This window comes from Nitrincola sp. (assembly GCF_048264025.1).
Taxonomy (GTDB): domain Bacteria; phylum Pseudomonadota; class Gammaproteobacteria; order Pseudomonadales; family Balneatricaceae; genus Nitrincola.
On the sequence record NZ_JBLXDN010000009.1, the window covers coordinates 57,672 to 148,909 of the forward strand.

At 51.2% G+C, this 91,238-nt stretch carries 89 protein-coding genes and 1 other RNA gene (1 of these 90 only partly in view); 30 read left to right on the top strand and 60 right to left on the bottom strand.

What is annotated here, in order from left to right; all coding sequences use genetic code 11:
- Positions 1 to 895, bottom strand: the 5' portion of a protein-coding gene (locus tag ACN0R1_RS08820) for a potassium/proton antiporter (protein ID WP_417581966.1). The gene continues 812 nt to the left of window position 1, outside the view; 895 of the gene's 1,707 nt are visible here — the first part of the coding sequence; it begins with the start codon at positions 893 to 895; its stop codon lies beyond the left edge, outside the window.
- 205 nt (positions 896 to 1,100) lie between these two features.
- On the opposite strand from ACN0R1_RS08820, the gene ACN0R1_RS08825 reads away from it, so the two are divergent.
- Positions 1,101 to 3,095 carry a cation:proton antiporter gene (locus tag ACN0R1_RS08825; RefSeq protein ID WP_417581968.1) on the top strand — a complete coding sequence of 665 codons (1,995 nt, stop codon included), beginning with the start codon at positions 1,101 to 1,103 and terminating at the stop codon, positions 3,093 to 3,095.
- Here ACN0R1_RS08825 and ACN0R1_RS08830 read toward each other — a convergent pair whose 3' ends face one another.
- Entirely contained in the window at positions 3,096 to 3,440 is a 345-nt protein-coding gene (locus ACN0R1_RS08830) for a P-II family nitrogen regulator (RefSeq protein WP_417581969.1), read from the bottom strand. It lies immediately after the preceding gene.
- 209 nt (positions 3,441 to 3,649) lie between these two features.
- Here ACN0R1_RS08830 and ACN0R1_RS08835 point away from each other — a divergent pair, with 209 nt between their 5' ends.
- Genes ACN0R1_RS08835 through ACN0R1_RS08845 form a run of 3 tightly spaced genes read left to right on the top strand, consistent with a single transcriptional unit; the run spans position 3,650 to position 5,889 of the window.
- Positions 3,650 to 5,137, top strand: a complete 1,488-nt coding sequence (locus ACN0R1_RS08835; RefSeq protein WP_417581971.1) for a DUF1538 domain-containing protein — start codon at positions 3,650 to 3,652, stop codon at positions 5,135 to 5,137.
- Positions 5,134 to 5,487 (top strand): P-II family nitrogen regulator, encoded by a 354-nt coding sequence (locus ACN0R1_RS08840; protein WP_417581973.1) that lies wholly within the window; start codon positions 5,134 to 5,136, stop codon positions 5,485 to 5,487. The genes ACN0R1_RS08835 and ACN0R1_RS08840 overlap by 4 nt, the downstream gene beginning before the upstream one ends.
- A 15-nt stretch (positions 5,488 to 5,502) precedes the next feature.
- Complete coding sequence (locus ACN0R1_RS08845; RefSeq protein WP_417581975.1) at positions 5,503 to 5,889, top strand: CBS domain-containing protein; 387 nt, start codon at positions 5,503 to 5,505, stop codon at positions 5,887 to 5,889.
- A gap of 55 nt (positions 5,890 to 5,944) precedes the next feature.
- On the opposite strand, the gene lipA is transcribed toward ACN0R1_RS08845, so the two are convergent.
- From lipA to ACN0R1_RS08900, 11 genes are all read right to left on the bottom strand, one after another.
- Positions 5,945 to 6,919 carry a lipoyl synthase gene (gene lipA, locus ACN0R1_RS08850; protein ID WP_036523393.1) on the bottom strand — a complete coding sequence of 325 codons (975 nt, stop codon included), beginning with the start codon at positions 6,917 to 6,919 and terminating at the stop codon, positions 5,945 to 5,947.
- A gap of 8 nt (positions 6,920 to 6,927) precedes the next feature.
- Positions 6,928 to 7,512, bottom strand: coding sequence for a lipoyl(octanoyl) transferase LipB (gene lipB, locus ACN0R1_RS08855; RefSeq protein ID WP_417582117.1), 585 nt, complete (start codon positions 7,510 to 7,512; stop codon positions 6,928 to 6,930).
- Positions 7,513 to 7,575: 63 nt separating this feature from the next.
- Complete coding sequence (locus ACN0R1_RS08860; protein WP_151057621.1) at positions 7,576 to 7,851, bottom strand: YbeD family protein; 276 nt, start codon at positions 7,849 to 7,851, stop codon at positions 7,576 to 7,578.
- Positions 7,852 to 7,870: 19 nt separating this feature from the next.
- Entirely contained in the window at positions 7,871 to 9,028 is a 1,158-nt protein-coding gene (locus tag ACN0R1_RS08865) for a D-alanyl-D-alanine carboxypeptidase family protein (RefSeq protein ID WP_417581977.1), read from the bottom strand.
- 85 nt (positions 9,029 to 9,113) lie between these two features.
- Entirely contained in the window at positions 9,114 to 9,992 is an 879-nt protein-coding gene (locus ACN0R1_RS08870; protein ID WP_151057625.1) for a septal ring lytic transglycosylase RlpA family protein, read from the bottom strand.
- A 67-nt stretch (positions 9,993 to 10,059) separates the two neighbouring features.
- Positions 10,060 to 11,202 carry a rod shape-determining protein RodA gene (gene rodA / locus ACN0R1_RS08875; protein ID WP_417581979.1) on the bottom strand — a complete coding sequence of 381 codons (1,143 nt, stop codon included), beginning with the start codon at positions 11,200 to 11,202 and terminating at the stop codon, positions 10,060 to 10,062.
- On the bottom strand, positions 11,195 to 13,084 hold the full coding sequence (gene mrdA / locus ACN0R1_RS08880; protein ID WP_417581981.1) for a penicillin-binding protein 2: 1,890 nt from the start codon (positions 13,082 to 13,084) through the stop codon (positions 11,195 to 11,197). The genes rodA and mrdA overlap by 8 nt, the downstream gene beginning before the upstream one ends.
- 9 nt (positions 13,085 to 13,093) lie before the next feature.
- Positions 13,094 to 13,561 (bottom strand): 23S rRNA (pseudouridine(1915)-N(3))-methyltransferase RlmH, encoded by a 468-nt coding sequence (gene rlmH, locus ACN0R1_RS08885; protein WP_417581983.1) that lies wholly within the window; start codon positions 13,559 to 13,561, stop codon positions 13,094 to 13,096.
- A 2-nt stretch (positions 13,562 to 13,563) separates the two neighbouring features.
- Positions 13,564 to 13,911 carry a ribosome silencing factor gene (gene rsfS / locus ACN0R1_RS08890; RefSeq protein WP_151057633.1) on the bottom strand — a complete coding sequence of 116 codons (348 nt, stop codon included), beginning with the start codon at positions 13,909 to 13,911 and terminating at the stop codon, positions 13,564 to 13,566.
- A gap of 7 nt (positions 13,912 to 13,918) precedes the next feature.
- Positions 13,919 to 14,578, bottom strand: coding sequence for a nicotinate-nucleotide adenylyltransferase (nadD, locus tag ACN0R1_RS08895; RefSeq protein WP_417581985.1), 660 nt, complete (start codon positions 14,576 to 14,578; stop codon positions 13,919 to 13,921).
- Positions 14,579 to 14,581: 3 nt separating this feature from the next.
- Entirely contained in the window at positions 14,582 to 15,838 is a 1,257-nt protein-coding gene (locus ACN0R1_RS08900; RefSeq protein ID WP_417581987.1) for a glutamate-5-semialdehyde dehydrogenase, read from the bottom strand.
- 166 nt (positions 15,839 to 16,004) lie between these two features.
- Here ACN0R1_RS08900 and ACN0R1_RS08905 point away from each other — a divergent pair, with 166 nt between their 5' ends.
- The gene (locus tag ACN0R1_RS08905; RefSeq protein ID WP_417581988.1) at positions 16,005 to 17,663 is read left to right on the top strand and encodes a hypothetical protein; all 1,659 of its coding nucleotides are present in this window, start codon (positions 16,005 to 16,007) and stop codon (positions 17,661 to 17,663) included.
- An 18-nt stretch (positions 17,664 to 17,681) separates the two neighbouring features.
- Here ACN0R1_RS08905 and parC read toward each other — a convergent pair whose 3' ends face one another.
- Positions 17,682 to 19,958, bottom strand: coding sequence for a DNA topoisomerase IV subunit A (gene parC, locus ACN0R1_RS08910; RefSeq protein WP_417581990.1), 2,277 nt, complete (start codon positions 19,956 to 19,958; stop codon positions 17,682 to 17,684).
- 108 nt (positions 19,959 to 20,066) lie between these two features.
- Between parC and ACN0R1_RS08915 the strand changes: the two genes are divergently transcribed.
- From ACN0R1_RS08915 to ACN0R1_RS08960, 10 genes are read left to right on the top strand one after another with little or no spacing between them, the layout of a single operon-like run.
- The gene (locus tag ACN0R1_RS08915; RefSeq protein ID WP_417581992.1) at positions 20,067 to 20,393 is read left to right on the top strand and encodes a hypothetical protein; all 327 of its coding nucleotides are present in this window, start codon (positions 20,067 to 20,069) and stop codon (positions 20,391 to 20,393) included.
- Positions 20,393 to 21,295 carry a ChaN family lipoprotein gene (locus ACN0R1_RS08920; protein ID WP_417581994.1) on the top strand — a complete coding sequence of 301 codons (903 nt, stop codon included), beginning with the start codon at positions 20,393 to 20,395 and terminating at the stop codon, positions 21,293 to 21,295. Before ACN0R1_RS08915 ends, ACN0R1_RS08920 begins: the two co-directional genes overlap by 1 nt.
- 20 nt (positions 21,296 to 21,315) lie before the next feature.
- Complete coding sequence (locus ACN0R1_RS08925) at positions 21,316 to 21,819, top strand: Na+/H+ antiporter subunit E (protein ID WP_417581996.1); 504 nt, start codon at positions 21,316 to 21,318, stop codon at positions 21,817 to 21,819.
- On the top strand, positions 21,816 to 22,094 hold the full coding sequence (locus ACN0R1_RS08930; RefSeq protein WP_417581997.1) for a monovalent cation/H+ antiporter complex subunit F: 279 nt from the start codon (positions 21,816 to 21,818) through the stop codon (positions 22,092 to 22,094). Before ACN0R1_RS08925 ends, ACN0R1_RS08930 begins: the two co-directional genes overlap by 4 nt.
- Positions 22,091 to 22,432, top strand: a complete 342-nt coding sequence (gene mnhG / locus ACN0R1_RS08935) for a monovalent cation/H(+) antiporter subunit G (RefSeq protein ID WP_417581999.1) — start codon at positions 22,091 to 22,093, stop codon at positions 22,430 to 22,432. The genes ACN0R1_RS08930 and mnhG overlap by 4 nt, the downstream gene beginning before the upstream one ends.
- Entirely contained in the window at positions 22,425 to 23,381 is a 957-nt protein-coding gene (gene mbhE, locus ACN0R1_RS08940) for a hydrogen gas-evolving membrane-bound hydrogenase subunit E (protein WP_417582001.1), read from the top strand. Before mnhG ends, mbhE begins: the two co-directional genes overlap by 8 nt.
- Positions 23,371 to 23,676: an NADH-quinone oxidoreductase subunit K gene (locus ACN0R1_RS08945; protein ID WP_417582002.1), complete on the top strand. Its 306-nt coding sequence runs from the start codon at positions 23,371 to 23,373 to the stop codon at positions 23,674 to 23,676. The genes mbhE and ACN0R1_RS08945 overlap by 11 nt, the downstream gene beginning before the upstream one ends.
- Positions 23,673 to 25,136: a complex I subunit 5 family protein gene (locus ACN0R1_RS08950; RefSeq protein WP_417582004.1), complete on the top strand. Its 1,464-nt coding sequence runs from the start codon at positions 23,673 to 23,675 to the stop codon at positions 25,134 to 25,136. The genes ACN0R1_RS08945 and ACN0R1_RS08950 overlap by 4 nt, the downstream gene beginning before the upstream one ends.
- Positions 25,133 to 26,629 carry a complex I subunit 5 family protein gene (locus tag ACN0R1_RS08955; RefSeq protein WP_417582006.1) on the top strand — a complete coding sequence of 499 codons (1,497 nt, stop codon included), beginning with the start codon at positions 25,133 to 25,135 and terminating at the stop codon, positions 26,627 to 26,629. The genes ACN0R1_RS08950 and ACN0R1_RS08955 overlap by 4 nt, the downstream gene beginning before the upstream one ends.
- Positions 26,626 to 28,323, top strand: a complete 1,698-nt coding sequence (locus ACN0R1_RS08960) for a complex I subunit 5 family protein (RefSeq protein WP_417582008.1) — start codon at positions 26,626 to 26,628, stop codon at positions 28,321 to 28,323. The genes ACN0R1_RS08955 and ACN0R1_RS08960 overlap by 4 nt, the downstream gene beginning before the upstream one ends.
- Before the next feature lie 44 nt (positions 28,324 to 28,367).
- On the opposite strand, the gene ACN0R1_RS08965 is transcribed toward ACN0R1_RS08960, so the two are convergent.
- On the bottom strand, positions 28,368 to 29,447 hold the full coding sequence (locus ACN0R1_RS08965; protein ID WP_417582010.1) for an NAD(P)-dependent alcohol dehydrogenase: 1,080 nt from the start codon (positions 29,445 to 29,447) through the stop codon (positions 28,368 to 28,370).
- Between the two features lie 175 nt (positions 29,448 to 29,622).
- On the opposite strand from ACN0R1_RS08965, the gene ACN0R1_RS08970 reads away from it, so the two are divergent.
- The 5 genes from ACN0R1_RS08970 (at position 29,623) to ACN0R1_RS08990 (ending at position 36,870) form a co-directional block, all read left to right on the top strand.
- Positions 29,623 to 30,468, top strand: coding sequence for an AAA family ATPase (locus tag ACN0R1_RS08970; RefSeq protein ID WP_417582118.1), 846 nt, complete (start codon positions 29,623 to 29,625; stop codon positions 30,466 to 30,468).
- Between the two features lie 18 nt (positions 30,469 to 30,486).
- The gene (locus ACN0R1_RS08975) at positions 30,487 to 31,665 is read left to right on the top strand and encodes a vWA domain-containing protein (RefSeq protein ID WP_417582012.1); all 1,179 of its coding nucleotides are present in this window, start codon (positions 30,487 to 30,489) and stop codon (positions 31,663 to 31,665) included.
- A 93-nt stretch (positions 31,666 to 31,758) separates the two neighbouring features.
- Positions 31,759 to 34,503, top strand: coding sequence for a DUF2339 domain-containing protein (locus tag ACN0R1_RS08980; RefSeq protein WP_417582014.1), 2,745 nt, complete (start codon positions 31,759 to 31,761; stop codon positions 34,501 to 34,503).
- A 175-nt stretch (positions 34,504 to 34,678) separates the two neighbouring features.
- Positions 34,679 to 35,845 carry an MFS transporter gene (locus ACN0R1_RS08985; RefSeq protein ID WP_417582016.1) on the top strand — a complete coding sequence of 389 codons (1,167 nt, stop codon included), beginning with the start codon at positions 34,679 to 34,681 and terminating at the stop codon, positions 35,843 to 35,845.
- Positions 35,846 to 35,949: 104 nt separating this feature from the next.
- Positions 35,950 to 36,870 (top strand): helix-turn-helix transcriptional regulator, encoded by a 921-nt coding sequence (locus ACN0R1_RS08990; protein WP_417582018.1) that lies wholly within the window; start codon positions 35,950 to 35,952, stop codon positions 36,868 to 36,870.
- Here ACN0R1_RS08990 and ACN0R1_RS08995 read toward each other — a convergent pair.
- Entirely contained in the window at positions 36,867 to 37,409 is a 543-nt protein-coding gene (locus ACN0R1_RS08995; protein ID WP_225307438.1) for a rhodanese-like domain-containing protein, read from the bottom strand. The two genes, ACN0R1_RS08990 and ACN0R1_RS08995, sit on opposite strands and share 4 nt — an antisense overlap.
- Positions 37,410 to 37,511: 102 nt before the next feature.
- Complete coding sequence (locus tag ACN0R1_RS09000) at positions 37,512 to 38,348, bottom strand: hypothetical protein (RefSeq protein ID WP_417582020.1); 837 nt, start codon at positions 38,346 to 38,348, stop codon at positions 37,512 to 37,514.
- Positions 38,349 to 38,465: 117 nt separating this feature from the next.
- Between ACN0R1_RS09000 and ACN0R1_RS09005 the strand changes: the two genes are divergently transcribed.
- A complete protein-coding gene (locus ACN0R1_RS09005; RefSeq protein ID WP_417582022.1) occupies positions 38,466 to 38,609 on the top strand; it encodes an entericidin A/B family lipoprotein in 144 nt (47 codons plus the stop codon).
- 3 nt (positions 38,610 to 38,612) lie between these two features.
- Here the strand turns inward: ACN0R1_RS09005 and ACN0R1_RS09010 are convergent, their stop codons facing one another.
- The 7 genes from ACN0R1_RS09010 to ACN0R1_RS09040 all read right to left on the bottom strand — a co-directional run bounded on the left by ACN0R1_RS09010 (position 38,613) and on the right by ACN0R1_RS09040 (position 46,018).
- The gene (locus tag ACN0R1_RS09010; protein WP_417582024.1) at positions 38,613 to 39,080 is read right to left on the bottom strand and encodes an LEA type 2 family protein; all 468 of its coding nucleotides are present in this window, start codon (positions 39,078 to 39,080) and stop codon (positions 38,613 to 38,615) included.
- 101 nt (positions 39,081 to 39,181) lie between these two features.
- Positions 39,182 to 39,421: a hypothetical protein gene (locus tag ACN0R1_RS09015; RefSeq protein WP_417582026.1), complete on the bottom strand. Its 240-nt coding sequence runs from the start codon at positions 39,419 to 39,421 to the stop codon at positions 39,182 to 39,184.
- A 64-nt stretch (positions 39,422 to 39,485) separates the two neighbouring features.
- The gene (parE, locus tag ACN0R1_RS09020) at positions 39,486 to 41,384 is read right to left on the bottom strand and encodes a DNA topoisomerase IV subunit B (protein ID WP_417582028.1); all 1,899 of its coding nucleotides are present in this window, start codon (positions 41,382 to 41,384) and stop codon (positions 39,486 to 39,488) included.
- 12 nt (positions 41,385 to 41,396) lie between these two features.
- Complete coding sequence (locus ACN0R1_RS09025; RefSeq protein ID WP_417582030.1) at positions 41,397 to 42,053, bottom strand: YqiA/YcfP family alpha/beta fold hydrolase; 657 nt, start codon at positions 42,051 to 42,053, stop codon at positions 41,397 to 41,399.
- On the bottom strand, positions 42,050 to 42,490 hold the full coding sequence (locus tag ACN0R1_RS09030; RefSeq protein WP_417582032.1) for a DUF1249 domain-containing protein: 441 nt from the start codon (positions 42,488 to 42,490) through the stop codon (positions 42,050 to 42,052). The genes ACN0R1_RS09025 and ACN0R1_RS09030 overlap by 4 nt, the downstream gene beginning before the upstream one ends.
- On the bottom strand, positions 42,480 to 43,124 hold the full coding sequence (locus tag ACN0R1_RS09035; RefSeq protein ID WP_417582034.1) for an NUDIX domain-containing protein: 645 nt from the start codon (positions 43,122 to 43,124) through the stop codon (positions 42,480 to 42,482). The genes ACN0R1_RS09030 and ACN0R1_RS09035 overlap by 11 nt, the downstream gene beginning before the upstream one ends.
- Positions 43,121 to 46,018, bottom strand: a complete 2,898-nt coding sequence (locus ACN0R1_RS09040) for an EAL domain-containing protein (RefSeq protein ID WP_417582036.1) — start codon at positions 46,016 to 46,018, stop codon at positions 43,121 to 43,123. The genes ACN0R1_RS09035 and ACN0R1_RS09040 overlap by 4 nt, the downstream gene beginning before the upstream one ends.
- A gap of 502 nt (positions 46,019 to 46,520) precedes the next feature.
- Between ACN0R1_RS09040 and ACN0R1_RS09045 the strand changes: the two genes are divergently transcribed.
- Positions 46,521 to 46,964, top strand: coding sequence for a hypothetical protein (locus ACN0R1_RS09045; protein WP_417582038.1), 444 nt, complete (start codon positions 46,521 to 46,523; stop codon positions 46,962 to 46,964).
- A 115-nt stretch (positions 46,965 to 47,079) separates the two neighbouring features.
- Here ACN0R1_RS09045 and nfo read toward each other — a convergent pair whose 3' ends face one another.
- The 15 genes from nfo to ffh form a co-directional block, all read right to left on the bottom strand.
- Entirely contained in the window at positions 47,080 to 47,931 is an 852-nt protein-coding gene (gene nfo, locus ACN0R1_RS09050; protein ID WP_417582039.1) for a deoxyribonuclease IV, read from the bottom strand.
- A 52-nt stretch (positions 47,932 to 47,983) separates the two neighbouring features.
- Entirely contained in the window at positions 47,984 to 48,349 is a 366-nt protein-coding gene (locus tag ACN0R1_RS09055) for a glutaredoxin family protein (protein WP_417582041.1), read from the bottom strand.
- Between the two features lie 601 nt (positions 48,350 to 48,950).
- The gene (ahpF, locus tag ACN0R1_RS09060) at positions 48,951 to 50,519 is read right to left on the bottom strand and encodes an alkyl hydroperoxide reductase subunit F (RefSeq protein ID WP_417582043.1); all 1,569 of its coding nucleotides are present in this window, start codon (positions 50,517 to 50,519) and stop codon (positions 48,951 to 48,953) included.
- An 89-nt stretch (positions 50,520 to 50,608) separates the two neighbouring features.
- A complete protein-coding gene (ahpC, locus tag ACN0R1_RS09065) occupies positions 50,609 to 51,172 on the bottom strand; it encodes an alkyl hydroperoxide reductase subunit C (protein ID WP_417582045.1) in 564 nt (187 codons plus the stop codon).
- Between the two features lie 104 nt (positions 51,173 to 51,276).
- The gene (gene recJ, locus ACN0R1_RS09070; protein WP_417582047.1) at positions 51,277 to 53,013 is read right to left on the bottom strand and encodes a single-stranded-DNA-specific exonuclease RecJ; all 1,737 of its coding nucleotides are present in this window, start codon (positions 53,011 to 53,013) and stop codon (positions 51,277 to 51,279) included.
- A gap of 66 nt (positions 53,014 to 53,079) precedes the next feature.
- Complete coding sequence (thrC, locus tag ACN0R1_RS09075) at positions 53,080 to 54,474, bottom strand: threonine synthase (protein WP_417582049.1); 1,395 nt, start codon at positions 54,472 to 54,474, stop codon at positions 53,080 to 53,082.
- An 11-nt stretch (positions 54,475 to 54,485) separates the two neighbouring features.
- A complete protein-coding gene (locus ACN0R1_RS09080; protein WP_417582051.1) occupies positions 54,486 to 55,787 on the bottom strand; it encodes a homoserine dehydrogenase in 1,302 nt (433 codons plus the stop codon).
- A 148-nt stretch (positions 55,788 to 55,935) separates the two neighbouring features.
- Positions 55,936 to 56,673: a DsbC family protein gene (locus tag ACN0R1_RS09085; RefSeq protein ID WP_417582053.1), complete on the bottom strand. Its 738-nt coding sequence runs from the start codon at positions 56,671 to 56,673 to the stop codon at positions 55,936 to 55,938.
- Positions 56,674 to 56,730: 57 nt separating this feature from the next.
- A complete protein-coding gene (gene xerD, locus ACN0R1_RS09090; RefSeq protein WP_417582055.1) occupies positions 56,731 to 57,660 on the bottom strand; it encodes a site-specific tyrosine recombinase XerD in 930 nt (309 codons plus the stop codon).
- Complete coding sequence (locus tag ACN0R1_RS09095) at positions 57,657 to 58,991, bottom strand: hypothetical protein (RefSeq protein ID WP_417582057.1); 1,335 nt, start codon at positions 58,989 to 58,991, stop codon at positions 57,657 to 57,659. The genes xerD and ACN0R1_RS09095 overlap by 4 nt, the downstream gene beginning before the upstream one ends.
- 116 nt (positions 58,992 to 59,107) lie before the next feature.
- Complete coding sequence (gene rplS / locus ACN0R1_RS09100; protein WP_417582059.1) at positions 59,108 to 59,464, bottom strand: 50S ribosomal protein L19; 357 nt, start codon at positions 59,462 to 59,464, stop codon at positions 59,108 to 59,110.
- Positions 59,465 to 59,493: 29 nt separating this feature from the next.
- A complete protein-coding gene (gene trmD / locus ACN0R1_RS09105) occupies positions 59,494 to 60,231 on the bottom strand; it encodes a tRNA (guanosine(37)-N1)-methyltransferase TrmD (protein WP_417582061.1) in 738 nt (245 codons plus the stop codon).
- A gap of 3 nt (positions 60,232 to 60,234) precedes the next feature.
- Complete coding sequence (rimM, locus tag ACN0R1_RS09110; protein WP_417582063.1) at positions 60,235 to 60,759, bottom strand: ribosome maturation factor RimM; 525 nt, start codon at positions 60,757 to 60,759, stop codon at positions 60,235 to 60,237.
- A 29-nt stretch (positions 60,760 to 60,788) separates the two neighbouring features.
- A complete protein-coding gene (gene rpsP, locus ACN0R1_RS09115) occupies positions 60,789 to 61,040 on the bottom strand; it encodes a 30S ribosomal protein S16 (RefSeq protein ID WP_151057715.1) in 252 nt (83 codons plus the stop codon).
- 158 nt (positions 61,041 to 61,198) lie between these two features.
- Positions 61,199 to 62,581, bottom strand: a complete 1,383-nt coding sequence (gene ffh / locus ACN0R1_RS09120) for a signal recognition particle protein (RefSeq protein ID WP_417582065.1) — start codon at positions 62,579 to 62,581, stop codon at positions 61,199 to 61,201.
- 177 nt (positions 62,582 to 62,758) lie between these two features.
- On the opposite strand from ffh, the gene ACN0R1_RS09125 reads away from it, so the two are divergent.
- On the top strand, positions 62,759 to 63,547 hold the full coding sequence (locus ACN0R1_RS09125) for a cytochrome C assembly family protein (protein ID WP_417582067.1): 789 nt from the start codon (positions 62,759 to 62,761) through the stop codon (positions 63,545 to 63,547).
- 74 nt (positions 63,548 to 63,621) lie between these two features.
- Entirely contained in the window at positions 63,622 to 64,893 is a 1,272-nt protein-coding gene (locus ACN0R1_RS09130) for an HlyC/CorC family transporter (RefSeq protein WP_417582069.1), read from the top strand.
- Here the strand turns inward: ACN0R1_RS09130 and ACN0R1_RS09135 are convergent, their stop codons facing one another.
- Complete coding sequence (locus ACN0R1_RS09135; protein ID WP_417582071.1) at positions 64,894 to 65,487, bottom strand: CoA pyrophosphatase; 594 nt, start codon at positions 65,485 to 65,487, stop codon at positions 64,894 to 64,896.
- A 100-nt stretch (positions 65,488 to 65,587) separates the two neighbouring features.
- Here ACN0R1_RS09135 and ACN0R1_RS09140 point away from each other — a divergent pair, with 100 nt between their 5' ends.
- Complete coding sequence (locus tag ACN0R1_RS09140) at positions 65,588 to 66,160, top strand: NUDIX hydrolase (protein WP_417582073.1); 573 nt, start codon at positions 65,588 to 65,590, stop codon at positions 66,158 to 66,160.
- Here ACN0R1_RS09140 and ACN0R1_RS09145 read toward each other — a convergent pair.
- The 11 genes from ACN0R1_RS09145 to grpE form a co-directional block, all read right to left on the bottom strand.
- A complete protein-coding gene (locus ACN0R1_RS09145) occupies positions 66,154 to 67,968 on the bottom strand; it encodes a V-type ATP synthase subunit A (RefSeq protein WP_417582075.1) in 1,815 nt (604 codons plus the stop codon). The two genes, ACN0R1_RS09140 and ACN0R1_RS09145, sit on opposite strands and share 7 nt — an antisense overlap.
- Positions 67,965 to 68,669, bottom strand: coding sequence for a DUF2764 family protein (locus ACN0R1_RS09150; protein ID WP_417582077.1), 705 nt, complete (start codon positions 68,667 to 68,669; stop codon positions 67,965 to 67,967). The genes ACN0R1_RS09145 and ACN0R1_RS09150 overlap by 4 nt, the downstream gene beginning before the upstream one ends.
- On the bottom strand, positions 68,669 to 69,349 hold the full coding sequence (locus tag ACN0R1_RS09155; RefSeq protein WP_417582079.1) for an ATPase: 681 nt from the start codon (positions 69,347 to 69,349) through the stop codon (positions 68,669 to 68,671). Before ACN0R1_RS09155 ends, ACN0R1_RS09150 begins: the two co-directional genes overlap by 1 nt.
- 9 nt (positions 69,350 to 69,358) lie before the next feature.
- Positions 69,359 to 69,805 (bottom strand): ATP synthase subunit C, encoded by a 447-nt coding sequence (locus ACN0R1_RS09160; RefSeq protein ID WP_036520543.1) that lies wholly within the window; start codon positions 69,803 to 69,805, stop codon positions 69,359 to 69,361.
- Positions 69,793 to 71,571 (bottom strand): V-type ATP synthase subunit I, encoded by a 1,779-nt coding sequence (locus ACN0R1_RS09165; protein WP_417582081.1) that lies wholly within the window; start codon positions 71,569 to 71,571, stop codon positions 69,793 to 69,795. The genes ACN0R1_RS09160 and ACN0R1_RS09165 overlap by 13 nt, the downstream gene beginning before the upstream one ends.
- Complete coding sequence (locus ACN0R1_RS09170) at positions 71,568 to 72,170, bottom strand: V-type ATP synthase subunit D (protein WP_417582083.1); 603 nt, start codon at positions 72,168 to 72,170, stop codon at positions 71,568 to 71,570. The genes ACN0R1_RS09165 and ACN0R1_RS09170 overlap by 4 nt, the downstream gene beginning before the upstream one ends.
- Before the next feature lie 3 nt (positions 72,171 to 72,173).
- Positions 72,174 to 73,538 carry a V-type ATP synthase subunit B gene (locus ACN0R1_RS09175; RefSeq protein ID WP_417582085.1) on the bottom strand — a complete coding sequence of 455 codons (1,365 nt, stop codon included), beginning with the start codon at positions 73,536 to 73,538 and terminating at the stop codon, positions 72,174 to 72,176.
- A gap of 75 nt (positions 73,539 to 73,613) precedes the next feature.
- Complete coding sequence (gene dapB / locus ACN0R1_RS09180) at positions 73,614 to 74,423, bottom strand: 4-hydroxy-tetrahydrodipicolinate reductase (RefSeq protein ID WP_417582087.1); 810 nt, start codon at positions 74,421 to 74,423, stop codon at positions 73,614 to 73,616.
- Positions 74,424 to 74,456: 33 nt separating this feature from the next.
- Positions 74,457 to 75,593: a molecular chaperone DnaJ gene (gene dnaJ, locus ACN0R1_RS09185; protein ID WP_417582089.1), complete on the bottom strand. Its 1,137-nt coding sequence runs from the start codon at positions 75,591 to 75,593 to the stop codon at positions 74,457 to 74,459.
- Between the two features lie 117 nt (positions 75,594 to 75,710).
- The gene (gene dnaK / locus ACN0R1_RS09190; protein ID WP_417582091.1) at positions 75,711 to 77,627 is read right to left on the bottom strand and encodes a molecular chaperone DnaK; all 1,917 of its coding nucleotides are present in this window, start codon (positions 77,625 to 77,627) and stop codon (positions 75,711 to 75,713) included.
- Between the two features lie 94 nt (positions 77,628 to 77,721).
- The gene (gene grpE / locus ACN0R1_RS09195) at positions 77,722 to 78,345 is read right to left on the bottom strand and encodes a nucleotide exchange factor GrpE (protein WP_417582093.1); all 624 of its coding nucleotides are present in this window, start codon (positions 78,343 to 78,345) and stop codon (positions 77,722 to 77,724) included.
- Between the two features lie 160 nt (positions 78,346 to 78,505).
- Between grpE and recN the strand changes: the two genes are divergently transcribed.
- A complete protein-coding gene (recN, locus tag ACN0R1_RS09200; RefSeq protein ID WP_417582095.1) occupies positions 78,506 to 80,170 on the top strand; it encodes a DNA repair protein RecN in 1,665 nt (554 codons plus the stop codon).
- A gap of 41 nt (positions 80,171 to 80,211) precedes the next feature.
- Here the strand turns inward: recN and fur are convergent, their stop codons facing one another.
- Positions 80,212 to 80,628, bottom strand: a complete 417-nt coding sequence (gene fur / locus ACN0R1_RS09205) for a ferric iron uptake transcriptional regulator (RefSeq protein ID WP_417582097.1) — start codon at positions 80,626 to 80,628, stop codon at positions 80,212 to 80,214.
- Positions 80,629 to 80,718: 90 nt separating this feature from the next.
- Between fur and ACN0R1_RS09210 the strand changes: the two genes are divergently transcribed.
- Positions 80,719 to 81,051 carry an outer membrane protein assembly factor BamE gene (locus ACN0R1_RS09210; protein WP_417582099.1) on the top strand — a complete coding sequence of 111 codons (333 nt, stop codon included), beginning with the start codon at positions 80,719 to 80,721 and terminating at the stop codon, positions 81,049 to 81,051.
- A 19-nt stretch (positions 81,052 to 81,070) separates the two neighbouring features.
- Here ACN0R1_RS09210 and ACN0R1_RS09215 read toward each other — a convergent pair whose 3' ends face one another.
- From ACN0R1_RS09215 to ACN0R1_RS09225, 3 genes are read right to left on the bottom strand one after another with little or no spacing between them, the layout of a single operon-like run.
- On the bottom strand, positions 81,071 to 81,391 hold the full coding sequence (locus ACN0R1_RS09215; RefSeq protein WP_417582101.1) for an RnfH family protein: 321 nt from the start codon (positions 81,389 to 81,391) through the stop codon (positions 81,071 to 81,073).
- Positions 81,384 to 81,815 (bottom strand): type II toxin-antitoxin system RatA family toxin, encoded by a 432-nt coding sequence (locus ACN0R1_RS09220; protein WP_417582103.1) that lies wholly within the window; start codon positions 81,813 to 81,815, stop codon positions 81,384 to 81,386. The genes ACN0R1_RS09215 and ACN0R1_RS09220 overlap by 8 nt, the downstream gene beginning before the upstream one ends.
- A 21-nt stretch (positions 81,816 to 81,836) precedes the next feature.
- Positions 81,837 to 83,198, bottom strand: coding sequence for a sodium-dependent transporter (locus ACN0R1_RS09225; protein ID WP_417582105.1), 1,362 nt, complete (start codon positions 83,196 to 83,198; stop codon positions 81,837 to 81,839).
- A 121-nt stretch (positions 83,199 to 83,319) separates the two neighbouring features.
- Here ACN0R1_RS09225 and smpB point away from each other — a divergent pair, with 121 nt between their 5' ends.
- The 3 genes from smpB (at position 83,320) to ssrA (ending at position 85,960) form a co-directional block, all read left to right on the top strand.
- Positions 83,320 to 83,796 (top strand): SsrA-binding protein SmpB, encoded by a 477-nt coding sequence (gene smpB / locus ACN0R1_RS09230; RefSeq protein WP_417582107.1) that lies wholly within the window; start codon positions 83,320 to 83,322, stop codon positions 83,794 to 83,796.
- A 118-nt stretch (positions 83,797 to 83,914) separates the two neighbouring features.
- On the top strand, positions 83,915 to 85,540 hold the full coding sequence (locus ACN0R1_RS09235) for a methyl-accepting chemotaxis protein (protein WP_417582109.1): 1,626 nt from the start codon (positions 83,915 to 83,917) through the stop codon (positions 85,538 to 85,540).
- A 62-nt stretch (positions 85,541 to 85,602) separates the two neighbouring features.
- Positions 85,603 to 85,960: a transfer-messenger RNA gene (ssrA, locus tag ACN0R1_RS09240) on the top strand.
- Between the two features lie 70 nt (positions 85,961 to 86,030).
- On the opposite strand, the gene ACN0R1_RS09245 is transcribed toward ssrA, so the two are convergent.
- The 5 genes from ACN0R1_RS09245 to ACN0R1_RS09265 form a co-directional block, all read right to left on the bottom strand.
- Positions 86,031 to 87,023: a tyrosine-type recombinase/integrase gene (locus ACN0R1_RS09245; RefSeq protein ID WP_417582110.1), complete on the bottom strand. Its 993-nt coding sequence runs from the start codon at positions 87,021 to 87,023 to the stop codon at positions 86,031 to 86,033.
- Positions 87,023 to 88,306, bottom strand: a complete 1,284-nt coding sequence (locus ACN0R1_RS09250; RefSeq protein ID WP_417582111.1) for a hypothetical protein — start codon at positions 88,304 to 88,306, stop codon at positions 87,023 to 87,025. Before ACN0R1_RS09250 ends, ACN0R1_RS09245 begins: the two co-directional genes overlap by 1 nt.
- Before the next feature lie 120 nt (positions 88,307 to 88,426).
- Positions 88,427 to 89,542 carry a zonular occludens toxin domain-containing protein gene (locus tag ACN0R1_RS09255; protein ID WP_417582112.1) on the bottom strand — a complete coding sequence of 372 codons (1,116 nt, stop codon included), beginning with the start codon at positions 89,540 to 89,542 and terminating at the stop codon, positions 88,427 to 88,429.
- Positions 89,543 to 89,621: 79 nt separating this feature from the next.
- The gene (locus ACN0R1_RS09260; RefSeq protein WP_417582113.1) at positions 89,622 to 89,945 is read right to left on the bottom strand and encodes a DUF2523 family protein; all 324 of its coding nucleotides are present in this window, start codon (positions 89,943 to 89,945) and stop codon (positions 89,622 to 89,624) included.
- A 1-nt stretch (position 89,946) separates the two neighbouring features.
- The coding region (locus tag ACN0R1_RS09265; protein WP_417582114.1) for a hypothetical protein at positions 89,947 to 91,238 on the bottom strand (1,292 nt) is incomplete at its 5' end.

Here is a 91,238-nt window from a genome sequence, read left to right on the forward strand (position 1 = left end):
CGGCAAATTCAAGCAGATCAGAGGGGGTCACCAGCAGGCCGAGTACCAAAAACAAACCTATCTGACTCAACCAGGCCAGGCCATCATTAACCGGTAAAATTAACTTCAGGTGTTTGCCCGGCCGGTTACCGATCATTAGCCCGGCGAGGTAAATCGCCAAAAACCCACTGCCTCCAATGATACTGGTGATACCAAATACAAAAAAACCTAATGCAAGCGCGAGCAAAGCATAAAGCCCTGGTGCCAAGTCTACCCAGATCATCAAGCGCGCAATAACCCATCCAGCTGACACCCCCACCAGCAAACCAAAACCGAACTGTTGTATCAAAAATAGCAGAGTCTCTAAAGGCCCCCCTATACCACCGACCAACACCTCAATCAGCATGATTGTCAGGAATATCGCCATCGGATCGTTGGTACCTGATTCGATCTCCAGCGTTGCACTAACGCGCTCATTCAGATTCACGCCTTTGCCACTGAGCATTGAAAACACCGCAGCGGCATCTGTTGATCCCACTATCGCTCCGACCAGCAAGCCTTCTACCAGTGACAAATTAAACAACCACATCGCCAGCAAGCCGGTTATGCCACTGGTAATCACCACACCTAAGGTTGCAAGTGACAAAGCGGGCTTGAAACCGGCTCGGAAGGTCGAAATACGTGTTCTCAACCCACCATCAAGCAGAATCAAGGCCAAGGCCAGGTGACCGATCAAAAATGCCAGAGAGTAATCATCAAAACGAATGCCCAGAATGCCCTGCTCTCCTGCCAGCATTCCCAGGACCAAAAACAGCACCAATAACGGCAGGCCAAACAACGCAGACAACCGGCTTGCCAATACACTAAGGGCCAGTAACAGGCCGGAAATTACAAAAATAGTTTCAATTGAGCTCATGTTGCAGATTTTTACCCATTAACAAACGAGAAATATGACTTCAGGCATTATACATATCTTCAGGGTGCTGTTTTTATTATCAATGAACACAACATCCTGTAGACGTTTCTTATCAAGCAACAATAGTACCAACACCTTACCACTGCTAGAATACAGACAAAACCACTATCACCAAACAGAATCTCACAGGCTTAGAGAAAACTGAATGCTTGAACAGACGCTGATCCAAATACTCCTGCTGCTCGGCGTAACCGTGTTTGTGGTTTTGATTTTCCAACGCCTTAGAATCCCCCCCAGCCTCGCCTATTTATTTGTAGGGGTTATACTGGGCGCAAATACATCCGGGCCCGTGGTAGCAGAACAAGGGGTCCGTGCGATTGCCGAGCTGGGCATTGTATTCCTGCTGTTCACTATAGGCCTGAGCTTTTCGCTACCGCAGATTTACGCCCTTCGGCACACCATTCTGGGCCTTGGTACCGCACAGGTTCTCTTGACCACGCTAATTGTCGGCATCGTCGCCTGGTTAATAGGACTTCCGGTGGCTGCGGCCTTTGTGGTCGGTGCCGTCTTTGCTCAATCTTCTACGACGATTATCAGTAAACAATTGAGTGAGCTGGGTGAAAGCCAGGCTCGCCATGGACGACTAGGCATTACCCTTTCTGTATTCCAAGACATTACTGCCGTTCCCTTCGTGGTCGTGATCCCCGTACTCGGCATCGCTGCCATGCATGAAGTTGCAGGCTCTCTAGGCTTAGCCTTGATAAAAGCGGCCCTGGCCTTTGGCATAGTATTGCTCTCGGGTCGCTACCTACTCAAACCGCTTTTTCGTCTAGTGACCGAAAAACATTCGGCTGAACTTTTTACGCTAACGGTTTTATTCGTGTCCTTAGTATCTGCCTGGACAACCCAGTCACTGGGACTATCCATGGCGTTTGGTGCTTTTCTTGCCGGAATGGTTTTAGGCGACACTGAGTTCAGGCACCAGGTAGAAGGCGCCATTAGGCCTTTTCGAGATGTACTGCTAGGGCTGTTCTTTGTCAGTATCGGCATGTTGATTGACCCAAGCGTTTTCCCCAGCATCTGGCTTGAAGTGATTTCAGGCGCATTATTTCTGTTGACCAGTAAATTACTGATTGTCACCCTCATCATCCGAGTCTCAGGCATTGACCTGCCAACAGCGTTCAGGTCTGCCATGTTACTCGCGGTAGGGGGGGAGTTTGGATTTGCGCTGCTCGCCATCGGTTTGGAAGCACAAGCGATCGATTCCCACTCAGCACAGATCGTCCTGGGTTCGGTACTGCTATCCATGATCATTGCCCCCTTTCTTATCTACTTCAACCACCCCATTTCTGCATGGCTGTTTCAGCGGTTGTTTCCACCCCACAGCACTGTGGTCGAAAATGAGAGCCTGCTGCCCGTCATTGAGCACTCACATGTGATTATCTGCGGCTACGGACGCACAGGACAGGTGATTGGCCGCTTTCTGGAGATGGAGAAAATTCCCTTTACCGCCATCGACATGGATCCATCACTCGTAAAAGAAGCAAGATTGGCAGGACATTCCGTCTACTTTGGCGATACTTCCAACTCAAATCTGCTTGAATCTGTTGGCACTAAATCAGCAACGCTGATGATTATCAGCCACGATGACCGCTCTGCAGCTGTAAAGACTATTCAACATGTCAGATTATTAAATCCAAGCCTACCTATCCTTGCTCGCACGCGAGATGAGGTTAACGCAGAAGCGCTGCGGCAAGCTGGGGCGACGGAGGTAATACCCGAGACACTTGAAACCGCTATGGTGTTAGTCTCACATTCATTTTTGACACTGAAAGTGCCTATGTTCAAAATCATTCAACACCTGAACAAACAGCGCTCTCAGAGCTATCCACTGCTAAAAGAGTTGTTCAAAGGCAGTCTGGATAGTGTGCATACTTCAGACAATGCTGTTGATGAGCGACTTCACGCTATCAAACTCACTGAAGAGCATGACACTGTTGGCTGTACATTAAGTTCATTGAAGCTGAACGAGAGTAACCTGATGGTGACCGCTTTGGTTCGACACAATGAACGCGTACGCTACCCAAGCGGAGAGACGGTTTTACAGGCTGGCGATGTGCTGGTACTACTGGGCCTTCCTGATGACCTGCAACAAGCAGAATCAGTACTGAAACATCCGTGTAATTCCGATGACAACTAATTAAAGTGGGTTGTTCTTTTCAAGCGTCTGAATATGCTCTGATACACCCAGGGCTTTTTCAACATCCAGCATCAATGCAATCCCAGACCCCAGGGTTTCATCCAGGTGTCCAGCTGCAGAGACCGCCTCAAGGATTACATCAGCACGCCTTGATTCTGCAAGAATCATGATCACTGTACGAGGGTCTAGAATTTCAAGCCCTAATATTCCCACAATACGCTCAAGCCCCTGGCCTCTGGCACTATTGATGATGGTGGCACCGGTAGCTCCAGCCGAACGTGCTGCATCCAGCGTATCATTCGCTTTATCTTCATCCACAAACACCATGATCAGCTTGAATTTCATAACCTTTCTACCCTATCTCTATTGTTCGTGTTTGACACGCCGGTTCAGTTGCGGCATATCAAACTTACTGGATGAACTTTAACTGAAAATTCATTAAGATGCTAACCTAGCCCATGAAAGAACGGGTCGGTATTTTTCGTCTGATTTATTGGATTAACTGTTTGTTTGTAAGCCAAACCCACTTTCATTCTGACTAGAGTGAGGCCGAATTGCTGTACCTGAAAAGCTTTACCCATGCGTTCCTGCATGCCCTGAAAAACCTGCTACCTATTGTTGTCGTCGTGCTGTTCTTTCAGTTGGCTATTCTGCAGCAGTTACCCGATAACAGCCTAAGCATGGCCTTTGGTTTACTCGTCGTTGCTGTCGGTGTCGCACTGTTCCTTCAAGGCCTGGAACTGAGCATTTTCCCCGTCGGCAAAAGCCTCTCCAACCAGTTCGCCAAAAAGGGGTCAGTGCCCATTTTGCTCAGCTTCGGCTTCGCCCTCGGTTTTTCAGCTGTGGTCGCCGAACCTGCACTCATTGCCGTTGCCAGCCAGGCACAAGAGATCAGTGAAGGCCGCATCGATGCGCTGGTACTTCGTTTATTGGTTGCCACCTCAGTCGGCTTTATCATTGCATTAGGGGTTTTTCGCATCATTTTCGGCCACCCGATACATTGGTATATGATTATTGGTTACATCATCGTGGTCGGCGTCACCTTCTTTGCACCCGAAGAGATCGTTGGGCTGGCGTATGATTCTGGCGGTGTCACCACTAACATTGTCACCGTCCCCTTGATTGCTGCACTGGGGATCGGCTTGGCCTCTTCAATTCGTGGACGTAGCCCTCTGATTGATGGCTTTGGTTTGGTTGCGCTGGCGGTGATGGTGCCAATGATCAGCGTGCAGCTTTATGGTATTTTTGTTTATGCCATAGATGCCGACAGCGCTTCGGCTCAAGCTGTGCAGAGTGTGGAACTCGCTGTAACTCACCCTGTAGTACAGGGACTGCTAGATCTCCTGACCATGTTCCGGGATGTACTGCCCATCCTGATCACCATTCTGTTTTTCCAATACATCATTCTCAAGCGGCCCTTATCCAATCCACCTAAAATTGCCTTTGGTTTTTTGTTGGTAATTATCGGTCTGTATGCATTTGTTGTCGGGTTGAAGATCGGACTTTTTCCGATTGGTAGTAGCATGGCAGAGCAGCTTATCTCGCTGAACAGCCATGCTTATATCTACCTGTTTGCATTTATGATCGGCTTTGCAACTACCATGGCTGAACCGGCTTTAATTGCCGTGGGTCAACAAGCTGAAGAAGCCGCTGCAGGTAAAATTAAGGGCAATGTCATTCGAATTATGGTTGCCGTTGGGGTAGCGGTTGGGATTACAATTGGAGTTTTCCGGCTGATCAGTGGTGGATCGATTCACTACTTCATTATTGGCGGCTACACACTGGTAATCCTGTTAACCATGCTCTGCCCAAAATACATCGTGGCACTGGCTTTTGACCTGGGTGGTGTCACCACCTCAGAGGTAACCGTTCCTCTGGTAACGGCTCTGGGGATCGGGCTGGCAACCCATATTGAAGGACGAAGTGTATTGATCGATGGCTTTGGTTTGATCGCATTTGCGTCTATTTTTCCAATCGTTACAGTCATGTGCTACGCCATTGCCGTTGACTGGCTGAATAAATTCAACAGGGCTGAATCATGAAATTTTCTGTACTGACTGCAATCGTCTCTGAAGACTACGAACAAAAAGTGATCGATGGCTCGCGTGAACTGGGCGCCGGTGGCATCACCCTGTTATCGGGTCGGGGAATCGGCAGCGATGCGAAAAAAACCTTCTTCGGCATGACCTATGAAGGCAGTCAATCGATCATTATTATGGTACTGGAAAAGGGCTTGTCACTGGAGATTCTTAAATCCATCCAGACCATCATTGTTGATAAGGAAAACAATAACTCCCACGGTGTGGTGTTTACCCTGCCGCTGGAGCATCTTGGCGGAATCGATCTGTCACAACTGGCAAAATTTGAGCAACACCTGAAAGAAAACCTCTAAAAAGGAAGGCATTTCATGCTGGTAAAAGATGTCATGGTGAACGATGTTATAACCGTTTCACCCTTTGCAACACTGCGTGACGCACTGAGCCTGATGAAGCGTCATAAGCTGAAATCACTGGTAGTGGAAAAAACCAATGACAATGATGCCTATGGTTTGATTACCTATACCAACATAGTTAAAACGGTAGTGGCTGAAAGCGGTGATATCGATCTGATCAATGTCTACGATATATGTGCCAAACCCGTTATTTCAGTAGGGCAGAGCCTATCGGTAAAACACGCCGCGTCACTGATGATCACAAGTCGGGTCAAGCGCATTCTGGTGTTGAAGGATAACGAGATGGTCGGACTGTTATGCATGAACGATATCGTGCAGACATTACTGAACGATCTTGAGTGATTACTACCGGTATCTGGTTGATTAACGCAGATACCGGTCGCTTTCGTGGCAGGATTTAGCCGACCTTCTCACCCTTGGCCTGCAGATCAGCATGGTAAGACGAGCGCACCAGAGGGCCACTGGCAACATGGCTAAAGCCGAGTGATTTGGCGATACGGCCAAACTCATCGAACTCATCCGGGGTAACAAAGCGATCAACCGGCAGGTGATTACGGCTTGGCTGCAGGTACTGACCGATGGTGATCATATTGACATCATGGGCACGCAGATCCCGCATTACCTCAATAATTTCTTCATTGGTTTCACCAACACCCACCATCAAACCCGACTTGGTTCTGATTTCAGGACGTAAGGCCTTGTAGCGTTTCAATAGCTCCAGTGACCAGGCGTAATCAGCACCAGGACGGACTTTCTTGTACAAACGCGGCACAGTTTCCAGGTTGTGGTTAAACACATCTGGCGGTGTTTGCTGCAGGATATCCAGAGCGATATCCATACGCCCACGGAAATCCGGCACCAGGGTTTCTATCTGTATATTGGTAGCCAAACGCCGAGTTTCGCGAATGCAGTCGGCAAAATGCTGTGCACCGCCATCACGCAGATCATCTCGGTCTACTGAGGTGATAACCACATAACGCAGGCCCATATCGGCAATGGCTTCCGCCAGTTCCAGCGGCTCATTTTCAGCCAGCGCATTAGGGCGACCGTGTGCGACATCACAGAAGGGACAACGTCGGGTGCAGATATCACCCATAATCATGAAGGTGGCGGTACCGTGACTGAAACACTCGCCCAGATTAGGGCAACTGGCCTCTTCACATACCGATGCCAGCTTGTGCTTGCGCAACTTGGCTTTGATCCGCTTCACTTCAGCATTGGAGCCCATTCTGACGCGAAGCCAATCCGGTTTACGTGGCATCTCATCTTTTTCGGTCGGAATGACCTTAATCGGAATACGGGCCATTTTTTCAGCACCACGGAGCTTGACGCCTTGCTCGACGCGGACAGGTTTTGCAGGAGTATCAGACATAGTAGTATTCAGTTCTCCAGATGATTAGCCAACTCAACCTGCGTATAGCCGAGCCGTTTAACCAAGTAATTTAGTAGGTTTTTGGTCGCACTGTCAATATCAGTATCCGGACAGAGGTCCCGCAACTGGGTCATCTGCAGACCGGCGTAACCACAGGGGTTGATCCTGGCAAAGGGCTGCAGATCCATATCGACATTAAGCGCCAGTCCATGAAAAGAGCAACCGCGTCTTACCCGCAAGCCCAGTGAAGCAATTTTACATCCATCCACATAGACACCGGGTGCATCAGCACGTGCAACCGCGACTTGCCCATAATCGGCCAGCAACGCAATGACGGCCTCTTCCATCAGCGAGACCACATCCCTGACCCCCAGTTTTTTGCGGCGCAGGTCCAGCAACAGGTAGGCCATTAGTTGTCCGGGACCGTGATAAGTCACTTGACCACCGCGATCAGTTTTCACCACCGGAATTTCACCGGGATTGAGCAGGTGCTCCGCCTTACCGGCCTGACCCTGGGTAAACACCGGGTGGTGCTGTAACAGCCAGATTTCATCCGGCGTATCTGCTTGACGCTGGTTAGTGAAGGCTTGCATCCGCTGCCACACCGGCTCATAAGGCTGCAACCCGAGTGTTCGTACGATCAGATCAGGCACGGATCAAAGTACCATATGCACACGACCAGAAGCTTTCAATGCTGCAAACAAGTCTTGCAACTGCTCCTCTCCGGTGGCCTTGATTTTCAAACGCACTGAGCGAAACCGACCGTTGCGACTATCCTGAACACTGACCTTTTCCAGATCCAGGCCAGGATCAAAACCTTTCACCGTCTCGACCACAAAACCATAAAAGTCATTGTCATTATTGCCCACTACTTTGATCGGATAGTCCGCACAGGGAAATTCGATTTTAGGTGCTTCGGGTGAATCAGTCATAGCCTCAGCCACCTCAGCTCTAGTTGATCAGATTCATAAAGAACTGCAAAATACTGTGCCACAGCCGCTTGAAAAAACTGCCAGGCTCAACCGCATGCAGCGCCACCAAAGGGGTCTCTGAAATCACTTCGCCATCCAGTGATACTACCACCGAGCCGATAGCATCGCCCACAGCAACAGGTGCCTGGATATTGCGTGGCAGATCCAGCAGCACTTCCAGACGATCCTGCTGCCCACGCGGCAGAGTCAGCGAAAGGTTTTCGAGTACACCCATGCTCAGGTTATCGACTTCGCCGCCCCAGACTCGCTGATCGCTGATCGACTGACCGGCGGCATAAAGCTCAGTACTTTCGTAGAAACGGTAAGTATAGGCCAGTAGCTGCTGGGTTTCCTGCGCCCGCGTCTCTTCGCTGGCAGAGCCCATCACCACGCTGATCAGGCGCATACCATCACGAACGGCTGAAGACACCAGACAGTAGCCGGCTTCATCGGTGTGTCCGGTTTTGATACCGTCTACCGTATCATCACGCCATAGCAAACGATTACGGTTTGGCTGTCTAATATCATTGAATTCAAAATGTTTTTCCGCATAGATCGGGTAATATTGCTGCGAATCAGTGATCAGTGCACGGGCCAGCAACGCCAGATCATAAGCAGAAGAATATTGGTTATCCGATGGCAGGCCTGTGGCATTTTCATAGTTGGTATTGGTCATACCCAGGCGGCGGGCATGCTGGTTCATCAGATCAGCGAACGCTCTTTCACTACCGGCAATATGTTCAGCCATAGCGACAGACGCATCGTTACCAGAAGAGATGATAATACCCCGCAACAGATCAATTAATTTAACCTGCGTGCCTTCCTGAATAAACATACGAGAGCCGCCAGTACGCCAGGCTTTTTCACTGACATTGACCATTTCATCTTCAGACAGATTGCCATTGATCAGTTCCAACTCCGCAATATAGCTGGTCATGATCTTTACCAGGCTCGCTGGCGGGTAGCGCTCATGTTCATCTTTAGACAGAATAATCTGGCCAGTAGCCGCATCCATCACCACATAAGAACGCGCTGCAACCTGCGGGGGGGCTGGAATCATCGATGCCTGCACCTGGGCAAAAGCCAGCAGACTGAACAACAGGGCAAGCAGCGTACGACTCAAAAATCTTGTATTCATCGGTTTTGGCATCCGTTTCGGTTAACTCATCGAAGGTCAGCAAATAGACTTCCGAAAAAAAGCATGGTTCAACACATTGTCAGTATTAAGGTTCTGCAACCAGATGGGGAGAATGAAAACCCGCACCCGCCAGACTGGCAATCAGATTGTCCAGCGGCTCACCCACATTCAGCGGCCCTATCTTAACACGATAAATCGGCGAACCAGAGGGGTTGGCGGTGTAAATTCCGACCGCAAAACCCGCCGCAAAGGGCATGACCTGCTGCTGTGCCCTACGAGCTGATTCCTCACTGGCAAATGCACCTATCTGCAAATAGCGCCGATCATGTGAGGCTTTCAGCGAAGTTGATACAGCGGGTGCTACAGGGCCTGCTGCCAACGTCGGAGCCTGCATCTGCCCTGAAGGACGCGGCGTGATAGCCTCAACCTTAACCCGCCCTGTGCCTCGCTGCAGGATATCCAGACGATAAGCCGCCGCATAGGATAGATCGATCAGCCGATCCTGATGAAATGGCCCTCGGTCATTCACTCTGACAATAACACTTTTTCCGTTATCCAGATTTGTAACCCGAACGAATGAAGGAATTGGCAGGCTCTTATGGGCGGCTGTCATTTCATACATATCATACACCTCACCATTGGAGGTCAGGTGGCCATGAAACTTCATGCCATACCAGGAGGCGATACCACTTTCCCGATACCCCTCTGCACTTGGCATCACCGTATAGGTTTTACCAAACACTTCATAAGGGCTGCGGTTTCCACCACGACTCAAGGGCTCGTAACGAGGCACAGCATCTGGCACTTTACTAACATCAGGCGGGGTCGCCGGTGCCTTGTCATGGGTCATACTGTAACGACCTGAGGGGTCTGTCGGATGAGTAACGGGTGCCTGTGGACTCGGTCGTGACGAACACCCCGCCAGCATCACAACAAGCAATAAACTTATAAGCCCTGCACGCATCTGCAACCCCTATCAGCACTTGCCAGTCCCGGTTTTACACTTTGCCTGATCATTTTACTCTCCAGCATCAATGCCTTTGCACCCCTGAATGTGCACTGACTGACATCAGAATGCCAAAACCAGCCATCAGTGTCACAATCGATGTTCCCCCATAGCTAATCATCGGCAAGGGTACTCCGACAACCGGCAACAAGCCGCTAACCATACCAATATTGACTGTCACATAGACAAAAAAGGTCAAGGTCACGCCACCAGCCAATAGCCGGGAAAAACTATCATTCGCTCGTGCGGCTATCACCATGCCGCGGGCAATAATCAGTAAATAAAGCAGTATCAGCAGAGCAATACCATACAGCCCCAACTCTTCACCGATCACGGCAATAATAAAATCCGTATGCGATTCAGGTAAAAAATTCAGCTGTGATTGGGTACCCTCTAGCCAGCCCTTACCTGAGAGACCACCGGAACCTATGGCGGTTTTCGATTGAATAATATTCCAACCCGATCCCAACGGATCACTTTCTGGATTCAGGAACGTCAGCACGCGTTGCTGCTGATAGGGTTTCATGAAACCCCAGAACACCGGCAAGACGGCACCCATCAACCCCAATGCCACTAACACATAACGCCAGTAAATGCCGGAAAGCAGAATAACAAAGATACCTGAACTGGCAATCAGCAAGCTGGTACCCAGATCTGGCTGTTTCATGATCAACGCGGCAGGTATGGCCATAATAATCACTGCAACCACCAGTCGTTTGAGCGTCGGCGGTAAATGATCGCGTACCAGAAAAGCGGCCATGGCCATCGGCAGTACCAGCTTCATCAGCTCAGAGGGCTGAAAACGAAACCCCGGCAAGGCGATCCAGCGTTGCGCGCCCTTAGCCGATACACCAAACAACATTACCGCAACCAACAACCCCACGCCAAGCAGATAAAGCCAAGGGGCCATCAACATAAAGGATCGTGGTTGAATCTGTGCCAGAAAAATCAACAGGGCAAAACCAGCCGCCATACGAATCGCCTGGCGCTGCACATACTCCATATCCTGACTGGAGGCACTATAGAGTACGAACAGGCCAAAGCTGCATAAAACCAGTAACAGCAACAGCAGCCAGGCATCCAGATGGGTATAACTCCACCAACCGGGCGCTCGCTGAAAGTGAGTACTTGCTCCCGGCATAGTCCTCTGAAAATCTCGGCTACTCATCCTCTACCTCCAGCTCATAGCGATCCAGCAACCAGGCATCCATCACTCGGCGGGCAATAGGTGCAGCCACACTGGAACCGCCCCCACCATTTTCTACCACGACGGCAATGGCGATCTGAGGGTCTTCCACCGGTGCGAAGGCGATAAACAGCGCATGATCATGATGGCGCTCACTTAATTCCTCAGGCTTATAGCGTCCATCATCGGGTATCGCGACCACTTGCGCGGTACCGGTCTTACCTGCCATTTTGTATTCCATCCCCTGACCAACACGCCTTGCCGTGCCGGTAGGCCCATGCATAACATCAACCATACCCTGAATAACTGAATCCCAATACTCAGGATGTTTAATCGCCACATCCTCAGGTACAGGGCGCTCCTTGACCATATCTGGCAAGGTCAGCACCTCACCCTCATCCGTCTCTTCAATGACCCCCATAAGCAAACGAGGCTGCTGCCACTTACCCCGGTTAGCCAGCACATTGGCCGCCACAGCCAGTTGCAAAGGTGTTGCGACCAAAAAGCCCTGACCAATACTCATATTCACTGAATCCCCCGGATACCAAGGCTCTCCCAGGCTTCCGCGCTTCCAGTCGGCCGTGGGCAAGACACCGCGTATCGCCTCGGGCGCATCCAGTGTCGCGACCTCACCAAAGCCAAACATACGCATATAACGCGCCATCAGCTCATTACCCATGCGATGGCCGACATCATAAAACCAGGTATCTACTGACTGAGCGATGGCCAGGTTCATATTCACCCGTCCGTGTCCGCCCCGACGCCAGTCGCGATAACGCCGCCCTCCCGGAGTGATCTGATAGTAGCCGGGGTCCCAGATGGTATAATCCGGCCGCACGGTTTCTGAATCTATCGCCGCCATCGCCATAATGGGTTTAATCGTTGAGCCCGGTGGATAACCACCGCGGACGGCCCGGTTGAACAACGGCAGATCGACATCATCGCGTAAAGCATCGTAGTCTGTATTGGATATCCCCATCACAAACAGATTAGGATCGTAAGCGGGCGTACTGACCAATGCCAGAATACCACCGGTTTTCGGATCAAGGGCAACAACTGAGGCACGCCTGCCTTCCAATAGTTTTTCGGTAAACTGCTGTAACCTTAAGTCCAGACTCAGTTTAATGTCAGCGCCCGGCGCTGGATCATTCTGCTCCAGAATACGCAGCACACGGCCACGTGCATTGGTTTCAACCTTCCGAGATCCTACATCGCCGTGCAATATAGGTTCATAAAAACGTTCAATGCCGAGCTTACCCAGGTAATTGGTACCGGCATATTTGACTGGATCCAGGGTTTGCAGATCCCGCTCGTTAATCCGCCCCACATAACCCAACACATGCGCCAAAGACTCGCCATAAGGGTAATAGCGGATTAAATCGGCCTCTACCTGCACCCCCGGTAATACATGGTAGTTTACGGATATTCTGGCAATCTCATCTTCGGTCAAACGAAAGCGTAAGGGGACTGATTCATAGGGACGACGGTGCTGCTGCAGGCGCACACGAAAGCGCTCTATATCGCGCTCGCTGATTTCTATCAAGTCAGCCAGGGCAGCCAGAGTCTCATCCATATCACTGATTTCTTCACGCAACAACGTGACGCTGAAGGTCGGCTGATTGTCAGCCAGCAAAATACCCTGACGGTCATAAATTAGCCCACGTCGCGGTGCCACAGGTTGTAGCTGTATGCGATTACGATCAGAAATTGCAGAATAGCGATCATACTCAATCACTTGCAAAAAGTAGGCACGGCCAACCAACGCCAGAAACACCAAGGTGACAATGATAAATGCCAACAAGGCTCGACGTTTGAAAGTTTGCGCCTCTCGACTGTAGTCCTTGAGTGTTTCCGCCTGCTGCATAATAACCTGTTATTTATGGTAGGGATGACCCTGAAGCAGGGTCCAAGCACGATAGAGTTGTTCAGCAAGCAGTACCCGCACCAGCGGATGCGGCAGCGTTAAAGCTGACAATGACCACTTCTGATCGGCCACTTGCAGACAACGCGGGTCGAGACCATCCGGCCCACCCACCAACAGGCTGACATTACGCCCCTGCATTCGCCAGTTTTCGGCATGGCTGGCAAGGTTCTCTGTCGACCAGTGTTTGCCTTGGACATCCAAGGCTATAACATGTTCATTTTTACCTAGAGCCGCCAGCATAGCGTCACCTTCGGCACGCATTGCACGTGCCGGATCAGCGCCCTTCCCTCTGTAGCCAGGAGGCAACTCCACCAGTTCCAGCTGAAAGTCAGCTGGCAGGCGTTTGCTGTATTCCTGATAGCCAGCTTCGACCCAGCCCGGCATTTTCTGACCCACAGCCAGCAAGCGTATCCGCATAATCAGGAAATGGCTTCAGCGTCTTCCGGGGAGTGCCGCCACAGGCGTTCCAGATCATAGAAGCTGCGCGCATCTGGCATCATCAGATGAACCACCAGATCACCCAGATCCACCAGAATCCAGTCGCCACTTTCCTGCCCTTCCGAACCGATGGGCTGCACACCTTCTGCTTTGACCTTCTCCATAACTTCACTGGCCATGGAAACCACATGACGACGGGATGTACCACTGGCAATCAGCATGAAATCTGTCACGCTGGATTTGCCGGTTACATCCAGGACAACCAGGTCCCTGGCTTTCATATCGTCTAAAATTGCCTGCACTTTTTTGATCAGTTGCTCAGTTTGCATCACTAATCTATTTACCTCGTTTATAGCCGTAAAGCTGATGTTGTTTAATGTATTCCCATACCTGATCAGGCATCAAATAGCGCGGCGATTGCCCTTGACTGATCAGTTCACGTATCTGTGTTGCTGAGATTCCCAAGGGCGTCAGTTCGTGAATTAGAACACCACCGCAGGGCTTTTCTGTTAGCAGACGCGATGATTTGATCGCATGCTGCCGGGTAAACTCATCCATCTGCGCGACTGGCTGATACCGATAACCGGGACGCGCGACCGCAATGATATGACAGAGTGATAAAAAAGTATGCCAGTCTTTCCATTGTGGCAGGGTTAAATAGGCATCCATCCCCATAACCATACAGATAGGACGCTCCGGCCCCAGCTCATCTCGCAGCGAAGCCAATGTCAGAGCCGAAAAGGAAGGCTCCGATGAATTGACCTCACGTGCATCGACACACAAACTCGCGGCGTCAGCCACCGCCAGCCTGACCATGGTCAGCCGATGCTCGGCTGAACAGCCTGGATGCTGACGATGAACTGGCGCGCCTGACGGGATCATCGTGACCTGACTAAGCTGCAACCACTGCTGAATTTCCAGCGCTGTTCTTAGATGACCATGGTGAACAGGATCAAAGGTGCCCCCCATAAACACAAAGGGCTCATTTATCTGCATTGATTACTGCCGGACATGCCCATCTCCCAGAACGACATACTTTTCAGATGTCAGCCCTTCTAATCCAACCGGACCACGGGCGTGGATTTTGTCCGTAGAAATACCGATTTCAGCACCCAGACCATATTCAAAACCATCAGCAAAACGGGTGGATGCATTCACTATCACTGAACTGGAATCCACCGCCCGCAGAAACACTCTGGCGTCGGTATAGCTTTCTGTGACGATGGCATCGGTATGGTGTGAACCGTACTGATTGATATGTTGGATGGCTTCTTCAAGACTGCTAACAACTTTAATCGCCAGCACAGGGGCCAGATACTCAGTTGACCAGTCACTCTCATCGGCCGCTTTAATCAGTGGCAGTAACTTTAACGTATCAGGACAACCGCGCAATTCCACACCTGAGGCTTGATAACGTTCAGCCAGATCCGGCAATACAGCCGCCGCCTGTTCGTTATGCACCAGCAACGTCTCCATGGTATTGCAGGTACCGTAACGGTGAGTCTTGGCATTCAAGGCAATATTGATCGCTTTAACCTTGTCAGCCGCTTTATCTATATAGACATGGCAGACTCCATCCAGATGCTTAATCACTGGCACCCGTGCATCCCGCGCAATCCGTTCAATCAGCCCTTTGCCTCCACGCGGTACGATCACATCGACATAGTCAGGCATACTAATCAACTGGCCCACAGCCTCCCGATCAGTGGTAGCGACAACCTGCACAGCGGTTTCCGGTAACCCAGCTTCACGCAAGCCACTGATAATACACGCGGCGATGGCCTGATTGGATTTCAACGCTTCAGAGCCACCGCGCAGAATGGTCGCATTACCTGATTTGATGCACAGACTGGCGGCTTCCGCAGTGACGTTAGGCCGAGACTCATAAATAATCCCGATCACACCCAAGGGCACCCGCATTTTACCCACCTGAATGCCTGACGGCCGGTAGTTCATGCCGGTAATACCACCTATTGGGTCGGCTAGCGCCGCCACCTGATGCAGCCCTTCGATCATATTATCGATCCGAGCCGGGGTCAGTTCCAGACGGTCAAGCATAGCTGCATCCAGGCCTTTGGCACGCCCGGCCTGCATGTCTTCAGCATTAGCCTGCTCTAACACAGGTCGAGCGGCATCCAAAGCCGCTGCCATGGCTAGCAATGCCCGGTTTTTCTGCCCAGTGTCTGCACTGGCCATTTGGCTGGCGGCTTGCCGAGCTTGCTGGCCCAACGCAATCATATACTCTTGTGTATTCATCCAGACTGTCCGTAACGCGTAAAAACAACCATTATAGCCTGCCAGAGAGCGGGGGTCATTCGCATTTAAGCCAATCAACGAAGTATCCATTCCTCAGTGTGACTACTGGCCACGAACTGGTATCATTCAAATCTTGTTCTAAGGTCTTTCCGGAAGCCATCCCGTTATGCAAACAGTGCCGCCCAACCCCGACAAGGCTCCACGCCCAATGCGCCCCATGCTGGCAGTGATCCTGGCATTTGTACTGGGTCTGATCATCACCCTGTTATTAATCCAAATGGACAACCAGCGCATTGCTGAAGAGGAAGCGCTGCTCAGCAGCGGCGCCTTGGCAGAAAGCGCTGCACTGCTCCTCAAACCGCTGGTCATGAGTGAAGACAGAATCAGCCTCAACTACCTGCTCAATGAACTGGCTAACCAGCCGATGATTCGAGGTATGCGCCTGACTGACAACCAAGACAATGTACTTGGCATCAGTGGAGAACATCAGGGTCGTTCATTAAACGTACCACTGATACGTAATGAAGAGCCATTAGGTGAACTGACCGTCTGGGCTGATCCCTCTCCCTTGTTAGCCGTGCTCAAACGCCAGCAGTTAATGATTTTGTTGTCGGCTACGGCAACGCTGCTACTGATGTTGATCGGCATCTGGTTGAGCATGCGTCCTGCCAGGGCTGAAACGGCTGAGATTGAACAGCAGGACAGGGACACGGAGCGCCAGTTTGATGAGGTGATGCAGGAAATCAGTGAAGCCGATGCTGGCTCGGACAGTCTACCGATTCTTGATCCAGATGATATGGACGATCTGGAACTACCTCCAGTACTCGCACCCGAACCCGAACCCGTAAAGGTAACGGCACCTCCCACGCCTGAACGCCCAGCCGCACCGCAGGCAACATCAGACAGTTTCGTTGCTGAACGCGATAAACCTAACCCGTCAGACAATACCTTTCTCAGCTTCAGTGCCCGTGATGAAGAGCTGAATGACCAGGAACTGGTGTCGCTACTGAAGCCTGAGCGCGAACGTGGCCCTATTCCTCGTTTCACGCCAGCTACAGCCGGATACATGCGTGACCAGGATAGTCAGGATGATGAAGCTTATGTTGAATTGGAAGAGCAAAAACCAGCGGCACTTCCGGCTGAAGAAACGTCTCGACTGCGTAATAATCCCTTGCTCAGCGCATTGGATGACGACGAGGAACAGCTAAACCTCTATGCCTTTGAGCAGGATCTGGAGCTGATGCTAGCGGCAGAAGATGCGGGTTACTTGTTACTGATCGATGCCACCAGTGCGCATTCTGAATTGGTAGAGGAAGAAGAGCACCAGTCTCTACTGAAAACCTACCGCATGCTGGCCAACTCAGTGGCTGTTATTTATAACGGCCGGGTGGTTAAAGCGGGCAATGCTGATCTGCAGATGATTTTTGATCAACCCCAGGCTGACGATACCCACGGTGTGAATGCCATGTGTGCCGCCATGCTGTTCACGCATTTATACAAACAATACAACCAGTCGCGCATTCGCCTGTTTCGTCCCGTCATGAATCTGCACATGGCGTTAGTACGCGGCAAGGTAGAAAAGCTGGAGCGGCTGTTGGAAGAAGCGCGTTTTCTAACCCGCACCACCCAGAGTAACGAACTGATCAGCCATACGGCACTGACCGAAGCTCCCGACCTGAAGCGCACCCTGTTGGAAGGCGCCAGCATCCGCCGGGAAGATGAAGACAAGGTACTGGTATTGCAAATCAGCAAATCCTATCAGGATCTATTGGAAAAGCAGTCACGCCACCTGATGCTTAAACTCAGCCAGCGTGAACCCTCTTAGCCACTAATTAGCAACCTATCAGCTGCTGGGGATATCCTCCCCAGCCGCCTTGATCACCTCTAAACCATCCACACGCTGATAACCCCGCGGCAGCTTGTTACCTCGACGTCCGCGCTCACCGCGATAATGCTCCAGATCAGTCGCTTTCAGTTTCAGGTGCTGACGGCCCGAGTTGACCTGTAATAAGTCACCCGGCGACAAGATGGCTACTGCAACCAGCAGCTCTTCATGAGCCGCGGCACGTACTGAAGGAATATTCAGGATTTTATTGCCCTTGCCTTTACTTAGCTCCGGTAGCTCACTGACAGGGAACACCAGCATCCTCCCGTCACTGGTCACCGACGCCAGCAAATCCTGCTGCAGGTCACTGACTTTCACCGGACTGAGAACTCGAGCATTTTTCGGCAGGCTCAACGCCGCCTTGCCGTTTTTAGTTTTACTGCTCAAATCGGCTATAGAGGTAATAAAACCATAACCCGCATCGGATGCCAGCAGCACGCGCTCTCGCTCCGCCGCACAGATCATACCGTCAATACTGGCCCCTTTAGGCAGCGACAGTTTACCGGTCACTGGCTCACCCTGCCCCCTGGCAGAAGGCAGAGTATGCGTATCCAGGGTGTAACTGCGCCCGGTGGAATCCAGCAGAATAGTCGGCTGATTCATGCGCCCGGGACACGCCAGCTTAAAGGCGTCACCCGATTTGTAGCTCAAGCCCACCGCATCTATATCATGCCCTCTGGCCGCTCTGATCCAACCCTGCTTGGACAGTACCACCGTGACCGGATCAGCTGACAACAGGTCTTTTTCGCTGAAGGCCTGAGATTCTTCACGTTGCACCAGCGGTGAACGACGCGCATCACCAAACTCTTCGGCAGTCTCTTCGATCTCTTGGCGAATCAATTTGCGCATTAGCTCGGCTGAGCCTAGCGTTTCTTCCAGATACTTACGCTCCTCATCCAGCTCATTCTGCTCGGTGCGGATTTTAAACTCTTCAAGCTTGGCCAGATGGCGCAGTTTCAGATCCAAAATCGCATCGGCCTGAATGGCGCTAATACCAAAACGTGCAATCATCTCTTGCTTGGGATTATCTTCTTCACGAATAATCCGGATCACCTCGTCAATATTGAGGTAGGCGATCATCAAGCCTTCAAGAATATGCAGTCGTTCCATGACCTTCTGCAAGCGATGCGTCAGTCGGCGACGTACCACTTCGGTGCGCCAACTGAGCCATTCGGTAAGTATCTGGCGCAGATCCTTCACCTGAGGTCGTCCATCGATACCGATCATGTTCATATTCACGCGGTAGCTGCGCTCCAGATCCGTAGAGGCAAACAGGTGCGCCATGAGTTGTTCGGCATCGATACGGTTGGAACGTGGCACAATGACCAGACGGGTGGGGTTTTCGTGATCCGACTCATCACGCAGATCACTGACCATCGGCAGTTTTTTCTGCTGCATCTGTGCGGCTATCTGCTCCAGCACTTTATTACCCGAGACCTGATAAGGCAGTGCGGTAATGACAATATCACCGTCTTCACGGATATACACAGCACGCATTTTCAACGAGCCACGCCCGGTGCAGTAAAGTTTTTCCAGGTCAGCCCTCGGGGTGACAATTTCTGCCTCCGTGGGCATATCTGGACCCGGGATAATATCGCACAGCTGCTCAACACTGGTCTGCGGGTGATCCAGCAGATATATGCAGGCAGCGGCGACTTCACGCAAATTATGCGGTGGAATATCCGTCGCCATACCTACAGCAATACCCGTGCCGCCGTTTAACAGCACGTTTGGCAGTCGAGCGGGGAGAAATTCCGGCTCATCCAGCGTGCCGTCGAAGTTTGGCTGCCAGGTTACCGTACCCTGCCCCAGTTCTTTCAGCAGCACTTCAGCATAGGGAGACAGGCGTGATTCAGTGTAACGCATGGCCGCAAACGACTTGGGATCATCCGGCGATCCCCAGTTGCCCTGTCCATCCACCAGCGGGTAACGGTAGCTGAAGGGCTGCGCCATCAACACCATCGCTTCATAGCAGGCAGAATCGCCATGCGGATGGAACTTACCCAACACGTCACCGACGGTACGCGCCGATTTTTTGTGTTTTGCCGTCGCTTTCAAGCCCAGTTCTGACATCGCATAAATGATGCGGCGCTGCACTGGCTTCATGCCATCACCTATGTGCGGCAGGGCACGGTCCAGGATGACATACATGGAATAATCCAGGTAGGCTTTCTCACTGAAAGTGCGTAGGGGTAAACTTTCAGTTTCACCGTTAAATGTGGTTTCTATTGGCATTAGATTTCCGGTCAGAGTCGGTTTTTTTCCGTAAATATCAACAAACAGGCTTCACAATTGCAACCCTGTTACCATAATAAGGCTATCACTACCCTAGAGGAAAGTCCGATGACTGTCACAAACAACCGCCTGATGCTGGAACTGGAAAAATTTCGCCGTGAAATTAACCGCGAAATCATCAACCCGATGATCCCACAACTCAGCCTGGAAGACTTGAAACCGCTCTTATCCATGGTGGCACACACCCGGGGAACCTACATCGCCGAGCTATTGGAAATTGCCAAACTATCCCCTGATTCGGTCCCTTCTGCAGATCAGATCAAACAACTCAAGCAGTGTAGAGAAACTTTCGATGAGTTAGTGACGGCCGTTAACGCATTGGAAACTGTGATTCAGCGCGACTATCTGGATGTTAAAGCCAAAGGAAAACTCTAATGCGTTCCCCACTACTTATACAGCTACTCGGGCTGGCTCTACTGCTATCCACCGCGGTTCAGGCCGATAGCCGTTGGCTGGCACCCCATCAGGCTGACCACCCACTGGTGGGTAAACTCTGGCATAGCGAACAGCAGTCATATGTTGGCCTAGACGTACTACTTGATTCACTGCCACAAGGCAGTTGGTTAATGCTGGGAGAGCAGCACGACCATCCCGATCATCATCAGCTGCAACTGCAGATTCTCACCCAACTGGCTAAGCATAACCGCCTGGGTAGTGTGGCCTTTGAGATGGCGAATTCAGATCAACAGCCACTTATTGATGAGTGGTCAGGTCGTGGTGATAGCGCAACAGCCGAAGCACTCAACTGGTCCGCGGGTTGGCCCTGGGAACGCTATGCGCCACAGCTGCAATTTGCACTGAATCAAGCGGAACAGGTGGTTGCGGCTGATTTGCCTCGTACGGCACAAATGCAGGCCTATCAACAAGGTGCGGCTGAAGGCTACCTGGATACCGCCCATACCCGCTATATGATGGAACTGATCTACACCAGTCATTGCCAACAATTACCGCGCACCAATTTAATACAGATGTTGCAGGTACAACTGGCCCGGGATCAGCAGATGGCCCGTCGCATGCAAGCCACCACCCAAACAGACAAAATCAATGTACTGATTGCGGGAGCCCAGCATACCCGCAAAGACACAGGTGTTGCGCGTTGGTTGCCGGATACACTCCAATCAACCAGCCTGATCATGGTGCCGTTGAGCGAGCAGGTTGATCCGGCTTATTATCTGGAAGATACCTATCCAGGCTATACGGCTGGGGAAATCAGCACCGATTTGTTACTCTTTACCCCAGCGATGCCTGAACAAGACCACTGTGCCGCATTTCAGTAATCTGTCAGGATGAACCCGCTATGGAAAAGGTGATAAACAGCATTCTGAATAAACCCATGGCACTCCTCTGGCGCCTGATACTGGCGGCAGGCTTCTGGTGGGCTCTGACGAGTGGTGATTCAGGCAGCTGGATTATCGGCCTACCGGCCATCCTTCTGGGTGTCTATGTCAGTTTTTTTCTGAGCACGCCCGGAACGCATCGCTTCTGGCTACCGGCCTTACCTGGATTCCTGCTGTACTTTCTTACCACTTCGTTGATTGCTGGATTAGACATTGCCAGACGCACCCTGTCACCTCGCCTACCCTTAATGTCTATTATGGTACCCTTTGAAACGTCGCTACAGGGCTTACCCCGCTGGCTGTTGATGAGCAGCCTGAGCCTGATGCCTGGCACCCTGAGTGTGCGATCCGGGGCTGAGGGACTATTAATCCACTCTCTGGATTCAGCCGACATAACACGCAAGAGTCTGCGCCAGCTGGAAAGTCATATAGCCCGCCTACTGCCTGCCAGGGAGGTTGAATGACCAGTATCTATCTGATTACGCTAACCTTACTGCTGGTTTCGTTACTGATCGGCGCGCTACGCATTCTTCGGGGACCGCAACTGGCCGACCGGTTGCTGGCCGCACAACTGTTCGGCACCACCGGTGTTGCTGTCTTGCTGGTACTGGCCGAGCTTCAGCAACTGGATGCCGCACGGGATACCGCCCTGATTCTGGCACTGCTGGCCATGCTGGCCGCCGTGGCCTTTGTCAGCCGTGTCTGGAAAGCCTCAGCACCGCGGGAGAAATCAGAATGAGCGCGATGGCACTGCTACAGGCTGTGTTGCTGATCAGCGGCGCACTGATGTTTATTGTCGGCTCCATCGGACTGGTACGCTTTCCCGATACCTATACTCGCATTCACGCACTGACCAAAGCCGACAATCTGGGGCTGGGGTTAATCATACTGGGGCTGATCCCGAGCTCTTTTTCAGTGGCCCTGACCCTCAAGCTGCTGTTGATTTGGCTGCTGGTCATGCTGGCTGGTGCGCTCAGTGGCCATCTGGTGGCCTGGGAAGCGCATGCTCAGGGCATGCCTACCCGCCAGTCTGGAGGCGCTGACGAACAGAGCAGACAGGAGAGCGTCGATGAATGAGCTGATCGACTGGACACTGGTGCTAAGCCTCTGGTCAGTAGCACTGATCAGCATAATGAGTCGAAGCATTTTTCGTGCGGTGGTGTTTTTCATTTTGCTGGGCATTCTTTTGTCTCTGGCCTGGATCCGGCTTGATGCGCCTGATATTGCCATTGCTGAAGCCGCCATAGGTGCAGGCATAACCGGCGTACTCCTGCTGGATACCCTTGGGCACCTGAAAAAAACCGGCAATCTTCATCCTGGCCGCATCCACCTGCATCACCCTCGATTCTGGCTGGCCGTGAGTGCGGCGCTAGCATTGATGGGCGTACTTTTCTGGGCAGTCTGGCAGCAACCTGACATGCAGGTCGCTCTGCATCAACAGGTAGCGCAAGCTATGCCCAACAGTGGCGTGGAACACCCAATCACGGCCATACTGCTCAATTTTCGTAGTTACGATACCCTATTGGAAATCGGTGTTCTGGTTCTGGCGATACTGGTCGGGCTAACCTTAAAATCAACTCACCCAGAACCCGACAGTCTACCGGGCTTACCCAACTCGCTGCTGCATGCCAGCTTAGCCCTGTTCATTCCGGCCATGCTGATCACCTCGGCTTACTTGCTTTGGGCCGGTGCTGATCGACCTGGTGGTGCCTTTCAGGCCGGAGCGGTATTAGCCGCTGCATTTATTCTGTTGCAGCTCGCCGGCATTCGCCTTTCAGCACACCTGAGCCATCAACTGATGAAACTCGGACTGGTGCTGGGATTCAGCGTTTTTCTTGCCGTTGCCACCAGCGCCATGATCGGTGGACGTCCCTTCCTGACTTACCCGGACTCGGCGGCCGGATTGCTGATTCTGGTCATAGAGCTAACCCTGACGCTGTCTATCGGTCTGATACTACTAAGTCTATTTACCCTGGCCAATGCTCCGGTCAATCCACTCGATCGAGACTCTTCCCATGAGCAGTGATCTGATATTTACCCTGGGGGGTATCGGCCTGTGTGGCTTAGGCCTGTTCGGTTTCATCTATCACCGCCATCTGCTGCGACGACTGATCGCCTTCAACCTGTTAGGCAGTGGCACCTTTCTCATATTAGTGGGCTTTGCTCAACAGGGCCGAGGGGAGACTGATCCCATACCGCAGGCGTTGGTGCTAACTGGCATTGTTGTCGCCGTAGCAGCCACAGCCCTGGCACTGTTACTGATCAGGCGCTGGTTTCAACTTAAAAACACCACCCAGCTACCCGAGGATGACAGACTATGAGTCTGATGCAATCCCCGATCCCCTGGTTACTGATCATACCGCTGGCTGGTGCGGTTCTGACGATGCTGTTACCTGAGCGGCTGCGCTCAGTTGCGTCACTGCTGGGTATTTTGTCGCAACTGACGGCATCGGTATCGCTGTTACTGCTGGTGCAACATGCCGGTCCGGTGACTTATGCCATGGGAGACTGGCAAGCTCCTCTGGGAATCGCCTTGCGGGCCGATGGCTTGGCCACCCTGTTTGTACTCATGAGCACACTGGTCGGTATGCTGTGTGCCCTGTATGCCCAGCAATATCTTACACTTGAGAAACTGGCTAGCTTCTGGCCACTTTTCTGGTTTCTTTGGGCGTCACTGAATGGCATCTGGCTGGCGGCGGATAGTTTCAACTTGTATGTTGGCCTGGAATTGCTGACCTTATCCGCCGTCGGGCTAGTCGCCTTTGCCGCCGATGACAAATCCCTGGAAGCGGCTATCCGCTATCTGTATGCAGCACTACTGGGCTCTATGGGCTATCTTCTCGGCGTAGCCCTGCTCTATGGCGCCCACGGCACCCTGGCACTGGATGGTCTTGCGGCGCACTGGCAGGTCGGTGCAACATCACAGGTTGCCATCGCCTTAATTCTGGCAGGCTTAATGCTCAAGACAGCGGTCTTTCCCTTGCATACCTGGTTACCTCCGGCACATGGTGGTGCGCTAACACCGGTCAGTGCACTGCTGTCCGCACTGGTCATCAAGGCATCCTTGTACATTCTGTTGCGCTTCTGGATAGAGCTGGACATCTATCGTCAGATGCCAGCCCTGTCGCAACTGCTGGGCATTTTCGGCAGTGGAGCGGTGTTATGGGGAGGCTGGATGGCACTGCGACAGCAGCAACTGAAAATGGTCATTGCCTACTCCACCCTGGCCCAAATCGGCTATATGCTGCTGATGTTTCCACTGCTGACAGCTGAGTACCCGGAAGCCACCTTGATGGCTTATCAGGGCGGGATTCTGATGCTGCTGGCCCATGCGCTGGCCAAAGCCGGGATGTTCCTGGCGGCTGGCAACCTGATCTTTTGTACCGGCAAACAGGAACTTACGGCTTTGGCTGGGATGAGCCGTTATCGTCCACTGAATATTTTCGCTTTCGGTCTGGCCGGCGTCAGCATCATGGGGCTGCCACCTAGTGGGGGATTCAGTGCCAAATGGCTGCTGTTGCAAAGCAGCCTGATTTCACAGCAATGGTGGTGGACACTGGTGATGTTGCTCGGCAGTTTACTTTCTGCCGCGTATATTTTTCGTGTCTTCGCCTACACCTACCGGGAAACAGGTGAAGGTGATACCTTTGCCAGACCGGCGTTATCACTCGAACTAATCGCACTGTTTTTATCCGCCAGCAGTATATTGCTGGGCTTTATGGCTATGTTGCCACTGGATCTGATTAGTCTTCCTGGACCGCTCAGGGAGGCACTGCCATGAACTGGATCAATGTCCTGCCACTGGCTGTTCTGATGACATCATTTATAGCGGCCATGGCCATCTTCATTCTACCGGAGCAGCAACACCGAACACGCAGCGTTCTAAACCTGGCCGCCGCCATTCTAAAGCTGGGATTAATCTCGCTGCTGATTTATTTTGTCTTACAGCAGCACACCCCAGAGATCAGCCTGGAGGTGTTGCCTGGGCTGTCGATGGTGTTGCGGGCAGATGCCTTGGCGATGCTGTTTGCCGGGTTGTCCTCGGTACTCTGGTTATTTACCACCATCTACGCCATAGGCTATCTGGAAAACTCACCAAATCGCAGTCGTTTCTTTGGCTATTTCAGTCTGTGTGTTGCCAGCACCATGGGTATTTCGCTGGCTGGCAACCTGTTCACCTTCCTGATTTTTTATGAACTTTTAACACTATCCACCTACCCGTTGGTGGTCCACCGCGGCACTACAGCGGCCTTAGCCGCCGGGCGCACCTATCTTATCTATACCCTGAGCGGTGGCGTTGTACTACTCACCGGCGTTGTCGCCCTCTACGCCCTCGGGGGTGATATTCCGTTTGGGGATACTGAAAAAACAGCGGCGCTGGTGGGCACCTGGCCAGGCTGGATGGCACTCATTTTTGCCCTGTTGATCGCAGGACTCGGGGTAAAAGCCGCCTTGTTTCCGTTCCATGGCTGGTTGCCCATCGCCATGGTGGCACCGGCACCTGTCAGCGCACTGTTGCATGCCGTTGCCGTGGTCAAAGCTGGCGCCTTTGGTATTGTCCGGGTGGTCTATGATATTTACGGCATTGAGCTGGCCTGGCAGCAAGGGTTGCTCTTTCCACTGGCGCTATTGGCCTCTTTCACCATTCTTTACGGCTCCTTCCGCGCACTGCAGCAAATCGATATCAAAAAACGCCTGGCTTTTTCCACCATCAGTCAGGTGTCTTACATCGTATTGGGTATCAGCCTGTTCGGTCCGCTCGGCACCATTGGCGGGCTGGTACACCTGCTGCATCAGGGACTGATGAAAATCACCCTGTTTTTCTGTGCCGGAAACTATGCCGAAACCTTGGGAATTCATAAAATTCATGAACTGGATGGTGTGGGGAAACGCATGCCAATGACCAGTGTGGCTTTTACCATTGGTGCGCTGGGTATGATCGGCATTCCTCCCGTAGCAGGCTTTGTCAGCAAATGGTATTTGGGTAGCGGAGCGCTAGATGCTGGCATGAACTGGGTTATTTTCGTTCTGGTAGGTAGCAGTTTACTCAATGCCGCCTATTTTCTGCCGGTACTTAAACGTATCTGGTTTAGCCCTCAACAAGGCGACTGGCCTGATGAAATGATCGTCGGCTGGCGCGACACCACCCCCTGGCTGCTGATTCCAACGCTGGTCACAGCCGGGCTAAGCCTGGCAGCAGGATTGTTTGCCGGCTCATCTATCAGCCCTCTCAGTTGGGCTGAACTGATCACACTGCGGGAGTATCTGCCATGACACTGACCCAGTGGCTACTCCTGCTTACACCCTTGTTTCCGCTACTGCTGGCACTGATAGGCTGCCTACCCAGGTTAGGTTCTATGCTCGGCTACGCCGCCTTAGTAGCCCCCTTACCCGCGTTACTGCTGAGCTTTATGCCCCTAGAGCAACTGAATATGTCGGCCCTGTTACTTGGCAGTGTCTGGCAAAATCTGCCTGTCAGTAACACCTTTTTAACCTTTACCAGTCTGCTGTGGCTGTTCAGTGCACTCTATGGTTTAGGCTATCTGCGCAAGGATCCGGCTGCCAGACGTTTTTGGCTACTCTGGCTATTAACCTTGACGGGCAATCTTGGTCTGCTGATCAGCGCCGACATCATCGGTTTCTATACCTTTTTCGCCCTAATGACCTTCGCCGCCTATGGGCTGGTAATTCACCAGCGGGACAGCACCGCTCTGCGTGCAGGCAGAATCTACCTGATCATGGCATTAATGGGTGAAATGCTGATTCTCGCGGGTTTATTCCTCGGCAGTGCAGCGACAGGACATAGCTCGCTGCTATCTGAGGATATTGCAGCCGCCATCGTTGAATCAGCTGATGCCGGACTGATCGTGTTCTGTCTATTCAGTGGATTTGGGGTTAAAGCGGGCCTTCCGTTGTTGCACTTCTGGCTCCCACTGGCCCACCCAGTTGCGCCGACTCCCGCCAGTGCGGTACTCAGTGGCGCCATGATTAAAGCCGGGTTATTTGCCTGGTTCAGCTTACTGCCGCTGGGTTATATGCAGGAGCCCACCTGGGGATTAATACTCATCCTTATCGGTTTGCTTGCCGCCTTTGGTGCGGGCTTGATAGGTGTGATGCAAGCTTCACCTAAAGCCGTACTGGCCTATTCCAGCATCAGTCAGATGGGCATTATGACGCTGTCACTGGGTTGCCTGTTTATCCTACCCGACCTAACCGTCTTGCTGCTGCCTGTACTGGCGTTTTACGCTCTGCATCATGCCTTGACCAAAGGCGCGTTATTTTTATCGGTCAGCTTCAAGGATGCTTACCAGGGCATTCCGGTATTCTTGTTGGGTCTGGGGATGCTATTGCCAGCTCTGTCACTGATCGGGCTATTTGGCAGTGGTGCTCAGGCCAAGTTACTGCTGAAAGCCCAGCTGTATCAGGATGGCCTACCCGGCTGGTTGATCACCAGCCTGACCCTGAGTGCATTGGCGACAACCGCGTTGATGCTGCGTTTCTTATGGCTTCTCTGGCAACAGCGAAGCCATCAGCCGGAGACTGCCGACTGGCGCATGCAGCTGGGTTTTGCCGCTACGGTGTTAACCAGTGCCCTGGCACCGCAACTGCTGGCCGGATCCCTGCAGATAACACCACTTTACCAACAGCCAGCCGCCTATATGGGGCTGCTATGGGTACCGGCTATCACGCTGGCAATGGCTTGGCTGATCAGTCGCAAAGGTCCCGCCTGGCGATTGCCGCAGGGTGACTTGGTGGTGCTGCTGGAGCGTGGAATAGTGGCGCTATGGCAGAGGCTTAAGCAACTAAACCAAGTGCCGGTGCTACCCACTTGGCTACCAGGTATGGAATCACTGAAAACCCTCTACAACCTGCCGCTGCCCGAGCAATTGGCAAAAAGTCAGATCGCCTGGTTATTCGGTGTAGTGGTCGTCGTGGCAACACTGATTATGGCGGTGACACAGAGCTAGGAGGCAGACCGGAATCCAGCCCGCCACCTTATCCTAAACTGGCTTCAACTGGCCTGAATCGCCACTTTCAACACCCCATCTCGCTGGTGTGAAAACAGATCATAGGCTTCAGTGATATTTTCCAGCTTATAGCGATGGGTCACCATGGGTCCAAGATCCACACGCCCGGATGCAATCACATCCATCAGACGCCGCATGCGCTCCTTACCACCTGGGCAGAGGGACGTGATGATCTTGTGATCACCCAGCCCGGCACAAAAGGCATCCAGTGGAATCGACAGATCACTGGAATAGACCCCCAGGCTGGACAGCGTGCCGCCCGGTTTAAGTACCCGCAAAGCCGCTTCAAAGGTTGACTGCAACCCCAGGGCTTCAATGGAGGCATCCACACCCCGGCCATTGGTCAGCTTAAGGATTTCTGACACCACATCGACTTTACGAAAATCCAGGGTAATATCCGCGCCCATTTGCCGGGCGATAGCCAGACGTTCATCTATGCCATCTACAACAATAATACGACTGGCTCCACGCAGTTTTGCACCAGCGGTGGCACACAAGCCGATAGGTCCCTGGGCGAATATCGCTACAGTGTCACCAATACGTATGTTGGCCGCTTCAGCTCCGGCAAAGCCAGTTGACATGATATCCGGGCACATCAGCACCTGTTCATCGGTCAGTCCATCCGGCACAGGTGACAGATTGGCCTGCGCATCCGGCACCAACAGGTATTCAGCTTGCGCACCGTCAAGGGTGTTACCGAAGCGCCAGCCGCCCATGGGTTTGTATCCATGGGCATGACTGCCGCCATCCTGTGACGAACAACCATCCTGACAGGCATAGGAGGTAAAGCTCGGACAGATAGCGCCCGCTATCACCCGCTGCCCCTCCTGATACCCCTGTACATTTGCACCCAGCTTTTCTATTACCCCCACCGGTTCGTGCCCGATAGTCAGGCCCTTGGCAACCGGATACTCGCCTTTAAGAATATGTATATCCGTACCGCAAATAGTCGTTGTGGTCACCCTCATCAGCGCATCATTCGGGCCTATCTCCGGTACCGGTTTATCATCTATTTCAATGCGACCGGGTTCAACGAACACAGCCGCTTTCATCATCATCGCCATCTCTGTATCTCCTTAAATTTAGCAATCCTTTTTATAAGGTTTTTATTAATCACCTTAACTGTAGATCATGGCCATCAACTCTGCCATGCAGCCGCAGCGAACAGTGTTTGAGCCGCAACCACACACGCAGTACACTGGTTGTTCGAGTTGATGGATCTGAATGGAAGACACACGAATGCAATTCAAAGGCACCGAACGCTACGTCGCAACAAACGAACTGCAGATAGCGGTGAATGCCGCCCTTACACTACAGCGGCCACTGCTGATCAAGGGTGAGCCGGGCACAGGTAAAACCCTGCTGGCTGAAGAAGTGGCAGCGGCGCTGGATATGCCGCTCTACACCTGGCATGTTAAATCCACCACCAAGGCACAGCAGGGGCTGTACGAATACGATGCGGTGTCACGTCTGCGTGATTCACAGCTGGGCCATGACAAGGTGCACGACATCAGCAACTACATAGTCCCCGGTAAACTCTGGGAGGCCTTTACCTGCGATCAGCCTGCCGTGTTACTGATTGATGAAGTGGACAAGGCCGACATTGAATTCCCCAATGACCTGCTGCTGGAACTCGATCGCATGGAGTTCTATGTCTATGAAACCCAGCAGCAGATCAAAGCGACTCACCGTCCGTTGGTGATCATCACCTCGAATAATGAAAAAGAGCTGCCGGATGCATTTCTGCGGCGCTGCTTTTTTCACTATATCCGCTTTCCTGACCAGGACACCATGCGCCAGATTATCGAGGTGCACTTCCCTTCCATTCAGAAACAGCTGGTAGAGAAAGCCCTGGAAGTCTTTTATGACCTGCGGGATATTAGCGGATTAAAGAAAAAACCCAGCACCTCCGAACTGGTTGACTGGCTCAAGCTACTCATGGCCGACAACCTGGCACGTGAGGTCTTGCTGGAACAGGATAGCGCATCAGCGGTTCCGCCGCTTTGCGGAGCCTTGATCAAAAACGAACAGGATGCCGGACTGCTAGAGCGCCTGGCCTTTATGATTCGGCGCCAGCAGCGCTGATCAGCCTAAGGAAACACCATGCTGATCGATTTTTTTCAAGCGGTACGCACTGCAAAAATTCCGGTAACACCCCGGGAGCTGCTGGACCTGATTCGTGCCCTGGAGGCCGATCTGGCCTTTGCCGATCTGGATGGTTTTTATCTGCTGGCACGCACCTGCCTGGTCAAGGATGAAAAGTACTATGATCGCTTTGATCTGGCCTTCTCCAGTTACTTCAAGGGCATCGGCGAGTTAGAGACCACAGTGGAACAACTGATCCCGGATGACTGGCTGCGTCAGACCTTCGAGCGCTACCTGAGCGAAGCCGACAAGGCTGAGCTGCAAAGCCTTGGCAGCCTGGACAAACTGTTGGAGACCCTGAAACAGCGTCTGGAAGAACAGCAGGGACGGCATGCTGGTGGTAATAAATGGGTCGGCACCGGCGGCACCTCCCCTTTCGGTCATGGGGGGTACAACCCTGAAGGCATTCGCATCGGGGGTAAATCGACCCACCGTCGTGGAGTTAAGGTCTGGGAAAAGCGTGAGTTTCGCAATCTGGATGACCAGCAGAATCTGGAAAACCGCAATATTCAGGTGGCACTGAAGCGTCTGCGCAAATTTGCCCGCACCGGGGCTGAAGAAGAGCTGGACCTTGAAAGCACCATTCACGCCACCGCCAGAAATGCCGGGCATCTGGATCTGAAAATGGTGCGGCAAAAGCACAATGCGGTGAAAGTCCTGCTGTTTCTCGATATCGGTGGCTCCATGGATGACCATATCACCATGATTGAAGCGCTGTTCAGTGCCTGTCGTAGCGAGTTTAAACACCTGGAACACTTCTATTTCCATAACTGCCTGTACGAATCCGTATGGAAAGATAACCGGCGACGCTTCAATGAACGCACAGCGACGCAGGATCTGCTGCATAAATACGCTCAGGACTACAAGGTGATTTTCGTTGGTGATGCCTCCATGTCACCTTATGAGATCGCTGTCCCTGGCGGCAGTGTTGAACATATGAACGCCGAAGCGGGAAAAACCTGGATGCAGCGCGTCACTGACACCTGGCCTGGTCTGATCTGGCTCAACCCCGTGCCCCAAGATTACTGGCCCTACACCCAGTCGATTGGCATGATGCAGCAACTGGTGCAACAGCGCATGTTTCCGATGACGCTGGAAGGCCTTGATGCGGCCATGAGACATCTAAGTAAAACATGATCCTGGGCAACCAGGTATGTAATCAGAGTTGCAGTTAAGCGGCAAGCATTCTAGAGTTAGGTCTTTGATAAACCTTAGGGAAGCGGTTGAGCTATGTATGATACATGGTTGGTCATGGCAGTGGTGTTCTTTCTATTAATGCTCTCCAGCATAGTGTTGAGTTGGACTAACTTCTTCACCCTGAAAAAACTCCAGCGAACGTTAGCTGAACTGCAGCACCAGCGTCCACCTGAACATACCAGCCACGTTCAACAACCGGCTAGACCACAGACCAGCCAGACTGACACACAAGCGGATCTAGCCACTCAGCTTAGTGCCAAGATGGCGGCAAGCCAGATCGCCACCCCTGAACCCCCTGCGACAGCTACTGAACCGGATGCTGACTTCGATACAGCCGCCCCTGAAACCAGATCCGTAGAATCCGTAGAGTCTGAAACACCAACAACAGATCCTTGGGGCGCTAGCCCTGCAAATCCCAAGCCACAAACACAGGTTAAACCGGCAGAAGACGCAACCCCGGCAGGTCAGTCTTCGCTCAAAGCCAACTGGATGGTCTGGCTGGGCGGGTTATGCGTCGGCTTATCCGGCATTTTCCTTGCCCGTTATTCAATGGAGCAAGGCTTGCTGGGGCCACAAGCAAGGATTCTGCTCGGCATTCTGCTGGGGCTGGGATTACTGGTTGCCGCCGAATGGTTCAGACGTAAAACCAACACCGCTTATACCGCTGTTGCCGCACTGGCAGGGGGAGCCAGCATAGTGCTCTACAGCGTCATTCTATCGGCACTGCACCTTTATCAACTCTGGCCACCGATGCTGGTATTTGCCCTGCTGGCTTTGGTCTCTCTGGGCAGTATGCTACTGGCTGTGTGGCATGGTCCGGTGCTGGCGCTGATCGGCATCACCGGTGCCTATCTGGTTCCCCTGATGCTGGGCGGCAGTGGCAGTGATCTGTTACCTGTGCTGATCTATGTGTTGATTATTACCGGATCGTCACTGTTTCTACAGCGCTATGTACAGAGAAGCTGGCTATTTGTACTCACACTGGCAGGTACACTGAGCTGGTGGTGGCTACTGCAACTCAGTGGCCGCTCACTGGAATGGACGGGGCTCTATCTGACCTTGAGTGCCTATCTGTTTCTTAGTATTCCTACGCTCAACTTCCGCCTGATGCAGCCCACTGCGGATCAACCCCGACGCCGTTCAATCAAAGCCTTCTTGCGTTTTGATAGCGCCTCACAGCAACACCTGTTCATCGGCTTAGTATTGATCACCCTGGCACAAGCGATCAATATTGCCCTGCGCCCTGATTGGCATTCGGCGCTGTGGTACTGGACACCGCTGCTGCTGTTACTGCTGTTCGCCAGCCGCTTCAACGAAAGCCTGAAGCTCCTGCCTTGGAGCAGTGCCCTACTGCTATTCTCCAGCCTGGTTATCGCCCACTTGCATACCGACTGGCAATTCGGGTTGGTCTTCAGGCCGCTGCTGCCACAACAACAACTGCAATTATTGCAGCTACTGTTACTCTGGACACTGGCCTATGGTGCACAGGCCTTCTGGCAACTGCGCAGCCACTGCCGTTACCCGGCACTGGTGCTATCCTTAGGGGTACTCACGCCGCTGATTGCGCTGGCACTGGCCTGGCAACTAGCCGGTAACCTGCTACAAGACTGGTTCTGGAGCGCCGCATCACTCTTGTGTGGCCTTGCCTATATTGGCCGCGCACAGTTGCGGGCAAAACAGGATCGCAGCCGCAGCTGGCTGATCTTTGCCGGTCATCTGGGTTATTCCCTCGCGGCGGTAATACTGCTGGAACCAGCCACCCTGACGCTGGCACTGGCGGCGCAGGTAGTTTCGCTGGCCTGGCTGCACCAGCAACATCCCGATCCGTTGCTCAGTGGCGTAATGAAAGCCTTAATCATGTTGATACTGGCCCGTCTGACACTGCAACCCTGGGTGCTGCAGCAGTATGATACCTCTCTGCTCAGCTATGGCGGCTGCCTGGCACTGGTGCTGATTGCCAGCCGAATCAACCGTCAGGACATACTGTCACGCTGGCTTGAAGGTGCCAGCCTGCATCTGCTGGTACTTTTCCTGGCAATGCTGCTACGCTACTGGCTGCATGATGGCGCACTCTTTATACACCACTACAGCTTCACCGAAGCGACTTTCAACACCCTGATCTGGGGATCGATCGGACTGGTGTATTATTACCGCAGTGCGCTGGCTGAGAATACTCACGCACTCTGTCTGTTCGCTTCGCGCCTGCTGCTGTTAGCCGCCGTACTCAACTACCTGGTACTCCTCACTTCGCTCAACCCAGCGTTCAACCCACGAATCGATTTGAGCAGCACACCTATATTTAACGGTCTGCTGCTAGCCTATGGCGCTCCAATACTGATCTTTGTACTGGCAGCTCGCTGGTATCTACAGGAATACCGCACCGGCTTTTGGGGGCTCGCTGGTATCGGCAGCTGGATTTTTATCACCCTGGAGGTCCGTCATCTCTGGCAAGGCAGCTTGTCTACTGATCTACCGATGCAAAGTGGCGAGCTTTACAGCTATTCACTGGTCTGGTTACTCATGGCGGCCAGCGCCATTCTGATAGGCTCACTACGCCAATGGATGCACCTGTATCAGGCAGGCATGCTGCTGTTACTGATCACTATCGCCAAAATTTTCCTGATCGACATGTCCGACCTAATTGGCCTGCTGCGCGTTGCCTCGTTCATGGGACTGGGACTGTGCTTACTGGGATTGGCGTTTGTACATCAGTGGATGAGTCTCCGCCGATCGGCTGTCAGCGAGCTTTCGGAAGCATCCACACCGACAAACCGGTAAAAATAAACCACCGCAGATTGCGCAAGTTCTGACAAGAACACAGCAAGATCTGACAGCTATTTTCTGGCTGATTGATGTAGATTATTGGAGTCAATGCCGAGGATGAAAACCCGTTACTGAACAACGAAGATGCATAGACTCAATGGTCTTCGGGTTAGCCAGTAGGAGATAGATCATGACCAGCTTGGAGTCTTCACACGAGGCTAATCATCAATTCGTTATCCAGACCCTGGTACTATTACTGGGCGTAAGCGTGGTTGGCTCTAATGCTTTTCTAATGAGCCCGGTGATGCATGACATCAGCTCCAGCCTAAGCTCAAGCGTTGGTCAAACTGCACGGGCTGTAGCTGCATATGGAGGTGCACTGGCCTTAACCGGACTATTTCTTACTGGGTATGTGCAAAGATTTGGGTATAAGACAGCTCTCATGGTATCTGGAGCGGTGCTAACCCTAGGCATTTTATCTACAGGCCTGGCGGTGAGCTGGCAAATGCTATTAGCGAGTCAGGCCGTAGCTGGTTTAGCTGCGGGAATAATGCTACCGACGCTCTACTCTATGACAGCGGTAGTCGCACCTAAAGGAAAAGAGTCTGCCACCTTAGGAAAGGTCATAACGGGTTGGTCTTTAGCCATGGTCGCGGGGGTGCCATTGAGTGCATTCATCGCCGACTTGCTATCATGGCGCTATGCTTATTTCTTAGTTGGTGGATTGAGTCTGGCCGCCACCCTGGGTTTTTTGTGGTTACCCAACGCTGAGACTGGCAACAGAACAGAACCAACGTCATTACGCTCTGCACTCAAGATACCCGCCTCCCTACCGACCTATCTGATCTGTTTCCTTTACATGGTCAGCTTCTATGGCGTTTTCACCTTTTTGGGAAGCCATGTTCAATTGACGTTACATTACTCCACCTCTTTTTCCGGCCTAACAGTGCTGGCTTATGGCATAGGCTTCGGAGTGGCAGGACTGACTGGGAAGCGACTGGATGAACACACGCCGCAAAAACTCATTAAACCCACCCTTTTCAGCCTGGCACTGGTTTACCTGTCTTTTGTTGTTCTCGCAACGAACTACTGGTTGTTACTTGCCGGGTGCCTAATTTGGGGCTTTGCCAACCAACTCGGACTTAACTGCCTGGTATCAATTCTAACCCAGCTTGATCAAAACCAGAGAGTGCGGTTGATGGGAATCTACAGTGCCGTAGCCTATGGCGGCACTATGGTAGCCGGTATCACCTTCGGGCTGATGTATGATATTGGGTCTTTTAACACCTTATTAATTGCGGCATCCGCTTTGTGTCTCGCATCTTTTTTAATTAGCACGAGCGCATATAAACACTGATTTTTATTATTAATTCATGCTAATTGGGTTAACTGGCCAACTTGTGTTTGTGCTACATCCTATTTATGCTAATTTGCTATTAAGGCAGCAATTAAGGCTAGGCAATGGCTTCAACCAGCACGGAGTTAATACAGGGTTATGGCTATACACGCTATATTCCAGGCGAACTGCTTTTAAGCACCAGTGATTTGTGTCTGGATGGCTGTTTTATTGGTTGGCATACGCAATCTAATCAGCCTATTGAGAGTGATCGTCCCGCTACCACAGATCATCAGTTTGTATTATATGAATCTGCAGAAGAGCAGGGTCAATATCAGTATAACCAAGGCTTATGGAGAAAATACACCAAGCGAACCAATGATTGGTATATCGCACCCGCGAATGAAAACAGTATCAACTGGCGCTCAGTTACTACACACACTACTAAGACTCCATCGATTTTTCGAATCCATATCACTCCGAAAAAGTTGCAATCTAAAGCTCTGGAAGTTTTTTCTATTAACACTTCATCCATAGCATTAGATCATAGAATGAATATTCAGGATTCATTTATGGCTGGTTTAGCCGGTGAACTTAAGAGTGAATTAAAAAATCCCTGTAATTCATCGCACTTGTATATAGAGCAATTAATCGAAACCTTCTCTGCATACATTCTAAAACGTTATTGTAAATTCAATACTGAAGCTATAAATCGATTGCCGATGTTGAGCTTGAAACGCAAGCACGACCTGATTGACTATATACATGATAATATTGGTAACGAACTTGCACTGGCAGAGCTGGCTGGTTTGGCCTGCTTGAGCAAGTATCATTTCGCCAGGGCATTCAAGGAGACCTTCCGAACCACGCCTCATAGCTATGTATTGAAATGCAGGATAGAACAGGCCTCCAGTCTTCTGAAAAACACTGATCTTCCTATCTCCATCATTGCTGAGCAGTGTGGATTTAGCAGTGCATCCCGATTTTCAAAGGTGTTTTCTAACCTGCAAGGGATAAGCCCAAATCAATATCGGCTAAAGGATTAACGCTGACTACGATAAATTTTTTCGGCATTCATACGGCTGCCCCAAGGTAGTCCAGAATTCTGCCAGCCATTAACGACACGCATACCCGATTGAGGACCTTCTTTTGCCGAGCCTCCCTGAAAACCATTGATCACAAAGCCTGCATTGCTAAAGCCTTGCTCTTGCAAATAACGGGCACTGGGCTCGCCACGCTCACTGCCTGAACGGCACATAGTGATCACCTGCGCCGTTTTATCCAACCCGCGTGCTTCCAGCAGGGCTTCAACTTCAGCGGCAAAATTTGGGTTCACTGACATGCGAAAACGGTTGTTCTCCTCATCCCAGTCATAGCGATCAACCTGCATAAACGGAATATTGGCATCCACAACATCGGTTGAGCCAATAAACATCACCTCTACGGGATCGCGGACATCAATAAACAGCATCTGATCGCCTTGCTCCTGCTTCAGGGCATAGGTTTCTTCCGGGGTTAATCCCATCGCCCAGACCGGCGAAGCCAGCAGGCAAGAGAGAACAGCAGCCAAAATCAATTTACGCACAATACATTCCTCATCTTTAAATTAGATTAAGTTAATATTATGGCAGTTATCACTCGACCGCAATCTATCCTTGGTCGTACAGTGGCAACGTCTGGATTTAAATCAGGCTTGCTGACTTAAAAGCGCCGAATAGCCTGCGCGATAATCCGGATAGTGCCAGACAAAACCACTGGCTTTAAGGCGTTGATGACAGATCCGCTTGCTATCGCGGTGAATCGGGACAGTCGACCTTGCCTCCACGCCCAGTTGCTGCTGCAACCAACTGAGCACTTCATGCAAGCTGGCGGGACAGGTATCGGTTAGATTATAGGCTGAGGCAAGCGCCTTGCCTTGCTGGCGACAATTGATCAGATGCATGACCGCACGCGCGGCATCGTCTATATGGATACGATTGGTGTAGATCGGTGGCTCTGACGGGGGCAGTACACCCTGGCGGGCCTGTTGCTGCAGGTAGTAACGTCCAGGGCCATACAAGCCGGAGGGTCGTAACAGCGTGACTGGCTGGGGTTGCGCCAACCAGAAATTTTCGGTTTCCACTAACACACTGGCTGTTTCACGTGTGGGGCAACGCTCAGCCTGCTCATCCACCCACTCCCCCCCAGACTGGCCGTAAACACCGGTTGAGGAAATCAACCAGACATGGGCATTGGGGGCTTGATCTCTAAGCGCCTTAGCCGCCTGCTGCGCTACCTCGAAGTAGGCTTGTTGATAGGCGGCTACACCCGAACCAGAGGGTGACAGACAGAGCACCACATCATCCGGTGGACAGGGCAGATCCGGCCAGGAATGTGCCGCATCATGCTGAATTAGCGTGACACCGGGTGGTGCATCAGCACCGCGACGCATGCCCTGCACCTGCAAGCCCTGCTGAACAGCCAGCTGGGCTATACGCCCACCCAGGTCACCCAAGCCAATCAACAACAGTGTTTTTTTCTGCATTCTGACTCTCTCGTGTTGCGCTAAAACGAAGCCATACCCGATTTATTCACAAGCATGATATTATTAAAGCGGTTAAATTCAGAGCGTTGGCTTCAAACAACCTACAGGAAAACAGTTATGATCCAAAAAACCTACCTGATGCTGCTGACACTGATACTGCTGCTAGGCAGCCTGACCTTGAGTGGCTGCAATACCGTTGAAGGGCTGGGCAAAGACATCCAGCGCGGTGGTGAAAAAATTGAACGTGTCGGGCGCAGTTGATCATCAAGGTGTTAGGCGTAGTTGTCCACTTTCTTCAATGTTGATCATCGGTAGCAGGCGTCCGGCATCCAGCCGGGCGCTGAAACCATAATCCAAAGTACTACGTTGGTTATTACTGAACAGGTCACCCAATAGCCGCGCGCTGCCAAACAGATCGGGACTGGCTTGTATGACGAAATCGGCCTGCCCATAAGCAGGGACTGTCGGAATATCCGGCGTGGCACCACTGAGAATTCGGTATCCCTCTATCTCTACCGCATAGGTCATGCCGCGAAAGGGTAACGCGGAGCGATTGGGATTAATGATCTGTATACCTATATCAAAGCGTGGCGCCATGCCAACCGTATTGGGCGCAAGTGTGAAGGAGGTGATATTGACCTGTGGTTTTTCGTAATGGCTTGATAAAGCGGCACAGCCACTCAAGAAAAGTACACACAACAATCCTAGCGGCAGCCAGATAGCTCTTGTCATCGTCAACTCCTTTCAAAAAACCAAAATTAGGCTCTATTTAAGCAGAGTCTGGATGAGTATCAGCTGAATGCTGGTGCCAATTAAGTCGCTTCAGCTTTGATTTAGAAGGAGCTGTCAGAGTCTTTTGACTCATCAGACCAAGATAAACGTTGTTTTATTTTACGTACCGCTTTAGGCACAGCAACCAGTCGAATCATATAGGCAATGACCAATCCGCCGATGATCGACAAAAACATCCCCATGCCTACACGAAACATTAACGCCGTAAAAAAAGCAGTCAGTATTGCGGTAAAAATCTCTTCAAGATGAGTTGGAATCCAGTGTTTATAGCGTTGTTCCATGGTGCTCCTCTTCAAACTTAGATAAAAGTGATTATCTAGGATAACAGACTGCACCGGCTATTGCTTAAACCCCAACCTCCGCCAGATTGCCCTTACTCTCCAACCAAATTTTGCGATCACCGGAGCGTTTTTTCGCCAGCAACATGTCCATTAACTCCAGGGTGCCATCAGTGATATCCAGCGTCAGTTGCACCAGTCGACGGGTATCCGGTGACATGGTAGTTTCACGTAATTGCAGCGGGTTCATTTCACCCAACCCCTTGAAGCGCTGCACGCCGATTTTGGCATTACGGCGCTCGGCCCGGATACGGTCGATGATCGCGTCACGTTCTTCTTCGTCCAGGGCGTAAAATACTTCTTTGGCCACATCAATACGGTAGAGGGGTGGCATAGCTACGTATACATGCCCCGCCTCAACCAGCGGGCGGAAATGCTGCACAAACAGTGCGCACAACAGTGTAGCGATATGCAGACCGTCGGAGTCGGCATCGGCAAGAATGCAGACTTTGTTATAGCGCAGTCCATCCAGTTTGTCTGAGCCAGGATCGACGCCGATGGCGACAGAGATGTCATGGATTTCCTGTGAAGCGAGTACTTCGGAGGAATCCACTTCCCAGGTATTCAGAATCTTACCGCGTAGCGGCATGATTGCCTGAAACTCACGGTTGCGTGCCTGCTTGGCTGAGCCGCCAGCGGAGTCCCCTTCGACCAGAAACAGTTCGGAGCGATCTGTATCGGCACCGGAACAGTCGGCCAGTTTGCCCGGCAGCGCAGGCCCTTGGGTGATTTTCTTACGCACTACCTTCTTGTTGCTGCGCATGCGTTTCTGGGCGTTATTGATTACCAGTTCAGCAATCTTCTCACCCTCTTCCACATGCTTATTCAGCCACAGCGAGAAGGCATCTTTCACCGCACCGGAGATAAAGGCAGCTATCCCACGGGAGGACAGACGCTCTTTGGTTTGCCCGGAAAACTGGGCATCACGCATTTTTGCTGAAAGGATGTAACAGCACTTGTCCCAGATATCATCAGGGGCCAATTTAACGCCACGCGGTAACAGATTGCGGATCTCACAGAACTCGCGCATCGCTTCCAGCAGGCCGGTACGCAAGCCATTGACATGAGTGCCGCCCTGAGCAGTCGGAATCAGGTTCACATAGCTTTCAGCGGTGATTTCGCCACCATCCACCAGCCATTGCAACGCCCAGTCTACGGCGTCTTCCTGACCGGTTAAACTGCCGGTAAACGGCTCTTCCGGCAGGGTATCCCACACCTGGGTGGTACCTTTAAGATAGGACTCCAAACCGGCTTCATAGAGCCAGACTTCCTGCTCTTTCTTGCCGCTGCTCATATCGGTGAAGCTGACTTTCAAGCCTGGGCAGAGTACAGCTTTGGCACGCAGGTTGTGTTTCAGCCGGGTTAAACTGAACTTTGGGCTATCAAAGTATTTCGGATCCGGGGTGAAGCGTACGGTTGTACCGGTATTGCGCTTGCCACAACTACCGATCACTTCCAGATCAGAGACTTTTTCACCATCGGCAAAGCCGATCCGGTGCACCTGGCCGTCACGACGTATCTCTACATGCAGCAGTTTCGACAGGGCGTTAACCACGGATACACCCACACCATGAAGACCACCGGAAAAACTGTAGTTATCGTTATTGAACTTCCCCCCGGCATGCAACCGGGTCAGAATCAGTTCAACCCCACTGACGCCCTCTTCAGGATGGATATCCACCGGCATGCCACGACCATCATCACTGACCGACAGTGAGCCGTCTTCATGTAAAATGACATCAATTTCTTTGGCATGGCCAGCCAAGGCCTCATCCACTGAGTTATCGATAACTTCCTGAGCCAGATGGTTGGGTCGATCGGTTTCAGTGTACATACCTGGTCGGCGTTTAACCGGATCAAGACCACTGAGAACTTCAATCGCATCGGCATTATATTGTTTGGTCATGCGTTTTCCTGTTTAACCTTCGACTACTTCAGGTAAAGAAATAAGGGGCGGTAACTCGACACGGCCCTGGGCAAAAGCCACTACAGCCGGTATGAGTCGATCAAATGCTTCAAAGCCGTGGCTGCCGCCTGGTTGCACATAGTGCACCGCGTGCTGGTATTTTTCCACTGCTTCACGGTAATCCAGTGTTTCATCCGCCGTTTGCACCAGCAACAGATAGCGTGACGGATCGCTTAGTTGCTCGACACGTAGTGCTTGCAATTGTTTCAGGTGCTCTCGGGTCAAATGGTAGCGTTCATGGGTATAGATATTTTCGTTTTCGCCCAGCCAGTCTGCCAGCAGGCGATCAGGGTTCACCGCCGGATTCACCAACACGCTGCGCAAGCGCGGCTGTTGCTCAGTCAGCCAGGTGCTATAGAATCCCCCCAGAGAACTGCCAATCAGGGTAATGTCACGATCCCAGGCCGCATCCATCAGCAAGCCTAGTTGGCGAACGGCCTCAGCGGGCCAGTGTGACAGGTTAGGTACCAGCAGATCAGCGGGAGCATCAGGCGCTGACAGATACTGTTGCAGTTGTTGTGCTTTCCAGGACTCAGGCGAGCTGTTAAAGCCGTGTACATAAATCAGCAGTGGCTTGTGCTTGGCATTGGCTAAAGATACGGACCTCATGAAAACAGTACCTGCTCCTGTTCTTTTCCATAACGCAGGCACTGATTGAGCCACTCACTCAGATAGAGGTTCAACTGATGCTTTTCATCCGGCTGGTGCATATCCGGATTGGGGTAACCATAGACACCACTGAGTTGACGACGCCGGCGGGCACAGATCACCTCGGCCATACCGGCATCATGGTAAAGACGGATCACCAGTTCGGGGGCTTCAAGCCAGCGCGACCCACCTGGCTGTGACTGACGCATAATCACCGTACTGGTATAACGAAACACTTCATCAACTTGCAGGGTCACACGTACCTGCTGTGCATTGTGACACAGGTCGAATTCTCGGCACATCGCCTCATGCTGCGGTAACAGCTTTAGCAAACGAGCATAGTTTCCCTGACAAATCGCCATCTGACGGGTCAGGTCGGGTACGTATTTACGCTTCATCGTCTCTCTGCATTAACCCGACACCGCGTTCACGGATACTCGGGTAGTTAAGCTTAAGCCACTGGACCGCGATGATGATCGCACCATTGTTCAACTGACCGGCATCAAGCAGTTCAAATACGGCGGGGACAGGTAATCGTAGCACACGAATATCTTCACCTTCATCGGCCAGACCATGCAAACCTTCAGCTGCGCTGGCATCAACAAAACCATACAGCAGATGAATCCATTCATCCATACCACCAGGACTGGGTAGATATCCCATAATCGGGGTGATATGCTGTACCGCCAACCCGGCTTCTTCCAGGGTTTCCCGCTCGGCTACGGCTAGCGCTGTCTCATCAGCTTCAATCATACCGGCAACCAGTTCAAGTAACCAAGGGCCTCCCGGAGCGGCTAAGGCACCGGTACGAAACTGCTCTATCAACACCAGTTCTTCACGCAGGGGATCTAGCAGCAATACCGCTACGGCATTGCCCCGGCGAAAAATTTCCCGTGTCACGGTTTCCTGACCGCCCTCAAAACGTGCATGCATGAGTTGCAACTTATGCATTTTGAAAAAACCATTATAGACACAATGATCTTCGTTAACTGTTACGTCTTGGCGTGTAAACGCTGGCTGCCAATGCTTCATACTCCCTCCTGCTGTTCCAGTGCATTAAGCAGAAAATCTTCGGCAGATACCGGACGGCCAAACCAATAGCCCTGAAACCCAGTACAGTTAGCATCGAGTAAAAAGTCTCGTTGCGCCTGAGTTTCGACCCCTTCTGCCACAACCCAAAGTTTCAACTCGCTGGCCAGGCTGATAATGATACGCGTAATCGCCGCATCATTGGTATCAGAGGGCAAACCATCAATAAAACACCGATCGATCTTCAACTGATCCAAGGGTAACTGTTTGATATAGGCTAGAGAAGAGTAACCCGTACCAAAATCATCCAAGGCGAAACCTATACCCTGCTGCTTCAGAAAGCGCATACGCTCAATGGCAAAGTCTATATCATCAATCAACAGACTTTCTGTCAATTCCAGTTTAAGCCGTTGTGGATTAATTGCATACTGAGATACCAACGCCAATAACTGATCGACAAAATCTGCTTGTTTGAACTGGTGCGTACTGATATTCACTGACAGGGTAAGGTCTCGGGTCTGCTCTCGCTTAGCCCAATCTGACAATTGCTGGCAGGCGGCTTCCAGCACCCAATGCCCCAAGGGCAAAATCAGACCGGAGGCTTCAGCGGCCGGAATAAATTCAACCGGACCGACCAACCCGCGTAGAGGATGCTCCCAGCGAATCAGTGCCTCTGCACCAATCAATTTTCCCACCGCATCGACTTGAGGCTGGTAGTAAAGCACGAGCTGCGCTTGCTCAATAGCCACACGCAACTCAGACTCCATCTGAGCCCTTGCCGAAATAGCTTCCTGCATGGCCGGATCATAGAAATACAGGCGATTACGTCCCGCTTCCTTAGCTTTATACATCGCCAGATCGGCCTGTTTAAGCAAATCATCCGCCGCCACACTACCGTTAATCAGCGTGATACCAATACTCGGTGTGCTGTAATGAGACTGGCCTTCAAAGCGGTATTCCTGGCGCAGCGTATCGAGTATTTTATCGGCCACTTTACGCGCAATAGCGCCCGCTTCAGACTCATCAACACTCAGGCATCCCAGCATCACCACGAACTCATCGCCACCGAAACGGGCCACAGTATCCTCTTCACGGACGCAAAAACTCACCCGGTGAGCAACCTGCTGCAACAACTGATCCCCGGTATCATGGCCAAGCGTATCATTGAGGGTCTTGAAGTTATCCAGATCAATAAACAACAAGGCACCATAATCACGATTGCGCTCATTGCGTCGCTGCTGCAGCTCTAACCGGTCAATTAGCAGACGTCGGTTTGCCAGCCCCGTCAGGGCATCATAAAAAGCCAGATGGCGGATTTTATCTTCCATCGCTTTACGTTCGGTAATATCGGTAGAAATACCACACAGGCCATAGACCTGACCGGTATCACTTCGCAGCGGCAATTTCACCGTCATAAAGACATGGTTGTTACCATTAACGCGCAGAGTACGCACCTCTTCGGTTGCCACCCGCTGTGCATGCTGAATGACTCTGATATCATCTTCAGCCGTCTGCGCTGCAGAATCTGCATCAAAAAAAGCCGTATCTGACTGGCCCAATATCTGTTCAACCGGCAAGCCCAATAACTGTTCCATATTTCGGTTTACATAGGAGTAACGATAGCCGGTATCCTTAATAAAAATATACGCCTCTACACTGTTCAATATAGTTGCCAAATTATTTTCACTGCGACTCAGTTCGGAGGCTTTATCTCTAAGCGCCTTGCGTTGAGCATCCAGCTCAGCATGATAAGCTTTAAACAGCCGAGACGACCAACGGGAAAATAACAGTGATCCCATCAATGCCACGATCAGCGAAAAGGCGATGGCTATCAGATAGGTTTGCCAGGAATGGGTTGCCAAGGACTCAAAAGCCTGCACTTCATCCTGCAGCATACCCTTGACTTCATCTTCAAAAATGGTCGCTATAAGTATCCAGTCCCAGTGCCCGGCCGGTTCAACCAGAGCCGTTTTCCAGGCCGAATTGCCGGTGTCTGGATCAGGCCAGAGATAGCGCATGAACCCACCGCCCTGTTCAGCAATCTCAAGCATCTGGCTGATTGCTTGCTGTTCCAGCTCAACATGCTGTTCGAATGCCTGCTGTTCCAGGTGTGCGCTGTCAATCGACAGCAACACCTTTCCAGTTGAGTTAATGATAGCCGTGTAGCCTGTCTCTCCAATACGACGGCCACGTATCTGCTGAAGTATTTGCTGTTGCTGCAAAAGCTCCCACTCATAGGTGTAATCGCCAGCACCGATTAGCCAATCATAGGGCTCGAAATGGCGCACATAAGCCAACTTATCAGCCATTGCATTGGGGTTATCCGGCCGGTACCAACGATAGGCAGAAAAGCCCTCGCCTACCGGTTGACGTGCCGCATCAATCAGCCCCTGCATAATGAAATGGCCGGTATCATCCTGATTATCCGGCAGCAACTGTCCTTCAAAATGCGGCGCTGTCGGCAAAAGTACAAACCGGCCAGTCATCTCGTCTACAAAGTAATAGCCACGGCCATTAAAGAAACGCATCGGCCGAAGTGCTTCTGTTATCAGCCGCTGCACTTCAGCTTCGGACTGCTCACCCTGTTGCTGCCGATAAAGTGCATCCGCCATCTCCCAGGCCATATTCACTACCTCTACCAAACGTTGACGCAACAAGGTTTCTGTTTGAGACTGGGTATAGGCAATGGATGACTTGACCGCTTGCATCTCTCGCCGCAAGCGCTCCTGCAACTGGCGAAATGACGACGTTTCTATGCGTTGAATGGAAGCATTATGCTCAGCAATTTTCTGCCAGGTAAAGAAGCCAGACAGGATGAGTGTCAGCAGTGTAACAATCAGCAGCGTGCCTACAAGATGCAGACGCGGCAAGGTACGGGATTTTTTTGACAGCTGCATACTTCACCAACCGACGCTAACAACAAAGCGCAGCATCATAAGCTTTTATGGCAATGCTGACCAGACGGGAGGTTTCAACCTCTCACACTTTCCTTAGACGGTCCTTGCGAGTACAGCTACAGCAGTGTTAAAGTTTCCAAAGCATAGGAAGTAAGTATGCTGCAGTGTTAACGAAATAAGATCAGACACACTGTAAACAAGGATCGGCTATAAGGACGCTATATGCCAAGGACTCACTTAATATTGGTCACCCGCAAATGGGGGAACTGGCCAATCTACAATCAACGTATTTTCTATTCATGATACCTCACCCCGACATGGGAAAATCAACTGTGGTTACTCTAATAGTAATTACCTGTTGAAAGAGGACAGCCATAGCGAATTGTTGAATGGGTTTAAAGTCTGAAATGGGTAACCGCATCAGCAAACCTAAGTCTTAGCAGATATCCGCCTTTGCCTCATTTATATAAAAATAAGTGTATAAAAGGAGTAATTCAGCTTAATGTTTCTGATTGGTTCGCATTACACTCGACTGATTTCTTTTAGTCTGTGGGTGATCATGATTCTAATCATAGCGGGTTGTTCGCTATCCACGAATTACTCTGGGCCTCCTATTGACTTAATCCTGGAGAATGTCAATTCAACAGATGAAACCGTCGTTTTGGAAGTCGAAGGAATGACCAAAGTCCAAGAGGATGATTCTTATGCAACGTGGAAAATCAACGCAACTGTTGTTAAATCTTTCAAAGGGAAACTTACCTCAGGAGAAAATATCGAATATTTTCGAACTGTAGAAACTGACCTTGAAACAATGCAACAAGGAAGCCGCCATCTTGTCAGTTTCGTTTGGAAAGGGAACCATCTTATCATTCCCGATGTAGGCTATCACTTTGAGTCTTCTCTACAATTGGAAAAACACCTTACAGCCGCTCTTCAGTCACCCTAACACTCAAGTTTTGAAGCTCACATGGCACCTTTATTTTCATAGCCAGACAACCAAACCATGGAGGATCTATATAAAAGATGACATAAATAGTAAAGCCCTATATGAGTTTATCAGGTCAAACAGCTGAAAAATTTCGTAACTGCTGAATTTCTTCAGGCCAGATGGCTGGCTCAATGGTTTCTAGTATCAAGGGCATGCGTTGAAAACGTGGATCCTGTAGCAGGTACTCGAATACCGGCCAGCCAATTTCGCCCTGCCCCAGTGAGTGGTGGCGATCAATACGACTTCCCAAGCCGCCCTTGGAGTCATTCAGATGCATTGCCTTCAAATAGGAAAACCCCACCAGTCGTTCAAACTCAGCAAAGGTTTGCTCACAGGCTTCAGGGGTGCGCAGATCATAACCAGCCGCAAAGATATGACAAGTATCGATGCAAACGCCGATCCGCGTTTTATCTGTGACCTGCTCTATGATTTCTGCCAGATGCTCGAAACGATTGCCCAAATTACTTCCCTGGCCAGCGGTTGCCTCTAGTACCGCCGTCACACCCTCAGTCTGATCCAAGGCCTGGTTGATTGATTCTGCTATCCGGGTCAGACATTCCGACTCACTGATTTCACGCAGGTGACTGCCGGGATGAAAATTCAACCAGACCAGCCCCAGCTGTTTACAGCGCTGTATTTCATCCACAAAAGCCGCCCGTGATTTAGCCAGCGCCTCGGCATCAGGGTGCCCGAGGTTAATCAGATAGCTATCATGCGGCAGCACCTGCTCTGGACTAAAACCATACTGAGCACAGCGCTGCTTAAAGGCGGAGATACTGGTTTCAGTTAAGGGTTTGGCGTCCCAGCGGCGCTGATTTTTGGTAAACAGAGCAAAGGCATTAGCCCCGATGGCCTGCGCATTCTCAGGTGCATTTTCAACACCCCCTGAGGCGCTGACATGCGCGCCGATCCAGTACTCACTCACAAAAATCTCCTGTCACCTGGATGTTGATTACACTGACCTGGTAAATAGCCTATTAGCCAAAACGTTGTTCAAGGTACGTATTGATAGCCGCTGATTCGTACAACCAGGTAACCCGGTCAGCTTCTTCAATCCGCAGACAAGGCACCTGAATTTTGCCACCCTGCTGTTGCAGTTCCTCACGTGCCTGTGGATCATTCTTGGCGTCACGTAAAGCCACATTCAGATTCAGTCGGTGCATTGAGCGACGGGTTTTTACACAAAACGGGCAGGCATGGAACTGATACAGGGCCAACTTCTGTGTGGCCTGGTCAACCTCAGCTTGCAACTCAGCCGGACGAGGCATCTTGCGAGGACGGGTAATAAAGTCGATAAAGATAATCAAATTTCCCAAGCCATTGCGTAACGCTTTTACTAACATAATCGTCTCACCTGCCGTTAAATCGAAGGCGCAGAGTTTAACAGAATCTGGTGGTTTTAGCAGGCAAACCGAGGCTCATCCAGGGTAATCTCACTATCTTGCACTCATAACAACGTGGCTTAGAGGGCCAATGGGATCGGGTCTGTCTGACTCGCCGTAAACCCATCCCTGGGGGCTCCAGCGCGCCATCCATGGCGCACAGGGTCAGCCACATCCGATCCCATCAGCCCTCACCAACTTGAGTGCCAGCGTAAAGCCGGTTTCAAACTGCCACTTGCCAAAGCTCTTTGCCATATCTCCGAATCATGGGCTTAATTCGGTTTTCCATGCCATACGGTGATGTTTATCCTGAAACTGGCACAGGGCTGTGGGCGGGGTGGTGGTATCGCTTTGGTGAGACCGTCTGCCACCAGGACGGTGGCAGCCGAGCGGTCATGGATGACGAAAAGCGTGTCACACCAAAGCGATACCACTACCCCGCGTGGCACTACAACAGCGTAATGCCAACAGAAAAGCCAGAAAAAGGGTACTGACCCCTTTTAAAAGAAAAAGCCCGGAAGACTGGGCAACCGGGCTATAAAGGGGGGGAACGCTGTTACGATCAGGCAGCGGCTTCGTCTTCCACTGAAGAGCGGATCAGATAATCAAATGCACCCAGCGCCGCTGCGGAGCCATTGCCCATGGCAATGATAATCTGTTTATAAGGCACGTTTGTGACATCACCGGCAGCAAACACACCCGGAAGATGCGTTTCGCCGTGGCTATTAACTTCGATTTCACCAAAACGCGACAGTTCCATCACGTCTTTCAGCCAATCGGTATTCGGTACCAGACCGATCTGTACAAAGATACCCGCCACATCCAGGTCGTACAGCTGGTTATCGGTACGGTCTTTATAAGTCAAGCCGATCACTTTTTTACCATCACCACGCACTTGGGTGGTTTGTGCCATTTTAATGATGGTGATATTGGCCATGGAGGCCGCTTTTTTCTGCAATACCGCATCGGCACGCAGTGTGTCACCGAACTCCAGCACGGTGACATGCTCAACAATACCGGCCAGGTCGATAGCCGCTTCGATACCGGAGTTACCACCGCCAATAACCGCTACACGCTTGCCTTTAAACAACGGGCCGTCACAGTGCGGGCAATAGGCTACGCCTTTGCCACGGTACTCCTGCTCACCGGGCACGTTCATTTCGCGCCAGCGCGCACCGGTTGCCAGAATAACCGACTTACTTTTCAGGGTGGCGCCATTTTCCAGATCGATTTCAATCAGTTTTTCACGACGCAGTTTGCGTGCACGCTGATTATCCATCACATCAACGTCATACTCTTTAACATGCTGTTCCAGGCTGGCAACCAGTTTAGGGCCTTCGGTATAGTTCACCGAGATAAAATTCTCAATGCCGACCGTATCCATCACCTGTCCACCAAAACGATCAGCCACCAGACCGGTGCGAATACCTTTACGTGCGGCGTAGATAGCAGCAGCTGCACCGGCAGGTCCACCACCTACGATGAGCACATCGTAAGGATCTTTTTCATTCAAACTTGCCGCTTCCCGCTTAGCCGCACCTGAGTCCACTTTGCCCAAGATTTCTTTCAGCGTCATACGGCCCTGACCAAAGGGCTTGCCATTCAGCAGCACAGTCGGAACGGCCATGATTTCCCGCTCGGTGACTTCATCCTGAAACAAGGCGCCATCGATCATCACACTGGTGACATTCGGGTTAAGTACTGCCATCAGGTTCAGCGCCTGAACCACATCCGGACAGTTCTGACAGGAGAGTGAAATATAGGTTTCAAAGTGAAACTCACCTTCCAGGCTTTTGGCCTGCTCAATCAAAGCGGCTTCCGCTTTGGAAGGGTAACCACCGGTCTGCAGCAGAGCCAGCACCAGTGAGGTAAATTCGTGCCCCATTGGAATACCGGCAAAACGCACACGTGCGGTCTCACCGACCGGCGCTATCGCCATACTCGGGGTTCTTTCGCTGCCATCGGTCAGCTGCTTGAGGCTGATTTTGTCGCTCAGCTCAGCTATTTCCTGACACAATCCAAGCAGTTCTTTTGATTTTGCACTTTCGTCAGTGGACACAGTAATCTCAATCGGATTAACGATATTCTGCAGATAAGTGTCCAGTTGCTTCTTAAGATTCGCATCCAACATGAGACCGTCCTTTAACGATAAGGAAATTAAATTCGGAGGGTATTGAAGCCGGCCCAGGTACTGGACCGGCTGAGTCAACAGATCAGAGTTTAGATCTTGCCAACGAGGTCCAGAGAAGGTGACAGAGTTTCTTCACCTGGCTGCCAGGAAGCAGGGCAAACTTCGCCGTCATGGCTAGCTACATACTGAGCGGCCTGGATTTTACGAACCAGCTCTTTAGCTGAACGGCCAATACCCAGATCGTGAATCTCAGCGACTTTGATCTCGCCTTCAGGATTGATCACGAACGTACCGCGCAGTGCCAGACCATCTTCCTCGATCATCACGTCGAAATTACGTGAAATCACACCCGTTGGGTCAGCAAGCATTGGGAACTGGATTTTTTTGATGGTGTCGGACGCATCATGCCAAGCTTTGTGGGTAAAGTGAGTATCAGTTGATACAGAGTAAACTTCAACGCCCATTTCCTGCAGTTTCGGATAGAAATCTGCCAGATCACCCAGCTCAGTTGGGCATACAAAGGTGAAATCGGCTGGATAGAAGAATACGACTGACCACTTGCCTTTCAGGTCAGCATCAGATACCTGAACGAACTCACCATTGTGGTAAGCCGTAGCGTGGAAAGGTTTAACTTCAGTGTTAATCAGTGACATTTTGTTCTCCTGTTAAGGTTGTCGTTATTCAACAAGTCCATAATAGGAAACTTTTAAGCCTTTGGGAAATTAATATATGTTAACAGATCGATTGATTTTATTTATCAGGAGGCGGGTATCACTTGGTCAACCATCAATTGCAAGCTAACCTGTCCGCGAAACTCATTGCGAGACAAGCGATAAACCAAATGTACTTGCTGTACAGATTCATCTGGCCAGAGCTCAGTATCCACATTGAAGGCTATCGCGTCCACTGCTAATGAGCCTCCGACCGGCATGACCACCAGCTTCAGGTGACGATAGCCGACAATGCGCTGCTGTAACACCCGGAATTCACCATCAAACACAGGTTCCGGGAATTGATGCCCCCAGGGACCGGCATCCTGCAACAACGCCGCCAGTTCCAGGGTTAAGTCGGTTTCTGTCAAAGCTCCATCGGTCATCAAAATACGCTGGAGATCCTGAGTCGATAAACGCGCCCTGACTTCCTGATCAAACGCCTGACGAAACGCGTCCAGATCCTGGCGTGCCAGGGATAAGCCAGCCGCCATGGCATGGCCACCAAATTTACGTAACAACCCAGGATGACGCGCCGCTATAGCATCTAGTCCATCACGAATATGAAACCCTGGAATGGAACGTGCTGATCCTTTAACCTCATCCCCTTCTCCCGGGGCAAACGCAATCACCGGACGATGCAGGCGCTCTTTGATACGTGAAGCCAGTATACCCACCACGCCCTGATGCCAGCTCGGGTCAAACAGGCACACCCCCCAGGGCATTTCAGTATCATTCAATGGTAAGTCAGCCAGTATATCCAAGGCCTGCTGCTGCATCTCACGTTCAATACTGCGCCGCTCGATATTCAGATCATTAAGCATCTGCGCGATTTCTTGCGCCTGCTGTGGGTCATCACACAGCAGGCATTCAATACCAATCGACATATCTTCCAGACGGCCAGCGGCATTCAGTCGCGGCGCGATAGCAAACCCCAGATCCGCCGCCATCAATTGCTCCCGACGGCGCCCGGCCACCTCCAGCAGCGCCAGAATACCAGGGCGCGCCTGGCCGGCACGGATACGTAACAAGCCTTGATGTACCAGGGTGCGGTTATTGTGCTCCAGCGCCACCACATCAGCCACAGTGCCCAGCGCTACCAGATCCAGCAGACTGGCGAGGTTCGGGGCTTGAATACCCTGCTGGTCAAAATAGCCCTGCTGCAACAACGCTCGGCGCAACGCAATCATGACATAGAAAATCACCCCGACACCGCAGGTAGACTTAGCCATGAATTCACAGCCTGACTGATTCGGGTTAACGATGGCACAGGCGGCAGGAAGCGCATCTCCCGGCAGGTGATGATCGGTAATGATCACATCCAGCCCAAGTTGCCGAGCCCGCTCGACCCCTTCCACACTGGAAATACCGTTATCGACTGTGACGATCAGCTGCGGTTGTTGTTGAGCTGCCACCTCGACTATTTCTGGACTCAAGCCATAACCAAATTCAAAGCGATTAGGCACCAGATAGCTGACTTTCTTCGCCCCCATCATCCGTAGCGCCAGCATTACCAAGGCCGTACTGGTGGCACCATCACAATCAAAGTCACCAACAATCAGGATCGACTCCTGCTGTTTTAAGGCATCGACCAGCCGCGACACAGCCGTATCCATGCCTTTCATTCGACTATCGGGCAGCAATTCACGCAGGTTACGTCCAATCTGGGCTGGGTCGGTAATACCCCGTGCGGCATAAACCCGAGCCAACACAGGATGGAGTGCCTCCAGGGCGGCGGCAGACTCGACAGTGGAAGTACGGCGTTGGATTAATGCAGAAGACATAAGGGATGCATAGCGCCAGTCAGAACAATACTGGGCACCCGGTCACAGCCAGGGTGCCCACAGGAATCAATCGCGGTGCACGTGCGATGCGATATACGCATGCACCTCGGCAAGGGATTTTGGCAACACACTGAAGCGCTCTTCACGCTCCATCAGATCACTGAGACGGGCTGGCAACTGTGGAGCTTCCAGACCGGCTTTTACCACAGGTTCTGGGAACTTCACCGGATGCGCTGTCGCCAGGGTGATCATCGGTACACTACGGTCCTTCCAGCACTCGCGTGCCGCTTTAAGTCCTATCGCTGTGTGTGGGTCGAGCAGGTAACCGGTTTCAGCATGCACCTGTCGGATCACCTCACAGGTGGTCGCATCATCAACAGCATAACTGTCGAACAGCGCACGGACACTTTCCCAGCGCGCCGGTTCCAGCTGCACCGCTTCGGATTTGAAACGTTGCATCAGATCCGCCACGGCGGCCCCATCACGGCCATAGACATCAAACAGCAGGCGTTCAAAGTTTGATGACACCATGATGTCCATGGACGGAGACAGGGTGTGCTCCAGCGTGCCTTTAGACATATCATTGCCGGAAATAACCCGGTGCAGGATATCGTTGCGATTGGTCGCAACTACGAGCTGCTGAATCGGCAAGCCCATTTGCTTGGCCAGGTAACCGGCAAAAATGTCACCAAAGTTGCCCGTAGGCACCGAGAAGGAAACCGGACGATGCGGCCCACCAACCGCCAGTGAGGCGGAGAAATAGTAAACGATCTGGGCCATAATACGTGCCCAGTTGATCGAATTCACCGCGCCCAGCTTCAAGCCCTTAAGGAAGCGCTGATCCGCAAAGCTGTCTTTAACCATCTCCTGGCAATCATCAAAATTGCCTTCCAGGGCGATATTAAATACGTTATCGGCCAGAATGCTGGTCATCTGTCGACGCTGCACCTCAGACACCCGGTTGTAGGGGTGCATGATAAAAATATCCAGGTGTTTGCTGTGACGGCAGCCTTCTATCGCTGCCGACCCGGTATCACCAGAGGTGGCGCCCATGATCACCAGACGCTCGCCACGCTCGGCCAGTACATGGTCCATCAGCCGTCCCAGCAGTTGCAGGGCGAAATCTTTAAACGCCAGGGTCGGACCATGAAACAGTTCCAGTATCCACTCGTTCTGCTCCAACTGCACCAGCGGCGCTACACCGCTGTGATCAAACACAGCATAGGTTTCATCCACCATCCGTTTCAGGTCTGCATCGCTGATACAGCCCTCCACGAACGGCTGAATGACCTTAAAAGCCAGTTCCGCATAAGAAAGCCCCGCCCAGGAAGCGATTTCATCCTGACTGAACACAGGCAGTTGCTCCGGCACATACAGGCCACCATCTTCGGCCAGACCGGCCAGCAACACATCAGAAAAGCTCAGTGAAGGAGCCTTTCCACGGGTAGAAATATATTTCATTACCTGACTCCTCAACCTTCCAGATGATCTATACGGATGCGGATCAAATCACCCAGAATATCCGGTAGTGCTTCAATTTCACGGATGGCTTCATTCATCACCCGCTCTTCGACACGCTGGGTCAGCATAATCACTGGCACCTGGGCTTCACGAGTCTCTTTCTGCACGATGGCTTCAATATTGATGCCTTTTTCACCCAGAATACGGGTGACATGGGCCAGCACCCCAGGACGTTCAACAGCCTGTAGACGCAAATAATAGCCACTGACAGTCTGCTCAACCGGCAACACTGGTGTTTCAGACAACTGGTGAGACTGGAAGGCCAAAGGTGGCACGCGACCATGAGACGGCGTATCCATCAAGCGCGCCACATCGACCAAATCAGCGACCACAGCCGAGGCTGTAGGTTCAGCACCAGCACCCGGACCGTAGTAAAGTGTCTGACCTACCGCATCACCAGAGACCAAAATAGCGTTCATCACACCGTTAACATTAGCCAACAGTGTCGATTTGGGAATCAGTGTCGGATGTACGCGCAGTTCAATACCCTGCTCGGTATGACGGCTGATACCTAAATGCTTGATACGATAGCCCAGCTCTTCAGCATACTGCACATCGTCCGGAGTGATCTTGCTGATCCCCTCGGTATAGCTTTTTTCAAACTGCAGCGGAATGCCATAAGCAATTGACGCCAAAATGGTCAACTTGTGGGCCGCATCAATACCTTCCACATCAAAAGTTGGGTCAGCTTCGGCATAGCCCAGTGCCTGAGCTTCGGCCAACACATCATTAAATGCACGGCCTTTTTCACGCATTTCGGTCATGATGAAGTTGCCGGTGCCATTAATGATACCGGCCAGCCAATTGATTTTATTGGCCGCAAGCCCTTCGCGTATGGCTTTAATGATTGGAATACCACCCGCCACGGCCGCTTCGAAAGCCACCACAACATTTTTTTCATTGGCGGCCGCAAAAATTTCGTTACCATGCACGGCAATCAACGCCTTGTTGGCCGTTACTACATGCTTACCCTGCTCAATGGCGAGCATCACCAGATCACGTGCGGCCTCATAACCACCAATCAGTTCGACAACAATATCTATTTCAGGGTCGCGGGCTATGGCCATAATATCGTTGGTAAGGGTAAAGCCAGAGGTATCACAAGCCGGATTATCACGACGTGTTGCAATTGCGACCACCTCAATGCGGCGACCCGCACGCCGGGCGATTTCGTCCGCATTGCGCATCAGTACATTGAAAGTACCGCCACCGACAGTTCCGAGTCCACAGATCCCGACTTTTACAGGCTTCAAACCACACCTCACAATTTCAGTTCACGACAAAATTCCGCGCCATAGCAGCAGAAAAATAAAATGGCGATTAGTATAACTAAAACGGGGGCATTGCACTACGCAAGCCCCCGTTTTACTGAGTTTAGCCTGGCGATAAACGCCAGTTGAATTAATGCGCTATGCCCAACATTTGAGCAATCCGTTCGGCCGGCATATAACCCGGAATCAACGTACCATCTTCCAAGACCATAGCCGGTGTTCCCGAAACACCTATCTTTTGCCCTAACATCAACTGTTCGACTACGGGGTTTTCGCAGGTCTTATTTTCTATGGTACTACCGGACTTCACTCGATCCATCAGCGCGGTGCGCTCTTCGGCAGTTTCACCACACCAGATAGTAACCATGGTTCGATAGGTTGCTGTATTCGGGCCAGCGCGTGGAAAGGCCAGGTAACTCACCTCAATCCCCATGTCATTCAAAGCTTCCACTTCATCATGTAATTGGCGGCAGTAAGGACAGTCCACATCGGTGAAGATTCGCAAGGTAGCTTGCTTCTCACCTTTGGCTGGATAGGTGATCATCTGATCTGCAGCCACTTCAGACAGTGCATCAACACGCATCTGATTTTGGGTTTGCTCGGTCACATTCACTAAGCCCTGATCACCAATGCGGAACAGGTGGCCCACAAGGAAATACTCACCCTGCTCATGTGCGTAAAGCAGCTCACCACTTTCTAACAGCACCTCGTACATACCCTCCAGTGGTGCCGCCTCAATACTTTTAATTGGAATCCTGGCATCCGCTTTGTGTAACTGCTCACGGATTAAATCCTTGGCATCAGCCATACTCTGCGAGCTGAGCAGAAAACCCATCAATAAAACGACCCAACCGGCATACTTCTTCATAGCTTCCTCATTCAATCATTAATACTTGGTTATCAGAGTAACCACGGAGATAAAAGTTCATCCTCGCGGATGATGTGCTTGATGCAATGACTGCAATCTGTGTGTTGCTACGTGTGTATAAATTTGTGTTGTTGACAGATCCGCATGACCGAGCAACATCTGCACAACGCGCAGATCGGCACCATGATTGAGCAGATGCGTGGCAAACGCATGGCGCAACACGTGCGGTGACAAAGATTTGTCAATACCCGCCTGATTTGCATGCAGACGCACTCGGTGCCAGAAGGTCTGACGGGTCATCTGATTGCCCCGGCGACTCAGGAAAACCACATCCTGTGAGGCATCAACGGCAAGCAAAGGTCGCGAGGTTTTCAAGTAGCGGCGCATCCATTCCAGCGCCTCATCTCCTACCGGCACCAGACGCTCTTTATCACCCTTACCAACCACCCTTATCACCCCCTGACGGAGATTCATCTGCTCCGTTCGCAAGCTAACCAGCTCCGTAACCCGCAAACCAGACGCATAAATCAGTTCAAGCATGGTTCTATCACGCAGTCCCAGCACATCCGACACATCGGGAGCCGCCAGCAGATGTTCAACATCGGCTTCAGTCAGCGTTTTAGGTAAGGGTCGACCCGGTTTAGGGCTGGCAATATTGAGTGTCGGGTCCTGTTCCACCCGCGCCTCACGTAACAAAAATCGATAAAACCCGCGCAGACAGGATAACACCCGCGCGGTGGAAACCGCTTTGAATGCCTGCCCAACCCGCCAGTCCAGATAGGCTTGAAGGTGATGCCGCTGGACCTGGAGCAAATAGAGAGAGCGATCATTAAGCCATAAGGCAAAATGATTAAGATCACGCTGATAAGAAAGTTGCGTATTACGACTCAACCCCTTTTCCAACCAGGCTAGCTGCACATATTCCCGAATAAGGCGCTGATCCTGAGGCTGGGGTTCCAAAGCAGTAAAACGACGATCCAGGGTCAACGAAAAACCTCGGTAGCCTGAAGCGATTCCAACTCAACCGGGTACTGCGCCGTACCATGCTGTACTCGCTCCGCCACGCGGGCATTACCATCTTCAACACTGACCAGTATGCCGTCAACGCGCTTTCCAAACGTGGTATAAAAACGCACCGGATGGCCGATGTAGTTTTCCAGTTCTTGCGGATCAGTTCGGCGATATTGCTGCGGCTCAGTCAATCGCGCCTCAGGTATAGCCGGCGGCGATGACACACCTGGCATATTACGCGGCAAATTTGCCAATTCAGAGGACTCTGGCATCTTCACTAGTGGCTGATGCTGAATTACTGGCTCCTGCAACAACACCAACAGTGACTGCATTTGCTCTGAATCCAGTGCCAGTGGCTGGTCATTCACACTGACTGACAGTGTGCTTGCCAATACTTCACCCAGATACTCCGGTGAGTCAAGCGAACGCAGATCCACACCATCCAGATTCAGACTCATAACCATTCGGGCACCTGGCTCACCCGTCTGTCGGTAAGCCGACATCAAGGAAGCAGTCAGCTCCGGAGCCTGATCATTCAACCAGTCCTGAATCAATCCCAAATGTTGATCACGGTATTCAGCAATACTCAACCCTGACTGCATGGCACAGAACTGGTTTTTACGCTGGTTGTAGCCTTTATCCTGATAACTGACAACCATACGTTTGAGCTGCGGGCCCTGCTGCAACAAAACCTGAGGAGAAGCCATACCAGCCTGAAGGCTCACATCAACAGCCACTTCACCCCAACCGTACATGTGCCCAAGCAACTCCAGATCCAGCCTGTTTTGGGCGGCTTTACGCAGGTTGGCATGAAAGTCAAAGCGGCCCTGACGCATTCCCATCATACGCATTGCGGACATATCAAAGTAACGCACTGTTCCACATCCTAGCGCTTCAGGTTGAACCCCCTCTTCGGCCTGCTGAGCTAATTGCGTCAACATAACGAATAAGGGCATATTAAAATCTACATGCAAGCCTTCTATAGCCAAAGCTAATTCATCCGGCCAGTCACCGGTAGCCACACGCGATTCGAAGCGTAAAAAAAATAGCGGATCTGAAGTCAGGCGAATGTTGTCGACAATAAATCCAGTGGGCTGCCCCATAGGTGTAAAGGTAACGGTACTCAGCTGAATATCGCCCAGAGGATTGACATACAGTGCGCCATAATCAGCCTCAATCAATGGACGCATTTGCTGCAACTGCGCATCGATGGCCGATTTCACCTGATAGTAATACAAGCCGTAAGCAATGAGCAGCAACAACAACAGCAGCAACACTACCTTTGAAAACAGTTTAACAATCCACATCCGTCTTTTCTCAGCTAAATGTTTCCCGATATTGCATTCTATGCACAATTTAGCCTTTACGCGAATGCCCAGACGAAAAAAAACGGCCCGCAGGCCGTTTTTTTGATGTGGGGCAATTAACCCAGCTTTTCTTTAATACGTGCAGACTTACCGCTACGCTCACGCAGGTAGTAAAGTTTAGCCTGACGTACATCACCACGACGCTTGACGCTAATACTGTCAATGATCGTGCTGTAAGTCTGGAAAGTACGTTCAACACCCACACCGTGGGAAATTTTACGTACTGTGAAGGCTGAGTTCAGTCCGCGGTTACGCTTACCGATCACTACACCTTCAAAAGACTGCAGACGGCTACGTTCGCCCTCAACAACCTTAACCTGGACTATAACGGTATCACCGGGTGCAAATGCAGGCACCTCTTTATTCATCTGTTCAGCTTCAATCTGCTGAATAATACTACTTTTGCTGCTCATCGCTCGCTCCTGTATTTTCGACCGCACGCCTATTCGGCTTCGCGGATATATTCGCTTAACAGCGCCTGCTGTTCCGGGCTGAGTTCAATCTTGTTCAACAGATCCGGCCGTCTTTGCCAGGTTCGTCCCAACTGCTGCTTCAAACGCCAGCGTTTGATATCAGCGTGGTTACCGCCCAACAGTACCGGTGGTACCTGCTTATCATCGAGTGTTTCAGGTCGGGTATAGTGCGGGCAATCCAGCAAGCCTGCAGCAAAGGAATCCTCGGCTGCCGAATCTTCATGCCCCAATACACCGGGTAACATTCGCGAAACTGCATCCACCATAACCATGGCAGGCAGCTCACCTCCACTGAGTACAAAATCACCCAACGACCATTCTTCGTCAATATCAGCGTCTATCAAGCGCTCATCTATGCCCTCGTAGCGCCCAGCCACCAAAATCAGGCTGTCTGCGGCTGCAAGCTCTGACACACCTGCCTGATCCAACCGGCGCCCCTGGGGTGACAAGTAAATCACCCTGGGTTGCCCCGGTGCTTTCAGTTTGGCGGCCTGTATGGCATCTCGCAGAGGCTGCACTTTCATCAACATACCGGGACCGCCGCCATAAGGCCGGTCATCCACGGTACGGTGCTTGTCCAGCGTAAAATCCCTGGGATTCCAACACTCGACCTGAAGCAAACCACTGCGAACTGCGCGTCCAGTGATGCCATAGCCAGTAATGGCATCGAACATCTCCGGAAACAAACTGACAATTCCGAACCACATCAATTAGAACTCCGGGTCCCAATCGACCCGCATCGTTCCTTTTTCAAGATCTATCTCTTTAACCACCTGTTCCGGCAAATAAGGGATAAGCCGTTCAACCTTGTCGCGACTATTCGCAGTCGCTTTGACGACGAACACATCATTCGAACCGGTTTCGATCAGGTGGTCGACCCGTCCCAGCAACTCGCCGGATTCGGTATAAACCAAAAGATTTTCAAGCTGACTCCAGTAGTACTCTCCTGTTTCCAGCTCAGGTAACTGATGCTGTGAGACATAAATCTCCGCATTGCTCCAGTCTCTGACCTGTTCAGGGGTATCAATACCCGCCAACTTGGCAATCAAGCCTTTACCGTGACGCTTACTGGATTCCAGTTTGATCTGAAACCACTGTTCGCCACGCTTTACCTGCCAGGGGGAATAACAAAATACATTATCTATCGGATCAGTATAGGAGTGGATTTTGATCCAGCCCTTAACACCGTAGGGTGCAGTCAACTTACCGATAACGGTGAGTTTCTCTGCTTGCATTTGCTCCATACCTGTCAGGTCCGCCAAACTTACTGTGCGGCTTTACGTGCGTCTTTAACCAGATTAGCAACGCGCTCAGAGGTCTGAGCACCTTTGCTGATCCAGTAATCAACACGTTCCAGGTTAATGCGCAGACGCTCTTCCTGACCCCGGGCTACAGGGTTAAAAAAGCCCACCCGCTCAATAAAGCGGCTGTCACGCGCAAAGCGTGAATCGGCAACGGTGATATGATAGAACGGACGCTTTTTGGCGCCGCCACGAGACAAACGAATAGTGACCATGCGCTGGACCCCTTTATTTCGCAAGGATGGGTTTTAGGATCGCCCATCGTTAATAATCCCCATCCCTTCGCTATGTTAGCCGGCAAGACGGGGGCCAATCTAAAAAACAAGGCGCGAATTGTACGTCAAACAACCAATAAATAAAAGCTATTCATGCCTCAGAAGCGCGGAAAGCCGCCACCACCGCCCATTCCCGGTGGCATCATGCCTTTCATGCCACGCGCTAACTTGGTCATACCTGACTTGCTGCCAAATTTCTTCATCATTTTTGCCATCTGCTTATGCTGCTTGAGCAGACGGTTTACATCCTGAATCTGGGTACCGGAACCCACCGCAATACGACGCTTACGTGAGCCGGAGATGATATCCGGATTGCGTCGTTCTTTAGGAGTCATGGAGTTGATAATCACTTCAAACTGCTGCATGCCTTTTTCAGCCTGCGCCGCTTGAGCCGCTTGCGCCATTTGCCCCATACCGGGCAATTTTTCCAGCATGCCCATCATGCCGCCCATGTTGCTCATCTGCTGGATCTGTTCACGGAAGTCTTCCAGATCAAAGCCTTTGCCTTTGGTCATCTTCTTGGCTAGCTTTTCAGCCTTGGCCTTGTCGATCTTCTGCTCGGCCTCTTCGATCAGGCTGAGCACATCCCCCATACCGAGGATACGCGAGGCAATACGATCAGGATGGAAAGGCTCCAGTGCGTCGGTTTTTTCACCCACACCGATGAATTTGATTGGCTTACCGGTAATATGACGTACCGACAAAGCCGCACCACCACGTGCATCACCATCCGTTTTGGTCAGGATCACACCGGTCAATGGCAGCACTTCATTAAAAGCTCGTGCAGTATTGGCAGCATCCTGACCGGTCATGGCATCAACCACAAACAGGGTTTCAACCGGTTTAACCGCGGCATGCAGATCACGAATCTCAGCCATCATCGCCTCATCAATGGCAAGACGACCGGCGGTATCCACCAGCAGCACATCGTGGTGTTGCAGGCGGGCATGACGAATGGCGCTATTGACGATATCTACTGGCTTCTGACTGCTATCCGAGGGAAAAAACTCCACGCCCACTTCAGTTGCCAGGGTTTCCAGCTGACGAATAGCAGCGGGTCGATAAATATCGGCTGACACCACCAGTACTTTTTTCTTTTTGCGCTCTTTCAGAAAACGAGCCAGCTTGGCCACAGAGGTGGTTTTACCCGCGCCCTGCAAACCCGCCATCATAACGACCGCGGGTGGCGTGATGCTCAGATCGAGCTCAGCATTAGCCTCACCCATCACTTTGATCAGTTCTTCGTTGACTATTTTAACGAAGACCTGGCCAGGACTCAGGCTTTTACTGACTTCCTGCCCGACCGCGCGCTCTTTAACGCTGTTAATGAACTCTTTAACAACCGGTAAAGCCACATCCGCTTCAAGCAGCGCCATGCGCACTTCGCGCAGGGTGCTTTTAATATTCTCTTCCGTCAGGCGCGCCTGACCGGTGACGCTGCGTAACGTCTGCGTTAATCGTTGTGTAAGATTATCAAACATGCTTTGCCTCTGATCGGATCATCTGTGGCCAGCTGAGGACGTGTCTTCAGCAACTCGGTGTAACCACTGAACAAACTTTGCTCGACATTATACAGATCCCTGCACTCGCACTGCACCCTATATTTCTTATTTACACAGTTTATGCCAAACTTATGCGCCTGAAAGGAGATTCATTGGATGCTGATTTTCATCTCATTATTTGCAGTTATATGCTACGCCATCGCATCCTGGCTGCAATGGCAGCGCGCCACGGGTAGGCGGCTTGATGTTCGCCCCGCTGTACTTATTTCGGGGGTTCTGGGCTTTGTGGCCCACGGGGTTTCGGTGTACCACACGCTTCACCATGAGGCGGGTATAGATCTTGGCCTGTTCAGCATGGGCTCACTGATCAGTTGGCTGGTCGCCGCACTAGTGATCGGCAGCAGTTTACGCCAACGCATTGACAACCTGTTTATCGGGGTCTTCCCGATGGCGGCGCTTGCCGTACTGTTAGCGGCCATCATGCCGGTCTCGGATACACTGAAGCCCTATGGTAGCGGTTTATTCCTGCACATTCTGTTATCAGTGCTGGCCTACAGTATTTTCACCCTGTCCGCGCTGCAGGCCATCCTGCTCTGGCGCCAGCAACTGGCATTGAAGCAGCATCATACACGTGGTCTGGTCGCCAGTTTACCGCCCCTGCAGATCATGGAAAAACTGCTGTTTGAGATGCTTTGGGTCGGTTTTATTCTGTTGAGCATTTCATTGCTCAGTGGCTGGTTGTTTGTTGAGAATCTGTTTGCACAACATCTGGTTCATAAAACCCTGCTATCCATCGCCGCCTGGTTAATTTATGCCACGCTGCTAGCGGGCCGCAAACTCCTGGGTTGGCGCGGCATCACCGCCATCCGCTGGACTATCGGTGGCTTTTTATTGTTGATGCTGGGCTACTTTGGCTCAAAGCTGGTCATGGAGTTCATCCTCTAGATTTTTATAGCTATTGACACAGCCGGGTTCTGCTCTGAAAATGGCTATCCCTATTTATAACACAGGTTTTTATTTTGGAAGACGCGTCGATAAGCTCTCTGCTGATTCTGCTTGGCTTTCTGATTATTTTATCAGCTTTCTTTTCCAGCTCAGAAACCTCAATGATGTCGTTGAACCGTTACCGGTTACGCCATCTAGTAAAAAAACACCATCGCGGTGCTATCAGAGCCAGTCAACTACTGGAACGCCCTGATCGCCTGATAGGCCTTATCCTGATCGGTAATAATTTTGTTAACATTCTCGCGTCAGCGATTGCCACGATTATTGCGGTCAAGCTCTGGGGAGATGCCGGTATTGCTATTGCTACCGGTGTGTTAACACTAGTGATTCTGATTTTTGCTGAGGTGACGCCAAAAACCCTGGCCGCCTTACACCCCGAGCGTATTGCTTTTCCGGCCAGCTTCATACTTCATCCGCTGTTGAAACTATTTTATCCGCTGGTCTGGCTGGTGGGTGCCATCACCAATAATCTGCTACGTGCCTTTGGCGTTAAACCCAATCAGCATGGTAACGATCATTTGAGTACGGAAGAGCTGCGCACCCTGGTACATGAAGCCGGGGCCCTGCTCCCCAAACGTAACCAGTCAATGCTACTCGGTGTGCTGGAGCTGGATGATGTCACCGTTAACGACATCATGATCCCCCGCAATGAAGTGGAAGGCATAGATATGGACCAGACGCTTGAACAGATTCTGGAGCAGCTTTCCAACACCCTGCATACCCGCTTGCCGATTTATCATGGCGATATCAATAAGGTTATTGGCCTGTTGCATATGCGCAAACTGGCTCAACTGATTCAACGCGGTGAAGTTACCAAAGAGGCTATTTTACAAGTAGCCAGTGATCCCTATTTTGTGCCGGAAAGTACGCCGCTGCAGACTCAGCTACTCAATTTCCAACAGCAGAGTCGACGTATCGGTATCGTTGTCGATGAATATGGTGATGTCGAAGGGATCGTCACGCTGGAAGATATACTCGAAGAGATCGTGGGTGAGCTGTCTGAAGAGAACAATGATCTGGTCGAAGATATTCATCCACAGGATGATGGCAGTTATTTCATCGATGGCGGCGCCTATGTCCGTGACATCAACCGGGCGCTCCACTGGCAACTGCCAACCGATGGCCCAAAAACACTCAACGGCCTGATTACCGAAACCCTGGAATCACTGCCGGATGCTAACATCTGCCTGGTCATCGGCGAATACCGCGTAGAAACCCTGCAGATACAAGACAAGTTTATCCAGACAGTGCGACTTATCCCTATCCGTAAGGATAAGCTGCGCTGATCAGCATAATCCCCGCTCCGGTCGGGTTGGCATAGTTAACGGCATGTCAAACCCGATCGTCAGCAACTCACAGATAATATAAGCCGTCAGCCCCCAAATAAGCTCGCCTTCATAATGCCAGGAAGGTACATCCCAGACCTGATCTCCCACGACGATTTGATCCAGTTGCGGTGGACCCTGCTCAAGGAAAAAACGTACCGGCACTTTAAAAATACGTGCGATTTCTCCTGGATTCGCTTGCAAGGGTAAATGCTCCGGTATCACACCCACCCAAGGGGTGACCTGCAGATGATGTTTGGAAACCACCTGTCCCAATGGGCCGTATAACTCCACATCCTTTGCGCTGAGTCCAATCTCTTCATTGGCTTCACGCAGCGCCGTATAGGATAGAGAGGCATCGGATTCATCGCGCTTACCCCCAGGAAAACAGACTTCGCCCTTGTGTGTATTGAGATGAGATGCCCGGACTGTCAGAATCAGCTCTGGATGGTTTTCAGACCGGGTCACAGGTATCAGCACAGCCGCTTCCCGCCCTTTACGACGCAATCGCCAGGGTTGATGGGCATTGATACGCTGAATGGCCTGAGTAAGCATAGTGTCTCCTTATCCCGTTGATGATAACGCTAAAAAAACGGGTCGACTAGCCTATCTGCATCTGACTACAATGACGGGGAAGCAACAAGGAACCAGCCCAATGAAATACTGTTCGAATTGTGGTGCGGCGGTTGAGCAAAAAATACCCGCGGGTGACAACCGTCACCGCTATGTATGTAACTGCTGCCATACCATCCATTACGAAAACCCCTGTATTATTGCAGGCTGTCTGCCGGTCTACCAGGACCAGGTATTATTGTGCAAACGCGCGATTGAGCCGCGCTATGGCCTCTGGACGCTGCCGGCCGGATTTATGGAAAATGGTGAATCCACCGAACAGGCGGCCTTACGTGAGACACTGGAAGAAGCCAATGCTCAGGTAATCATTCGCAGCCTCTACACCATGACATCCATTTTGCATGTTGATCAGGTGCAGATGATCTATCTGGCAGACATGCCGGAGCCTAGTTTCAGCATTAGTGATGAATCACTTGAGGTGGAGCTGTTCCGTGAAGACGAGATCCCCTGGGATGCGCTGGCCTTTCCGACGATCACCAACGCATTGAAGTTTTATTTCAGTGACCGTAAAACCGGCCACTTCCCGCTGCGCCATCTGGCGATGAGCCGCAGCGACGAAGGCGAGCTATGTTGTGAGCTGGGCACCCATCAGTGAGGTTTACCCAGCGCTTCTATTTCCTGCCAGTAACGCTGATATTCAGGGCTATCCTGGCGGGTGTAGTTAAGGTTACGGAACAAACTGGTCAGATGCACAAAATGTTTGCGCGCCAGCTCTTTTGTAGTCAGCGCTGGCAGATTTTCCAGGCTGCGAGTCAGTAGACGAAACAGATCTCGCTGCCGGGCAATCGGCACCGAAATATCCACAGCATCAAAGGCATCCTGCTGCAAATACACCTGATCAAGACACTGTGACTTCTGCCAGAGAAGATAATCCTCCAGCGTTACGCCCTCCTCACCGGTCACCTGCATCATCTGCTGTACTTCTTCACCCTTTCTCAGCAATAACAGCATTTCACGCACCTGAGGTACCCAGTCTTTGTCCATATGCTCGGCAAACCAGGTTTCCAGCTGTTCCAGATAGCGAGACCAGGAGATCAGCGGATCCACGGCTGGATAGGCGCGTTTATAGGCCCGGTCAGCACTCAATCCCAGGAAGGTTTTCACCGTGCGCAGGGTTGATTGGGTCACCGGTTCTTCAAAGTTACCACCCGCCGGGGATACCGTACCAATCAATGTCAGGCTACCCATCGAACCATCATTGGTACGTATCAGACCGGCTCGCTCATACAGTGCGCGCACGGCTGAGTCCAAATAAGCCGGAAAAGCTTCTTCGCCTGGTATTTCTTCCAGACGCCCGGACGTTTCGCGCATGGCCTGCGCCCAGCGCGAAGTCGAGTCAGCGATGAGCAACACGTTATAACCCATCTGACGGTAGTACTCACTGATAGTGATGCCGGTATAGATGGACGCTTCACGCGCGGCCACCGGCATGGACGAGGTGTTACAGATGATCACCGTGCGATCCATCAAGGTGCCGCCTTTAGGGTCCGGTGTTTTCGGAAATTCAGTGATGGTTTCCACCACTTCACCAGCACGCTCACCACAGGCTACGATAATCACAATATCGACATCTGAATAGCGAGAAATCAAACTTTGCAGTACCGTTTTCCCTGCCCCGAAAGGACCAGGTATGCAGGCAGTACCGCCTTTCGCTACCGGGAAAAAGGTATCAATCAAACGGATAGTCGTCAGCATCGGCTCATGCGGGTACATCCGCTCACTGTAACCGGCTCGCAGCAGATCACGATTCACTGGCACACGTACTGGCCAGAACTGCTGCATGCACACTTCGTGCTCCTGCCCCTGTTGATCCCGCAGGCGCACCACTGGTGTAGTGACGGTAAAACTACCCTCCTGAACCCAGGTGACTTCAGCCTCACCGCGCAAGTTGAAGGGCACCATAATCTTATGGTTAAAGCGTCGCTCCTGCACTTTGCCAAGCACATCGCCCGCTTTGACCCGCGAACCGATTTTGACCAAGGGCTGAAAAGCCCAGTGCTGCTGCTGATCAATACCATCAACATCCAGACCCCGCGGCAAAAAGAAGCCGTGCTGGCCGGCAATCAGCTCCAGCGGATTCTGCAAGCCATCATAGATTTGTCCCAGCAACCCTGGACCCAGCGCTACTGAGAGCAGTCGGCTGCTTTGCACCACCACATCACCGATTGAGACACCGCGGGTATTTTCAAATACCTGCACATCCGCTTCACCATGACGGACACGCAATACCTCCGCCTGCAAACGCTCCTGACGACCATCGGCCGGCAGACGCGCAGGACAGATGTACACCACCTCATTTTTGACCAGCGCAAAAAACTCACCTTCATCGTCTTTCATCAGGCGAATGGTGACTATATCATCGCGCACACCCGCGACACGCGCGGTTACCGGTGTTGCATTCATGTGTTAAATTCCTCAAACATCTGCTCTAGCTGCTGTTGAATACCACTGCTTTGCATTAGCTCACCACTCAGACCTTCAAAGGCAGTCAGAGCCGTATCAGCATCACCACTCAAACGCCGTTCAGCCAGCCCCCAGCGCAGCACAAAACAGATCACAGTTTCCAGGGTGAAGTGGTGACTACGCTCCGTAGCCAAAAGGTTCTGCCACAGATACTGATCCATACGATTCTGCAGATCACCGGTGCGGCCCTGCTCAAACAACAGCCCCAACTCTTCCAGATAATCGACTTGTGTTTCCAGACCAAAAAAAGGTTCCTGCCAGTGACGGCGAATCCAGGGTGTCCAGCGTCCAAACCCCTGAAAATGCTCTGCCGAGGTTTCCGGACGGCGCCGGTAACGCAGTGCCGCCAACAAAGTCTGCATTTCCAGGCGTAAACCCAGGCATGCTCGCAAGGCCTCGGACGGAAAACTGTCCAATTGCTGTTGCCAGCGCATCGCCCGATCGCGATCAGGTAGTGATGTATCACCTTTGGCAACCGGATGATAGAGTTGCTCAGCCAAACGCAGTAGTTGCCAATCGGCATCACTGAGCAAGCTCAGTCGCTTTTCCAGCGCAATGCGAGACAACGGTAACTGGGTGCACTTCTCCATCTGCTCATGCAGCCAGGGCAGAGCAACCACCAGGGTGTAATAGTCCGCCACTAGCGGATAACTCCTTCCAACAAGGCACGAAAACGCGGTTGCAGGTGTTTGAGCAACACTTGTGCTATCGCCACTTCAGTCAGGTCAATCTCAACATCTTTACCGCTCAAACGTATACGCAGTCCGCGACCAGCATGGGTATCAAAACTGATGCCATCGCGCAGCAATTCGGCCGATAAGGACTGCACAAACTGACTTAAACGCCCCTGACGGTATTCATGTGCATTGCGGCGCAACTCATCCAGGCCGATAAACTCATCCGGCAGCATCACTTCCACACTGTGACCGTCCAGATGCGACTGATCCCGCACCTTGCCCACCAATTCAAGTATCAGCCGGCGCATAAATTCGGCATTGTCCATCTGTTGCTCAACCAGGCGCTCTACCTGATCAGCAAAGCTTAGCGCCATGCTCTCTTTCAATTCCAACAGCAGATCACGCGCGGCCATTTTCAGAGCGTCTTCACCGGCCTTACGCGTCTGCTCAGCATCACGCTGCGCTGTCTGACGAATGGTGTCGGCATCATGGCGCGCTTCATCAAGCAACTGAGCGGCTTTCTGACGCGCCTCTTGCAGCAGTTGATCAGCTTCTGTACGCCCTTTCTGTACGCCTTGATCGCGCAACTGTTCGATCAGTGCTTCGACCCCATAGGAGGGATGGTGTTTTTCCTGCTGATTCATATGTCACTCCTAAGCAGGAACACCTGCACTGATAACCAAGGCAAAGATAAAGGCAAATACCGCAAAGCCTTCGACAATCGCTGCCGGTGCCAGTGACATCCCGAATATTTCCGGACGAATTTTGGAGACATTGATTGCCGATGCGCAGCTACGCCCCTGGTAAATCGCACTGAACATCAGTGCCAGGCCACATAGTAAACCGATACCCGCCAGCCCCGCTGCATTTTCCGGGGTGACGTCACGATTCAGCGCAAACATCACCACGATGCCATAAATAGACTGGGAGGACGGCATGGCTGAAATACCGATATAACGACCGTGTCCGGTTTCGGTTTCCAGCAGTGCCCCCACAGCCGCCTGACCTGCCAGTGAACAGCCGATCATACTGCCTATCGCGCCCAACGCCATCGGGCCATAAAGCCCAGCCCAACCCAGGGCCATAATCAGGTTGTCCAAGGTGTAACCTCCTGTTTCGAGAAAGGCCGGAAGGCATAGCCTTCATCTGCCAGACTCCAGTTATAAAATTCAATAAGATTCAGACGCAGTCCGTGAATCACTCCACTGACCACGGTCAGGACAAAGTTCAGCATGTGCCCGGCTAACAAGATCAAAACTTTGAGGAACATGCCGATACCTGGCAAAGCCATCGCCACATCGGTAGACAGCTGATTGAAGGTGATCGCCAGGGATGCGCTGGCCAACCCCAGTGCAAACAGGCGCAGGTAGCTCAACACATCACCAAACATTTTGGTGATATTGGTCAATGCCAGGGTACCCTGCAGCAAACCACGCAACTGCCAGCGTTCCTCCTGACCACTCATGCCTAACACCAGCAACAGGCCAAGGGCAAACACCAGCCAATGCAGCAGATGAAAGCCCTGCAGCCAACCCAGTAAGGCCGACAGTACCGCCAGCGCCCAACCTACCGATGCCCAGGCCTGCAATGACTGACGCCGAACCCAGGCCATCATCAGATTGGCCAATAGCAGGTGCAATGCACCAATACCAATGGATAGCCGCATCATGTAATCAAAGTCATTAATATCAATGACTTTTAACTGCTGTAACCAATCAAAAGGGGCTGGAGCACCGAAATAGCTGCCTACAGCCACACCCCAGACAAAGCTGGCAACACTCAGCGTCAGCCCGAGCGAACGTAGCCGACGCTGAGTTCGAGTAGCCTGCATCGATTTCCAGTAATAGGCCAGAATAGCCCCCAGCAACAGCGCATAACCCGCATCCGACATAATGATGGCAAAAAAGCCGGTGAAGGAGAAAAACACCACTCTGGACGGGTCCCAGCTACGGTATCCCGGGGTCTGAAAAAAGCTGACCACTTCCTGACCACCGCCCAATTGCTCGGTATTCTCCAGCAAGGTCGGGGGAACTTCCTCTCGCTCAGGCTCTTCAATCAACAACACCAATCCCTGACTCTCAGCAAAGGCCTGCAGATCTTCCAGATGCGACTCAGCCACCCAGCCTTGTAACGCAAAAATCTCCCCGCAGTCGAGGGTCTGATCAGCCACCTCAGATAGAAATGCACTGTCCTGCGTATCAGCCACACAGCGCTGCAGTTGATAGATCCAGCGAGTCAGCGCTTCACGCTCAGCTTCGGTTGATTCCAGCTCTATCTCGATGTCCTCGAGATCCTGCTCCAACTGACTCAGGGGAACCTTACCAGTCAAGGTCCGAGCCACCGGCATACGGTTAGCATCCGGCTCCTGCTCTGACACTACCACGATATAGGCATGGCGGTTGTCCCGGTGAACACAATGCCAGATTAATCCAGAGCGCTCGACCTGATGCATTTGAAAGTTTGGCACCAGATAGAACCAAAGTTTTTGATGCGCCAACGCATCGGGCTCAGGAAAGCTAAAATCGCCCCAAGGGGTTAGATCTGCAATACGCTTTTCCAGAAAATCGCGACGTGCCATCAGCTCCAGACGCCGGGTACGGCTAAGGTCAATACGATCCAGCATTTCAACCAGGCTGAACTGGCGTGTTCGCACTACCTGACGGCGCTTTTCACGGCAGCTCAACAAATACTGCAATGCCCGCTTAAGGCGCTCGGGATTCACACTGTCTTCCGCTTGCACCTTCTGCTGAGGGTCCTGCAACGGAATCACGTGCATTAGTCCCAGCGCTTGCAAGGCATCCAGAAGTTGCAGTTTTTCTTCAGTCAGACCAATCAAAGCGGCCTTTTTCAGCTGCAGAATACTCATGAGGGCAGCGCCTGACGTTTATTCTTGGCAATTTTTGCGCGTACAACACCGGCACGCTCAGCATCGGCCAGCGCAATGCGGATCTTACGAATATTAGTCTGAGCCTTAGGAATCAACACCTTATCGAAAAGATTCAGGCGTTGCGTAGTTTTCTGCAGGCCTTTATTCAGTAATTCCAGGCGCTTATTTAGTACCTGACGGCGGGTTTTGATCTCCACCACCTGCTGTAACTGTGATGCCAGCTTATCTAGCCAATGCTCCGTACCTAAACAGGAATAGGGGTTAATCACCAGCTCCAGCGAACGCAGTTCCGGTAAACGTATACCCACCAGATTCACTTCCACCAGCTCTATGTGTTTGATCCGAACCAACTCATCGGCACGCCCTTGATAGTTACTCAGCATACGCAGTTGCTGCTTAACGCGTGCTTCCACATCAATAAGCTCCTGGTCATGCTCCAGCAACTTTTGTTGTGCTGTCACCCGGGCTGCAAGCAGTTGTTTACGCTTCAAATCCAAAGCCGGTACAAATTTCTGGTAGGCTTTGACCTTGCGCCCTTCCTTGTTCAGGGTACTTTTATTCAGCGCCAGCCGACCCATGATTTACCCTCGTACACTAGCCGGTTGGGGGAAATACTTGTCTACCAGATCCTGCTTCATCAGCAGCTCATCTGCTTCAAAGCACTCAGCGAGGGTCTTCCAGCACAGATCAAGCGCCTTTTCCAGCGGCAGTGACACCTTGATGTCCATAAAGCGACGCTGAAACAGATCACCGAAGCGCAATAGCCGCAGATCATAGTCGGTTAACTCAAATGACATCGCCTGCTTCTGCTGGGCATCTTGCGCCGAAGCATAAAACCGCACCATGGTGTTCATGATCTGGCCATGATCTTCACGGGTCACCTTACCTATCACATGCTGTTTCAGACGCGACAGAGAACCAAATGGATCCAGCACGCCATCATGCAGGTAGAACTGCCCTTCGGTGATATAGCCAGTGTTATCCGGCACCGGATGGGTGACATCATCACCGGGCATGGTGGTCACTGACAGAATCGTGACAGAACCCGCACCTTTATAGTCACAGGCCTTCTCATAGCGCCGCGCCAACTGCGAATAGAGGTCACCAATATAGCCACGGTTTGACGGTACGTGCTCCATCGCCACGCCCACTTCTTTGAGCGCATCGGCATAGGCGGTCATGTCGGTGAGCAGCACCAGCACCCGCTTACCTTCTTCGACCGCGAAGCGCTCCGCCACGGCTAAGGCCATATCCGGCACCAGCAGTGCTTCGACTGTGGGATCAGAGCCCAGATGAACATACATGACGGTTTTGGCCAGCACGCCCGCCTTTTCGAAAGCGGTACGGAAGAAATGGTAGTCATCGAAGATCAACCCGATACCGCCGAATACCACAACATCAGCATCCGCATTGGCACCGATCTGCGCCAACAGCTGGTTATAGGGCTCTCCGGCAACGGAGAAAATCGGGATTTTCTGGCTTTCAACCAAGGAGTTAAAGACGTCGATCATCGGTACGTCGGTACGAATCATGCGCGAGGCTAATACTCGGCGAGCAGGGTTAACCGTCGGCCCATCAATTTCGATGTGCGGCTCTTCAGTCAGATCAGGACCGGCATCAATGGGTACGCCAGCACCGGAAAATACCCGACCGAGAATATTAGTGGAAAAGGCCACCTGCATAGAGTGACCAAGAAAGCGGATGGTGGCCTTGGTTGACAGGCCTTTGGTGCCAGAAAACACCTGCAGCGAAACGGTATCACTGCCCAATTCAATTACCTGTGCAAGGCAAGGCAACTGCGAAGGGTCAAGGGGATTTTCAATCAGTGCCAAATCACCAAAGCCGACACTGCCGGTTTTGTCTCGATCAGGTTCAGGCACATAGACCTTAACCAGATCACCTACAATTTCAAGGATTTTTGAGTAGCACAATAGCAATTGAGACACGACACACTTCCTGTATAAAACCCACAGGAAGATTAAGCCATGCCCAGGTTACATTTACAATACACTTAACCTCACTTATCTGAGGTTAAGTACATCCTGCATGTCGTATAGGCCACGGGGCTTATCCGCCAACCACACAGCAGCCCGCACGGCCCCCTTGGCAAAAGTCATGCGACTAGAGGCTTTATGAGTAATCTCAATACGCTCACCCTCAGTGGCGAACAGCACAGTATGATCACCCACAACATCACCGGCACGAATGGTTTCAAAGCCGATCTCTTTGGCAGTACGCGGGCCGGTCTGACCTTCACGACCATAAACCGCGCAGCTTTTAAGATCGCGACCCAAGGTATCAGCCAGCACTTCACCCATACGCAAGGCGGTACCGGAAGGCGCATCCACCTTATGCCGATGATGCGCTTCTATCACTTCGATATCATAACCGCCATCGTCACCCAGGGCCTTGGCGGCTACTTCCAGCAGCTTAAAGCACAGATTAACGCCCACACTCATGTTGGGTGCAAACACCAGGGCAATCTGCTCAGACGCCTGTTGCAAGTGTGCTTTTTGCGCCTCATCCAGTCCGGTTGTACCCACCACCAGTTGCTTGCCATGCGCTTCACAAAACGCCAGATTCTGCATGGTCACGCTGGGGGAGGTAAAGTCGATCAATAGATCAAAATCATCCTTAACCTCAGCCAGTGATCCACTCAGCTTGACGCCCAGCTTACCCAGACCGGCCAACTCACCGGCATCAGCGCCCACCAGAGAGCTACTTGGCTCAACAATCGCCGCTGTAAGCTGTGCGCCCTCGGCCTGCTGAACGGCTTCCATCAAGGTTTTACCCATGCGGCCAGCCGCACCTGTCACTGCTATTCTGATCATTACCTTACCTGCCAAAAACCAGCCGACCCTGAATCAGGTCATATCCTCAAAAAACTTCTTCACTGAATCGAAGAAACCATGGCGTTTAGGGCTGTGCTTATGCTTACCCTCTTCAGTGGCATCTTGAAACTCGCGCAACAGTTCTTTCTGGCGACTATTCAGGCTGACAGGTGTTTCCACGATCACTTTGACCATCAGATCACCGACACCGCCACCGCGAACCGGGGTAATACCCTTGCCACGCAAGCGAAACAGCTTGCCCGTCTGGGTTTCGGTTGGCACCTTGAGCTTCACTCGGCCATCCAGGGTCGGCACATCCAGCTCGCCACCTAGGGCGGCATCGACAAAGCTGATCGGCACTTCGCAATACAAGTGCTTACCGTCACGCTGAAAGATCTCATGCTCACGTACACTGACCTGCACATAGAGATCACCCGCCGGGCCGCCATTAGCTCCCGCTTCGCCTTCACCTGACAAACGAATACGGTCGCCGGTATCCACACCTGCCGGGATTTTAACCTGCAGGGTTTTAACCTTCTCGACACGACCCTGTCCATGACAGCTACTACAAGGGTCAGAGATCACCTTGCCACTGCCGTGACAGGAAGGACAGGTCTGCTGCACCGAGAAAAAGCCCTGCTGCATTCTCACCTGGCCGATACCGCCACAGGTACCACAGGTTTTGGCATTGGTTCCAGGCTTGGCCCCGCTGCCATGACAGGTTTCACAACCCACCAGCGTCGGCACACGCAGGCTTTTTTCACAGCCACGTACCGCTTCTTCCAGGGTTAAATCCAGGTTGTAACGCAGATCGGCACCACGCTGCACACTGCTGCGACGCTGACCACCACCGCCGCCCCCGAAGATATCCCCAAACACATCACCAAAGATGTCGGAGAAATTACCCTCAAAGCCGCCGTGGAAGCCACCGCCGCCAGCCTGCCCATCAACACCGGCATGACCAAACTGGTCGTACGCGGCCTTTTTCTGGGCGTCTGAAAGCACTTCGTAAGCTTCGCTGAACTCTTTAAATTTATTTTCCGCGTCCTTATCATCCGGATTACGGTCCGGGTGATACTTCATCGCCAGGCGACGATAGGCTTTTTTAATATCGCGGTCTGAGGCATCGCGCGGGACACCCAGTAGTTCGTAATAGTCTTTTTTTGACATAGTCCGAATCTGATCCGGTTAACGATGACTCCTGCGGGAGCCGGACACGACAACGCGGGCTGATGCCCGCGTCGCCTTCATTTCAGTATTTCAGTAGTTCATGCTGGACATGAAGGATTACTTTTTGTCATCCTTCACTTCTTCAAACTCAGCATCCACTACGTCTTCTGCGGGCTTTTCTTCACTCTGACCAGCATCACCCTGTTCAGCGGCAGCGGCATCAGCATACATCTTCTGCGCCACACCGGACACAGCTTCGGTCAGTGCTTCTGTTTTGCTTTCGATCGCCGCTTTGTCATCACCTTTGAGCGCTTCTTCCAGCTCTGCGATAGCCGCTTCAATCTTGGTTTTCTCGTCTTCGGTCACTTTATCAGCCGCATCTTTCAGCGTCTTCTTGGCGGTGTGCACCATGGCATCACCCTGGTTACGTGCCTGTGACAGCTCTTCGAACTTACGATCTTCATCCGCATGAGCTTCAGCGTCACGAACCATCTGATCGACTTCTTCATCGCTCAAACCGGAAGAGGCTTTAATCACGATGGACTGCTGCTTACCGGTCGCTTTGTCCTTAGCAGACACATTCAGAATACCGTTGGCATCGATATCAAAGGTAACCTCAACCTGAGGTACGCCACGCGGTGCCGGTGGAATATCCGCCAGATCAAAACGTCCCAGTGACTTGTTCTGATTCGCCTGTTTACGCTCACCCTGTACCACGTGAATGGTTACAGCGGTCTGATTGTCATCGGCGGTTGAGAACACCTGTGATTTCTTGGTTGGAATCGTAGTGTTCTTATCAATCAGCGGCGTAGCTACACCACCCATGGTCTCAATACCCAGTGTCAGCGGGGTCACGTCTAATAGCAGCACGTCTTTCACGTCACCGGAAAGTACCGCACCCTGAATTGCCGCACCAATCGCTACAGCTTCGTCCGGGTTAACATCTTTACGTGGCTCTTTACCGAAAAACTCAGTGACACGTTTCTGCACTAATGGCATACGCGTCTGACCACCGACCAGAATCACTTCATCTACTTCAGAGGTAGATAGACCCGCATCTTTCAGAGCGATCTTACAAGGCTCCAGTGAGCGCTCAACCAGCTCTTCAACCAGTGATTCCAGCTTGGCGCGAGTCAGCTTGACGTTCAAGTGCTTAGGACCGGAAGCATCAGCGGTGATGTACGGCAGGTTAACATCCGTCTGCTGTGAAGAAGACAGTTCAACCTTGGCTTTTTCAGCCGCTTCTTTCAGGCGCTGCAGTGCCAGTGGATCATGGTGCAGATCAATACCTGAGTCTTTCTTGAACTGATCCGCCAGGTAATTGATGATCGACAGGTCGAAATCCTCACCACCCAGGAAAGTATCACCGTTAGTCGCCAGTACTTCAAACTGGTGTTCGCCATCAACATCCGCAATTTCAATGATAGATACGTCGAAGGTACCACCACCCAGGTCATAAACCGCGATGGTTTTATCACCCTTGGACTGATCCATACCGTAAGCCAGCGCAGCCGCTGTTGGCTCGTTGATAATACGTTTAACTTCAAGACCAGCAATCTTACCGGCATCTTTAGTAGCCTGACGCTGTGAGTCGTTGAAGTAAGCAGGCACAGTAATAACTGCCGCTGTGACTGGCTCGCCCAGGTAATCTTCAGCGGTTTTCTTCATTTTTTTCAGCACTTCAGCTGAAACCTGTGGTGGCGCCATTTTATTGTCACGCACTTGAACCCAGGCATCACCATTGTCCGCTTTGACAATTTTGTAAGGCACCATTTTGATATCTTTCTGAACTACATCGTCTTCAAAACGACGACCGATCAGACGCTTGATAGCAAACAGGGTGTTATCCGGATTAGTCACCGCCTGACGCTTGGCAGACTGGCCCACCAGAATTTCACCATCATTGGTAAATGCAATGATGGACGGGGTAGTACGATCGCCTTCGGCGTTCTCAATGACTCGGGTCTTGTCACCATCCAGGATGGCTACACAAGAGTTGGTTGTACCCAGGTCAATACCAATAATTCTTCCCATTTTACTCTCCGTAATCTATACCGCTCTGCGGTGTGAATTCTGTATTTTACCGATGAAACCTATATGGGGCTGCCTAAGGTTATTTCAAGCTATATTATGCTTTTGCAACCATAACCATGGCCGGACGCACCAGTCGACCATTGAGGGTGTACCCCTTCTGCATCACCGCCACCACTGTGTTGGGCTCCGCATCCGGTGCATCAACCATAGACATAGCCTGATGCAACGCTGGATCGAAGACCTGACCGGTCGGATCGACAGATATCAAATTGAACTTGGCCAGACTATTAACAAAAAGATCCAGCGTCATGTCAGCGCCTTCACGTAAAGCCTTGGTTGCTTCGTCATCCACAGGACAGGCGTCCACGGTGCGTTCAAGGCTATCAACTACCGGCAACAACTCCTGGGCAAACTTATCCAGCGCAAACTTGTGCGCCTTCTCCACATCCTGCTCGGCACGCCGGCGCACATTCTGTATTTCGGCCTGTGCACGCAACTGGGTATCCAGCACTTCCTGCTTCAGACGCTCAATTTCATCACGTGCCAGCGCTAAATCGCCCTGCTGCGCATCGCTAGTCTGTTGAGACTGGCCACCGTCAACCACCACGTCCTCAACCACTTCGGCAGACTCACTGTCAGGAGCCACATCACCTTCGGTCTGAATCTCCACAGTGACGTCAAGCGCTTCATCCGACGGTTTCTGCTGATCATTAGCCATCCACTCTCTCCTGTCATATTTCCAATATCTTGAGACTGTCAGATTAATGGGGTCAAAAAAAATGGATTCAACCGGCATGAACTATCTTTTCAACACCACTTGCAGACTGAGCAAAAATGCCTTATACATACTACTGTATAAATAACCATGTATGACAACTATGCTCACACACCTACTGATCAAAAATTTTGCCCTTGTTGACCTGCTGGAGCTGGAGCTGAAAGACGGCATGACCGTTATCAGCGGTGAAACCGGCGCAGGTAAATCGATCATGCTGGATGCGCTTGGCCTGACACTCGGCGATCGCGCCGACAGCGATACGGTTAGAGACGGTGAGGAACGGGCTGAAATTACAGCCAGCTTTGATCTCCAAGCCATTCCTGAAGCCCAGGCCTGGCTCAAAGCACAGGATCTGGAACAGGATCAGGAGTGCCAGATACGCCGCATTATTACCCGAGAGGGGCGCAGCCGCAGCTACATTAACGGCCAACCCGCCCCACTGAATCAGTTGCGTGAACTGGGTCAGCTATTAGTCGACATCCATGGTCAGCATGAGCATCAGCGGCTACTCCACCGCGAGTACCATCGCGTACTGCTGGATGACTACGCCCAGCAAGCCACTCTGGCAGAGCAGGTTCGTCAGCAACACAGCCGTTGGCAGAAACTTAATCAATCACTGCGACAACTCACTGACGACAGTGCCGAGAAAACCGCCCGTACACAATTACTCAGCTACCAGCTGGAAGAACTGGCGCAACTGGATCTACAGCCTGACGAACTGGCCGAGTTGGAGAATGAACAGAAAACCCTGGAAAATGCCGGCCATCTGCTACAAACAGGGCACCAGTTAATTGAGATCACCTCTGAGGGTGAAGAACAGAATTGCGTCAACCTGCTGAACCAGTGCCAACACCTGCTGCAGCAACTGGCGGTAAACGCGCCCACCCTCACACAAGTCAGCGAGATGCTCAACAATGCCCAGATTCTGATTGAAGAAGCCAGCCATGAGCTGCGTCACTATCTGGACCATATCGAAATCAGCCCGGAGCGCCTACAAACAGTTGAAGAGCGCCTAACGGCAATTTATGACATTGCCCGCAAACACCGCACTCAGCCGCAACAATTACCGGCCTTGCAAGCTGAATTACAAACGGAAATGGACAGCCTGCACCGATCAGACGAAGCCCTGGACCAGCTTCACCAGGATGCTGAGACAGCCAGAGCAACCTATATTGAACTGGCGACGCGTTTAAGCAAATCGCGTACGCAACAGTCCGGCAAGCTCAGCAAAGCGGTTGATGTTCAGTTGCACAGCCTGGGTATGACTGCCGCCCACTTCAACGTCAGCCTAAACCAACTACCGGAAAGTAAATGGAATGCGAATGGCATGGAAGAGGTGGAGTTTTTGATAGCCGCCAATCCAGGGCAGACAGCCCGCCCCTTGGCCAAGGTAGCTTCAGGGGGTGAGCTTTCACGGATCAGTCTGGCGATTCAGGTTATTACCGCACAAACATCCAGCACACCCACGCTGGTATTCGATGAAGTGGATGTAGGCATTGGTGGCGCCATTGCTGAAGTGGTTGGTCGTTTACTACGAGAGCTGGGCGAGCGCACACAAATACTCTGTGTTACGCATCAGCCGCAAGTGGCCTCTCAAGGCCATCAACATCTTTTTGTCAGCAAAGCCAACCAGAAGCAGAAAACACGTACGCAAATCACCCAACTTGAACCAGAACCCCGCTTACAGGAAATTGCCCGCATGCTGGGTGGTATTCAGGTGACCGACGCTACGCTGACACATGCCAGAGAAATGCTGGAAGGATAACAGCAGCCCCGGACTCACCGGTTGACTGCAAGCCAACAAACTTAGAGGTTATCTTTGAACTGACCGTACAGATACAGGGTGCGGTCAGCGATAACAAAGCCATTTTTTGCAGCAATTTCGTCCAGCAACTCACTCAGGCGCGGGTCAGTAAACTCGCATACGCGTCCAGTTTTCACACAAACCATATGATCATGGTCATCTTCGCGTGCTAACTCGAACACTGAGTGACCGCCCTCAAAATGGTGACGTGAAACCAGACCAGCCGATTCAAATTGCGTTAATACTCGATACACTGTTGCCAGCCCGACATCTTCTCCGGACTCCATCAACAACTTATAAATATCTTCTGCACTGAAATGCTCTCCCTCGCCAGCTCTTTCCAGCAACTGGTATATTTTCACCCTCGGCAAGGTCACTTTAAGTCCTGCTTTCCGAAGTTCTTGATTCTCTAAAGCCATAATCTATCTCTTATTTGCTATGCGGTTTGGGATCTGCAGTGGTAGACTTCATTATCAATGTTTACGCGACAAAGTGGAAGTTATTTACAGATGCGAAAGATTTTGATCGTTCTAATGACCAGTTTCCTTATTTCCGGCTGTTTCCCTGGTGTCCATAAAATAGACATCCCCCAGGGCAATGTCGTCACTCAAGACATGATAGACCAATTACGCCCGGGCATGACACACAGCCAAGTTCGTTTTATCATGGGAACCCCTCTAATTACCGACACTTTTACAGATGAACGCTGGGACTACCTGTACAGTTTTCAGAAAGGCGGAAGTGAGCGCACACAAGAGCGCATCTCGCTGTACTTTAACCAGGGTCAGCTAAGCCGCTTCAGCGGTGATTTCAGACCCTCATCCACCGCACCGTCAGAATAAGCCAAACCGGCCAAGGCTATCAGGCTTCAGCCTTGGCCTTAGCCGCTTTTTCCGCTGCCTTTCGCGCCCGTATCTCTTTCGGGTCAGCCAGTAGCGGACGATAGATTTCAACACGATCACCGGCGCGCAGCTCAGTGGTGAGTGGATCTTTTACCGCTTTGCCAAAAATACCTACCGGATCACTCTCGGGATCTATCTCGGAAAAATACTCATTCATACGGGACAGAACCACCGCTTCATGAACTGTTGTTCCTTCATGCACATTTAACGCAATAATTTTTTGCTCGTCGGGCAACGCATACGCCACCTCTACCGGAATCATCTCATCACCCTCAGTCATAGAGCTTATCCGCCCGTTCTACAAACACATCCACCATGGTTGTTGCTACAGATGTAAATACCTTATTCATCGCCAGACTAGCGAGCTTGCCAGCAAAATCATAACGCATCACGAACTCAACTTTACAGGCATCCTCACTTAAAGGCGTGATATTCCACACCGCATTGAAGGTTGAAAAAGGCCCCTCAACTAAGTTCATATCCATAAACACCGGGCGACGCTTACGGTTACGCGTAGTAAAACTATAGTGTAATCCAGCCTTGGCAACATGCAAGGTTGCTTGTATTTCATCCTCAGATTCAGCAAGCACCTGCGTCCTGGAACACCAGGGAACAAAATCAGGATAACGACTGACATCGTTGATCAGATCAAACATCTGCTCGGCCGAATGCAGCACCAGAGCACTTTTATGAATTTCGGTCATGCAACTTCTGCCCAGTTGAGATCAAAAGGACACATTATACAGGTTTGTCACAAAAATAAGTCCGATAGCCAGCGGAGCCAAATAACGCAGGCAAAAACGCCACAGATAATAAAACACCAGCGACTGGCTCAGCTCATCCTGCGTAATGCGACGACACAGCACCCAACCTGTAAATAGCGTAATGGCTAAGCCCACCAACGGCAGTAGCAGATAGGTAGTTACAAAATTCAGCAGCTCAAACAGATTCATTTTATACAGCGTAATGCCAGCCAAATGACTGAAGGAAAACAGCACAGCAAGACTCAGCAACCAGGCCACCCCGACACTACCCAACGCAGCAAGGGTCCGCTTTAGTCCGAAGCGCTGCTCCAGCAGAGCTGTTGCGGGTTCCATCAAGGATATGGCTGAGGTGACCGCCGCAACCCCCACTAGCAGAAAGAAAATCACACAAAGCACCTGACCGGCATCCATCTGCCCAAACGCCACCGGCAGGGTAATAAACAACAAACCTGGTCCGGATGCCGGGTCCATTTGAGCCGCAAACAAGATCGGAAATACAACCATACCCACCAACAGTGCCAGCACAGTATCCAGCACACCCACACAGGCGACAGTTTGCCCGATAGATTCCTTGCGGCTCAGGTAGGCGCCATAGGTCATCACAACCCCCATTCCCAAGGACAGAGTAAAAAAAGCATGCCCCAGTGCGGCAATAAACATATCTGCATCAACCCGGTCAGGATGAAAGGCAAACAAATAAAGATAAGCCTGAGCGAAGTAACCCGAGTTATAGGCGTATACCAGCAGGATCAACAGCAACAATAACAGCAAGGGCATCAGATAGCGGATAGCACGATCCAATCCTCGGCGCACACCAGCCCCCACAATCAACAAGACCAGCAGCATGAATAGACTATGACTGATAAGCAAAGAACCTGGGTTCTCAAGCATAGCGCTAAAATAATCACCCGCTTGCTCAACGCCGATATCAGCCAAAAGCCCGGCCGACAAGGAGAACACATAGTAAAATATCCATGCAGCAACCACTGCGTAGAAGGAAAAAATCAGCACGCCGGTCAGCACAGCCAACCAACCAACCCAGACCCAGCGTGGCGATGCCCCCGCCTCCTGACTCAAATACTGCATAGCTTGCACGGGATTACTGCGGGTTCGACGCCCAAGCAGTCCCTCGGCCATCATAATCGGCACACCCACCAGCAGCACACAAAACAGATACACTAATAAAAAGGTACCTCCGCCTTGTTCTCCAGTTAGATAGGGAAATTTCCAGATATTCCCCAGCCCAGCCGACGAGCCCAGCAGCGCCAGAATAAAGACGCTGCGATGAGACCAAAGCTCCTTAGCTTTTTGACCTGTTTGCATAAATACGCTTCCTGATCCACGTTCACGTATCGATAGATGATGTTACCCTGAACGTATCAGCTATATGAAAGCTCAAGTAAAACAGCTTTCAAAGCCTCTGTCTCGTCTATATAATTCGCGCATGTCAAAAAAGAAAGCAAAACCCACCAGCTCCACCATCTGCCAGAATAAAAAGGCACGCCATGAATACAGCATTGAACAGAAGTTCGAGGCAGGCGTAGCGCTGTCCGGTTGGGAGGTCAAAAGTCTACGTGCTGGCCGCGCGCAGTTGGTTGACTCCTACGTTGTACTGAAAAATGGCGAAGCCTGGCTGGTAGGCGCCCACTTCACCCCAATTATTTCTACCTGTACCCATGTCCTGGCTGACCCACGCCGCGACCGTAAACTGCTGCTACACAAGCGGGAGATCGACCGTCTCATTGGCGCCACCCAAGCCAAGGGCTACACCTGTGTTGCACTGGCGCTCTACTGGAAACAGGGGCGAGTTAAGTGCGAGATAGCACTGGTAAAAGGTAAAAAACAGCACGACAAACGTGCCTCAGAAAAAGAAAAAGACTGGGAGCGCCAGAAACAGCGCATCATGGCTGCGCCCGTCTGATTGCAGCAATAGCCCTACTTTTTTGCATAAATTCTACGACTAAAGACTAGTAAGCTTGTAGTAAAGGCGCAAATCAGCATAATAAAAGTAACCCAATATAATAATATAAGGTGCCATTATGCTGACTCAGCTGAACGTAGTAACTCGACTGATCATTCTCAGCGTTTTCCCAATACTCGTAATCATTGCAAGCTTCACTTTAGCAGTGAACGACATGCGCCTGCTTAATCAGAATACACACAGTCTCTTTGAGGATGCCATCGTTCCTCTTCGTCAGTTGAAAATAACATCCGATGCTTTTGCCGTTACCGGAGTCGATGCTTTTCAGAAATTTCGCGCTGGCGTTATTCTGGAACCTGAATTGCGTGCCGAAATTGAAGCTGCCGAAAAAGAAGGCCAGGAAGCCTGGGCCCTGTTTCTTGAAAGCGAAATGAGTGACGCTGAACAAGCGCTCGCCAGCCAAGCTGAAACGCATCTGCAAACAGTATTGAATACGCAGAATGAGTTTCTGGAAAAAGCGACCTCAGGCCACCTGCGCCTAATGGCCCTACCAACCTTTAATACCAGTCTGTTCAGTGCTTATGAACCCCTGTCAGACGCATTAAATGAGCTGATCGATTACCAGCTCAATGAAGCCGCTACCCTCCGAGACCAGGCTGATGCCCAATATATCCGCGACCGCAATCTATTCGTCATTGTCGGGATTCTAGTAGTTGTTATTGTCGGCTTACTGGCTTGGCGCATCTCCCTCTCTATACAGCGGCCTATTCGCAAATTGGTAGATGTCGTCAGCCAAATAGGCACAAATTCCAACCTGACACTGCGCGCACCAGTAGAAGGTAAAGATGAACTGGCGCGACTAGGCACTCAGTTCAACACCATGATGGACCACTTTCAGCAACTGATTCGCAATCTAGGCAACGCCACCGACCAGTTGGCCGCCGCCGCTGAAGAGATGAGCGCAATTAGCACTCAGGTCAGTGGCGGAGCCCGCAATCAAGAGCAACAAACCACCATGATTGCGACTGCCATCAATGAAATGACCGCCGCCATCGCTGAAGTCGCCACCAATGCACAGAACGCCTCCATCTCAGCAGAGCAGGCTAATGAACAATCGACTGAAGGTCTGGAGCGCTCACGCCAGACGCGCATCGCTATTGAGGCACTTGCTAGCAGCATTGAAGCCTCAGCAGAGCGCATTGGCAACCTGGATGCCCAGGCCGCTAAAATAACCGAAGTACTGGATGTCATAGAATCTATTGCTGAACAAACCAACCTGCTGGCCCTCAATGCAGCCATAGAAGCTGCACGTGCTGGCGATGCCGGCCGTGGTTTTGCTGTGGTGGCCGACGAGGTACGCAACCTGGCAGGCAACACCCAACAATCCACTGAACGCATTCAACAAAGCATCACTGATCTGCAAAGCGTTGCTAAAGAGGCCGTCAAAGAGATGCAGAAGTCCACTCAAGCGGCTCGTGATGGTGTAGACAACGCTCATGCCAATGGCGAAACCTTCGAAGCCATGAGCGCCGCCGTCAGTACCATTCTTGACATGAACGTACAGATATCCTCAGCGACGGAAGAGCAAACCGCCGTAGCCAATGATATCAATCAGAATGTCCACAACGTAGCTCAAATTGTCAGTGAAGTGGTCAGTGGTGCTGATCAGACCGCCGAGGCCAGCCAGCAACTAACCGAATTGGCCCAGCGCCTGAAAGCTGAGGTTGAACAGTTCAAAGTATAAAAAACAGCAGGCAGTGGTGCTTTAGCTTTTCACTGCCATGCTATATACTACAGCCGTTATCTGGGGGTGACATGGCTTCGACGCCGATTACGAACCCTTGGGTGCATGCCGAGAACGTGATGATTCTCGTAAATCCCTCATCACACAGTTATAGTTGCAAACGACGATAACTACGCTCTAGCCGCTTAAGTCGGCTAGCGCTGCACTCTAAGGTGTCTGTAACTCAGAGGTTCGCAGTGTCATATGAGACAGAATCGCCCGGATGCTTTGCTCTAAGCTGAACGGTTAAAACTAAAAGAGCTCGCCCTAAACACCCTGGCTCTCGGGTCGTGATGGGTTAATTGAATAGAGAAGCCTAAGCATGTAGATCTTAAGGCAGAGGATTGGCGGACGCGGGTTCGAAACCCGCCACCTCCACCAACCACCTAGATATAAAGCCCTGTTATTACAGGGTTTTTTGTTTTCTGAAGCCTGCTTTAAAGTCAATGTGTCACCAATGTGTCACCGGCGCCAATTTTACCGCCTCTTCCAGATGCTCAGGTGCCAAATGTGCATACCTCATTGTGACCTTAACAGATGAGTGTCCAAGTATCCGCTGCAGTGTAAGAATGTTACCGCCCTTCATCACAAAGTGACTGGCAAACGTATGCCTGAGCACATGTGTCGCCTGCCCTTTTGGCAGATCAATTCCCGTCTTTACCAATACACGTCGAAAAGAACCAATAGAGCTGGTGAAATTACCGTGCAACTGCCAGTGACTATGCAAAAACTGTGTAAGCTGAACAGATATAGGTACAGAACGCACTTTACCGCTTTTGGTATTAGAGAAGGTGACTACATTATTAATAAGGGACACCGGCTTCAAATTCTCAGCTTCAGACCAACGGGCACCGGTAGCCAAGCAAATAAGAGTCAGAGGCTCAAGGTGCGGATTAGAACCCGAACGACGATCACGAACAGAATTCAGCAGCAACCGTATCTGTTCTTCCGTAAGCCAGGATAATTCCTGCTCCTGGATCCGGATCTGTTTAACCTTGGACAGTGGATTCGGGTAGCTTATCTCGCCCAGGGAGAACAACTCATTAAACACAGCACGAATATATGACAACTCATTATTCAAGGTCTTGTCACTGATACCAGAGTCAGAACGTTGCCGACGATCACGAGCATACAAGGTTGACGTTAAAGCCTTGGCATAAAGATCACCGAGTCGAACAGCAAATCGTTGTAACGCACGTAAGCGACGATCACCATCATTTAGTGTGTGGCCGTGAAGATCATACCAAAGCTGAAAGACCTCAGAGAGCCTACGGCGATCTCTATCAGAAATCAGTTGAGACTTAAGTGATACAGACTTACTTTTTACTTTAGCTTCAAACTGAACAGCATCGACTTTTCTATCGAACGTTCGGCGAACACGCTTACCCCTGGACAACTCAGCGTCAACTTGCCAACGGCCTGACTTGGTCTTTTTGATAGCCATCAGACAGCAACACCCCAACGTATGGTTCGTTCAGTCAGTTTATCCCTGATCCAGTTGTAAATGTCGCGCTCATTTTTACCTTTAGACTCGAAATGATCCTTGATAACTGTCCAACACTCCCATTCTTGGAGGCGTTGAAAAGCCTTTTTTGCGCCTACACCCTCACGTGCTAAAAGGCTGATCATGTTACCCATGAACAACTCGACGTTTTTACCACTAAAGCCGGAAGCCGTTTTGTAATGGCGTTTATATTCAACATCATCAGGGACTAGATCAGGATGAATTGCAACCGTGATATCTTGTCTAAGGAACGTCCAGAGAGGGTTATAGGTTGTATCTGAATCAAGCAACTTAAAGTTGCTTAAGCCATAGCGGAAGATTGCAGTCAGGTGCGGTACCAGGTCAGCATAAGTATGAGTGTCTATGACTTCACCAGTAAGATAATTTACGGAGCCTTGTGCAAACTGCTCAATTACAGAGTGATGAAAACGGAACTCTATCCGTAAAACCGGTTGTGCAGGATCATAGTTAAGCGGATCTGCAGCATCAAAAGGGTTATCTTGCGATCGCCAGATGTTTTGCCAGTAATCAAGTTTATCGATCGCTTTTGCCTGGGCTGTTTTGTTGTACATAGAAAGCTGGGTACCAGAAGGAGCACCCCACATAAAGGTTTCGCCACGACCATAGACAGCCGACTTACCTTCAAACTCAATGCGCTCAACACCGGAAATATCACGCTGAACACGTGAACGGCAATGCATACGTGAAACAAGATCAGTAGGCAGGTTGTAACCCTGTATATCAACGGCAATATGTACAGCACATTGATTCGGTGTGCATTCGTCAAGCACTTGATTTGCATAAGAATCAAGAAGCTTTTGCAGATCCTCAGGGCTTTGACTCTGTATCAAGTGCGGGGAAACTTCAATTTTTAAATGAGGGCCAACATGCTCGGGTTTAGCGTTGAAATTCTTAATCAAAAGAATCAAGCCAAGATCCAGATTCTGGAGCTTATGCTGATAACCGGAATCACGACCTACACGGCCTGCATGCCACACCGTACCAAACATACAGACCTGACCATTTGCTGTGGTTAATTCGTCCAGGAGACCTGAACGGAGCTTGCCACGGTATAACTGCCTGACAGTATCAACACCAGTGTGAAGGACACGGACCTTAGAAAGGTCAGAAATGGACGCGGTTTTAGGACATAAGAAAAGACGGCCACGAGCGTCCTCTTTTCCTTCAAAATTGACTCTGAGTTGATCAAGTGCGGTTGTCATAACGAGTACCTAACAGTTATCTAACGGAACGTTTCTCTACATGTTTAAAGACGTGTTACAGGGACGTCTCAGGCGGCGATGTGATTAGACGACTACCACCGCCAGCGGGGCCCCTTCTAATCACATCGCCGCCTGAATACTCTGTGTCGCCGCTCCACAGGTAATAAAATCGGTGTAACGGTCATACTGGACGTGCACGAGGCAATCACCGCGCTGATCCAACTCATAGCCAGCTTCGAATAGATCCTTGTCAGTAAGCATAAAGGCACTTTGACCGTTCTGTAGTGCACGAAATACCAGAATTCGACCAGCACTAGTATCGACATGGCCGGACACTCTAAGCTGAAATTCTGAAAACGGGTGCTTTGGTGTCCGATCAGGTTGAGCTGCTACCGAGGTGATTTCAGTAGACTCCTGGGGGATTGCATCCAAGCTATTGAACTGTGCTGAAAGACTAGAAAATGTATCAGGTGAATCAGGTGTATCGGGTTCATACTGGCGTTGTGAAACTGATGTAACTAAATCTGGCTGCTTGAACATTTTAGGCACTGTAAAAAACATCGAAATAACACCAGCACCGAGAAATAAAGCCGCCCCGACGAACTGCCACTTTTTCCAAATAGGTTTAACATCTTTGACAGTAGCTTCTTTACCCGCTGTAGATGATCCTGTGTGTGACTGGTAAAACGGGTAAAAAGCAGAATCATAAGATCTAACTTGAGTATCAAGAGTAGTACCACGGACACCTGATCGAGTGTGTCTGACATAGGATTCTTGAGAGCCAAATGCGGTTGCCTTGCCGACAGCATAAACAATATCAATCATGTCACAAATGTTAGAATCAACTTTGCGATAGGACTGAGTTATTAAGAGGGCATCAGCTTTATAATGTCGATGCATTGAAAACCACTCTTCAACATCACGACGAGTATTGCCCTTTCGCAAGCAAAAGTGGCACTCATCAATGACATAAAGAGGACCTACACCGGTTTCTGGATGTGTCCAGGTATCTTGATAATCCAGTAGAGTACTGAAAGGTCTCGGGTTTGAGGGGCAGGGTTTACGTAAATCAATAAGATCAACGAACTGCTGACCATAAACTGCGCGAAAATGGTCCAACTTCAACGGCAAATTTGTGATTACCTTTCTGCCTTCCTTTAAAGCAGGAATAACATGAAAAGCAACGGCCTCATAACTTTTACCACCACCAGGGCGGCCACTCAGCATGAAAAGCATAATGCATAACCTACTAAGAAAACGATTGTATAAGTAACTGCTGCCAGCATCAGATAAGAAGCAACGATTTCTTTTAGGGTCATGAGCCTAACCTCACAAAAGGAATCAACTGCATTATTAAGCGAATAATAAGAGCCGCGGCAATCATCCCCATCGCTTCAGTAAAACCGACAGCCGCCAGCATCTGTTTAGATTCAGAGGGCAACTGATTTAACAAAGGGCCAACAGCAAACGATCCTAGTTCCTCAAAGCCGGACAAAACCGTTATTACAAACTGCAAGATCATATCGAAGAGAAAGTAAAACACCTCAGTAATGGCATCAAACAGTGTCAAAAGAACATCACGCATAAACGTTAGGAAGTTATCCCAGAGCCCTTTAAAAAAACCGACTAGCTTTTCCATATCAACCCCCGAAAATTAAACGTCTGCACACAACAGCCGCAACAAACAGAAATGCAACACGCATGAACGGCGCTACCCTAGCATCTAGTTCCAACTGTTTAGCCGGCATCGACATGGGGCCAATTGACCAGCCTGGGAACGTAAACATAGGGAATGCACCGCTTGAAGCAATGCCAGACGTGTCAGTAATCGTGCCAATCATTGCCGCCCCTAAAAGCGCTTCTTTGTGAGATTCAAAAATACCCGCTATACCGTCAGGGTAAGATGTTTCCCACCATGAACCACTCTCTGCATAAGGGTCAGCCTTGCATGCATCACCTTCACATTCTTCATCAGCTTCTTCATCTCCTTCACCTTCAGACCCTGAACCTGATCCTGAACCTGAACCTGAACCTGAAGAACCACCGTGACCGGTACCAACGCCACCGCTATTTGATGTTGTTGTAGTATTCTCACCGGTGAATTTTCCATCTGAGTCATACGTTTTTGTGTTCGTTGTTGTTGTTTCGCTGGATTTTGGCGCCGTTGATGATTGAGTGTGCGTTGGCGGCATAGTCGATTTATCTATGACATGCGTAGTAATCGGATGCCCTGTGTATGCGGTATTTGTTTCAGTAGTAACTGATTTTGAACCATCGGGATTGACGGTCTCAGTAACAGTTTCTGTTGTTGTCCTAGTGATGCCGTTAGACATCTTAACAACTGTTGTTGTTTCGGTTTCCTGCCTGTCAGTACCCTTGCCCCTAGTTTCAACAGTGACAGTTGTATCAGTAGTGACATGGGTACCATCAGGCAAAATTTCGGAATCTGAAAAAACTGTTGTTTCAGTAGAATTCGGATCAACTTGTGAACCCAGTTGCGGAGTAACGATGTTTTCAGAATCAGGATCAATAGCATCTTCATCCAGTGCCATTTCACCATCGTATTCAAAGATAGCAACCGCCTCGCAGTACATATCATCAGTGCAATTCAAATCAGCATCACGTAAAACAATGCGACAACCCGCATATTGACCGACTGTTGAAATAGATGGATCTAAAAGACCATGACCTGCAACGGTACCGTCTTCAGGACAGTGGTTAGGGACCTCAGGAGGAACGCAATAATCGGCAGTACAACCCGAAGGTATTAAAGTACGATCACCAGTAGAACCGTTAAGGGGTCCAGCACCCCATTGATTATAGTTACGGCAACGAACGCGAGTTTTCTGAGCGTTATCCCAGACAGGGGCAGCATGGGACCAGCCAGCATTCAGTGGCATAGAATAACAAAAAGCAGTTGGTGTATTACCGG

Excerpts from the sequence above, each read along its gene's own strand:
- ACN0R1_RS08825 (WP_417581968.1), top strand. The coding sequence starts at position 1,101 with ATGCTTGAACAGACGCTGATCCAAATACTCCTGCTGCTCGGCGTAACC.
- ACN0R1_RS08830 (WP_417581969.1), bottom strand. The coding sequence starts at position 3,440 with ATGAAATTCAAGCTGATCATGGTGTTTGTGGATGAAGATAAAGCGAAT.
- ACN0R1_RS08840 (WP_417581973.1), top strand. The coding sequence starts at position 5,134 with ATGAAATTTTCTGTACTGACTGCAATCGTCTCTGAAGACTACGAACAA.
- ACN0R1_RS08845 (WP_417581975.1), top strand. The coding sequence starts at position 5,503 with ATGCTGGTAAAAGATGTCATGGTGAACGATGTTATAACCGTTTCACCC.
- lipA (WP_036523393.1), bottom strand. The coding sequence starts at position 6,919 with ATGTCTGATACTCCTGCAAAACCTGTCCGCGTCGAGCAAGGCGTCAAG.
- lipB (WP_417582117.1), bottom strand. The coding sequence starts at position 7,512 with ATGCAAGCCTTCACTAACCAGCGTCAAGCAGATACGCCGGATGAAATC.
- ACN0R1_RS08860 (WP_151057621.1), bottom strand. The coding sequence starts at position 7,851 with ATGACTGATTCACCCGAAGCACCTAAAATCGAATTTCCCTGTGCGGAC.
- ACN0R1_RS08865 (WP_417581977.1), bottom strand. The coding sequence starts at position 9,028 with ATGAATACAAGATTTTTGAGTCGTACGCTGCTTGCCCTGTTGTTCAGT.
- ACN0R1_RS08870 (WP_151057625.1), bottom strand. The coding sequence starts at position 9,992 with ATGCGTGCAGGGCTTATAAGTTTATTGCTTGTTGTGATGCTGGCGGGG.
- rodA (WP_417581979.1), bottom strand. The coding sequence starts at position 11,202 with ATGAGTAGCCGAGATTTTCAGAGGACTATGCCGGGAGCAAGTACTCAC.
- mrdA (WP_417581981.1), bottom strand. The coding sequence starts at position 13,084 with ATGCAGCAGGCGGAAACACTCAAGGACTACAGTCGAGAGGCGCAAACT.
- rlmH (WP_417581983.1), bottom strand. The coding sequence starts at position 13,561 with ATGCGGATACGCTTGCTGGCTGTGGGTCAGAAAATGCCGGGCTGGGTC.
- rsfS (WP_151057633.1), bottom strand. The coding sequence starts at position 13,911 with ATGCAAACTGAGCAACTGATCAAAAAAGTGCAGGCAATTTTAGACGAT.
- nadD (WP_417581985.1), bottom strand. The coding sequence starts at position 14,578 with ATGCAGATAAATGAGCCCTTTGTGTTTATGGGGGGCACCTTTGATCCT.
- ACN0R1_RS08900 (WP_417581987.1), bottom strand. The coding sequence starts at position 15,838 with ATGAATACACAAGAGTATATGATTGCGTTGGGCCAGCAAGCTCGGCAA.
- ACN0R1_RS08905 (WP_417581988.1), top strand. The coding sequence starts at position 16,005 with ATGCAAACAGTGCCGCCCAACCCCGACAAGGCTCCACGCCCAATGCGC.
- parC (WP_417581990.1), bottom strand. The coding sequence starts at position 19,958 with ATGCCAATAGAAACCACATTTAACGGTGAAACTGAAAGTTTACCCCTA.
- ACN0R1_RS08915 (WP_417581992.1), top strand. The coding sequence starts at position 20,067 with ATGACTGTCACAAACAACCGCCTGATGCTGGAACTGGAAAAATTTCGC.
- ACN0R1_RS08920 (WP_417581994.1), top strand. The coding sequence starts at position 20,393 with ATGCGTTCCCCACTACTTATACAGCTACTCGGGCTGGCTCTACTGCTA.
- ACN0R1_RS08925 (WP_417581996.1), top strand. The coding sequence starts at position 21,316 with ATGGAAAAGGTGATAAACAGCATTCTGAATAAACCCATGGCACTCCTC.
- ACN0R1_RS08930 (WP_417581997.1), top strand. The coding sequence starts at position 21,816 with ATGACCAGTATCTATCTGATTACGCTAACCTTACTGCTGGTTTCGTTA.
- mnhG (WP_417581999.1), top strand. The coding sequence starts at position 22,091 with ATGAGCGCGATGGCACTGCTACAGGCTGTGTTGCTGATCAGCGGCGCA.
- mbhE (WP_417582001.1), top strand. The coding sequence starts at position 22,425 with ATGAATGAGCTGATCGACTGGACACTGGTGCTAAGCCTCTGGTCAGTA.
- ACN0R1_RS08945 (WP_417582002.1), top strand. The coding sequence starts at position 23,371 with ATGAGCAGTGATCTGATATTTACCCTGGGGGGTATCGGCCTGTGTGGC.
- ACN0R1_RS08950 (WP_417582004.1), top strand. The coding sequence starts at position 23,673 with ATGAGTCTGATGCAATCCCCGATCCCCTGGTTACTGATCATACCGCTG.
- ACN0R1_RS08955 (WP_417582006.1), top strand. The coding sequence starts at position 25,133 with ATGAACTGGATCAATGTCCTGCCACTGGCTGTTCTGATGACATCATTT.
- ACN0R1_RS08960 (WP_417582008.1), top strand. The coding sequence starts at position 26,626 with ATGACACTGACCCAGTGGCTACTCCTGCTTACACCCTTGTTTCCGCTA.
- ACN0R1_RS08965 (WP_417582010.1), bottom strand. The coding sequence starts at position 29,447 with ATGGCGATGATGATGAAAGCGGCTGTGTTCGTTGAACCCGGTCGCATT.
- ACN0R1_RS08970 (WP_417582118.1), top strand. The coding sequence starts at position 29,623 with ATGCAATTCAAAGGCACCGAACGCTACGTCGCAACAAACGAACTGCAG.
- ACN0R1_RS08975 (WP_417582012.1), top strand. The coding sequence starts at position 30,487 with ATGCTGATCGATTTTTTTCAAGCGGTACGCACTGCAAAAATTCCGGTA.
- ACN0R1_RS08980 (WP_417582014.1), top strand. The coding sequence starts at position 31,759 with ATGTATGATACATGGTTGGTCATGGCAGTGGTGTTCTTTCTATTAATG.
- ACN0R1_RS08985 (WP_417582016.1), top strand. The coding sequence starts at position 34,679 with ATGACCAGCTTGGAGTCTTCACACGAGGCTAATCATCAATTCGTTATC.
- ACN0R1_RS08990 (WP_417582018.1), top strand. The coding sequence starts at position 35,950 with ATGGCTTCAACCAGCACGGAGTTAATACAGGGTTATGGCTATACACGC.
- ACN0R1_RS09000 (WP_417582020.1), bottom strand. The coding sequence starts at position 38,348 with ATGCAGAAAAAAACACTGTTGTTGATTGGCTTGGGTGACCTGGGTGGG.
- ACN0R1_RS09005 (WP_417582022.1), top strand. The coding sequence starts at position 38,466 with ATGATCCAAAAAACCTACCTGATGCTGCTGACACTGATACTGCTGCTA.
- ACN0R1_RS09010 (WP_417582024.1), bottom strand. The coding sequence starts at position 39,080 with ATGACAAGAGCTATCTGGCTGCCGCTAGGATTGTTGTGTGTACTTTTC.
- ACN0R1_RS09015 (WP_417582026.1), bottom strand. The coding sequence starts at position 39,421 with ATGGAACAACGCTATAAACACTGGATTCCAACTCATCTTGAAGAGATT.
- parE (WP_417582028.1), bottom strand. The coding sequence starts at position 41,384 with ATGACCAAACAATATAATGCCGATGCGATTGAAGTTCTCAGTGGTCTT.
- ACN0R1_RS09025 (WP_417582030.1), bottom strand. The coding sequence starts at position 42,053 with ATGAGGTCCGTATCTTTAGCCAATGCCAAGCACAAGCCACTGCTGATT.
- ACN0R1_RS09030 (WP_417582032.1), bottom strand. The coding sequence starts at position 42,490 with ATGAAGCGTAAATACGTACCCGACCTGACCCGTCAGATGGCGATTTGT.
- ACN0R1_RS09035 (WP_417582034.1), bottom strand. The coding sequence starts at position 43,124 with ATGAAGCATTGGCAGCCAGCGTTTACACGCCAAGACGTAACAGTTAAC.
- ACN0R1_RS09040 (WP_417582036.1), bottom strand. The coding sequence starts at position 46,018 with ATGCAGCTGTCAAAAAAATCCCGTACCTTGCCGCGTCTGCATCTTGTA.
- ACN0R1_RS09045 (WP_417582038.1), top strand. The coding sequence starts at position 46,521 with ATGTTTCTGATTGGTTCGCATTACACTCGACTGATTTCTTTTAGTCTG.
- ACN0R1_RS09055 (WP_417582041.1), bottom strand. The coding sequence starts at position 48,349 with ATGTTAGTAAAAGCGTTACGCAATGGCTTGGGAAATTTGATTATCTTT.
- ahpF (WP_417582043.1), bottom strand. The coding sequence starts at position 50,519 with ATGTTGGATGCGAATCTTAAGAAGCAACTGGACACTTATCTGCAGAAT.
- ahpC (WP_417582045.1), bottom strand. The coding sequence starts at position 51,172 with ATGTCACTGATTAACACTGAAGTTAAACCTTTCCACGCTACGGCTTAC.
- recJ (WP_417582047.1), bottom strand. The coding sequence starts at position 53,013 with ATGTCTTCTGCATTAATCCAACGCCGTACTTCCACTGTCGAGTCTGCC.
- thrC (WP_417582049.1), bottom strand. The coding sequence starts at position 54,474 with ATGAAATATATTTCTACCCGTGGAAAGGCTCCTTCACTGAGCTTTTCT.
- ACN0R1_RS09085 (WP_417582053.1), bottom strand. The coding sequence starts at position 56,673 with ATGAAGAAGTATGCCGGTTGGGTCGTTTTATTGATGGGTTTTCTGCTC.
- ACN0R1_RS09095 (WP_417582057.1), bottom strand. The coding sequence starts at position 58,991 with ATGTGGATTGTTAAACTGTTTTCAAAGGTAGTGTTGCTGCTGTTGTTG.
- rplS (WP_417582059.1), bottom strand. The coding sequence starts at position 59,464 with ATGAGCAGCAAAAGTAGTATTATTCAGCAGATTGAAGCTGAACAGATG.
- trmD (WP_417582061.1), bottom strand. The coding sequence starts at position 60,231 with ATGTGGTTCGGAATTGTCAGTTTGTTTCCGGAGATGTTCGATGCCATT.
- rimM (WP_417582063.1), bottom strand. The coding sequence starts at position 60,759 with ATGCAAGCAGAGAAACTCACCGTTATCGGTAAGTTGACTGCACCCTAC.
- rpsP (WP_151057715.1), bottom strand. The coding sequence starts at position 61,040 with ATGGTCACTATTCGTTTGTCTCGTGGCGGCGCCAAAAAGCGTCCGTTC.
- ffh (WP_417582065.1), bottom strand. The coding sequence starts at position 62,581 with ATGTTTGATAATCTTACACAACGATTAACGCAGACGTTACGCAGCGTC.
- ACN0R1_RS09125 (WP_417582067.1), top strand. The coding sequence starts at position 62,759 with ATGCTGATTTTCATCTCATTATTTGCAGTTATATGCTACGCCATCGCA.
- ACN0R1_RS09135 (WP_417582071.1), bottom strand. The coding sequence starts at position 65,487 with ATGCTTACTCAGGCCATTCAGCGTATCAATGCCCATCAACCCTGGCGA.
- ACN0R1_RS09140 (WP_417582073.1), top strand. The coding sequence starts at position 65,588 with ATGAAATACTGTTCGAATTGTGGTGCGGCGGTTGAGCAAAAAATACCC.
- ACN0R1_RS09145 (WP_417582075.1), bottom strand. The coding sequence starts at position 67,968 with ATGAATGCAACACCGGTAACCGCGCGTGTCGCGGGTGTGCGCGATGAT.
- ACN0R1_RS09155 (WP_417582079.1), bottom strand. The coding sequence starts at position 69,349 with ATGAATCAGCAGGAAAAACACCATCCCTCCTATGGGGTCGAAGCACTG.
- ACN0R1_RS09165 (WP_417582081.1), bottom strand. The coding sequence starts at position 71,571 with ATGAGTATTCTGCAGCTGAAAAAGGCCGCTTTGATTGGTCTGACTGAA.
- ACN0R1_RS09170 (WP_417582083.1), bottom strand. The coding sequence starts at position 72,170 with ATGGGTCGGCTGGCGCTGAATAAAAGTACCCTGAACAAGGAAGGGCGC.
- dapB (WP_417582087.1), bottom strand. The coding sequence starts at position 74,423 with ATGATCAGAATAGCAGTGACAGGTGCGGCTGGCCGCATGGGTAAAACC.
- dnaJ (WP_417582089.1), bottom strand. The coding sequence starts at position 75,593 with ATGTCAAAAAAAGACTATTACGAACTACTGGGTGTCCCGCGCGATGCC.
- dnaK (WP_417582091.1), bottom strand. The coding sequence starts at position 77,627 with ATGGGAAGAATTATTGGTATTGACCTGGGTACAACCAACTCTTGTGTA.
- grpE (WP_417582093.1), bottom strand. The coding sequence starts at position 78,345 with ATGGCTAATGATCAGCAGAAACCGTCGGATGAAGCGCTTGACGTCACT.
- recN (WP_417582095.1), top strand. The coding sequence starts at position 78,506 with ATGCTCACACACCTACTGATCAAAAATTTTGCCCTTGTTGACCTGCTG.
- fur (WP_417582097.1), bottom strand. The coding sequence starts at position 80,628 with ATGGCTTTAGAGAATCAAGAACTTCGGAAAGCAGGACTTAAAGTGACC.
- ACN0R1_RS09210 (WP_417582099.1), top strand. The coding sequence starts at position 80,719 with ATGCGAAAGATTTTGATCGTTCTAATGACCAGTTTCCTTATTTCCGGC.
- ACN0R1_RS09215 (WP_417582101.1), bottom strand. The coding sequence starts at position 81,391 with ATGACTGAGGGTGATGAGATGATTCCGGTAGAGGTGGCGTATGCGTTG.
- ACN0R1_RS09220 (WP_417582103.1), bottom strand. The coding sequence starts at position 81,815 with ATGACCGAAATTCATAAAAGTGCTCTGGTGCTGCATTCGGCCGAGCAG.
- ACN0R1_RS09225 (WP_417582105.1), bottom strand. The coding sequence starts at position 83,198 with ATGCAAACAGGTCAAAAAGCTAAGGAGCTTTGGTCTCATCGCAGCGTC.
- smpB (WP_417582107.1), top strand. The coding sequence starts at position 83,320 with ATGTCAAAAAAGAAAGCAAAACCCACCAGCTCCACCATCTGCCAGAAT.
- ACN0R1_RS09235 (WP_417582109.1), top strand. The coding sequence starts at position 83,915 with ATGCTGACTCAGCTGAACGTAGTAACTCGACTGATCATTCTCAGCGTT.
- ACN0R1_RS09245 (WP_417582110.1), bottom strand. The coding sequence starts at position 87,023 with ATGGCTATCAAAAAGACCAAGTCAGGCCGTTGGCAAGTTGACGCTGAG.
- ACN0R1_RS09250 (WP_417582111.1), bottom strand. The coding sequence starts at position 88,306 with ATGACAACCGCACTTGATCAACTCAGAGTCAATTTTGAAGGAAAAGAG.
- ACN0R1_RS09255 (WP_417582112.1), bottom strand. The coding sequence starts at position 89,542 with ATGCTTTTCATGCTGAGTGGCCGCCCTGGTGGTGGTAAAAGTTATGAG.
- ACN0R1_RS09260 (WP_417582113.1), bottom strand. The coding sequence starts at position 89,945 with ATGGAAAAGCTAGTCGGTTTTTTTAAAGGGCTCTGGGATAACTTCCTA.